This window comes from Paenibacillus sp. J5 (genome assembly GCF_054955055.1).
Genome location: NZ_JBUEDD010000004.1, coordinates 288358 through 400165 on the forward strand (window position 1 = coordinate 288358; position 111808 = coordinate 400165).

Genomic DNA, 111808 nt, shown 5'->3' on the forward strand with positions numbered 1-111808 from the left:
CGCCATGCAGACGATGATGAGCGAGAACGCTGCGCGCCGCCGCCAGCCATGCCGCAGCTTGCTCAGCTCATAAGGAATCCAGGCGACGACAACCGGAAATACATACATGAAGTAGCGGAACCAGCCAAAGGACGATGCCTTCATCAGCAGCAGAAACTGCAAGCCCGGCACTGCGGCGAACAGCAGCAGCAGCACCAGCAGATCAGGCTTATGCAGGCGCCAGGAGAATAGCCGGATCAGCAGTACAGCGAACAAAGGCAGCGAGTACCAGAGCGTCTTCTTGGCGATGAACAGAAGCGAGAGCAGCGGGCTGTTGAACAGCTTCACGAAGTTCTCGTCATTTTGCAGTACCTCGGATTGCGCGACGTTGGAGTACTCCGAGTTCAGGAAGTAGAATGGATTGCCCATAATGGTATAGTTGAAGAAAATCCACAGCAATCCTGAGAAGATCGCGGGCAGCAGCACAATAATCCAGGTCGCCTCGATCTTGTTGTACTTCTCCAGCGGCTTCAACTGTCGCTTCTCCTGGCTGCGATGATGGATGAACACAATGACTAGCACAATCGCAATCGCCAGGGAGAAGCCGAACGGGACCGCCTCATAGCGCGTCCAGAAGGCGAGCGAGAGAGCGAAGCCGCTGAAGATGAGGCTGCTGGTCTTGCGCTCCTTGATCCAGAAGGTGAACTCAATGATGGTGTACATCAGGAAATAGATATAGGGCGCGTCGCTGAGTCCGTTGGCGCCGAACAGGAATACGAACGGATTGAGACAATAGAGCAGCGCGAGCATCGAGCTCATCGTCCTGGACAGCTCGTAGCGAATCCCGGTCTTGTACAGCAGCACAGCGGTCAAGCCGGAGAAGAGAGCGGTCATGATGACCCCGGCGAAGCCGCGAGAGGCGAGCACGGGGAACAGCGGATAGAAGACGAGAATCGCCAGCTCCATCAGACTCGGCAGCGGGTTCCAGATGAAGCTGATCGCCCCCAGATGCGGATCGCGGCTGTAGAGCACATAGAAGGCATTGGCAACCCGGCTTAGGGCATCGGTATGCATGTAGCCTTTCATGAAGGCGAGATAGTAACCAAGCGCAATCTCCCCGGCAAATATGATCAGAAATATTATCCATGAAAGGATACTCCGTTTTGACATCCTCAGGCTCCTTTTGCTTTGTCATGATGCATGATCTAAGTGGGTAGAGCAGATAAACCAGCTTGACGACAACCGACTATCTGGCAGAAGCTGACTCATGTGAAGTAGTTACAGTTACTTCCGCCTCCGCTTTCGGTTCATGAACTTTGTACAGCCGCCATTGGTTATCGAAGTCGTGATACAGCGTAGCCCATGCGCTGCCGTTATCGTACAGGTCGGGATAAGCCATATTAATGGCGCTCTTGGGTCCGTTACGGAATGGCCGCGGAATGAGAATATAGTCCACCTTATACTTCAGCGGATCAAGCAGCGCCGGCCTGAAGTCATAGTCGCTCGTAATGAGAAACTTCTTCGCATTACGGCTGTTCACTAAGATCGTAAAGGCATTCGAGGAGTCAGTCAGGATCGTCTCGGTGGTGAAGTGATCGTCTATCCACTGGGCGATGACACGTTCCTCGCGCTGCTGCCTCGCGTATTCATTGGTCTCAATCGTCAGGAAGTTGTGCTCATCCGGCGCAATGTCGGGCTGGGTAATGGCGTAGCTCAGCAATCCAGCCGTCCCCACCATAGAGACGATGATGAGCGAGAACGCTGCGCGCCGCCGCCAGCCATGCCGCAGCTTGCTCAGCTCATAAGGAATCCAGGCGACGACAACCGGAAATACATACATGAAGTAGCGGAACCAGCCGAAGGACGATGCCTTCATCAGCAGCAGAAACTGCAAGCCCGGCACTGCGGCGAACAGCAGCAGCAGCACCAGCAGGTCAGGCTTATGCAGACGCCAGGAGAATAGCCGGATCAGCAGTACAGCGAACAAAGGCAGCGAGTACCAGAGCGTCTTCTTGGCGATGAACAGAAGCGAGAGCAGCGGGCTGTTGAACAGCTTCACGAAGTTCTCGTCATTTTGCAGTACCTCGGATTGCGCGACGTTGGAGTACTCCGAGTTCAGGAAGTAGAACGGATTGCCCATAATGATATAGTTGAAGAAAATCCACAGCAATCCTGAGAAGATCGCGGGCAGCAGCACAATAATCCAGGTCGCCTCGATCTTGTTGTACTTCTCCAGCGGCTTCAGCTTCGGGTCCTCCTGGCTGCGATGATGGATGAACACAATGACCAGCACAATCGCAATTGCCAGGGAGAAGCCGAAGGGGACCGCCTCATAGCGCGTCCAGAAGGCGAGCGAGAGGGCGAAGCCGCTGAAGATGAGGCTGCTGGTCTTGCGCTCCTTGATCCAGAAGGTGAACTCAATGATGGTGTACATCAGGAAATAGATATAGGGCGCGTCGCTGAGGCCGTTGGCGCCGAACAGGAATACGAACGGATTGAGACAATAGAGCAGCGCGAGCATCGAGCTCATCGTTCTGGACAGCTCGTAGCGAATCCCGGTCTTGTACAGCAGCACAGCGGTCAAGCCGGAGAAAAGAGCGGTCATGATGACCCCGGCGAAGCCGCGAGAGGCGAGTACGGGGAACAGCGGATAGAAGACGAGAATCGCCAGCTCCATCAGACTCGGCAGCGGGTTCCAGATGAAGCCGATCGCCCCCAGATGCGGATCGCGGCTGTAGAGCACATAGAAGGCATTGGCAACCCGGCTTAGGGCATCGGTATGCATGTAGCCTTTCACGAAGGCGAGATAGTAGCCAAGCGCAATCTCTCCGGCAAATATAATAAGAAATATTATCCATGAAAGGATACTCCGTTTTGACATGCTCAAGCTCCTTTTGCTCTGTGGTGAATCTCGGTATTCTGCCGAAAGGTCCAGTAGCGGTTCAGCACATAATTATGCAGCGGCACAAGCACGGTAATGATGCATTGCCCGAGCAGATAAGGCAGGTGCATCCATTCAATCGCAGCATACATGACCAATGTGTTGAGTGTGAGTCCAGAGAGCGAGACCAACGTATATTTGACAAATTGCTTCATCGCTGACTGACGGGTGGAATCGGTGAACGTCCATTTGGCATTCAGCACATAAGAGACGAGTAGTACGCCAATGAAGCCAAGAGCTGAACCGACAATGGGATGCAGGCCGCCCCATTCCACCAGCGCCACCAGCAAGGCAAAATGAAGCGCTGTCCCGAGCAGACCAACAATGCCATACTTAATGATTGGAGACTGCAGGATAGATGCTATCGACATGATTATTCTCCTCATAGCGGATAGAGGCGGACGTATGCTGGCTTCTGGCGCTAATCAAGTAACGCGGCCTTCCCTTGACTTCATGGTAGATGGCCCCGATATATTCTCCCACAACACCGATAGATACCATCAGCACAGAGCCAATAATCAGTTGCAGCAAAATAACGGTCGTAAATCCAGTGACGGCGTCGCCTTGCAGCTTGTTCACCAGTGTATGTATACCCAGTATAACGGAGCAGACGAAAAATAACAGGCCGATATAAGTAACGATCCGCAGCGGCTTGGTAGAGAACGAGACGATGGCATCGAGCGCCAGCCTGGCGAGCGCACGGATGCTCCAGCGGCTATCGCCGCCCGAACGCGACTGCACCTCGAATGGCAGCTTCGTGCGTCGATAGCCGAGCCAAGCCGACATGCCGCGGAAGAACATCGTGCGCTCCGGCATTTGCCGCCATGCTTCAATGACCTTCTGGTCAAGCAGCTTGAAGTCGGAGGCGTTCTTCAGGTCAAAGCCGGATAGCTGATTCAGCGTCCCGTAGAACAGCGAGGCGCCGGCTCGCTTGTTCCAGCTCTCCCTCCCGCGGCTCGTCTTGACGCATTCGACCACCTCATAATGCTCCTCCCGCCATAGCCTCACCATCTCAGGAATGAGCTGAGGGGGGTGCTGCAGATCGCCATCCATGACGATGATCGCTTTGCCCCGGGCATATTCCAGCCCGGCGCAGAGCGCTGATTCCTTGCCGAAGTTGCGGCTAAGCCGCAGTGCGATCAATCCCTTAACATACGCGGATGATTTCTCCAGCACATCCCAGGTATCATCTGCTGAACCGTCATCAATGACGACCAGCTCATAATGGGAACAGATGGAGGCAGCGGAGGCTGCGATGGTCACCAGTGATTCGGCCAGATGCTCTGCTTCGTTAAATACCGGAACGACGATCGTCAGCTCAGGCTGATTCGTATCCATATCGTCTTTCTCCTCTCTACATTACGGATGCATGAAGGACGCCCGCCGCGGGAAGCGGAGACGGACGGACAGTCGCCGGGTACAGTACGGCCATGTGTACTTGTACCCGGCAAGCTACATGGAGGGAGTCCCCGGCTTGCCGCCTGGCTGATGGATGAGGCTGTCTTCGGCAGGCAGGCTCGCTAGTTCAGCCAGCTCCGCCTCCTCAGGAGCATGCAGTCCGTGGACGGTCTTCTCCCAATAGAACGGCTTCGTAATGAGCTGCCAGGCCGCTTTTACTGCGGCGATGCTCATCATGACCCAATAGATTGGGGTCAGCAGGGCGTAGCGCACAAGCGAGTAGGAGAATACCTGCTGCCGCTTCTGCTCCAGCTCGTGGATAACCCAGTAGACACCGGCCACGTTGCTGAAGATGAACAGGAAGTTGCCGGCATAGAGCTCCACGCTCGCCAGATAATAGATGGCCCCTGGAAAGAAGCGTGGAATGAAATCAAAGTGCCACCCGAACCACAAGATCATCATGACCCAGAAGAACGGATTGAGCAGCGGGAGCAGCGGCGTGGCAAGAATCATAACCTGGAAGCCCATGAAGCCCTTCGCTCCGATCTCGCGCCAGAGCTTGAACGGATTGCGCATATGAACGAGCCAGGTCTGCATGTAGCCCTTGATCCAGCGGGAGCGCTGGCGTATCCAGTTGCCGACGCGGCTGTTCGCCTCCTCCCATGTGCGGGAATCGACGATCGCTGTCTTATAGCCATGCTTATATAAGCGGATGCCCAGATCCGCATCCTCGGTAACGTTGTACGGGTCCCACGCATTAAGCTCCTTCAGCACAGAGAGCTTGAAGTGGTTGGACGTCCCGCCGAGCGGAATCGGCACATCCAGTCTCATAATGCCCGGTAGCAGCAGCTCGAACCACATGCTGTATTCCTGAGTGAACCAGCGTGTCAGCCAGTTCTGGGTGCTGTTGAAGTAATTGAGCTTCGCCTGAATGCAGGCGAATTCCTCCGGACACTTGCGGAAGGTGGCAATCACCTTCTTGAGCTGATCAGGGTCCGGGCGATCCTCGGCATCATAAATAACGACATATTCTCCGCGCGCACGAATGAGGCCATAGTTGCAGGCCTTCGGTTTCGTCTTCGGCAAGCTGTCAGGTACGACGAGGATAGTATAGTAAAAGGGCAGATCCATCGATTGCAGCAGCTCGCGGGTTTCCGTATCGTCCTCCTCGATAAGAAGCCGCACATCAAGCTTCGCCTTCGGGTAGTCCAGATTCTCCAGGTTCGTCAGCAGTTGCGGGATGACCTGAGCCTCCTTATACATCGGTACGAGGATGGTATAGATCGGCAGCTCTCGCTCATCCATCGCCTGGATCTCCTCGTCTGTGAAGCGAAATTGCGCCCCTTCGCGTGAACCGAGCAGAATAATCCAGAACTTGAAGATCGACATGGTGAAATAGAACAATTGGATCAGAATATTAACAATCAGCAGCGTTGCCCAGAAGCTCCAGATCAGGCCGATGACCAGCACCGCGCCAAGGACAGCAGTGAAGCCGAGCTGCGGCCTGGTGAAGGTCGTATGCGCTGAGTTGTGGGGCTGCTCATCAGCGAGACGGCGAGTACTTTCATGCAGCATCTCACTGCCATACACCTCGCGCCAGAAATATTCCATCTCGTCCTTTGTCGCGAGCACCTGTTCAATGGGAAGCTGGAGCAGCGCTTCGATCTTGCTGGCATCCTCATCCGAGAGCGGTGTGGAAACGGCGACCAGATAGCGATTCACATATTGATGGATGACGACAATCTCATATTCCCGTGCGACCGACTCTGGCAGTCTGACCGGCGTATCGAGGGACAGCTCCTGCCCGATGCGCCCGATATTGTTCTGTGTGGCAATCATTCGGTACAGATCGCCAGGCTCAATCATTTTAAGCGACAGCAGCACGTCACCTAGCAGCCCCCCGCTCTTCTGTTGGAACGCGAGCGCTTTGTCGAGCTGCTCTTGCGTAATCTTGCCAGAGCTGACAAGAATATCGCCGAGCCGTCCTTTGTCCTGGTTGCCTAGATAAGGGTTCAGATCCTCGGGCTGGATGAAGCCCATATCAATCAGGATGTCACCGAGCCGTCCGCCATATCGGCGCTGGCGCGCAATAGCCGTCTGCAACTGGTCCTGGGTGATCTTGCCATCATCAATCAGCATATCCCCCATGCGCCGCAGCGGTTGAGCCTGCTGGTTAGCAGCCACGGCGGCCGGAGTCGCAGCGTTCGGCAAGCTTGCACTTGCAGCCGCAGAAGCGACAGCCGCTAAGCGCTGGTGCTCCAGTTGGGCAATCCGGGCATGCGTCTCTTCGATCCGCAGTTGCAGCTCATTAATCTCGTTGTCGATGCGCTTGTTCAGCGTAAGCTGCTCAGCGCGCTGCTGCTCCAGCGCAGATTTGGCCTCTGTATAATGCTTGAGCGCAAGATTGACCCGGCGTTTGGAGGCGCGGATGCTCAGGCCGCCCAGCCTTAGCTTAAATCGTTTGTTCATGATCCGGCCTCTCCTGCTAGCTGCCGTTCCTGTTGCAGCAGACTCTTGAGCTGCTCTCGCAGCGCTAAGCTGTTCTCCCACTTCTCCTCGTATATCTGCTTGAATTCGGCCTCTTCCTTCTCAAGGAGAGACTGCAAAGATTCTTGGGCAGTCTCCAGCAAATGCACATATCGGCTTACTTCCTTAGCACGGTAGCCGACAAGAGAGCGTCTGGTTCTCATATATGCCCCTCCTGCGTCACAATCTCGATTAAGATGCTATCAGCACTTGCTTCAAAGGCGGCCTCGCCCTGTATCGTATGCGCATGACCGGGAGCAAGCGGAAGATTGCCCCCGCTTGCATCGTCGACAACGCCTTCTCCAGAAGCGAGCAGCCATTGCACGCTGGCAGCCTGAGAGGGGGCCAGATAGCGCTCACCTCGTGCTAAGATAATCCGGTTCGTCTGCAGGCCGATGCTGCCGTCCTCATGATAGAGGGTCTCCAGCTTGCGAACCGCAGAATGGGGCGCAACAATCGGCTTGACCTGCTCCACCAGTGGCTTGATATTGCCGGCCTGACGCTTGCTGGTAACCAGAATGCCGCTTTCGCCCGCTATGATGACGGCATCCGGGATGCCATTAACGATAACGTTAATATCCAATTCATTAATGATATGGGTGTTTTCACAGCCGTCGCCTAATAGCCCATGGCCGAATACCGGCTGATCCATCTGGGCGGAGATGGCTTCCCAGTTGCCCATGTCCTCCCAAGCGCCCTCGTAGATCAGTCCCCCCAGGCGCGTCTCTTGTTCAACTACGGCGTAGTCGAAGCTGGTCTTCGGCAGCAGGTGGTAGCTCTCGCGCAGCTCACTGTAGCCTGCAGGCAGCCCCGCCTCCTTCAGCTTGCCGATCAGGTAGCCAAGCCGAAAAGCAAAGATACCGCAATTCCATAGCGACCCTTCTTCAATCAATTGCCGTGCAGTTGCGGTATCGGGTTTTTCGACAAACCTCCTGATCGTGTATGGCTGCTCCCCCATGTCGGACTCCGGTACCAGATACCCATATTTACTCGAAGGATAAGTAGGGGCTACCCCCAGTAATGCGATATTGTACCGCCCATCCTCTACAGCCGTTCCCAGTTGAGAGATGCGGGAATAGAAGGCAGAGTCGGCTTTGCCATCTACGGGGATGACAACGACGACCTCATCATTAGAAATTTCCCACTCCGAATGGAGATAAGCAGCCGACAAGGCGATCGCCGGATATGTATCTCTGCGTTCAGGCTCGATGATGCAAGGAATCGAATGTCCCAACTGCTCCTGGAGCAGCGCCAGTTGGTGCTCGGATGAGGCGATGACGGTGTGCTCGATCAGTCCCGCTTTGCGCAGCTCATGCAAAGTATTTTGCAGCATGGATACCGCTTTTCCTGTTGGATGCTTCAGAAGCTTCAGATATTGCTTGGAACGCTCGTCATTGGATAAGGGCCACAGACGCTTGCCGGCTCCACCGGACAATAAAATAATCTTCATAAACTATAAGCTCCTTCCGGCAAAATGCCCGTCAAGCGTAAGGTCGGAAACGCGCGTTATTTACGGACAAATGTCGAAAAAACTCGTTTCTTAATTGATTATAACGCACAGGTATTAGAGAGATATTAAAATAGGTTTGTGTCTTACTATAAGTGAGACCTAATGATGTGTCAATATGTAGCAAAAGGTACCAAAAATAAAACTTTTCACCCCGTTCTTTATGCCTATAAAAATAACATAGCCATCTGTACAAATTCTGAACAATTGCTTAACAAACATCGCTTCCAGCCTGTCCCAAGGCGGATAGGGCGGCGCTATGAAAAGGAGCGGACAGCCTGGGCGAAATGGTTGGATGGACAAGTCCCGCGCCAAAAAAAGCTGGGGTCACGTCGGATACGGACACCAGCCTGGCGGGGTTGCGCAAACCTGCTTTGCCAGCAGCGGCGATTGATCGGACAGGGCGCTGAAATAATGGCTCAGCGCGTGGTTGCCCGGCAGGGTCGCGGCTTTTTGCTCCAATTTGTATTCTCCTTTGACATGCAGATAGATGTAGGTTTTCTCGGTCTTGGGGGAGCGGTACAGCAGCGGGGGGAGCTGTGTTACCACATCGTATTTATTGGCTACACGCCAGCAGACCGGAATACAGCGGTTGAATAGTCGGACGAAGGCAGGGTCGCCTACCCGGGGCGAGGCGAAGGTGCAAACCTTGATTTTGCGGCCGCAGTTGGTATGAAGATCGGGCGCGGCCAGCGTCGAGAGCGCACCGCCCAGGCTGTGGCCGGTCACATAGATGGGCAGCCCGTCAGGGAGCTTGGAGACGAGCTTGAATAGTTGGCTGCGCATGGAACGATAGATGTCGGTGAAGCCTTGATGCGTCTGGCCGCCGCCTTTGACGAATTTGTACTCTGTCTGTCGGGCAATAAGGTCGGACACCCATTCCGTAGCTGTGCCCGTCCCGCGGAAAGCGACGATTGCCGAGCGGCCGGAATAGATGACAAAGCCGAAGCGTTCCCTTGTATTTCCAAATGCCGTGCCTGTGAGGGTGCCAGCCAGCTCATAGCCGGAGGGCATGATGAAGGTGCCGTCCCGATTATGGAATTGCGTATAGGTTTGGCCGCAGACGGCAGCGAGAAATAGCATTTTTTTGAGATGTGGCGATGGCCCCATAGCTTCGCTCCCTTCTGTAGTTGTTCCCTTGGACGTTATGCAGGCGCTTATCTATGTATATGCGGCGTTCTGAGCAGTGGCAACGGGCGAGTGCCCGCAAAGCTGTGCTGACTTTTCGCAGAGCATGGGCTACAATGAAAGCAATAGTAAATCGCATGGACAAGGCTGGTTGAAGCTGGATTCGTCCTATGGAGGAGAAGCAGGGTCACGAGCAAATATGATATGGAAGGGATGCGGCATAGATGACATTAAAGGTTGGGTTGGTTGGCACGGGCTGGTTCTCCAAGATGCATGGTGAACTGCTTGCTGCAGAAGAAGGAATAGAGGTCGCGGCAGTCTGCGGCACGAGCAAGGAGAAGGCGAATCAGCTTGCGAGCGCGTTCGATGATGCCCGCGGCTATGCCACGATAACGGATATGCTCGATTCTCGCAGGCTGGATGCGGTCTATATCTGCGTCCCGCCGTTCGCTCATGGCGAGGTTGAGCTGGCGCTTGCGGAGCGGGGAATTCCGTTCCTGGTCGAGAAGCCGCTCGGCCTGGATATGCAGACGCCGCTTGCGGTATTGCAGGCTGTTCGCAGCAAACAGCTCATCACGTCAGTCGGCTATCATTTCAGATACATGGACAGTGTCGCAAGGGCGAAGCAACTGCTGGAGAATAGGGTTGTCGGCATGGCGCTCGGTCACTGGATGGGCGGTATGCCTGAGGTAAGCTGGTGGCGGAAGCAAGAAGGGTCTGGCGGGCAGATTGTGGAGCAGACCACACATATCTTCGATCTGCTGCGTCATCTGCTAGGCGAGGTGACAGAGGTCTATGCCGCTTATGCACAGCGTGTGATCCATACGAAGCACGAGCAGGTCAGTGTGCCGGATGTCGGCACAGTTACATTGAAGCTGCAGAGCGGAGCGGTTGCGAATATCTCCAATGCCTGCATGCTCAGTGGCGGCGGGCATACCGGATTGACCGTCTATACGGATGAGTGCAACCTGGAGCTGACGCATGGCGGCCTCGTGGAGACGCAAGGCGAGCACAGACGGGAGTATGCGAATGTGTCCAATCCGTATGTGAACGAGCTGCGCGCATTTTTCCATGCGGTGCGCACGCAGGATACCTCCGCGATCCTGTCGACCTATGAGGATGCTTGCAGAACGCAGCAAGTGACGGTCGCTGCCAATGAGTCGGCACAGAGCGGTCTGCCTGTGCGACTGGAGCCACTGTCACTCTAGGCAGCAGCAAGAGGGTGTCCAGGTGTCCTTCATCACATCGATGGACAGCCCCTGCTGCTGTGGGTTCTTCCGTGCATGCAGGTTCATTGATTCAGTTCAGGTGTGCCAGGGTAACGTTAATATAATGCTTGTATAAGCTGGACAGCATAGAGCAGGCGATTGCAGCGCCGCTAATGAAACAAACGGGGGAATGACGATGATCATTGAAATTAGCGTACTCATTGTTGCTATTGCGATCGTAGTGCTGGTTGTCTATCTGGTTCAAACGCTGCGCAAAGCGCAGCAATCCATCCAGACTGCCAATGAGACGCTTGCCGAAACGAAAGAGCTGATTCAAACCTCCAAGGGAGATATAGACCAACTGATGACAGGTGTCAACACCTTGATTGAACAGTTGAATCACCAGGTAAGCGCAGTCGATCCACTGATGTCGTCTGTACGCACTGTCGGCACTGCGGTGAATGAGGTGACGGAAGCCGCCAAGGAGGCTTCAGCGGCGTGGGCAGGGAGCCTCAAGGAGCGAGCCGCTACAAATGCTCAGGCTAATCAGTTGCCGAATTGGCTCACATGGGTCGAAACGGGAGTGAAGGCGTATCAGGCGATCAACAAGCTGGTTCAGGCAGGCAAGCAGCGGCAGGGAGCGGCTGCCGGTCAGGAGGCTGCGGCTGCGAGTGAGCGCGTTGCTTCGCCGAAGCAGTGATATGGAACAAGCACATACTGCGCGTCAATCGCGGCAGTCCATAGGAGCAAGGAGTTGAACAATGAGAATTCTGGTTGTCGATGATAATCCGATGAACGTCACAGTTGTCAAGGAAATGCTGAAGCGGGCAGGATACCGGGATATTCACTCTGCCGCCTCTGGTATGGAGATGTTCACATTGGTCGGCCTCGATGAGGACGGCATGGAGCAGCGGGACCAGAAGCTTGGCGTTCCCGATTATGATCTTATATTGCTGGATATGATGATGCCGCGTATTGACGGCATAGCGGTGTGCCGTGCACTCCAGCAGTCGCCAAGGCTGAGGGATATTCCGATCATCATGGTGACAGCGATCGGAGATTCCAAGAAGCTGGCCGAGGCGCTGGATGCAGGAGCGAGCGATTATGTGACCAAGCCGATCAACAAGGTGGAGCTGCTGGCTAGAATTCGGGTAGCGCTGCGCTTGAAGGAGGAGAAGGATTGGCACAAGGAGCAGGAGCGCAGACTGCGGGAGGAGCTGCAGTTGGCCCGGGAGGTGCAGTCTGCGGTGCTGCCGTCGCCTGTGGCGGAGGAGCGATTGGAGATCGGCGCCCTCTACCTGCCCTCCGAGGAGCTGGCCGGGGATCTGTACGCCTGGCATCGTATCGACGCTAACCGATACGGCATAGCGGTAGTGGATGCTATGGGACATGGCATCTCCTCCTCGCTGGTATGCATGTTTATCGCTTCGGTGCTGAAGGATGCGATGATCAAGCTGGTGGACCCGGTGCTGGTGGTGCAGGAGTTGAACCGCCGCGCATTGCAACTGCAATTCGCCGACCAGCTTATCCAATACTACTATACAGCCATCTATATGGTTGTCGATGTCGAGCAGGGCCAGATTGAATATGTCAACGCCGGACATCCGCCGGGATTGCTGCTGCGCGAGGACGGCACAACGGAGCTAATGGCAGGCGGCAGCAGCGCGATCGGCATGTTCGACAATATCCCGGTAGAGAAGCAGCATATCTCCGTCGGGAGGAAGGATCGAATTGTTCTCGTTACGGACGGGCTAATAGACATCATCCCTACGCCGGATGATGAGAAGCTGGAGCGGCTCTACGAGAAGCTGGCTGCCCCCCTCCCGGAGCAGGCGCTCGCATCTTGGGAGGAAGAGCTGTTCTCCACTGCAGTCCAGCCGGAGCGCGCAGATGATCGCTGTCTTGTATGGGTCGCTATGAAATAATGACGGCAAGCTGCCACATGGAAGCATCGCTTCGCTATTCTCCGGGATGGCGAGGCGATGCTTTTCTGAATCGAGGTAGCATGGAGGTGAATGGATTGGAGCGCATAGTTCAACCGCTTGAGCCTTCGTTCTATGCGATGCTGGAGAGAATGAGCTTCAGACTGCATGGAGTGGAGGAGATCAAGCCGACAAGCGAGGAATGGTATTTTCGTGTTCGCTTTCTGGCTAGCCATATGCTGCTGGTGATGACAGATGGCCAAGGCTGGCTGACGTTGGATGGACGTTATATCGAGCTGCGTAAGGGTGGAATCTATGCTTGTCTGCCAGGACAATTGGTTGAGGCGAGGATTGAATTGCTTGAATTGCATGGTGAGGCCAGCAGCTACTGTCTATTCTATGATGTGCTGGAACAGCAGGCAGATTCCGAGGTTTGGGAGACGGTGCGGCATAACAGCCGATTCCCCGTTGCAGGCGAGGCGGCGCTCCTGTCTCCGCTGTCCATTGGCATGCTGTGTGAATCATTGCACCGGGCGTGGTCAGAGGAGCACCCGCTGAGCCGTTGGCGGGCGCAAATTATGCTGCAGGAGCTGCTGCTTTCCATGCTGGAGGGTAGGCGGCATGGAGAGGTGGACGATGTTGAGGCGTTGCTGGAGCAGATTCGGCACTATATTGAGCGGCATTGCAAGCAGAAGCTGACGATAGAAGGTCTGGCGCAGCAGGCGGGCCTCAGCGCCCGGCATTTCATGCGGCTATTCAAAAGAAGATACGGCTGCAGTGTCATGGAGTATGTATCCGTTCATCGAATCAAACAGGCGCAACGGCTGATGCGGGCAGACCGCAGCGCCCGTCTTAGAGATATTGCCGCGCAGGTTGGCTACCAGGACGAGATGTATTTTCGCCGCAAGTTCAAGCAAATCTCCGGTATTCCTCCAGCCTCGTATATGCGCAATTGTCGCCAGCGCATCGCGGCTGGCCATCCGCTGGCGATCGGTATTCTGCTGGCCTTGCAGATGGTACCCTGCGCGGCGCCTGCCGATCACCCATGGACGGAGTATTACCGCCGCAAATATGAGACGGATCAGGTGCTGCCGCTGGAGGCCGGGCTGGAGGTCAGATTGCAGCAGCTCCGGGAGGCTGCGCCAGATGTCATCCTGGTGATGGATGGTCTTGTGTCCGCGAAGGAGCAGGAGAGATTAAGTGAGCTTGCACCTGTATGCGCTGTTCCGTGGTCGGGTGCGGATTGGCGTACCCAGCTTATATTCGCTGCTCAATATTTGGAGCGAAGCGGGGCGGCAGAGGCGTGGCTGCAGCGGTATGAACGCAAGGCGGCATTTGTCAGGGAGCAGATACGCTTGCAACTGCGCGGTGAACGGCTATGCCTGCTAAGTATCCGCGGCAGTCAACTGGAGCTGGTCGGCATCGATAGCATCGGAACGGTGTTTTACGACGATCTTGGCATCGCGCCTGCTTCAACGGAAGGGTTAAGGCCACGCAGCCGCGTACTGACGCTGGAGCAGCTTGGCGGGCTGGATGCGAGCAGGCTGCTGCTGATCATTGGGCAAGATCAACCGTCGCAGACCACCTGGCATCGTATCGCCAGCAGTGAGCGTTGGAGGAAGCTGTTGCCTGTTCAGCAGGGCAAGGTGGAGCTATTGTCCCACAGCCCGTTAGTGGAGTATTCCGCCTTCGTTCATGATCTGCTGCTCGATGAGGCATTGAAGCTGTGGCGGGATCGTCCATAGAATAAAGTCAGAATCGTCAATAGGATGCGATGCAAAATTCCTTTATACTACTCCTAAATGACAATGATAATTAATCTTAATTAGAGTTATGTCATGATGTAGAGTGTCGACAGGAGGAGTAGTTGGAAATGAAACAGAACGTGAAGCTGGGAGCAGTGCTCCTATGTATGGTGTTATGGCTGGCAGCCTGCGGGTCAGGAAGCGGGCAGCCTGCGGGAGATGGACAGGCAGGAGGCATGCAAGCCGGGCCAGGCAATGGACAAGCTGCCAGCATGCAGGCGGCAGATGATGCTACAAGCAAGGCGCCTCAGACACGCAAGGTGTCCACGGTTAAGGGTGAAATTGAAATTCCGGTCGAGCCGCAGCGAGTCATTGGGCTGTCGGTAGTGTACCCGGAATTTTTGTATGCGCTGGGCATTACGCCGGTCGCTGTCCAAAACTATCATAGCGAGTATCCGTCTTACTTGACGGAGCCGTTCAAGGATACGGTCAAGATGGGGATCGGCCGCACGCCCAACTTTGAGGCGATTCTGGCTGCCCAGCCAGATGTTATACTTGCCCCGGAGTGGTGGTCAGCGAATGACTACGACCAGCTATCCGAGATCGCCCCGACGCTGCTGCTGCCCGCACATGATGATTGGCGCGATGAGCTGAGGAGCATTGGCGTGGCGCTGGACAGGCAGGAGCAGGCGGAACAGGTTATTGCCGATCTGGCAGCCAAAGAGGCAGAGGTGCGTGGGAAGCTTGATGAGCTAGTGGGCGATGAGACGGTCGTCTATATGCGGGTTATGGCGAAGGAGATCGTCGTGCATAGCGAGAATATCGACCGCGGCAGCTTCATTCACAAGCAGCTTGGGCTGAAGCCGCTCGATAATTTCCCCAAGGCAGAACGCGCGATGCCCATATCGCTGGAGATGCTGCCGGACTTCAACGCGGATCATATCATCGTTCAGCTCGATGATGACTCCAAGGATGAGGTGCAGGAGAGATTCAAGGAAGCGACAGATAATTCGTTATGGAAGAAGATGAAGGCAGTCCAAAACGGCCATGTCTACATGGTCGGAGGCAAGGAATATTTCAATCTGGGCATGTCGCCGCTGGCGGATCGGTTTGCGATGGAGGATATATTGCAGGCATTTGAGCAGCGGCTGAAATAGCCGGCTTGGATGGCGGAGCATCAAGCTCTATGTCAGCCATTGGCTACCGCAGCAATCTGAATGTCTTCCTTGCTTGAGATTGTAGAGCAGCGAGGGGATGGTGGCCGTCGACGGTCAGGCGGTCGCGGCTATGCCTGGCATCTTCGCTGCGGGCGACTGTATCTATGCCGGCAAGGTGCGGCTGATTGCCGCAGCCTTCTCCCGATGCGGCGCTTCGTATGAGCAGCGCCAAGCTGTACCTGGAGCCGTCGGCGCCAAGCATGGCCTATGTCTCCTCGAATAAAGAGAGCTTCCGCGAGCTGAACCGCAAGTTGGCTCATAGAGGAGAGCAGGCGTGATGACTTGGGGCCTCAGCTTCTGCTGCGGGAGCGGCTGCTCCTGCTGGGGCTGTCGGTCGCATGATCTGACGGGTGGTTAGAGCCGTCAGCTATGGGAGCTGTATCGTTCTGACTGGGTCTGGCATGGGCTCGTTCGCTGCTGCCGGGTCGTCCACTGCCGCCAGCTTGTCCGTGTCCATGCTTGCTGGCGGCGGCTTTGCTGGAGCGTCCGCTCTTGAGCAGATCGCCTGTCCAGCCCTTGTGCCAGAGCCAGAAGTAGACGCCTGCGGTCAACAGTCCTGTAATGCCGAGCACCAACGCAAAGCCCCAGGATTCCCGAAGCCACGGCAATCGTTGAAAGTTCATGCCCCAGAGAGCGCCGATGACTCCGGCAGGAGTGAACAGCGCTGTGAAGATGGTCAATGTTTTCATCACATCGGTGCCGCGCAGGTTGGAGATGGCATCATCCATGGAGATCAGCGTATCGATCTGCTGATTGTAATGCTTGATCAGGCTGTCGATACGCTCCAGCTTGAAGCGCAGTCGGCTGAAGCCTTCCGTAGCATCGTAGTGCTGCAGGAAGGCTTCTCTGGCTGCCATCTCAATCTCCAGCACCGGAACGAATAGCTGGCTCCAGTGCAGCAGCTCATAGCGACGCTCGAAGATGCCATCCATCAGGTCGGCGCGGTTGCGTCTGCGCATGGAGTTCTCCAATTGATGCAGCTTGGCTTCAAAGCTATCCAGTCCCTCATGGAACGTATCGAGCACATGGCTGAGCAACAGCATGAATGCCTCCGGGGCGCTGCCGCACTGCTCCAGCCGTTCGTTCCAGGGCGAGCGCTGCATGCGGAGCACAAGGCGCAGATCCGAATGCAGGGTGATCATCTGTTCGGGCGTGACCCAGAAATGAAGCATCTGCACATCCTGCTCGTCGTCCGACATCTGAATGAGCAGACTGCCTTGCAGGAGAGGGAGGCCTCCATGCAGTATGGTCACATGAATATGATTGGTTGTACGCAGCACGCTTTCATCCAGCCAGCGCGCGCAGAGTGGAATATCCTTTTTGAGTGTCAGATGAGAATTGTCCGAGGCTTGAAGCGAATGCATCCATTCCCACCCGGCATGATAACGAAATTTGCGGTGTGTCATTCGCAAGCGACCTCCCGGTCCGGTTGTCAGTCCGTTCAATAGTTTAGCTCCATCATACCTTATCGGCGTAAGGGTTGCAAAAGGAATACGAATCGGCTGCAGAGCTTTAAGGCAACTGTAGCTGATGGATCAGTTCTGTTAGGGCAGCAGAGTGAATCTCTCTTGACGGATAGATGAATCCGACCTCTAACTTGCGATAGTGCTCTGGCAATGAATGACTGGAGATTCTTCCTGCCTCCTCCGCGAATGTAACGGAGGATCGCGGCAATAACGATACGCCTAATCCAGCCGAAACCCCATTTACTATCACTTCCATCGTGCCAAATTCTCTGATTTCATAAGAAGAAATCCCTTTCTCCTTCAACAGACTCTCCGCTCTGGCGCGGTGCGTACAGCCCACATCAAAAAACAGCATCGGCATGGTAAGCAATTGTTCCATATCCGCTCGGTTCTGCTCCGAAATCAGTACAAGCTCATCCTCAAATACAGGCAGATAGTTCAGGCGGGACTCATGAATTGGACCATAGATAAAGGCTCCATCCAGCTCATCAGTCAACACCTGCTGTACAAGATCATGGGTGGCGCCGGTGTGTAGCTGGAACTGAACCTTCGGATAATGGGACTGATATTCCTGGATGACAGGGAGGACATAAGTGGAAGCTGCCGCTTCAATACACCCCACCCGAAGAGAGCCATCAGGAACATCTGAATATTGTGTCGTTCTTCGAGCCTCCTCCAGCAAGCTGATAATCTGATCTGTATACCGCAGCAAATTTTCCCCTGCGGATGTCAGGAGCATCCCGCGATTCGTGCGCCGAAAAAGCGGGAGTCCCAGCTCAGCCTCAAGCAATCGTATGCGAGCGGTCACATTGGACTGTACATAATTTAATACCTGTGCGGCCTTGGTAATACTTCCTTCTCTAGCAACCGCCTGAAATATTTTGAGATCGCCGCTCTCCAATGGATTCTGGCCTCCCAGCTATAATTATTTATGATATTCGCCTTCATTTTCATTCATTTTATCAATTGGATCGGGATGTGTACAATAGGGGGGCAACGAAGGTTGACCTATACAATCGATACGACCAGCGAGCAGGAGGATGACGATGAGAGCGATCATACATGAAGGAAAGCAAGGAATCGAAGGATTGCAATATACAGAGCAGAGAGACAGGCAGCCAGGGGAGGGCGAGGTAAAGATCCGGCTAAAAACAGCAGGACTCAACCATCGGGATTTATTTCTGATGTCTGCACGAACGAGCCAAGATTCGCCCTTGATTCTTGGCTCGGATGGGGCAGGAAGGATAGAGGCTGTCGGTGACGAGGTCGCGGGTCTGAGCCCAGGCGCTGAGGTCATTATTAATCCATGCATCGGGTGGGAGAGGACGGAGCAGGTTCCTGTTGTACCTGCCATATTAGGAGGGCCTACGGACGGTACGTTTGCCGAATCGGTCATCGTTCCTTGGCAAAATGTTGCTCCAAAGCCCGCTTATCTTACGTGGGAGGAGGCTGGTGTGCTATCCTTGTCTGCCCTCACTGCCTATCGGGCGCTGTTCACAAGGGGAGATGTTCAGCCGGGCGACCATGTCCTCATTCCAGGGATCGGTGGCGGCGTTGCGACCTTCGCCGCCCAGATGGCGGCAGCGATTGGCGCAGAAGTAACTGTAACCTCAAGAAGTGAGATGAAGCGTCAAGCGGCCATGCAGTTGCCGATTGCCCAGGCATTGGATAGTCATACGAGCTGGGGGGAGCAGCTTGCGGGCAAGTCTGTCGATGTCATCCTGGATAGTGTGGGGCCAGCGCTCTTCGACCAATATTTTGAGGTCATCAAGCCGAATGGCAAAATCATTATGTTCGGGGCAAGCTCTGGTGATGAGATGACGATTCCGGCACGGGCTATATTTTTCCCTCAGCTTCATATTATCGGCACATCTATGGGAAGTAGGGAAGAGTTTGTAGCGATGCTTCAATTCATGGAGCAGCATGCTCTGCATCCTGTTATTGATACGGTCTATCCGTTAAGAGATACAGCCCTTGCCTTTTCGCGTATGGAGCGAGGTGAACAGCTAGGCAATATTGCGATTGCTATAGATTGAGAGCAAGGTCGTGCAGGCGCATTCTCTCATCTCCTGTCTAGACAGTGGTGGCGAGCAGCAGCCTCGGCCATGGCGGTAGAGCTCTGGCAGCGGGCTGCATATTGACCGGACTCCCTTCGGAGTGTCAAGACAATCTCCTGGGTATGTCTTCACACTCCGAAGGGAACTGATGTGATCGAATATTCGTTCAGGGCAAGGCATATTCATGCAGATGTAGCGGGGGGATGTCAAGGGAACGGAACGCAGCACAGGCCAAAATAGGCGTGAATAATGTCGCTGAGCGGGTTCTAATTGGCTGGCTTATGCCTTAGTAGGGCTTATGGTTACCTTCCTCCGTCAAAAACGCCTTGAGCTTGTCAATGGCTCGTTTTTGAATGCGGGAGATGCTCATCTGCGAGACGCCGAGCTGATCGGCAATGGAGCGTTGCGGCAAACCCTCCTCGTATACCATCAGCAGCACCTTCTGCTCCTCTGGCTTGAGGCAGGACATGGCGGCTACAAGATCGAGCTTTTTGTCTACCGTATCGTAGTCATTCGCTTGGGTTCCGATCAGCTCGCCAAGTGTCGTATGGCTCTCCTCCTCAGAGATGGGCGTGTCGAGCGACACATAATGATACAAATCTCTGCCCGCTAATATTTCCAATGTCTCCTCATAGCTGAGCCCCAGATGCTGGGCAATTTCCTCTACGTTGGGCGAGCGCTCCAGCTTCACGGTCAGCTCGTCAACCGCCTGCTGCAGTACGATGCCCTTTTCCTTCACACGGCGGGGAACCTGAATATACCAAGATTTGTCCCGTAAATAATTTTTCATATGTCCGATAATGCTCTTCATGGCGTAAGGTTCGAATTGCATGCCGACCGAGGTATCGAATTGCTCAAATAGACGCAGCAGCGCCATCTGCCCGACCTGATACAAGTCCTCAAACAAATCCGGTCGATTACGCGAAATTTTGCCGGCTGCCATTCGAACCATCGGTTCATAATGCTCAATCAGCTGGGTTGCCGTTTCGTTGCTCGGGTGGCTCTGGTAATCCAGAATAAGCGAGACCGGGCAGAACGAAGACGAATTCGCGGGCCTGTTCGTCATGCCAATTCTTCACTCCTGACCAGGCGCTTGGTTAAGGTTACCCGGGTTCCGGCTTCGCTGAGCACCTCGACCTGATCCATCAAGGCCTGCATCAGATATAGCCCCAAGCCGCCAGAGTTGATGTCCTCAATGCTCTTGCCGAGCAGCGGGGAGGTTCGCGGAGCCTCAGCCAGAGCAATGGCGTTATGTCCGTTATCCTGAACGACGATCGAGAGCGCATGAGGGCTTTTGACAAATTCAATATGCATTCGACGCTCTTCACTACTGGTTGCAGCTTCATGATTGTAGGCGTGCAGCACTGCATTATTGCATGCTTCTGATACAGCTACCTTCATATCCTCGATGTCCTCATAAGAGAATCCCATTTTGGCCGCTATTCCGTACAAGGTAACCCGGACTAAATCCACATATTCTGCGGTAGCCGGAACGTGAAGTTGTACTACTTCCTCGATTGCTTTCATCGCTTATTCCTCGATCCTTTCTATCTAATTAAATGTAACTGCACAGTCATGCCCGGGTCTAACCACTAAGAATGCCGAAGCAGAAACGGTGTAATACCTGTCATATCGAACAGCTTGCGGATAGTCGGAGGGATGGCTTCCACAGAGAAGGAGGCTTGACTGGCATGCCGAGCCTTCAGTACGGAGACCAGTATTCCGATTCCAGTGCTGTCGATATATTGGAGATCCTTCAAATTCAGAATCAATTCGCGGTCGGTCAGCTCGATCAATGGCGCCATCGCCGCGCGCATCTGGCTGGCAACCTCCAGGTCGAACTCTCCGCTAACGTATACGGTGCATTTGCCCTCTGTCGTTTCGGTGCGCAGATGGAATTTATCTTGCTGATTCATATATCCCTCTCCTGATTCATAGTATCATGCCGGCAGGCGGCGCAGTGCTCGGGTACAGTCTGGAATCATCGAGCATTCGCTAATGATTGCTGCTGTCCATGCCTTCTTTACGATGAACATCGTCATTATGGCGAAGGCACAACGAAATGCGGCTAGTCCGCATAGGGGCTCTATGGATGCTTAACCTGAAACGTGCAGGTTGAAACAGGTGTGGTTATGGAGACGGCTTATGGTTACATCCCCGTCAATTGGGGTATATCTAAAGTGTCGACGGGTTGAATCTAGTTTACCATAGGAGGGATACAGCATGAGCAAAAGGCTGGCATTATTTCCGAATCAGGAAGCAGCAATTCAGACGTTGAAGGCACTTACAGAGCAAGGCTTCGCTCCTGGCGAAATAACGGTAATCGGCAAAAACCGCGAGCATACGCGCAGGATCGAGATGGAAACGAGTGTCCATGCCGACGAGCTGATGGATATTGCGCAGACGCTGGAGCAGGAGCCATCTCACGGCGCTTATATCGTCGGTTCGATGGGGGCCACTGCTGGCAGCTCCAGCTCCGGTCTGGGAGCCTTTCCGGCTGTGGGTGCTGTCCGCTATGAGGATATGGATGCTGGCACGACAATGGAGCGGGCGCTGGACGGCTTTGGACTGGACAAGCCTCAGCATGAGGCTTGCAGTCAGGCGATTCAGGCGGGAGCGATCGCCGTTATTGTCGAGACGGATGAGGATGCCAGTGATGTCGGAGGCGGACTTGGAAGGCTGGATAAGGTGGAGGCGGTCTTCCGAAGTCACGGCGCCCAGCAAATTGTGTAACATGAAAAAGTCCAAGAATGTGCGCTGCGATGCGGCATTCTTGGACTTTATTGTATATATTAACGTCATTCGTCCTGGATCGGATCGGAAACCAAGCCTTCTTCCTTGAGCTCGCTATTGGTAGGGACGCTCTCCATATCATGGGCGAGTCGCTTCATATCCTCAATGCTCTGCACCATCGAGCCGTTCTCCGCTGTCTCGATCGGCCGATGCGCGGCACCAGCCTGGCCGAGCGATCGCTCCGGCTGCGTGGCGGGAGCTTGCTGCTTGTCCATCCTCCGCACCTCCTTAGAAGTACCCTTAGTATGATCCATCTACTTGAGAATGATTCCGGGAAATGGATGAACGAGTTAGATGACCGGATTAGCGTGCTTAGGACTGCTCCAGCAGATTCTTGGATTTCTCCTCCACAGCATCAATCACTTGCTCGGTATGCTCGGCAGCGCGCTCGGTCAAATCTCTAGCCGCATCCGCTGCTTCAGCGATATCCTCTTGCACATCCGCGGCTTTGTTGGCTGCTCTGGAGCGGAGGCTGTCGGTCATGCTCTGCACCTTCTCCTTGATCTGGGAGGCTTGATGACCTACTGTATGGGCGCAATCGCAGGCAGTGTCCGAGATCGTGTTCGCCGCCGTTTTGATGACGTCACCCGCCTCGGATGCCTTCACTTTAATATCCTGTCTGAGCTCTCGACCCGACTTAGGAGCGAACAGCAGGGCGGCTGCAGCGCCGATCACTGCGCCAATCAAGGCGCCCTTCAGATAGCTGTTCCCGTTGGTTGTGTTCATCTCATTACTCATAACGCTCATCTCCTTAATTGGTTCATCTGTGTCTTGTCTTGTTCTTAACCAGGCTACAGAGATATGAATCATGACAGGGGGACGGGCAACGAAAGCAAGGGGACAGCGCCCCGCCGAGTAAGGGAGAAAATGCGGCCTGCGCAGGTCGGCATGCTTTTTTGCTGCTGAATCGAATACATATGATATAGCTGCCAGCATTCAGCTCCCGGTAATCTGATTTAATCATACACCCGGAGGCTGTCCATTTACAAGGTTGCCCCATGGGTGCTCTTCAGAAGTATCGCCATGTAGGGCAAGGACTTCAACACGATGTATCTTCAAGGGGTGAAGCTTATGGGAGCCGGTCTTAAAAAAGATGGCGCGCCGATCGTACAGCGGATTAGAGGAGAATGGACAGAAAGTGTGCATGTCGGTCATATCGCTGTTGTGGATGCCGGCGGAAGGCTGCTTGCCTGGGCCGGCGATCCCGGCCGTATCGTATGGATGGGCTCAGCGGTGAACCCGCTGGCAGCGCTGCCGCTCGTGCTGCACGGTGTTGCTGGTGCGGGCAAGGCGGAGGATACGGCGCTGGCGCTGCTGGCGGGTCGGCAGCAGGGCACTGTGCAGCAGACCAGCAGGCTGGATAGGCTGCTACAGCAACATGGCATCGAAGAAGCGGAGCTCGCGCTGCCTGCTGTCTACCCGCTTGATACGAAGCGCCGCATGGAGTTGATGTGCAGCAAGCAGCCGCAGCGCCGGCTGTACCATCCGGCGGCAGGGCGGCATATTGCCGCGCTCGTCCTAAGCCGCGCTCTAGGCTGTACGCAGGATGGCTACACCGAGCCTGGGCATCCGGCCCAGCAGCAGGTCATGCAATGCGTGGCGGCTTGTGCCTCGATAGAAGAGCAGACGCTGAGCGTAGCGCAAGATGACTGCGGCAGCCCGGCGCTGGCGCTGCCGTTATGGCGGCTCGCGCTCGCCTATGCGCGCTTGGCCGCCCCGCAAGCTGACGGGGCGGATGCCGCTCTTGCGGCGGCGGCGCGGCGCGTGACCGCCGCCATGAACCGCCACCCGGACCTGGTTGAGGGTCCGGGGCGGCTGTCAGCGACGCTGCTTGGCGATGCGAATGTCATCGCCAGCAGCGTAGAGCAGGGCGTATATGCATTCGCCCTGCGGCAGCAGCGCCTGGGGGTAGCCGTCAGCATCGCAGACGGCTGCGAGGAGGCGCTGCCTCTGGCGGTGGCGGCGATTCTCGAATCGCTCGCCGCCACCGCGGGGCCGGCCGGCCCGCAGCATGCGGACGGGCCGCGCCGGCTGGCCGCGGCCGTGCGCAGCAGCTTCCCGGCCGCAAGGCTCGATGCCATGGGCCGCGAGATCGGCCGCATGGAGGCGCTCGCGACGCTAAGCTACGGGGAACGCTATCCCCGTGTGCGCTTCTAGCTCGCGCTGTTGCCAGCGGGTGCGGCGGGGCGAGCCGTCACAGCGGCGGCGCACGCCTGATGCATGACGCCTGATGTATGCTGTACGCTGTTTGATGTATGCTCGCATGCTGTACGCTGTTTGCCGCATGCCGCCTGATGCATGACGCATGATGTATGCTGTAGGCTGTTTGCCGTATGCCGCATGCCGCCTGACGCATGCCGCATGACGGAGTGGAGCCCGCCATGTTAAGGGGGCTGGCTTACGCAGCGATTACGACGGGGTCTGACCCCGTCGCATCGCCTCGCGGTAGGCGGTCGGCGAATGACCGTAAAACCGCCGGAACTGCTTGGAGAAATAGAGGGCATCGTGGAAGCCGACTGAGGATGCGATCTGCTCAATAGTCAGCTCGGGGCGCTCGCGCAGCAGCAGGCGGCCCTTGTCTACGCGCAGCTTGAGCAGGAAGGTCATCGGCGCAAGGCCGCTGCGCTGCTTGAATAAGCGGGATAGATAAGCGCGGTTATAGCCAAGCGTCTCCGCCATGGCTTCGATGGACACCGCTTCGGTATATTGGGTGGACAGGTAGCGGATCACTTGCTGGACAAGCAGCTCCCCTTCATCGCCAGGGCGCAGCGGGTCCTGCAAGGACGGCTCGGCAGCCTCGGCGAGCAGCGCCATGAGCTGCATCAGGCAGCCTGCCGCCTGAAGATGAGCCGAGGGCTTCCGCTGACGAAAGGCGGACTGAATCTGATGCAGCAGCACCGCGATCCGCCGGCTTCCATTCATCGCAAGCGGCTGGCGCTTGCTGAAGCCGGCCTGCCTCACCAGCTCTGCGGCCTGCTCTCCACCGAAGGCTACCCAGCGATAGCGCCAGGGATTATGCTCATCCGCTTCATAGCTGACCAGTCGGCTGGGCTCGATCAGGAAGGAGTGGCCTGCTTCAATGGCATAGCTGTGCTGCATCGAGGTGAAGGTGCCTCTGCCGGACAGCACATGATGAAGCAAATAAAAATCATAGACGCGCGGTCCGAGCTTGTGCAGCGGCCGCGTCTGGCTTTCCCCCGCAAACAGCACCTGCAGCGAGCCTTGCTGAGACAGCGCCGAAGGATTGGATACCACGCTGTAGGTCATCTCCTTCATTGGACCTTGCCCCCATTCGTTATCGTACTTCTTGCACGTTATCTCTGTTATATCAAGAATTCAACAAGAAGTCACATTTGTCCATATAAACACCACATCGCGCCATTTAATTTGTGCTGCTGCTTCGACTATACTAAAGGTAATCGGGTGATTCTATACGTTATACAAAAAATTGATGGAAAGCGGTGTTCACAGATGGCAGATCATAAAGAGCTTACGAAGCGTTTCTTGGATATTTACGGTGGTTCCGAGCAGGGCCTGCATATTTTTCATGCTCCAGGCAGGGTGAATCTGATTGGCGAGCATACCGACTATAACGGGGGCTATGTATTCCCGGCAGCGCTGACGTTCGGCACGACGCTGTTGATTCGCGAGCGCGACGATCAGCAGATCGGGCTGGCCTCCACTAACTTCGAGCTGCGCAAGGTGCTGCCGCTGGAGCCTATCGTTTATGATGAGGCAGATGACTGGATGAACTATCCGAAGGGGATTGTGCGCGAGCTGCAATCACGCGGCTACGCCATACCATGCGGCTTCGATCTGCTCTACCACGGCGAGATTCCCAATGGCTCGGGATTGTCCTCCTCCGCTTCGATTGAGGTAGTGACGGCTTATGCGCTGCTGACGCTAAGCGGACATCCGACGGATAAGGTCGAGATCGCGCTGCTGTCGCAAAAATCGGAAAATGAGTTCAATGGCGTGAAGAGCGGCATTATGGATCAATTCGCCGTTGCCAACGGCAAAAAGGATCATGCGATCATGCTGATGTGCGACACGCTGGAATATCAGTTGGTGCCGTTCAACAGCGGAGCCTACAAGATCGTCATCGGCAACACCAACAAGCGCAGAGGGCTGGTGGATTCCAAGTACAATGAGCGCCGCGGCGAGTGCGATGCCGCAGTCGAAGCGCTGCAGAGTGCGTTTCCCGGCTTGAAGCTGCTCGGCCTTATCTCGGTGGAGCAATTCAATGCGCATGCAGAGCTCATCACAGATGCAACCGTACAAAAGCGTGCGCGCCACGTCGTCGAAGAAATCGCCCGCGTCGTGCGCTCTGTCGATGCGCTCAAGCATAATGATCTGGAAACGTTCGGCAGCCTGATGAATGACTCCCATGACTCGCTGCGCGACCTGTACGAAGTGACAGGCCCGGAGCTGGATGCGCTCGTTGATGCGGCCCGGCAGGTGCCAGGAGTACTCGGCTCACGTATGACTGGAGCCGGATTCGGCGGCTGTACCGTGTCGCTGGTGCATGAGGATAGTGTGGATCGCTTCATTCAAGAGGTGGGTCAGAAGTATGAGCAGGCCACGGGTCTGAAGGCGGATTTTTATGTATGCACCATCGGCAATGGCGTGGAGCAATTGCAATAGCACGGAAGGCTTCATAAGCCTGGAGCAACCTATATAAGGCACGGAAGGCTCGATGAGTCTGGAGCAACTTGTGTGATGCGCATTTCACTATTTAAGGAGGAACAGACCATGGCGGTTTTGGTAACTGGAGGAGCAGGATACATCGGTTCTCATACAGTAGCTGCATTGCTGGAGCGTGGAGAATCTATCGTTATACTGGACAATCTGCAGCAAGGACATAGAGAAGCGGTGCTTGGGGGCACATTATACGAGGGGGATCTGCGCGATCCCGCCATTTTGGATCGGATATTCACGGAGAATTCCATCGATGCAGTCATTCACTTTGCAGCGAACTCGCTGGTGGGCGAGAGCATGCAGTTGCCTGGGAAATATTATCATAATAATGTGTACGGCACCTTATGTCTGCTGGAGAAGATGCAGGAGCATGGCGTGAAGCGGATCGTCTTCTCCTCGACGGCGGCCACATACGGCGAGCCGGAGAATGTGCCGATTGACGAGCATGACCGCACGCTGCCAACCAATGCATACGGCGAGACGAAGCTGGCGATGGAGAAGATGATGAAGTGGTTCGACATCGCCCACGGCATCAAATGGATTTCCTTGCGTTACTTCAATGCCGCAGGTGCGCATGAGAGCGGCAAGATCGGCGAGGATCACAATCCGGAGACGCATCTGATTCCGATTGTACTGCAGGCAGCGCTCGGGCAACGCCCGCATATCTCCGTATTTGGCGACGATTACGCCACACCGGACGGAACGTGCATCCGCGATTACATCCATGTGAGCGATCTGGCGGACGCGCATGTGCTGGCGGTTGACAAGCTGAGCAGCGGCTCCGACAGCGCCGTCTACAACCTGGGCAATGGCCAGGGCTTCTCGGTGAAGGAAGTGATCGATATTGCCCGCCAGGTGACTGGACGCGACATTCCGGCTGTCGTCGAGGCACGCCGCGCTGGCGACCCGGCCAAGCTGGTTGCATCGTCCCAGCGTGCCCGTACAGAGCTGGGCTGGAATCCGGTACGCAGCAAGCTGGAGGACATCATAGCAAGCTCATGGAGCTGGCATCTTCATCATCCGAACGGATATTCCAAATAGAGCATACAGGCGAAAGGAGCACGCATCATGAATCAAGAGCAGCAAGCCGCAGAGCGGCAAGCAGCGAGGCAGGCAGTAACGGCTGAGCAGGCGCTTGCACAGATCGAGCAGTTGGTGCGCTTTGGCCTGCAGCATGGGCTGATCGAGCCATTGGATGAGGCCTATACCCGCAATGCACTGCTTGATCTGCTAGGCTTCAGCGAGCCGCTGGAGGAGACGGCGCCGGGAGAGGCGCCGGATTCCCCGCTGGAGGCGCTGGATGTCCTGCTGACCTACGGGGCGCAGATCGGTCTCATTCCAGACAACACGACAACCTGGCGCGACCTGCTGGACGCGCGGATTATGGGGCTGCTGATGCCTCGCCCATCCGAGACGGCGGCTCGTTTCCGCAGGCTTGTGAAGCAAGAGGGCGTCGTGGCTGCAACAGATGATTTCTATCAATTGAACGTGGACTCCAACTACATCCGCATGGATCGGATTGCCAAAAACCAGCAGTGGGTACATGAGACGGATTATGGCAAGCTTGAGATTACGATAAATCTCTCCAAGCCCGAGAAGGACCCGAAGGAGATCGCGCTGCTCAAGACGCTTCCTCAGGCTCATTATCCGAAATGCCTGCTCTGCAAGGAGAATGTTGGCTACGCGGGAAGAGCGAACCATCCCGCCAGGCAAAATCTGCGTGTGCTGCCGCTGCAGCTTCAGAATGAAGACTGGTTTTTCCAGTACTCTCCGTATGTTTATTATAATGAGCATAGTATTGTCTTTTGCGGCGAGCATGTGCCGATGCAGATTTCTTCACTGACCTTTGCGCGGCTGCTCGACTTTATCGAGCAGTTCCCACACTACTTTATCGGCTCCAATGCCGATCTGCCGATCGTGGGCGGCTCGATCCTGAATCATGATCACTTCCAGGCGGGCAGGCACACCTTTGCGATGCAGGTAGCGACCAATGAGCATACCTATGCTCATTCGCAATTTCCTGGTGTCCAGTTCCACACGGTGAAGTGGCCGATGTCCGTGCTGCGTCTGCAAGGAGCAGACAGGCAAGAGATACTGGAGGCCGCGGAGCATGTGCTGAATGCTTGGAGAGGGTACAGCGATGCCGAGGCAGATATTGCGGCGTGGAGCACAGATGGCAACGGTGAACAGATCCCGCATAATACGGTGACGCCGATCGCTCGCCTGCAGGATGACGGCAGCTATGAATTGGATCTGGTGCTGCGCAACAACCGCACGAGCGAGGAGCACCCGGATGGGATTTTCCACCCGCATCGTCATCTGCATCATGTGAAGAAGGAAAATATCGGCCTGATTGAAGTCATGGGGCTGGCTGTGCTTCCAGGTCGCCTGAAGGAGGAGCTGGAACAGATTGCCGCAGCCTTAAGCGGTGAGCCGGTATTTGGCAGCGGCCTGCCTGAAGAAGGACATCCGCTGCATGCCCATGCGTCATGGATTAACGAGCTGCAGAAGAAGTACGGTACAGCGCTGAGTCCTCAGCAAGCCGCTGCTGTGCTCCAGGCGGAGACGGGGAATAAGTTCATGGAGGTTCTCCATGATGCCGGAGTATTCAAGCGCACCGCAGAAGGACAAGAGGCGTTCCGCAAATTTCTGCTGGCATCTGGGCTGAATGAAGCCTAAGCCTGCTGAACTCTAAGACTATTGAACTAAGTATTACGAACCCCCAAGTGCCTGTTTTTGTTGTTTTAACAGCACTTGGGGTATTTTTTTGTGATAAAGAAGGAATTAATGGGTAAATAACGAAATAATTAGTATGCAGAGTCATTTGCGTAACTCTATAGATGTGAAATATCTGATCGATTATGGTTTGAATTAGATTTAATAGAATTAAAAGGAATAACCTCTAATCTCTTGCCAGAAAGATCATCTTATAGGTGCAGCGTTCAACCGCTGCAGGGCGAAAGCTCGGTATGGTCTTCTTAATGTGCCAGATGGGGGCGTGCCCTCAAGGCTGCACAGCGCCACCGTCTGAGACTGTAGAAGCCAAGTAACGACTCTGCGGAAATATGAAAATATCAGGAGGAAAACGAATGGAAGCGGGAATACTCCCACTAGAGGAATTTATGGCTTTGGAAAAAGAACAGCAGGTTGAAAAGCTGAAGCGCTGGAAGATGCAATACAAGCTCAAGGACATCCGCGATGCCTGGGGCTTCAAGCACTCCGCACAATATTACATGCTCTTGAAGAAGCTGCGCATCTACGATAAGGTCGTGAACAAATCAGATAAGTTCTATCCCGATCAACTGTCTGCTGTACGCGACGAAGCCTATAGGCAGCACGGCTATGGCGCGGATCGTCTTCATGCTATGCAGGAGCCGCGCGGCGATCATTTTGACTATCAATTGAACCTGACCTTGACAGGCGCGGAGGTCGCAGACCGCTTAGAGAGAATTGCTCAGTTTCTCAAGGGAGAGAACAAGCAGGTTCATATTCGTCTTGTCTGCTCCGTGGCTGAAAGCCGGTATGAAGCGGCTGTAGCAGCTACAGCCGAGGAGGCCGCAGGCCGACTCTAGGGCGTGTCTGAACACTCTGAACGGAACAGATCTGGCCGAATTTTCGTTCCAGGCAAGGCGCATTTTCGCAGGCGTACCGGGGGTACGTCAAGAAAAAGCAACGCAGCATGGGGCGAAAAGGCGGGGAGAGATGCCCTTGAACGGGTGTTCAGATACGACCTAGTAGCCCATATTATGGGCCGGCTGCTAAGTACCCTCTGCATACATCCTGCAGCCGGCCCCCTGTCCCTATTTGTTGCGCAGCTTGCCCAGCTCGGATACGAGCGCCTCTACCTCACTGATGCTGAAAGCGGTTTTCTCTGCAACTACGTCGTACAGCTCCTTAATATCTTCGTAGCGGTCGATGCTGAAATGCGAAGCCTGCATCGCGGCGGCGGTAGCCATTTTGAGCTTGGACTTGATGGCCTCAATCATCCATTCCACATTTTCCTGTGTTGCCTCGTTCAGATTGGTCACGATCACATCATCCCTTCAGTGTGCCATTGCTCAAGCTATTTTACCATGATTACCATCCTCATGCTATGGCAGCGGCTCTTTTGGCAGGCAATTGTTGCAGGCCGGGACGGCTGCTGTTTGCGTGTTTTGGATTGATGGATTAATCCGTTATCAGTTACAATAGAACAACGAGATTTAATCTTTTTTAGGCGGGAATGCATAGAGGCCGTCGCATGAAGTGTTATGGCGGCTGCTGTTGAACAGGCATTCTGTAGCCTTGCAGGGAGAGGGGGGAGAGAGGTTGAAATCAGTGCGCATACGGACAAACGGTGATCAGGAGCGTTGCCGTCAGCGCAGGCTAAACGAACTGAAATCAGCGCCGCAGCCTCTCCGTAAGAGAATGGATGGGGAGCTGCTGCTGGAATTTCTGACAGGAATCGCTCGTTGCTATCCGCAGCGCGGCAGGGTACTGTTCTTATGCATTGGCACAGACCGGTCTACTGGCGACGCGTTCGGGCCGCTCATCGGCTCGATGCTAAGGCGTCAGGGCTGGCCGCATGTCATCGGCACGATGGAGGAGCCATGCGATGCCCGCATGCTGGAGCAGATCGAGGATCGTCTGCCGCAAGACAAAGTGGTGGTGGCGATTGACGCTTGTCTGGGGAAGCCGGGCTCTGTCGGAATGTATCTGGCGGCAGAGGGGCCATTGCGTCCGGCACAGGCAACCGGTGCAATCTTTCCCCAATTGGGTAACTATAGTATAGCAGGCGTAGTGAATACGATTGGACCGAAACCTTATATGACACTGCAGACCACCTCGCTCCATACCGTCATGAACATGGCCGCCGAGACGGCGGAGCTTGTCAGGCTGGCATGGGGGCGTCAAGACCATTCCATGTAAAGCGGGTGAATCTTAGTATGAGGAAAACAACATTAACTGACCAATATATTCGACTGAAAAATGGATTCAGACTTGCTTACTATGATAGCGGCAGCGCTGCAGGTCATCTGAAAACTGTGGTGCTGCTGCATGGATTCTGCGGAAGCTCTGCCTACTGGGCCGATCTGCTCCCGCAATTGAAGGAGGTTGCGCGAGTCGTCGTCCCTGATCTGCGCGCACATGGCGTATCCGAGCCCCAGAACGGGCAGGTGTACGAGATGGAGAGCTTTGCGGCCGATATATTGGAGCTGCTCGACCATCTGGAGCTGAAGCAGGCAGCGCTGATTGGGCATTCGATGGGCGGTTACATTGCTCTGGCCGCGCTGGAGAAGTATCCGCAGCGGCTCAACGGCTTGGCGCTGCTGCATTCGACGGCGCTGGCGGATAGCGATGCCGCCAAGGACAACCGAGACAAGGCGGTGCAGACGATCAAGCAGGAGGGAATTCGGCCCTTCATCGATAATCTGGTGCCGAAGCTGTTCGCTCCGCTCCATCTGGAGGAGATGCCTGAGCTGGTGCAGCATGTGAAGGTTATCGGCTACGAGACTTCATCTCAAGGGGCTGCTGCTGCTGCGCTCGGTATGAAGGCGCGGCCCGACCGGACGGCCCTGTTAAGGAATGCAGCAGTGCCTGTACTGCTAGCTGCCGGAGCCCAAGATCAGATTGTCCCGATCGATAGCACGCTGCATACCGCAGAAGGCCAGCCTAAGGTGTATACGCATATTGCCGAGGGAGCCGGGCACATGGGTATGCTGGAGGCTGCGGATTCGATTGCAGAAGCGGTACAGAGGTTTATAGGGGTCTTATAGGAAGGCGTGAACGAGGATGTTCCAACGAGATTACCTGATGCGGATGATACATCAGATGAGTGAGGCGATGGGAAAGATCATGGGGCTGCGCCAGCAGCGGGAGTCCAAGGAAGCGCTGGAGCTGATAGATGAGCTGCTTGACCGCTATTTCCGTCTGAATTCCCGGCTGCTGGAGTCACTGTCGCCTGAGGACATCATTCATCTGATGACCCGCAGCGGCAACATCGATTATCCAAGCCTGCAAGCAATTGGTCTTCTGCTCAGGGAGAGGGCCGCGATCTGCGAGGATGAGGGAGAGGAAGAGCGGGCGGCTGCGCTCAGGGCGCGGGCGCTGCATCTATTTCTCCGCTGCTCGCTGGATCGCTCCGGTACGACCGCTGCCGACCCGGACGAGGAAGCGCAGGAGCTGGAGCGGCTGCTTGCGCCCTATAAGCTGCCGGAGCCGCTCGGCCGGCATCTGCTGCGCTGGCATGAGGTGAATGGGCGACTCGCCAAGGCAGAGGATCTGCTGTATGAGCTGCTGGAGGACGGCGCTCTGGAGGCGGTGGAGGCGCAGCGGTTCTATCGCCGCCTGGAGCAGTTGGAGGATGAGCAGTTGGAGGCAGGCGGTCTGTCGCGCAGCGAAATCCGTGAGGCAACGGAGCAACTGGAATTGCAATGGAATCAACAAGGAGTGTAGGGATAAATCATGGATAATTGGCAGCAGCAGGTACAGCAATGGTTTGAACAGCACAGTCTCCATCAGGCAACGCTTAGCCAGCCGCGCCGCAAGGACGCAGGCTATCCGCTTAGGACGATGATTCGTCCAGTCAGCCTGAAGGGGACGCTGCATTATCAATTTGAGTATCACGAGCAAAGCAAGGTGACACATGACAATCTGCTGCCGCAGGAGGCCGCCCGCAGAGCGGCAGAGCTGCTGGAGCAAAGCTATCGGCAAGCGCTGTTCAAGACCAGTGAGGCGGATGTGCAGCTTCTGCTTAGCAAGAAGGGAAAGGCTGCGCTTCTGCGCAAGCCTGCAACAACATCGGCTAAGCAGCTTCCTCTTGAGCATAACCGGAAGAAGCGTTATGTGCTGGAGGAGGGGACGCCCGTCCGCTTCCTGATTGAATTGGGCATTATGACAAGCGATGGGAGGGTTCATGCTAAGAAGCAGGATAAGTTCCGGCAGATTAACCGGTTTCTGGAGATCGTATCCGATGTGCTGCCTCATCTGCCGACGGACAGGCAACTGACGATTGTTGACTTTGGATGCGGCAAGTCGTATCTGACCTTTGCGCTGTATCATTTGCTGGTGCATATTCATCAGCTCGACATCCGCATTGTCGGTCTGGATCTGAAGGCGGATGTTATCTCGCTATGCTCCAGTCTGGCTGAGCGGCTCGGCTACAGCGGATTGGAATTCAAGCATGGCGATATTGCAGAGTATGAAGGGCACGCGCAGGTTGATATGGTCGTTACGCTTCATGCTTGCGATACGGCAACGGATGCGGCTCTAATCAAGGCGGTACACTGGGATGCATCCGTCATTCTGTCTGTGCCATGCTGCCAGCATGAGCTGTATGGTCAGATTGAGAGCGAGACGATGACTCCCCTACTGTCGCACGGCTTGCTGAAGGAGCGATTCGCTGCGCTGGCAACGGATGCCCTGCGCACTCAGTTGCTTGAGGTGGTAGGGTACAAAACTCAGGTGCTGGAGTTTATTGATCCGGAGCACACGCCGAAAAATCTGATGATTCGGGCATTCAAGTCACCCGGCGCTGACCGCCGCAGCAAGTGGGAGGAATATGTTCGGTTTCGCGACAGCATTCAGGCATCGCCCTATATGGAGAGGCATCTTGGCGACCGTCTGCCTAAGCTCTAGCCAAGGGGGCCTTTCGAGTACAGGTCATAATGAGCGGGACGCATCTGAATAAGCCCGGACCATTAAAATATAAGAAAGTTACTAAAAAAAATGGTGGCAATACAGCTATACTTCTGTCCATCATTTTTGTAATATGTTAGAATAGCAACAAGCATTACAAAGTAATGCAGGTTTTAGTCCCAGAGTAATAAGAGATTATGTTGAATGGGTGAAACGTGTGGGACTTGAAGTATGGTCGGAGTTACTCTTTTTTGTCATTCTGTTTGTAATGTTTGCCATCATATTTCTGCTAAATACCATCACAGTTCTACATAAGGTCTACCTGGTCTTTCATTTCCTTATGATGCTGTGGCCAATCAGCCAATTCGCAGTTTCGACAACGGAAAATCCTATGATGCAGCTCGTTTATTTGAAGATTTCTTTTGTCGGCCTGTCCCTGCTTGGACTGGGGTGGCTGATTTTTGTATTTTATTTAAGCGGGCAGTCCTATCTGGTGACGAGAAAAACACTCTTCTGGTTCAGTGTGCCCGGTATGCTATCGGCGGCGGGGGTGCTATTCAATCCGGGTGGCTGGTTTGTTCAAGCGATTGATGGAGCATTCAGGCAGCGGCAGTATGGGCCGCTCTTCTGGTTCACTATGTTTTCATTGCTGCTGTATGTGATGGTATCGCTCTATCACTTGTATATCTCTTCCCGCACAGCGAAGACGGCAAGGCAACGGCTGCAGTTCGGGATGGCTGCTGTCGGCATGATGATCATATGTGTGTTCGCTTGTGCCGATATTGTAGTCAATGTGCTCATGGAGGAGAAGTTCACTCAGGTTAACGGCCTGACTTCATGGGGAATCGTTCTCTGCGGGCTATACTTTCTCATTGCTATCCAGGGCTACAAGGTGTTCCACGTAGTACAGTTGGATCAGAAAGATGTGTTTGACAGCATGAGCACAGGAATCATCGTGCTGGATGAGCATGGAATTGTAGTAGACATCAACTCGGTGCTCAGGCCGTTGTTCAATCTGCGACCAGGCGATATTTTGGATATGTCCCGCTTCTTGGCGCCCTTGCATATTGTCGGGAATATGGACGTATTTCTGTCAAAGTACGAGCAGCGCAGCCCGGAGGGAGCGCAGGTCGAGATTACGCTGGGCAATGATACGCATATGTCCATCTATACAGCGCCGATATTCGATTCGAACACGCTGTTGCTCGGCCGGATTATTACCTTTCAGGATATTACGGAGCTTCGTCGTCAGGTAGACGTTACACAACGTCAGAATGAGGTGCTGCTGGAGCGCAACCGGGCGTTGATATTAATGCAGGACGAGCTATATAAAACGAACCAAATGCTGGAGCAAATGGCGGTAACAGATAGCTTGACCGGCTGCTACAACCGACGCTATCTGATGCAGCAACTGGAGCATGAAGTGATGACGAACATGAGATACCAGATTCCATTTGCGATCTTTCTGTTTGATATCGACCTGTTCAAAAATGTCAATGACCGATTCGGGCATATTATCGGCGATGAGGTGTTGTCCAGCACGGCTGCGGTTGTCAAGAAGGCGCTGCGCCGGACGGATATTTTAGCCCGCTATGGCGGGGAGGAGTTCTCTGTTTATCTGCCCCATACCAATCAAGAGCAGGCGATGCTGCTTGCACAGCGCGTGAAGGAGGCCGTGGAATTCAATATTATTCAACCTGGACAAGGCAATCAACCGATCGGAGTGACGATCAGTCTTGGCATGCTGGCTATCGACAAGGGAGGACGCATCTCTGTTGATAATCCGAAGGCGTATCTGAGGGAGCTGTTCTCTGAAGCTGATGCGGCCTTATATGAAGCAAAGAACGGTGGACGAAATCGGATCGTCTCCATGTATAGAAAAGCATGAGACGTGCAGTCTCTTGCAGCGAGCAGCCTTTGAAGGGGGAGCTGAAGGTCTGCTTGCCAGTTGAATGAGGCGCCGCTACAAGTCCAATGCCAGTTGCAGGCTGAGGAGAGCTTGGGCTTGTTACCGCCTGCTTGCCACTAATGTGAGCCCGCAGCCTGTATGCCAGGTTGTAGGCCTTTCTTAATCCAGCATCGAAAAGGGCGATAACAATGAGAAGAGTGAATATCGGGTCAGTCCGGTCGGGAGAACGGCTGGCCAAACCAGTTCTGCGGGAGAACGGACACGTTCTGCTAGGTCTGGGGGTGGAATTAAATGATCGCTTTATCGATCGACTTCGTGATATGGGGGTCGATTATGTATTCATTGAGGATCATGTAACGGATGACATTATGCCGGAGGAGGTTATTCGCGAGGAGACGCGCAAAAATGCAGTGGATTCTGTGTATAAGACGATGAATTCCATTATGGATAACCCGGCGACCAAGGGAAGAGCTGTGGCTCCAGAGCTTGGACGCACCTTTCGCAATGTGTTCGGGCAAATCCTGCAGGATCTTATGGGGCGTCGAGAGGTACTGGTCAATCTGGAATCGATTCATACCAGTGATGCGTACCTGTTTCAGCATTCTGTTAATGTCGCTGTACTGGCGGGTATTATCGGACTCGCCAAAGGCTATAACCGCAATCAGCTTGAGGATCTGGGCATCGGGGCGTTGTTGTTCGATGTGGGCATGACCCAGGTGCCGCAGGAGCTGCTGAAGAAGAAGGCAGCGCTCACGAAAGAGGAAATGCAGGTCGTGCAAAAGCACACAGTCGAGGGCTTTAATCTGCTTCGCCACCAGTATGATCTATCGCTGCTGTCGGCACACTGCGCGCTACAGCATCATGAGCGCTATGACGGGACAGGCTATCCGCGAGGCTTGAAGAAGGACGAGATTCATGAGTATGCCCAGATTGTCGCCATTGCAGATGTGTATGACGCGCTGACATCGCCGCGTCCACATCGCCCGCGCTATACGCCGTCCGAGGCGATCGAATATTTATTTGCTGCAGGTAATTCATACTTTGACGTCAATCTGATTCGCCTGTTTTGCAAGCATATCTCGATTTATCCGATTGCAACGACCATACAGCTTAATTCGGGTCAGATCGGAGTCGTCAGTGCAAATGATTCATTGGCTGTCCACCGCCCGACAGTGCGCATTATTCAGGAGGCGGATGGGACGAAGGTGAAGGAGCCGTATGAGATTGATCTGAAGGACAGTCTCCATCTGATGATCTCCAAGGTTCTCTAGTACGTGCAGCCGACAAGGGTCGGTAATGAATTATACGAAAAAGGCAAACTTGTCTAAAGGCAAGGACGCAAAGCTATAGGGTCTAAGGTTCGTTATAAGCCGCACAATATCGGGCAACAATGCTGGTAAGTGTAGTTTATAATTCAATGCGCAGGTACGCTGTGGAAGCAGCTTCGATGCGCTTGCGGCAGCAATGTCGGAATGATTGGCAGCCTGGCTACCGTAACATTATGCATAGATTCCCGTACTGGTACGGGTGGCCAGGCAGCTACCGCAAGGTAAGCTGTTTTTTGCGTTATGGTGTGAGTGATGTGCCGGAGCATGACAATCAGCTATTAATTTATTGGCGCGCGATGTGCTTGCTGCCTTGCTGCCGGTCTGGAGGAAGATAGGATGATTAAAAGCGGAGTTTCCCAAGCTGTCGGCATGCTGCTGCTTGTCGCTCTTCTGGCAGGAGCCTGGAGGGACGGCTTGTACTTCGATGCGGATTATTATGGATTTGCGGCCTCGCTTCAGCTATCCGCAGCGTGCTTGCTCGTCTTCAGCATCGCAACGGGCAGTGTCAGCCCATGGGGCGGAAGGTCTTGTCCACGGCTGCGACGCAGTATTCCGCCATGGGAGAGGCTGCTTGCAGGCTGGCCATTTCTGTTATCCATCGCTTATCTGCTGCATCTGGCTCAAGAGCCGGTATCCATGCAGCATACGATCTCGGAGGCGCTGCGCTGGGCAAGCAGCGGCGCCTGGCTCCTGCTGACCTGCTATGCGGTCTCGTGTAGGGGCGGCAGGCTTGGCCTGCTGCTGGCGCTTCAGCTTACCGGAGGGGCAATCGTCTGGACGGGTCTTGGGAGCTGGCTTGGGTGGCTCCACCTTCCGAAGGCACTGCTAGGCAGTGGCAATGCACAGATCTCTGCGCTTGGGTATCGACTGGCGGGCTTGTTTCAGTACCCGAACATGCTGGCCGTTGTGCTGGGCAGTTTCTTCGTATGGTATCTGCTGCAGCTTGTACGCCCGCTGCCAAGCGGATGGCATGGCAATAGACGCCTCCCAGCGCGACTGCAGGTACTGCTCCCGGCGCTGCTGCTAGCGCCGACACAGGCAGCGCTGCTGCTGACCGAATCGCGCGGCGCCTGGCTCATCACCGCCCTCGGCTGGCTATGCACGCTGCTCGTAATGCGCGGAGGCGAACGCGCTGCCTTGCTGCGTTGCTCAGCGGGCTCGCTGCTCTGCGCGGTGCTGCTCTGCCGCGTGCTGGTGCAGCAGAGCCCCGCTGTGCAGGGGCACGTCGCACCGCCTGCGGTCAGCGCGCTCGTCATTGCGCTGGCGCTGGGTGGCGCCGCGTTGCTGCTGGCACTGCGCCAACCGCTGCGCCAGCAGCCGCGCAGCGGCCGCCGCGTGCTCGCCAGCAGCGCTTGGAGCTGGGGCGCGCTCGCCGCAGTGGTCGGCTCAGCGCTCTGGCTGCTGCCGCAGGCGCTGGGCGGGCGTCTTGGCAGCGGCCAATATGAGACAGCCGGCGCGCGGCGGCTGCTCTATGAGGATGCGCTGCGGCTCTGGCGCGAATCACCGTGGCTAGGCTTCGGCGGCGGTGCCTGGCGTGTGCAGTTCGAGCGCATCCAGCAGCAGCCCTATGTCGGCAGCAGAGTGCACAGCGCTTATCTGGACATCCTGCTCGATCTTGGCGCAGTTGGTCTGGCGCTGCTGGCGGTAGCCCTGCTCCTTAGTCTCATCGCGGTGAGCCGCCGCTCCGCCTTCATCTGGACGCTGCCGCCGCTGGTGCTGTTGGCGCATGGCGCGATCGATTTGGACAATGCCTTCGGCTTCTACTGGATGCTGCTGCTGGCTTATCTCGCCCTGTATATGCTTCCGCAGGAGGCCGCAGGCGGCAGTGGACAAGTCCAATCGCGGGTGAATAATACGCTAATAGTTGAGGAAAGGCCGATAGGCGTGGGCGACCCGGTATGCCTGCCTCCAACTCCAGCCTGCCCATCCCGTGAACGCAAGCGCTCTGAAAGGGAAGCTTGGGATTCCGGGCCGGGTGTCGCTTCTGCTGTGGATGAAGAGGCTGGCGTGCATCGTTCTGGCAGGTGGAGGCGGCTCGCTAAGCGAACGGGTCTGGCCGTGCTGGCGTTAGGGCTGCTCCTGGGCGCGGGGATCGCGCTCCGTCTGCATCTGGCGCAGGCGGCTTATGAGGAGGCCAGCCGTCTGCCGCTCTCGCAGCGGCAGGAGCCGCTGGAGCGCTCCCTGAGGCTGAATCCCTACGAGCAGCAGAGTCGGCTGGCACTCGCGCCGCTGCTTGCGCCGTCTGCCCGCCTTGAGCTGCTTGAGGATGGCCTGCGATACTCGCCACAATCGTCCGACCTGCTATGGGAGCTGGGGATAGGCCATGCGGAATCGGGCGCCTGGGAGCAGGCAGCGCACTACATGGAGCTGGCGTTGCAGCGCGATCGTTATAATAAGGAACGGCAGACGAGGGCTGTTATCGAGATGGAGAAGCTGGCTCGACAGCTCGCCATGGAAGAGAAGCAGCAGGAGTCCGGCTATGCCGCCTCTGCAGCGCTTGCCTTGTATGCGCGCTATGAGCAGCTCGCACGCGAGCTGGCGGAACGTTCACATACTGCCAATGACCGGCGGTTTGAGCTGACGCTACTGGCTCAGCAATATGCGGAATATAGCAGGGGGCTGCTGCAGGGAGCCAAGTAATGCCCATGCGCCATCCGTCCAATCCAAAGCTGCATCCACCGAATAGGATGTATGAAAGCGATAGGGAGGAGAGGGAATCATGGCAGTTGCAAGGGTAAGACCGCCGCTCAAGGATAAGGCGGGAGCCAAGGGAGGCATCCCGCGCCGTGTCAAGCCGATCGCCAAGTCGAACCAGACCGGCCCGACTCTGAGCCGTCTGACGGTGCTGTGGGTGCAAACGAACGGGGTGCCATTTGATACGACGGGATTTTTTGCAAGAATATATAGCGGAGGGACGCTTGTTCAGACGGCTTCCTTTGACCGTTATGGCGTCGTCCGATTCAGCAGCATTCCGACGTTGACCAACCGCAATTTCGTTATTCGTGTATTCAGCTCGGCAGGCGTACAGTTCCGCGAGCGGTCGATTCCTGCGGGCGTAGAGGCCTTTGCGATTATCGGCTAAGGCTTCGCTTGCCCCATAGCAGCCCCATCATCTGACCACACTACCTCACAGACAGCTCCAAAAACCTGCGACAACGCCTGCACTCCAGGCTAATCGCAGGTTTTTCTCTTGTGTGCTCACGCGCCAGGCTACCCTCCGAAGGATTCGCGAAATGCGCTGCACAGCCTGGAGCGGTCAACGCACCATAGCTCGGCAATCTCCTCGCTAACATGCTCATCCCACCAGTCTGCGAGCAGCTTGCGGTTGCTGTGATGCTCGGTAATCCATTGCAGATTGAGCAGCACCTTGCGATAATACAGCGTCTCTGCCTGGTCTGCTTTTTCCTTGGGCACATAGAGCTTCAGCCGCTTGATCGTGCGGTACAGCTCGTTGCTGCAGGCGCGGCGAATGTTGCGGGCCGTCGGGTAGTGCGGCTTGTGCTTTTCATTTGATGGCTTCATGGCACTTCCTCCTTCTCCTTCTCCTTCTGAACACATCATATGCGCATAGGCGGACCCTGGACACCAACAGAAGTGTTGGGAAGCACAGGAGCTAGAGGGCATCCGCGACACAGCGGACAGCGGCAAACAGCCGAAGTTGACAGAGGGAAAAAGAAAGAGCCCAAACGCTGCACCGGCAGCCGGACTCTTGGAGAGGGTTACTGTACGACGAGATAGCCGATCATCGGCCCGCCGTTCTTGAGCTCTGTATGGGTAAGGCACACAATCGGATAGGTGCCCGGCTGGTCGGCGGTGAAACGCACGGTAGTAATCTTGCCCTTACGCACCTCGCCTTGAATATTCAGCCCTTCAATGACGAACGGATGTATCTTGCCGTTCACGCCGGTGATGTTGAGCTGCACTGGCTGTCCTCTGCGGATATAGAGTGTACCTGGGTCGAATCGATAGACCTCCAGTTCTTCTCCGCTCTCTGTTGTCGTCTTGAATTCTCCGGTGACGAGGTGAAAGACTTGCTCGCTTGGCATCGTACCGGATGCCGGGCTATCCTTACTGCTCCAGAGCAGGTAGCCCGTTGCCAGCAGAACCGTGAGCGAGATCAGGCCAACGGCTCGAAGTTGTCTTTTGCTAACAATCCATATCTTGGACATCATACTCCCTCCACGTAATGGTGTGGCGCTCTTCTTCAGGCTCTAAGAGCTTGGTTTGATTATATGCTTAGGCTTGTCAAGGCATGACTCTTGTAGAACGATGCTCTGTGTATATGATAAAATAGATGAGGAGTTGCAGGAGAAGCTAAAGGAGAGAGAAGGTGGAGAGCGGAAGTGATGGACTGGATATCAGATGTATTACATAGTTTGTTGTTGTGGGTGGAGAGTCTGGGAGCGTTCGGAATCTTTCTGGGACTGATGCTGGAGGTTATTCCGAGCGAGATCGTGCTGGCCTACGGAGGCTACCTCGTCTCTCAGGGCAATGTATCGTTTGTGATGGCGATTGTATTCGGCACACTTGGAGCGATAGGACAGAACTGGGTGCTCTACGCCATCGGCAGATTCGGTGGAAGGCCTATTGTGGACAAGTATGGCAAGTACTTGAAGATTAAGCAAAAGCATGTCGATGTGGCTGAGGGATGGTTCAAAAAGTATGGCGCAGGCATTGTGTTTACCGCTCGCTTCGTGCCGGTTATGCGCCAGGTAATCTCGATCCCCGCTGGCATGGCAAGAATGAACTTCGGGTTGTTTACACTGCTGACAGCGCTCGCTTCGCTCCCATGGTCAATTATGTTCGTCTATTTGGGGATGCAACTGGGCGACCGCTGGGAACAGATTGATGAGGTGGCTGGGCCATACATTAAGCCTTTTGTTATTGTCGCGCTTGCGCTTGCTATCCTCTATTTCCTCATTAAATATTTGCGTAGCCGCAGCAAAACAATCTAATACTTACAAATCATGTGTTTTTGTTGGCATCTGTTTTTATATGGTACAATAAGGAGATTCAAGTTGACTTCAGTTATTTTACCTTCTGGCTCTGTCGACCGGACCAGCCCATTGGGCATGGCGAGCGAGGCGAAGAAGGAGACTACATATTGATCAAGGAGAGAAGCGTATGAGCAAGCAGGTTGCGAATAAATTAAACAAAGGCATCAGCCCCAAGCAGTTTATGGATACGATGGTGCGCAATAAGGATACTTTTGTTTCGCTCTATGACGAATTTGCATGGCCTAACGAGGAGGAGAAGGCTTTTTTTGAGTCGCTGAATAACCGCGATGATCTGCGCTGCCTCATTCTGATGGCCGAATGGTGCGGGGATGTCGTCAAGAACATCCCGGTTGTATTCCGCGCGCTGGAGATTAGCGGCGTGCCGACCGAGGTGCTGATCAAGGAAGAGCATCAGGATACGATGGAGCAATTTTTGACGATGGGCGGAGAGGCCGTGCCGATCGTCATCTTCGCTGATACGGGCGGTTATGTACTGGGACAGTGGGGGCCGCGTCCAGCCCATGTTCAGGAGGCGATGACAGCGTTCAAGCTGGCAAACCCGGATCGCGCTGCGGCGGATTATCAGGAGAAGCTGGCGGAGGCGCGCCAGGAGATGGGTCGCCGTTATGGCGAAGGCACGGGGTATCAGGCAGTTATTCTGAAAGAGCTGCGAGAGCTTATCTCGTCATTCTGATGAGAATCGATGCATTTGCACTAGGGCCGCTGCAGACCAATGCCTATCTGATCTCTACCGAGCCGGATCGGAAGGCGATTATTATTGATCCCGGCATGATGCCGGCGCGATTGCTTGCCAAGGTACAGGAGCTGCAACTGCAAGTAGAGGCCATCCTGCTTACGCATGCCCACTTCGATCATATGGGCGGTGTGGAGGAGGTTCGCAAGGCCTGCGGATGTCCTGTCTATGTTCATGATCTGGAGGCGGATTGGCTGACCGATGCGAGGAAGAATGGTTCGATGCGCTGGAGCGAGATGACGGAACCGCTGACGACAGACCCGGCCGAGTATTCGCTCGATGAAGGGCAACTGCTGAAGCTGATCGGACTGGAATTCCGCGTCTATCATACACCAGGACATTCTCCGGGCAGTGTTAGCTTCTTGTGCGGGGAGCATCTGTTCTCCGGCGATGTGCTGTTCAGGCAATCTGTCGGTCGTACCGATCTGCCGGGGGGCAAGGAGCGCGACCTGTTTGATTCCATCCGTGGGAAGCTCTATACGTTTGCGCCGCACACGAGGGTGTACCCGGGCCATGGTCCGCAAACAACGATCGGCTACGAGATGGAGAACAATCCCTACGTTCCCGCCATCAGGTAAGCTTGGCATTAGCTCAAGCTGATGCTTGCGGCGGTCTATGAGGCGGGTAGCCTGTGTTGTAGCGGACGGATTCAAACGATAGAGGCCGCGGAGCCGTCACACGGACAAGCCGGACTTGTGCGGGTGGCGGCTTTTTGTATCCTTTTTTGAAGGGAATGATGAAGCGAAGCGGGGCTTGCCTGATCAAGGAAGGCGGCAGTCGTTGAAGCTTCTGTAGACTATACCTATGCGATACCATATTGAAGGAGGCGTACTTCATTTGACAACAGCCAAATCAGTCGAGGAGCTGCACGAGAGCGGCAAGCTGGCAGAGCTGACACCAGAGGAGCTTAGCGCTCGCAGGGTGCGGACGGAGAAGCAGATTGCATCAGAGCTTGGCATTCCTGCAAGCAAGGTGAAGGCCGCTGTCGCGCTCCTGGTAGAGGGGAACACGATCCCGTTCATTGCCCGTTACCGTAAGGAGATGACGGGGGAGCTGGATGAGAATCAGTTGCGTGCCATAGAGGAGCGGCTGAACTATCTGAATGCGCTGGAGGATCGCAAGCGCGAGGTGCTGCGTCTGATCGGAGAGCAGGGCAAACTTAGCGAGCAATTGATGACTGCTATCGAGCAAGCGGTCAAGCTGCAAGAGGTGGAGGATCTGTATCGTCCGTATCGCCAGAAGCGCAAGACACGGGCGAGTGTGGCCAGAGAGCGAGGACTACAGCCGCTTGCAGACTGGCTGTTCGCTCAGCCGAAGCAGGGTGATCCGTTAGCGGAAGCGGCAAGGTATGTCGATGAAGCGAAGGGGGTGCCTGGAGCGGAGGAGGTGCTGCAAGGAGCGATGGATATTATCGCAGAGCAGATCGCTGATGATGCTTCGATCCGTGCGTGGGTGCGTTCTCACACGAAGGAGCACGGAACGCTCCGTACCGAAGCGCGGGACGCGCAGGCAGAATCGGTCTACGAGATGTATTACACCTACCAGGAGCCTGTGCGACGGCTGCCCCCTCACCGGGTGCTGGCGATCAATCGCGGCGAGCGTGAGGACGTGCTGCGGGTAACGTTGGAAGTGGAGGCTGCACGCATCCACGACTATATGAATCGCCGTATTGTACGCAAGCATACGGCCCCCGCGATCGTTGAGGTGCTGACAACGGTTATTCAGGATGCGTACAAGCGTCTGCTCGCTCCTTCGATCGAGCGCGAGGTGCGAGGCGAATTGACGGAGAAGGCGGAGGAGCATGCGATCTCGATCTTCTCCGCCAATCTTCGCAATCTGCTGCTGCAGCCCCCTATTCTTGGTCATGTGGTGCTCGGAGTCGATCCGGCATACCGGACAGGCTGCAAGCTGGCTGTGGTGGATGATACAGGCAAGCTGCTGGAGGTATCGGTTGTCTATCCGACGCCGCCTAACAATAAGGTCGAGCAGGCGAGCCGGGTCATTAATGAGCTGATCGACAAATACGAGGTAGAGCTGATCGTCATCGGCAATGGCACAGCCTCGCGTGAGACCGAGCAGTTCATTGCCGGCCTGATCAGCGGACGCAAGGGCAAGGGCGGCCGTGGGGGCGAGTTGAAATATATCATCGTCAATGAGGCAGGAGCGAGCGTCTATTCGGCTTCCAAGCTGGCGCAGGAGGAATTCCCGCAGCTCGACGTTGCCGAGCGCAGCGCTGTATCGATTGCACGGAGGCTGCAAGACCCGCTGGCTGAGCTGGTGAAGATCGAGCCGAAGGCGATCGGCGTCGGCCAGTATCAGCATGATGTCAGCCAGAAGCGCCTGGACGAGACGCTTGGCGGTGTCGTAGAGTCGGCGGTCAACCACGTCGGGGTTGATGTGAATACAGCGTCCCCCTCTCTACTATCGTATGTTGCGGGAGTGAATGCCACGATCGCTAGAAATATCGTTAAGTTCCGCGAGGAGCATGGCAAGTTCAACGACCGCAAGCAGTTGCAGAAGGTGCCGCGGCTAGGGGCAAAATCGTATGAGCAATGTATTGGATTTTTGAGAGTTCCAGGAAGCGCTAATCCGCTTGATCGCACGCCAATTCATCCAGAGTCATACAAGGTGGTTGACCAATTGTTCAATCAGTTGGGTCTAAAGCTGGCGCAGCTTGGCACTCCTGAGGCAACTGAGAAGTTGCGCCAGGTGAATCCGCAGGAGCTGGCGTCTCAACTTGGGGTTGGAGTGCCGACCCTTCGAGATATTATCGACAGCTTATTGCGTCCCGGCCGCGATCCGCGGGAGGAGCTGCCGCCGCCGATCTTCCATACGGATGTCCTGCAGATGGAGGATTTGCAGCCAGGCATGGAGCTGCAGGGCACGGTGCGCAATGTGATTGATTTTGGCGCTTTTATCGATATTGGCATTAAAAATGACGGGCTGGTGCATATCTCGCAGTTGAGCGACCGATATGTCAAGCATCCGATGGATGTCGTCTCTGTCGGAGATAACGTCACCGTCTGGGTGCTTGGCGTGGATCTCAAGAAAGGCCGTGTCAGTCTCACCATGCGCAAGCCGGATTAAGACGTTCTTCTTACCATCTGCTCCCTTCGGAGCTTGAAGACACAACCTTAGTGTGTTCCTCATGAATAGGCAAATCAAGGAAGCTGGGGGCTACGCGGCACTGGCTTCCTTGACCTGTCTTACTGATGAAGACGTGTCAATCCGCCTGCTTCTTGGCTGTAACGAGCAGGAGCTTGCTGAAGGGGCGTAGTGATGCGGAGGGTTGCCCGATTCAGGCGAATCGGCTACACTTATTACAAGTGTCAGACTAGTGGCACGGCAAGGGGGGCATCATAGATGAAATCAGAAAAATGCAGCAGCGCTCTGAATCACAAATGGTTTGGTTTGTCGCTCCAGGCGTTGGTTGTCCTGGCCCAGAACTGCTCTACCTGCTCCAGTGCGACGATCGCAGAGAAGCTTCATTCGGAGCCGACTATTCTGCGCCGCATCTTGGCAAAGCTGGCGAAGGAGAATATTCTGGAGACAAGAGAGGGCCGGGAAGGCGGATATAGACTGAAGAAGCCTGCCGACCAGATTACGTTGGCAGAGATATACCGTTCGCTGCAGGTGGGCGAGCCGCTATGCAGTGGCATGGTGGACACGACAGGTCTGCACCCGTTCGGCTTACAGATGAAGGCGGCTTTCTCGGAGATTGCTGATGACATTGACAAGCAGGTGGTGCAGGTGCTGAAGCGGCATACTTTGGCTGATTTGGCAGATCGTATATCGCTATGAGCAGCCAGTTGACAACATTCAAATTACGCCGTATACTGTGCAATGTAAGCAACAGTTGTTAGCAACTTTTCAATCTGGGTGCTATATTTTTTTAGTATAACTGTGCTATTTCTGGCACAGAAAGCCGAGCTCTGACAGTCATGGCAAGCTTGTATAATGGGAGTGCCCAGGGCAAGCTAAGACCAGATAAGAGGATAGGAGAGAAGAAGGCTACCCGATAGCTGCTGCTATGGATTGGTGCCTATATAATCTACATGGAGAGGAAGATGTATTATGAGTAACGAACTTCAAGTGAAAGCAGACTTTTTCGAGGTCCTCCACGACCGCCATTCTGTTCGCAGCTACGACCCGTCATTCAAGATGACAGATGAGGAGATTCACAGCCTGCTGGAGGACGCGATCACGGCGCCATCCTCGTCCAATTTGCAGCCTTGGCGTTTTCTGGTCATTAAGGATCAGGAGACGAAGGAGCAGCTATTGCCGATCGCTATGAATCAGCAGCAAGTTGTGGAAGCATCGGCCGTCATTGCCGTACTGGCTGATGTGGATGGATATAAGCAAGCCGAGCTGATCTATGGCCGTACTGTAGAGCAGGGCTTCATGCCGGAGAGCGTGCTGACAGGCTATGTAGCGCGTCTGAAAACCATCTATGGAGAGAAGCCGGAGTTGTACCGCGATACAGCACTTATTGACGCTGGCCTCATCTCCATGCAACTGATGCTGGCTGCCAAAGCAAGAGGGCTGGACACTGTGCCTATGGGAGGCTATGATGCCGCGAAATTTATCGAGGCGTTCAAGGTGCCATCCAATCTGGCTCCGGTCATGCTGATTGCAGTGGGCAAGGCAGCCAAGGAAGCGCGCAAGTCGCTCAGGCTGTCTGTTGATGAAGTCACCACTTGGAAAACATTTTAATCTAGACACACATCGCTAACCGTCTACAGCAAGCCAGAATGATCATAGCATGACGGACTAAAGCCTATACCTGACGGTTGCCCTTGCTCATCAGCAAGAAGCAACGCGGGTATAGGCTTTTCATTACTACGTGAATGAGGCTGTGCTCTAGGGTAGCAGACTTGCTGAACTGTGCTTGCCTGCCTCCGATCGGTTACGATAGAAGAACCAGCAGTCGTTGAGCAGTCGAATTTGCCGGCGGTCTTTCTTGCTGTAGGCTCGCATGAGCTGATTGCAAAGCCATTGAGGCATACGAATCGCCCTCCCCGGAATCAATGATCTTCTTAATCATATGGAGGAGGGCAGTTATCCGTGCAGGTCCGTAGCAAATAGCAGAGCGGATCAGAAACCTAGGTCGTGTCTGAAAACCCGTTCAAGGGCATCTCTCCCCGCCTTTTCGCCCCATGCTGCGTTGCTTTTTCTTGACGTACCCCCGGTACGCCTGCGAAAAAGCGCCTTGCCTGGAACGAAAATTCGGCCAGATCTGTTCCGTTCAGAGTTTTCAGACACGCCCTAGGCGAGCTCCTCCGCTTCTTCCTCGTACCATTGCTCTAGCTGCGCCTGCAGTGCGCGAATCTCTGTGAGCAAGGAAACGAGCGGGTAGGAACCCTCACGAATGGAGGCGAACTCTTGCTCCAGCTTGTTAATGTAATCCAGCCCGCCAACAACAGAGATGGCAGGGTCATGAATCTCGATGTCCGAGCACTCGGCAGCGGCATAGGGAAGCTGTGGAATATGATCTGCAGTGAGCTTGTCTATTTCTTTATGGAGTCTCAAGTTCAGCGCGCTAAGCTGGTATGCATGGGATTGAGGCATCTCAACAAAAAACAATCCCTGCTGTTCACTCTTCATAAGGATATAACGCATCGTCGGCATAACAATAATGACTCCCCTCTGGTAATCGTTCTAAGGCGTTTGGTTAAAACTCCGCAGGAAGCAGATGTTGCTCACTTGACAGTTTAGCGCAAAAAGCTTTATAAATTCAAGTAGTTGGGGGAGATTAATGATGGATAATGAAGCATTGCAGCGCTGGGTGGAACGAGTATCAACTGAGGCGTTCGGCCTTGCTTTCAAGCATAAGGCAACATTTAACGCGCGGCTGAGGACGACAGGCGGACGGTACTTTACGAAATCGCATCATATCGAGATAAACCCGCATCAATTGGCAAGCTTCGGTGTTGAGGAGACCGAGAAGATCATTAAGCATGAGCTATGTCATTATCATCTTCATCTTCAAGGGAGAGGGTATCAGCATCGCGATCAGGAATTCAAGGAGCTGCTTGCCCATGTGGGCGGCTCCCGTTACTGTCAATCCCTGCCTGGAACCGCGACGGAGCGGCGGCGCTTGCCATACCGGTATATGCTGATCTGCAAGGCATGCGGACAGCAATACAAGCGCAAACGCAAGACTGACCCTCGCAAGTACGCATGCGGTCGCTGCCGCGGCAAATTATTATTGAAGGAGCTTGACAGTGCAGAATAGGCATGGTATATTATTACTTGTCGCAAGAAATATTAGTTACGTTCCCTGATAGCTCAGTTGGTAGAGCACTCGGCTGTTAACCGAGTTGTCACAGGTTCGAGTCCTGTTCGGGGAGCCATTCATGGAGAGATACCCAAGTGGCTCAAGGGGACCCTCTGCTAAGGGGTTAGACTGCGTTAAGCGGTGCGAGGGTTCGAATCCCTCTCTCTCCGCCATGCGACTTACGAAACGGATGGTCCGTTGGACGGTCCTTTTTCTTTGCCTGGTTTGTGTCGTAAATCGTCGTATCATGATGTATGGCGTGGTCATAAGCTTCTATAATGTATAATGACATGGATAATGTGGCAATATGTATTATGTTGATAATGATCAAAAAAAAGGCTTGTCAAACTTCTCAGAATATGATAATATAATTTCTGTTGTGAGTTTGGGTGAGATGAATTGAAGCTCTCTAACTGAGAATAGCATTGGTCTCGTAGGTCGAACTTATACATCATTGTTATGGATATGGCCCGTTGGTCAAGGGGTTAAGACACCTCCCTTTCACGGAGGTAACAGGGGTTCGAATCCCCTACGGGTCACCATGAGCCATTAGCTCAGTTGGTAGAGCACCTGACTTTTAATCAGGGTGTCGAAGGTTCGAGTCCTTCATGGCTCACCATTGCTTTTCCTCAAAGTAATGGGTAGTGGTAAGGTTTATATAATGCGCGGTCGTGGTGGAATGGCAGACACGCTATCTTGAGGGGGTAGTGGGTGTATACCCGTGGAGGTTCGAGTCCTCTCGACCGCATACATAACGCCAAAGAGCGAAGATTCTTGTCTATCAAGGGTTTTCGCTTTTTTTATTGTTGAACTGTCGCACTTAACTTGAATTCGTCGTGAAAAAAACTTGACGCCAGGTTTAATGATGACATATAATTTAAGTAACAGATCCCGCCCGCGCCTCTTAACAATGCGAAACTGGGCGGGCCATTTTATTTTCAGGAGTGGGATAATATGGTTGATAATGATTCCATATATTTAAAACCTCCTGCAACCTATGCAGAAATGATTTCTAGACTCAAAAGTCGCGGTTTAATTGTACATGATGAAGATAAAGCCATTGAGTTATTGAAGAGAATTGCACTGGACATTAGATCAAATAGTATATACGGAGCCGTTTTCATTATGAAATATCTTGTTCAAGATAAAACGATATGGAATAATTGGGTGACGGAGTTGAATGCACTATTTGATCGCTATGCTCATATATGTGATATAGGTCGTTTGGGATTTTACCAAGACTGGGAAGTTCATTTACGTTCCGTACCTACAGATATTATACTTGATGCAACCAAGCATACATAACGCCAAAGAGCGAAGATTCTTGTCTATCAAGGGTTTTCGCTTTTTTTATTATGTGTCAGATTCATCTTCGGTATTTTGCGAAAAGTTCTTATATTTCATCAAAGGATTCGACAAGACGCCTTGGCGAAGTAATGGTCGAGGTGATGAAGCGATGGCGCATAAAGTTGAGTGCAGGCTTAAAGAAATATTGAGCGATAGAGGAATGAAGCAGAGATGGCTTGCTGAGCAGGTTGGTGTGTCAACCTCAGAGATGAGTCAGATCGTGAGGGGAGAGAGTGAGCCGACATTGGTGACCGCTCTCAAAATCAGCACGACGCTGGATCTGATTGCCAATGAAATCTGGACGTTACCTGAAGGATAGCGTTGTATCCATCTAACCATCTAACCAGACGAGCTCCCCGTGAATGCTGCCTGTGACTATAGTGCCGATCCTCCTACATGCGGGGATCGGCATCTAGCACTACTTCGCGAACACTGGGCCTTAGAGTCCGCACCAACACATCATGCTCTAGTAGCTGTATGTAGTGCAGGGTTAAAGATTGTCACTCACGCTAGATCCCGCCTGACAACGCCAGTCCTCAATCTGCGACGACCTCAAAATAAACTCTTGTCCCGTTCTCATACGACTCCAGCTTATTGCCTACCCATGAGCCTGCGCCGCGATTATCGGATGGGCTGATGTACTCAATGTCAGCTCCGTCTCCGCCTTCCGCACACATCGCCATCGGCCATTCATCGCGATCATAGCCTTTCTTGGTCGGTACCCCCTGCAATGAGCGCTTGCGGTTCTCCTCCGCGCCTTCACGGTCAATGGTGCAGATGGCTGAGTGTCCCTGCTTGATGGCATTGGAGATATGGGATGCAGTCTCTGGAAAACGGTCCGATGGGAAGTCCAGCCTGACATCATAGCTCTGCTGGTCACCCTCATGATAAACAGGTGTCGGCGTCTCCCAGTCTGACCAAGTGGTGACTCCCAGATATACCGATGCGGCAGCGACGATAACCCATATCAGCTTCTTGAACTGCAAATTACCACTCCTAAACATGATGTAATGACATAAGAACGTATGTTTTCATTATATCACGTCAGGCGAGTAGTGACAAATCTAACCATCAGCCTGGAACGCCATTTCAGGTCGTTCCGTTTGCTGATGGCGATCTACATTGATTCTATTGTGCCGCTGCTTGCTGCTCGCGATATAGGGCTTCCCAGCACTCCGCCAGCAGCTTCAGCATCTTATCCACGTCTGCTGTTGTTACGATCAGAGCCGGCATCAGACGAATGACGGACGGGGAGGGAGAATTAATAATCAGCCCTATATCCAGGCAACGCTTCACTAGCTCTGCTCCACAAGGAAGGGGAAGGTTGAAGGCAACGAGCAGCCCCCTCCCGCGCACCTGGCTCCAACCTAGCGCTTCTCCTGTCTCCTGTAGCCGTCTCTGCAAATAGTCGCCCTGAATTCGGGCGTTGTCAGCAAGTCTGCTCTGTATTACCTCTTGCACAACCGCTTGACCAACGGCCATGGCAAGCGGCTGACCGCAATAGGTGCCGCCCTGATCACCTGGCTCGAACAGGTCGAAGCTCTCCTTGGTCAGCATGGCCGAGAGTGGAAATCCGCCGCCGATTCCTTTGGCCAATGTCATAATGTCAGGCTCAATACCGTAGTGCTCATAAGCGAACATGGTGCCGGTTCTGCCTATCCCAGTTTGCACTTCATCCACAATGAGCAGCAGGCCATAAATATCGCATGCCTTGCGAATGGCATATAAGTAGCTTTCATCGACTATATTTACACCGCCTTCACCTTGTACCAGCTCAAGCATGATGGCACAGGTACGGTCGCTAATGGCTGCAAAGCAGGCATCCAAATCATTTAACGGCACATGGCAAAAGCCCGGCACCTTCGGTTCATACAGCGCATCCCATTGAGATTTTCCGGTTGCCGACATGGTAGCTAGCGTTCGGCCATGAAAGCTGTTGGTCATCGTAATAATCTCGTGTGCTCCGCCCAGCTTCGCAGCGCCGTATTTGCGAGCCAGCTTGATGGCCGCTTCATTCGCCTCCGCGCCGCTGCTGGCGAAAAACACCTTGTCAAAGCAAGAAATATCGGTAAGCAGCTTGGCGAATTGCAGCATCGGTTCATTATAAAACGAAGGGCTGGCATGAATCAGCTTGGCTGACTGCTGATCGAGCACATCCCGAATGACGGCAGGGGCATGCCCCAGGCTCGTTACCGCCCAACCGCCCGAAAAATCCAGATAGACTCTGTCTTCTGTATCCCACATATACATGCCTGCCCCGCGATCCATGATTAGCTCCGGGCGATTGGTCGTGAATAGGAGCCGGTCTGAAGCTTCTGCGATCCACTCTGTTCCTTTGCACTGCGTTATTTGAGACATAAGAGCAACCTCCTGCCATTCATAATGTATAAATATACATCTTATCTAATTAAAATACAACTACAATTTTGATAACCCACGTTCTACCCGCAGATTTGTTATTCCATTCACGCTCTGATTGCTGTAGCCAATGCTCAAATCATGTTAGTGAAGAAGAGTCCATGGAAAGGAAGAGCGGTACATTATGATTCGTGACTGGAGTCGTCAAGCGTAGTCGTTATTAGGGAGGTTATACTATATGTATATGTAACATGTATAAGTTATCTATGTCATCGGCACAAGAAACGTATGTCCATAGGGTCTGTTGCCCTTCTTCTTCTAGTTGAACTATGACCGGAGGGGCTGGGCACAGTCGGGTGGTGTCCGTGGTCAGTCGAATCAGACGCAGCAGCTTTGCGGCTCATGAGGTCAGGCAGCGCTTTCTCAATAAGGTGATGAGGAAGCTCCCTTATTTCGATCTGGATTTTCTCAGAATGCTTCGACTCTACAAGAGACTTGCTTGTTTTCATCGTTCAAAAATCCTCCCCATTGTATAAAATTTCTATCTTATTGTTGCATATTAGTTTGAGAAAAACTGTAATCCAAGTTACATTCTTGCTTTTGTTTCGGTAGCTTGTTCAAGCCGGCTGTACCGCTGTCGGATAAAAAACATCTAGGGTTGCAATCAGGAGAAAAAAGCTTTATACTAAAAAAGTAATAAACATATTTATTTTATGTTACTTGTTTTAATATAGTTAGTTGCATTCGCCTCGGTTGTAAAACACAGTACAATTGGGTATCTTTTATGTAGGCAGACAATTTACAGAGATGGAGTGATGAAGATGAGCAGTTCCAACTTTCTGGAAGCCATTCAAAAAAGACGGAGTATTTATGGTATTAGCAAGGATTCGGTTGTTAGCAATGAGAGAATCGAAGAAATTATTGGGCAAGCAATTCTACATACGCCGTCCGCTTTTAATTCGCAGAGCGCTCGCGTAGTTGTGCTGTTAGGGGAGCAGAGTGACAAGTTCTGGCACCTGACAACCGAAACATTGCGCAAGATTGTTCCAGCGGACAGCTTCGACCAGACCGAGCAAAAAATGAAGGCCTTTGGCGCAGGGTATGGTACGGTATTATTCTTTGAGGATCAGAGCGTTGTTCAAGGGCTGCAGGAGCAGTTCGCAGCGTACAGCGACAATTTCCCGATCTGGTCCAATCAATCCTCCGCCATGCTGCAATTCGTAGTATGGACAGCTCTGGCACAGGAAGGCATCGGAGCTACATTGCAGCACTATAACCCGCTCGTAGACGAGGCCGTCAAGCAGGAGTGGAATATCCCCGGTGATTGGAAGCTCATCGCTCAGATGCCATTCGGCAAAATCGCCGCTGAGCCGGGCGAGAAAGCATATCAGCCGCTTGAAGGTCGTCTGAAGGTCATTAAATAAGTTATAGGCAACAGAACACTTAACAGGCCATTCCGCCTCCACTGCACAGTGATGAGGGGAATGGCCTTTTAGTATAGAGGAGCTCCTTTTGCACAGCCTTCCTACATATGGTATCCTAGTCAGATATGCAATCCTACTGGTGAGCATTCCAGATTGTTAATGCGTTAGCGTATAGGAGAAGGAGGATGACCATGATAAGACCATTTACAGCGGCTGATGCGCAGCAAGCTGTAAGCATCTGGCTGGCGGGGTCGCTGCAGGCGCATCATTTTATTGAACGTGAGTATTGGGAGAGTCAGCAGGAGGCGATGGCTGAACGTTATCTGCCATCTGCACAAACCTATGTCTTGGAGGAGCAGGGGAAACTGCTCGGCTTTGTATCCCTTATGGATGATTACTTGGCGGCGATCTTCGTTGATCCAACCGAGCAGCAGCGAGGTCTGGGTCAGCGTCTTCTGAATTACGCCAAAGAGCTGCGAAGCCAATTGCAGCTCAAGGTATATACAGCCAATGAACCCGCTGTCCGCTTTTACCAAAAGCATGGCTTCTCGATTGTGGAGGAGACGCGGGACGAGGCGACAGGAGCTTCTGAATGGGTGATGCATTGGAGCAGAGAGCACAACTAGCAGTTAGCTGGCTTAGGATTGGCGTTTTGCCATTTCGGCCAGCTTTTGTTTTTTGTAGGCTGCGGGGGCGCAGCCTGCTATCTTTTTGAAAGTACGGTGAAAGTGAGTCATACTCTCAAAGCCGCATTGCTCGGCGATTGTGCTTAGCTTGCCATCGCTCTCAAACAACAGCTCCTTCGCTTTAATAATACGCTTGGCTGCGATATAGTCGGTGACCGTCATCCCGGTCAGCTCCTTAAACACCCGACTGAAATGAGCGCCTGTCACACAGGCGCGCTGAGCCAGCAGGGAGAGACTCAGCGGCGTATGGAGCTGCTGATCAATGTGCAGCAAAATCTGTTTCATCCATGCTGGAGCGTTAACGGTATTGGCGGTCTGACGCGTATGCTCTGTGAAGCTGTTGCGGTGCAGTTGGATCAGCAACAACTGTACGTTTAGCACAATGGCATGTCTTGCCCCAGGACGTCCGACGGTCAACTCGTCATGAATCTCGTCGAGCAGCCGAGCGGTATAAGCTCTGTCGGTCTCTGGCAGTTGACAGCGAAATTGCTTGTGCAGCTTGCCTTGTTCAAAAGGCGTCATGTAGGTGAAGGCTTCACCATAGGAGGCCTGGCTGACAAGCACCGGACTGAAAAATACAGCCGTCGAGGTCACCGGCTCCTCCTGGTCAGGAAAGGCCTGATGAATGACATTGCCGGGGATAGCGAACAGGTCGCCTTCTCGCATATCATGAAAGGTTTGATCAATAAAAAATACACCCTTGCCGCTATGAACGTATACCAGCTCATACCATTCATGCAGATGGTCAGGAAGCTCGGTCTGCGGATTTTTCCGATCCTTGTAGACCATCGCAAAGGGGAAGGCCTCCTCGAATTCAAACCTCCGTCGCATGGGCCCCATCCTGGCTCCTCCTTTCAACTATTCTTCTGCCATGAACAGAATTTCTGATTTGACATGGTGCCGTCTTTCCCGCTCAAAAAGAGCAGCGCTTACGGTTATTGTTACGGTCAGTGTAGCGTATTGGGTACAGAACTGCAATAATGAGATTTCGTCCGTGAATATCAAAATACGGTATAAATTCGCAAAAATCTACTATTTTATTATCCCCGCTTGTTGTTAAAATGGAATTAGATTGTAATGTAGAGAGGATGAGCATACGCATGTTGATCGGAATTCCGAAGCTGATCTCACCCGAGCTGTTAAAGGTGCTGATGGAGATGGGGCATGGGGATGAGCTCGTGCTGTCTGATGGCAACTTCCCCGCGGCCAGTCATGCCAGAGTTCTCATTCGTTGTGATGGGCATGGAATACCGGAGCTGCTGGAGGCCATCCTGCAGTTGTTCCCGCTGGATCAATATGTGGAACGGCCGCTCGCATTAATGGATGTCGTCGTTGGCGATCAGGTGGACACGCCGATTTGGAAGCGATACCAGCAGATTGTTTTGCAGCGTACAGGCCAGGAGGCTCGAATAGAGCTGCTGGAGCGGTTTGAGTTCTATAAGCGGGCGAAACAGGCGTATGCCATCGTCGCGACGGGAGAAAGCGCACAATATGCCAACATTATTTTGAAAAAAGGGGTCATCACCGCCCAATAGCCCAGTGGAGGGCTGTCGCCTGAAACATAAGGAGGTCTATAATGCGAGTTGACGCACACCAGCATTACTGGCAAATTAACAGGGGTGATTATGGATGGATTACCCCGGAGCTGCCAACCCTGTACCGAGATTACCTGCCTCAGCATCTAGAGCCTAGCCTAAGCAAGCATCGCTTCGACAAGACGATTGTTGTGCAGGCGGCACAGATGATCGAGGAGACGGAGTTTTTGCTGGAGCTATCCGAACGCGAGCCTTCGATTGCCGGTGTTGTCGGCTGGCTTGATCTGCATGATCCCAGCTGGCAGGAGCATTACGAGCGGCTCAGCCGGCATCCGAAATGGATTGGATTTCGGATCATGATTCAGGAGATGGAGGATGCGAGTTCTATTTTGCAGCCGCAGTTTGTGGAAGCGGTTCGCTTCGCAGCCGAGCAGGATATGCCAGTCGATCTGCTCGTAAAGTCGCATCAGTTGGCGCCGCTTGTCCGACTGCTGGAGCTGGTGCCGGGGCTGCGGGGCGTCATCGATCATATCGCCAAGCCGCGGATTGCAGAGCGCGAGCTGCATCCTTGGCAAGAGCAGATGGCGGAGATCGCAGCGAATCCCAAGCTGTACTGCAAGCTGTCGGGGATGGTGACAGAGGCGGATCACTTCAATTGGAAGCCGGAGGCGTTCACCGAATATATCCGCTATGTTGCCGAACTGTTCGGGCCTCAGCGCTGCATGTTCGGCAGCGATTGGCCGGTATGTCTGCTCGCCGCAGAGTATGACCAAGTGGTGGAGCTGCTGGAGCGCTCGCTGCCTGGAGATTGGAGCGAGGCAGAGCGGCAGCGGCTGTACGGAGGCACGGCGGCGGAATTTTACAAATTAGCTTAACCATATCTGGAGGTGTTCTTGTGCAAGCCAATCAAACGTTGCTGAGTAAGGAAAATCTATCCCCGCAGGAGCAGGAGCAGTATACAGCGGTGCAACATAGCCCGATTACTATCTTGCAGATTGGGGAGGGCAATTTTCTGCGTGGATTCGTGGACTGGATGATCGCGCAATGCCGGGCGAAGGGGCTGTATCAAGGAGCGATTGCAGTGACGCAGCCGCGTCCTTCGGGCAAGGCCAAGATTGAGAGGCTGAATGCTCAGGATCAGCTCTATACGCTCGTTATTCGTGGTTTGGAGAAGGGGGAGCGTGTGGAGGAGCGTCAGGTGATGAACGTGTTTGCCTCCGCGTTTGATCCATATAGTCAATGGGAGAAGCTTCTGGAATTAGCCGAGCGACCGGAGCTGGAATTTGTCGTGTCGAATACAACGGAGGCCGGGCTGAGCTACAAGCCGGAGGAGCTGCGCGAGGGGCAGCCGATTCAGTCCTTCCCCGGCAAGCTGGCGTATTTCCTGTATAAGCGCTATCTGGCCTTTGAGGGGGCGGCGGACAAGGGATTGATCATGCTGCCGACGGAGCTGCTGGAGCGCAATGGCGATGAGCTGAAGCGCTGCGTGCTGCAGTTCAGTCGCGATTGGGGCTTGCCGGAGGCCTTTATCCAATGGGTCGAGGCGCATAACCGTTTCCTCAACTCGCTCGTCGATCGCATCGTTACGGGGTATCCTGCTCAGGAGGCGGAGAACTGGTTCGCGCAATGGGGCTACCGCGATGAGCTGCTGAATACGGCGGAGCCGTATCATCTGTGGGCGATCGAGGGCGAGCCGCAGCTTGATGAGCGTCTGCCGCTGCAGCAGGCAGGACTGAACGTGCATTGGGTGGATGATCTGAGGCCATACCAGCAGCGTAAGGTCAGGCTGCTCAACGGCTCGCATACGCTGATGACGCCGATTGCACTGCTGCATGGTCTGCGCCAGGTGCGTGAGGTGATGGAGCATGAACAGTGGGGAGCGTTCGTGCGGGAGGCGGCCAAGGAGGAGATTATTCCGGCTACGCCGCTGGACAGCGCAGAGCTAGCAGCATATAGCGAGACGGTATTCGAGCGCTTCCTCAATCCGTATATCGAGCATCGGCTTGCGGATATCGCCATGAACAGCATCAGCAAGTTCAAGGCGCGGCTGCTGCCATCGCTGCAGGGCTATCATAGCCGCTATGGCAAGCTGCCGGAGCGGATCGTTCAGGCCTTCGCTGCGCTGCTGCTGCTCTACAAGGTGCGCAAGACAGAGGAGGGCTGGGCGGGCACAGACCTGACGGGTCAGACCTATCTGGTGCGGGACGATGAGCAGGCGCTGGCAGCAGTAAGTCATGTGTGGGCTGAAGCGAAGCAGGGTCAGACGGCAGCCGAGACAGCGGAGAGGCTGTTGGCATTAACTGACGTGTGGGGGCAGGAGCTGGCCGCGATCAATGGCTTAGCCGAGCGCTTAGGTGATTATATAGAAGAAATGGAGCGGTCTCGTCATGAATAAATGGATACGCCTTCATCCGAAGGATGATGTTATTATCGCTCTGCAGCCGATCTCCAAGGGGCAGACGGTGCTGGTGGATCATGTGGGCACGGAGGGAGCCGAGCCAATCGTTGTTCAGGATGATGTGCCCAAGGGGCATAAAATACTGCTTCGTCCGGTCAGTCAAGGTCAGGACATCTTAAAGTTCGGCTATTCAATCGGCAAGGCCAAGCAACCGCTGGAGCCGGGCTGTTGGGTGCATACGCACAATATGGAGACGGGTCTGAAGGGCTTCCTGGAATACCAGTATGAGCAATCCGGTGTACTGCAAGCGCCAAAGGCAGTTGATCCGTCGCAGGCGCGCACCTTTAACGGTTATGTGCGTCATAATGGCGAGGTAGGCATCCGCAATGAAATCTGGATTATCAACACTGTGGGCTGCATTAACAAAATGTGCGAAAGCCTGGCGCGCATGGCAACCTCGCAGTACCCGGAGCTGGTGGATGGCGTTCATCATTTTGCTCATCCGTTCGGCTGCTCCCAGCTCGGGGATGACCTGACGCATACCCGCAGTCTGCTCGCATCCCTCGTGCAGCATCCGAATGCTGCGGGCGTGCTGGTGGTTGGGCTAGGCTGCGAGAACAATCAGATCGACACCTTCAAGGAGGCGATCGGCGAATTTGATCCGCAGCGCATCCTGTTTATGCGCTCGCAGGACGAGGAGGATGAGCTGGAGCGCGGACTGGAGCTGATCGGGGAGCTGGTGGACTATGCCCAGACCTTCAAGCGTCAGCCTGTGCCGCTATCCAAGCTGAAGCTTGGTCTCAAGTGCGGCGGATCGGACGGACTGTCCGGCATCACCGCCAATCCGCTGGTCGGCGCCGTGTCGGATAAGCTGATTGAAGCGGGCGGGACGAGTATACTGACGGAGGTGCCAGAGATGTTCGGCGCGGAGACGATCTTGATGAACCGCGCTGCCGATGAGCAGACCTTCGACAAGATCGTTCATCTGGTCAACGATTTCAAGCAATATTTTATCCGTCACGATCAGGAAATCTATGAGAACCCCTCTCCGGGCAACAAGGAGGGCGGCATTACGACACTGGAGGAAAAATCACTCGGCTGTACCCAAAAGGGCGGGCATGCGACGGTCGTTGATGTGGTCGGCTATGGCAAGCGTGTTCATCAGATTGGATTGAACCTGCTGGAGGCGCCGGGAAATGACATGGTGTCGGTAACCGCTCTGTCTGCCGCGGGCGCGCATATCGTGTTGTTTACGACGGGTCGCGGCACTCCCTTCGGGGGGCCGGTGCCGACTGTCAAAATCTCGACCAACAGTGAGTTGGCTGCACGCAAGAAAAATTGGATCGATTATAATGCGGGCACGCTGGTCGAGGATCAGACGATGGAGGAGGCGAGCGAGGAGCTGTTCGAGCAGATTATCCGCATTGCCTCCGGTGAGCAGAAAACGCATAATGAGCAGCGTGGCTTCCGAGAGATCGCAATATTCAAGGATGGCGTCATTCTCTAAGAGAGGTGGAGTGGCTAGGATGCAGTTCAGAAGATTAGGCCAGACAGGGCTGGAGGTATCCATTCTCAGCTATGGCGCCTCTGCATTGGGGTCGGTGTTTCGTGACATTCGCCCCGAGGAGGGCATCCGCACGGTTCATGAGACGATCGACAGGGGAGTGAATCTGATCGACGTCTCGCCCTACTATGGCTTGACGAAGGCGGAGACGGTGCTGGGTCAGGCGCTGGCCGAGCTTCCACGGGATCGCTATCTGCTCTCGAGCAAGGCGGGGCGCTATGGCGCCGACGAGTTCGATTTTTCGGAGCAGCGCATTATCCGCAGTGTCGAAGAGAGTCTATTCAGGCTGGGAACGGATTATCTGGATATCTTGCTGCTGCATGATATTGAATTTGTACCGTTCAGCCAGATCGAGGAGGGCTTCGCCGCGCTTGACAAGCTGAAGGAGCAGGGCAAGATCCGCTTCCATGGTGTCTCCGGGCTGCCGCTGCCTGCACTGGAGAAGGCGCTGCGAGCCAAGGCGCTGGATGTTGTGCTGTCCTACTGTCATTATTCGCTGAATGATAATACGCTGCTGGGACTGCTGCCAATCATTAAGCAGCGCGGTACTGGGCTGATCAATGCCTCGCCCTTGTCGATGGGACTGCTGGGCACCCGCGGCACAGCGGACTGGCATCCGGCGGCAGAGGAGATCAAGGCAATCTGCAAGCGGGCGGCACTGTTCTGTGAGCAGCAGGGGACGACGATTGCCAAGCTGGCGGTGCAGTATTCGACCTCACGCCCGGACATTCCGACAACGCTGGTCAGCACGGCTAACCCGGATAATATGATGCAGAATATTCAGTGGCTGGAAGAACCGCTGGATGAACAGCTCCTGTGTGCGGTGATGGAAATTCTCGCTCCGGTGCACAATCGGACGTGGAGCAGCGGCCTGAGGGAGTATAACGAAGAGCTTCAACTGTAATGCGCTGTTGCCAGCCCTGATGATGCATGAGGAGGAGGAGCGATATGAAGCAAATTGTATGCGAGCAGCCGGATCAGCTCGTGATGAGAGAAGCTGCGGAGCCGCAACTGGCCGAAGGGCAAGCGATCGTGCGGATACGGCGGATCGGAATATGCGGAACCGACCTGCATGCGTATAAGGGCAACCAGCCCTTCTTCACCTACCCGCGTGTGCTCGGCCATGAGCTGGCGGGCGAGGTGGAGGCGGTGCATCCGTCTGTAACCGAGGTGCGCGCAGGAGATCGAGTGAGCGTCATTCCCTATATGGAATGCGGACAATGCATCGCATGTCGCAGCGGCAAGACGAACTGCTGCACGCATATGCAGGTGCTGGGCGTGCATCGGGATGGCGGGATGAGCGAGCGAATTGCCGTTCCAGCGAGCCATCTCGTCGTGGTCAATCAATTGACGCTCGATCAGGCGGCTATGCTGGAGCCGCTCAGTATCGGCGCCCATGCGGTGCGGCGCTCCGGGCTGCGGGCGGGCGATACGGTGCTTGTGATCGGCGCGGGGCCGATCGGGCTCGGCGTTATGGCGCTGGCCAAGCATCTCGGCGCGCGAGTCATAGCGATGGATATTCAGGAGGAACGGCTGGCGTATTGTCGCAGGTGGGCAGGGGCAGAGGAGACGGTGCATGCGCTCCATAATCCGAAGGAGCGGCTGGAGCACTTAACGGGCGGTGACTATCCGCTGATCGTGTTTGATGCAACAGGTCATGCGCAATCGATGATGCAGGCGCTGCATTATGTTGCGCATGGCGGCACGCTGGTATATGTCGGGCTGGTGAAGGGCGAGATTACATTCAGCGATCCAGAATTCCATAAGCGGGAGCTGACGATGATGGGCAGTCGCAATGCGACCCGGGAGGACTTCGAGCTCGTCGTGCAGGCGGTGGAGAGCGGACGGATCGATGTGGACAGCTTCATCACCCACCGGGCTGCCCTGGATGACATGATCAGTGAATTTGCAGGCTGGCTGCGGCCGGAGGCAAGTGTAATCAAAGCCGTAGTGGAGCTGTAGGCACACAAATATCCCCTGAATCAGGCAATGTAGCTTGGTTCAGGGGATATTTGCGCGGGAGAGAATGCGGCCAGGCGGAACACAGGCTTTTGCTTGACGATCGGTCAAGGCGGTCATTCCTTAGTATAGTGAGATGGTCAAGGTGTCCTTCTCGTTAATCGCATGCAGTGTCGCTTCACTGCCGACAATCTCAACACTGATCAGCGAGCGCAGGCAGTTTTTGAGCGCATTTTTGCCGGTTTCCCATTTGCGGTTCAAGGTTTGTGCCAGCTTGTCCAATGTTTTTTTGTTGGATTCGGTAATATATACAGGGATTTTTTTATTTTGAAATGAAATCATGGTTCTCATCCTTAATCACTCCAATACCTATAAGAATTGATTTGAGAACAGTATAACGCAGGAATATTAAAAAAGCCTTAAATTCGGTTTACAATATTGTGATAATTCAGAAAGATGTGCGTAAATCGGTATCTGGAGGTCTACGGTGTGAGTGGAACAAGCAGTTGCTGCGTTGCAAAGGATCGGAGTCATCTGGAGGCTATGGCGATGACGCGGGTCAGATGAAATATCGCCACCCGCTGCATCTGGCTGGAGCAGTACGTCTGCCAGGGAGCGGGGAAGGCGCGGCGAAGAAGCCGGCTCTCCCCGACAGAAGCCTGTTACTGTGATGCGGATGGAACAAGCAGATCGAACAATGGCAAGTTAGGCTTTGTTCGGCGCAAGGGCAACCACATCAATGCGGGTGTCGGCAGCTACATGACCGCCTGGCGCGAGCGCGCGGAAGCCTGTCAGCTCGGCAGGCAAGGAAAGATGCGGCGCATTCGTTACCCAGGTGTATGGCTCAGGGCACAGGTAGCCGGACTTGGCATCATTATTGTACACAACCCACTGTCCGAAGTGGCTGTCGCCACTGTACGTGATCTGCAGTCCGGCATCCGGGTCGGTAAGCACGGCAACGCACTCGGCGCCTTCCGGCACCTGATAGACTGTGTCCAGCGGCATGCCGCTCAGCGACATGCCCGCGTTCAGCTCTGCCGCGTAAGGAATCTCAACCAGCTCGCCAGTCGGCAGCAGCCGATCGGTCAATTCCCAGATGCGGTCGGTAAGCAGCTTGAACGTGCTGCGCTCCACCGAGCCCTCAGGCGAGATCGGGAAGTTGAACGTCGTGTGATAGCCGACGCCCCACGGGAGCGGCTCATGATCGAGATTGTCGAGAATGAAGCGCTTGATCACCGATCCGCCTTCGAAGATCAGCTGCAGCTTCACAGTAAAATGATGCGGGAGCGCCTCGAATACGGATGGCACCTCCTTGGAATCGACTGTCGTCTCTACGATGGCCTGATTGCCCTCCACCTCAGCGCGGTGAAGCTTCCATGGAATGTCCTGCAGCACGCCATGGATATGATTGCCGCGATTGGACTCATTCAATGGAAAGCGATAGGTGCGGCCATTGAATTCAAATTCGCCGCCATCGATCCGGTTCGGAGGGAACAGCACTGGTGTGCCATACAGCGCAGGCGTCTCTAGAAACTGCTCGCGGGTTTGTGGCGCTCGTAGCAACGGTGTGTTCGTCTCACGCCAGTTCAGCTCAATCAGATTGCTTCCCCATGCCGGGACGATAACCGCTTCCAATTGGGGAGTGCTCACATGAACAGCCTGCTCCCCAAGATAGTTGATCTGTTCTACAGACAGCTTGGACATTTGCGAATCAACCTTTCTATAAGTGCATTCCTTATCTTTATTCGAGTTGCTTCCCTGATTCTCCTTTTTCGCAAGGAATAAAGTATAGAAAGCGGACAGGAAGCTGTGCCGACGCGTCCATACGGCGCGGCCTAGGCACAGTGAGGTTGTCCATTCCTCTGCGGCAGCTTGTATAGCGGTGAGCGCCATGGTATAAATGAACTGATACATCGAGGCTAGACTACGAGGAGGGTATAGGACGATGATTAAAGGTTTGACAAGGTCGGGAATTGGCATGAACGCGTCATTGGAGCAATTCGTCCGTCAGGCGGCAGCGCATGGATTTGGTGCGGTCGATTCAAGTGGAGCGGAGCTGGAGGGCTGGGCGCAGCAGACAGGGCTGGCGACGGCGCAGGAGCTGCTGCAATCGCTCAATATGAGGATTGGCGCCATCGCCTTGCCAGTAGAATGGAGGCAAGACGAGGCCACCTTCCGCAGCGAGTTGGCTGCATTGGCACAGGCGGCGCAATGGGCCGAGTCGTTCGGCGTGAAGGCGTGCTGCACGTATGTGCTGCCTTCCACCGATGAGAAGGCTGCCCATTTTGCGGTGGTGGCGACAAGGCGTCTGCGCATCTGCGCGGATATTTTGGATGGCTATGGGATAAGCCTGGGGCTGGAGTTTGTCGGTCCGCATCATCTGCGTACCCACTGGGCGAATCCATTCCTCTGGACAATGGCAGAGACGCTAGATTGGATCGGCGCGATCGGACGCCCTAATGTCGGACTGCTGCTTGATGCCTATCATTGGTACACGAATGAAGGCACAGAGCGAGAGCTGCTGGAGCTGAATCCAGCGCAGATCGTCCATGTGCATCTCAATGATGCCAAGCCTGTTCCGGTGACGGAGGCGTTGGATAATGACCGCATCTATCCGGGCGAAGGCGTCATCGATCTCCCGCTCTTCCTGCGTTCGCTCCAGACCATCGGCTACCGCGGGGTGGTCTCTCAGGAGATTCTGACTCCGCAGCCACCGGCACAGTCGGAGGCGGAGCTGCTGGCTCGATCGCAAGCGGCATTTGACAGCGTATTCAAGGCGGCTGGTCTGCAGTAATATCCCTCATGGACATCTGCAGCCTGGTTTGCTATACTCCAAGCGGGAGAAATCCCTATTTCAGCTTGGAGGAGTGTGTCTTCTAACGCTAACGGGAGCGGGTTGGAGGACAGGCTCTAATACGGATGAATAGGAGATGGTTACACATGTCATTTACATTGCCTATCGGTGCTCAGGCCCCGGTTTTCTCGTTGCCTGCAACAGACGGAAGAACGTATGCTTTAACGGATTTTGCGGACGCTTCGCTGCTGGTCGTGTTTTTTACTTGCAATCATTGTCCCTATGTTGTCGGCTCCAATGCCATCACTCGTGAGACAGCGCTTAAATATGCGGATCGCGGTGTGCGATTTGTCGGCATTAACTCGAACAGCGTCAATACCAAGCCAGATGATTCATTTACACGTATGGTTGAGGTTATGGAGGAGGAGCGCTTCCCGTGGGTTTACCTTCATGATGAGAGCCAGAGCATTGCCAAAGCATATGGTGCGTTGCGCACGCCGCATTTCTATGTGTTTGACGGGGAACGCAAGCTGGTCTACACAGGACGAGGCGTCGACTCGCCGCGCGATACCAGCAAGATGACGGTCAATGATCTGGACAGAGCACTGGCTGAGGTGCTGTCCGGCTCCGGGGTATCGGTACCGATGACCAATCCGATCGGCTGCAATGTGAAATGGGATGGACAGGATGAGCATTGGATGCCGGTAGAGGCTTGCGATCTCGTATAGTCGCTTATAGCGGCTCGATGGACAGAGCGGTCTTCACATCGCTTGAGCTGCACGCTAAGATAGAGCCATAACCAAGGCCTGTTAGCCCTATTATTACGGAATGAACCTTCAATCTGCTCTTGCATGTTGAAGGTTTTTTATTATGATAGAGGACAGCCGTACAGGCTGAGCGCTCCCGGTAGACAAGGGATAGGCTAGGGGATAGATGAATATTGTTATATTGCTATGAAAACCCTTTTATATCGCTTCTGTGATTGATGACTTATAATAAGGGTAATTCCAAGATTGAGGGGTGCAACGATGTCTAAAAAATTGCGATGGGGCGTGCTCGGCTGCGCAGGGATTGCCAAGCGGTCGGTTATTCCCGGCATTCAGGGTTCACAGACCGGTGAGGTGGCGGCAATCGCCAGCCGCGATGTGGCTAAGGCGCAGGAGACGGCTGAACAACTGAATATCCCTGTTGCCTATGGCAGCTATGAGGAGCTGTTAAACGATACATCGATTGATGCGGTCTATATCCCGCTCCCTAACCATCTTCATATGGAGTGGACGCTGAGAGCAGCAGAGGCGGGCAAGCATGTGCTGTGCGAGAAGCCGATTGCGCTCAATGCTTCGGAGGCGGCGCGTATGGTCGAGGCCTGTGCATCGGCTGGCGTTCATCTGGCGGAGGCATTCATGTATCGCCATCATCCGCGCTATGAGGTGATCAAGAATATTATTGCATCGGGCGAGATCGGGGAGGTGCGCGGCCTGCATGGGACGTTCACGTTCAACAATGCTGGCGACAGCAACAACGTGCGCTACCGCAAGGAGTGGGGAGGCGGCTCGATCTATGATGTCGGCTGTTATCCGATCAGCGCGGCTCGGCTGTTGCTGGGCGAGGAGCCGGAGGCGGTCTCCGTGCACGGGCTGCTGTCCCCCGAGCATGACGGTGTGGATATGATGGCCTCCGGTATGCTGGAGTTTTCCGGCGGCGTTGCGCTCACGTTTGATTGCGGGATGTGGGCCGACTTCCGCAATACGTTGGAGGTGCTGGGGACTGAGGGGCGGATTGAGGTGCCGACTGCATTCATCCAGAGCCCGAACTTCTTCGTTATTACGAAGGAGGGCAAGCGAGAAGTGGAGCAGCCGGCGCTGAATGCTTATTCGCTGCAGGCGGATGATTTCGCAGCCGCTGTCTGGAAGGAGCGGGAGCCACGGTTTGACCCGTCGGATGCGGTCGCCAATATGAAGGTCATCGATGCTTGCCTGACTTCGATCCATGAACGCAAGCGTGTCGAGATTCGATAGGAGGGAAACGGTTGAAGCATATTGAGATTGAAGGATTGAATCAGGGGGTGTCAAGGCTCATTATGGGCTCCGATTATTTCGCGCCGGAGGTCTATGAGCTGGTGTGCGCTAATCTGGACGCCTATGTGGGCATTGGCGGCAACACGATTGATACCGCTTATATTTACTGCGGTGGCAAGAGCGAGCAGGCGATTGGCATGTGGCTGGAGGAGCGGGGCAATCGGCAAGCGATCAATGTATGGACGAAGGGCGCGCATCCGAATAAGGATGGCAAGCGGGTAAACCGCGCGGCGATTGAAGAGGAGCTCAAGATCAGTCTGGAGCGTCTGCGTACTCATTATGTCGATCTGTATGCGCTGCATCGGGACGACCCGGAAGTGCCGGTGGGCGAAATACTGGAAATATTGAATGAACAGGTCGAAGCGGGTAAAATGCTGGCATTCGGCGCCTCCAACTGGACATGGGAGCGACTGCACGAGGCACAGGTCTATGCGGCGGAGCATGGCCTGCGCGGCTTTACGTTCAGCAGCCCGAATCTGGCGCTCGCCAAGGCGCAGGAGCCATACTGGGCAGACTGTGTCAGTGTGGACGAGCCAGCGCTGCAGTGGCATCAGCAATCCAAGCTGCCGATCCTCTCTTGGTCGGCACAGGCTCGCGGCTTCTTCACTGGACGGTTCACACGCGACGACCGCTCGGATGCCGATCTGGTAAGGGTCTTCTACAACGACGACAATTGGGAACGGTATGACCGGGCGGAACAACTGGCCGCGCAAAAAGGACTGACGACTATTCAGGTTGCACTGGCATATGTCCTGAACCAGTCCTTCCCGACAGCGGCGATTATCGGGCCGCGCAATGAGGCGGAATTGCACTCCTGCCGTGATGCGGAGGCCGTCTCGTTGACGGAGGCCGAGGTCAATTGGCTCAATCTGCAGGACTGATGCCAGGCATATACGTGAGCACATGGATGTAAACGACTATAACAGATGGATGGATTCGGCAGCAATTGCGAATAATCCACAATGAAAAATCGGCGAATGGATGCATTTTATGCGGAAAATCGCCGATTTTTATATTTTTCACGGATAATATGCAGTGAATCTATATTTTATGCGGGTTATCTCTCCTTTTTTATCCTGACCAGTCATTATGATACTGTAGCTGTGTCATCTGTTTTGAATAAAAATCATCTGTTTATAACACAGTTTGCTGACAAGAGAAAATGGCGTATCCGTCCATATACGGGATGATCGGGGAGGAATAAGGCGTATCGGCCGGATAATCTCCCCTCTTCCTAACTGAGCCTAAATATTCACAGAATATGGAAGCATAGTGGAAATGACCCCTGGGGGGGATTCATGTTAGCATTAAATAGACCTCAAGCAAAGAGCGCAGCTATCATCCAGCTCGAAGTCATCCAAGGCTCAGAGCATTGGGGAATAACGGGAAGGGTTGTGATCGGTATTATGAGGAAGGGATGGCTCCTCATGCTGACGGCCGTGCTGCTGTTCACCACAGCATGTGGAGCAAATGGCGAGATGGGGACGAAGGGAACCGGAGCAGGTGGTGAAGCGGGGCAGAGCACGCTTGCCAAGGCCAGGGAGCAAGGGTACATAACGGTAGGATTCGCTAATGAGAACCCTTACGCCTACAAGGAGGCGGATGGTACGCTGACCGGCGAGGCGGTGGAGATTGCCCGTGTCATTCTGCAGCGTCTCGGGATCGAGGAGATGCGCGGAGAGCTGACGGAATTCGGTGGACTGATCGGTGGGCTGCAAGCCGGACGCTTCGATATGATTACAGCGGGCATGTTTATTAACGAGAATCGGTGCATGCAAGTGGCCTTTGCTAACCCGGAATACAGCATCGGTGAAGCGATTGCAGTCCAGAAGGGCAATCCGCTTCAGCTTCGCAGCTATGAGGACATTGCAAGCAGTGGCGCCAAGGTGGCTGTGATGACTGGAGCATTGGAGATTGAATATCTCGAGAAATCTGGTGTGGCGGATAGTCAGATCGTCATCGTTCCCGACCAGGATGCGGCGGTGAATGCGCTGCAGGCGGGAAGAGCTGACGTCATCACGATGACTGATCCTGCGCTTCGCTCCAGACTTGAAGCGGCACAGGACGATAAGCTGGAGCGGGTCGAAGCGTTCGAGCAGCCGGTTATTGACGGCAGCAGCGTCCGTGGCTATGGAGCTTCTGCATTCCGCCAGGCAGATACCGAATTTGTCGAGGCATTCAATGATGAGCTGGCGAAGCTGAAGCAATCCGGGGAGCTGCTGGAGATTCTGGAGCGGTTCGGCTTCTCGGAAGCGGAGCTGCCAGGTGAGATGACAGCAGCAGAGCTGTGTGGTTAAGCGATGGCCTCCATGTGGCTGGAATGGCTGCCCCTGATGGGGGAGGGGCTGCTGGTTACGATACAGGTGACCGCGCTTGGCGCCATCGTGTCCCTGGTCTGTGCGCTGGCAGCCGGATTATGCCTGATGTCGAGGCATGCTCTGGTGAAGGGGCTCGCTTATGTGTATGTGCAGTTTTTTAGAGGCGTATCACTGCTCGTCTTGTTGTTCTGGATGTATTTTGTTCTACCGTTCCTCGGCATCGAGCTATCCAAGCTGGCTGCGGCTGTGCTGGCGATCGGCTTGAATTATGGCGCCTTCGGCGCAGAGATTGTAAGAAGCTCCATTAAGGCTGTACCTCGCGGGCAATGGGAGGCGGCTACCGCGCTTAATTTTACACCTGCGCAGCGGATGCTCAGAGTTGTATTTCCCCAGGCTCTGATTCGGATGCTCCCGCCCATGAATAATTTGATGATCGAGCTGCTCAAGGCGACTTCGTTAATCTACTTTATTACTCTGACGGACCTGACGTATCAGGCAATGATCCTGCGCAGCCTGTACCTTCCGCAAACTGCACAACTCTTTGGCTTGCTGCTTGTTCTTTACTTCATCCTGGCATCGTTGATCTCGCTGCTCGCTCGTCTGCTGGAGCGGAAGCTGGCGGCAGGAAGGATGTGATGGATCGATGTGGGATTGGAGCTATGCCCTCTCTATTTTGCCCAAGCTGCTATCTGCCTTGCAGGTGACGATTGTCGCTACACTGGCAAGCTTTGCCGTAGCGTGCGCGCTTGGCTTAATCCTGGCGATGCTGGCTCGCTCTCGATATGCCGCCATCAGGATGAGCATCAACGGAATCTCCGAGTTCATTCGCCGGACACCGCTGCTCGTACAGATTTTCTTCTTGTTCTACAGTATACCGCTGCTCACCGGCATATCCTTGCCCGCATTAACGGTAGGCATTATCGGTCTGGGCCTTCACTACAGCACCTATCTATCCCAAGTATACCGATCCGGTATAGATAATATTGATGCTGGTCAATGGGAAGCAGCACGAGCGCTGAATTTCACGCCGGCACGCACCTGGACATCGGTCATTCTGCCGCAGGCGCTGCCGCCGATTATTCCGATTATGGGCAATTATCTGATTGTGATGTTCAAGGAAACCCCGTTGCTGGCGGCGATTACTGTCGTAGAGCTGCTTACTACGGCCAAAAACATCAATGCCCGCGACTGGCGTCCATTCGAGCCGTACACCTTGGTCGGGATACTCTTCCTGATTATCAGTATGGCGGTCGCAGTGCTGGTCGGGCTGCTGGAGCAGCGGATGAAGCGGCGTTACAGCCGCTAAGCCGTCAGATTGCTGGACATCCAACGTTATGATAACCAGCAGAAAGGAGGAGGAGGCTTATGAGTACAGCGAGTACAGAGAGTACAGCGAGAACAGCGAGTACACCAGGTATAGAGAATACAGGGAGTCTGGCAGGTACAACGAGTTCAGCCCTTCAGACGACAGCGCCTGTCGAAGAGCAGCTACAGGAATCGACTGCTAGCCACTCGTCTGTGCGTGATGCAGCTCCTGCTCTGCCGGTGGTCTCTTACCGCAAGGTGACGAAGCGATATGGAGAGCTAGAGGTGCTGCATGGCATTGATCTGGACATCGCTGCCGGGGAGAAGGTGGCGCTGATCGGACCGAGCGGGTCAGGCAAGACGACGATCGGACGGATGCTGATGACGCTGGAGGAACCGACCTCAGGCATGATCGAGGTGGAGGGCGAGCCTCTGTGGCATATGGAGCGCAAGGGCAAGCTGGTGAGAGCCAATGAGCAGCATCTGCATCGGATGCGCAGCCGCATCGGTATGATCTTTCAGCACTTCAACCTGTTCCCGCATATGAAGGTGCTGCGCAATGTGACCGAGGCTCCGCGCAAGGTGCTCGGGCTGAATAAGGAGGAGGCCCATGAGCGAGCCGTTGAGATGCTGTGCAAGGTGGGGCTGGAGGATAAGCTGGATGTGTACCCCTCCAAGCTGTCCGGCGGGCAAAAGCAGCGGGTGGCAATCGCCAGAGCTCTCGTCATGCGTCCGAAGGTGATGGTATTCGACGAGGTGACCTCAGCCCTTGATCCCGAGCTGGTTGGCGAGGTGCTATCGGTCATCCGGGAAATCGCGGAGGAGGGCGAGATGGCGATGATGCTAATAACGCACGAGATGGACTTTGCCAGGGAGGTCGCGGATCGGGTGATCTTCAAGGCAGACGGACGCATTGTTGAGGAGGGCAAGCCAGAGGACATCTTCGAGCGTCCGCAGAGTGAACGGCTGCGCGCCTTCCTCAACCTATAATTAAGTCGTGTCTGATCCCCCGTTCAAGGGGGCAGATCTGATCCGTTCAGAGTGTTCAGAGGTTCAGAGGTTCAGACACGCCCTAACGAAGGTAGCATTCATGAAGGTAGCTATCACGCTGAGAAATTATAACTGCAAGATCAATCTGAAGAGTGGGGAGCGATCCAACATGCTGCACACCGAAGTAAGTCAACTTATTTTGCGGAAGCCGCATAAGCAGGACGGGGCGGCGGTATGGGAGCTGATCGCCAGAGCCGGGACATTGGATCTGAACTCCATCTACTGCTATATGCTGCTGTGCGATCTCTATCGCGATACTTGTATCGTGGCAGAGCGGGACGGGCATCTGCTCGGGTTCGTCTCGGCACTGCGGCCACCGCAGAAGACGCATCATCTGTTCATCTGGCAGGTTGCGGTAGACCCGTCAAGGCGCGGTCAGGGGCTCGGAACGGCGATGGTGACCCGCTTGCTGGAGCAGGTGCGCGAGCAACAGGAGGTTCGCTATATAGAGGCTACCATCAGCCCATCCAATACGGCCTCACGCCGCTTGTTCGAGGCGGTAGCTCGCAGCTATGGGAGTGTGTGCTCCTATGATGGGGAGCGGGGATACCCGGAAGGGCTGTTTCCACCCTCGCAGCCGCATGAAGCCGAGCCGCTTGTGACGATTGGCCCGATACGATAAATCCAATTCAGGAGGGATTCGATGAATCAACTGATGCATAAACGACCGTCAATGAAGGTATTTAATGAGCTGGAGTCCGAGGTTCGCAGCTACTGCCGCAGCTTCACTACCGTGTTCAAGAAGGCAAAAAATGCGAAGCTGTGGGATACGGAGGGCAGGGAATATATCGATTTCTTTGCTGGTGCGGGCGCTGTGAACTATGGGCATAACAACCCGATGCTCAAGCAACGGCTCATGGACTATTTGCAGGAGGACGGCATTACGCACAGTCTGGATATGGCAACCGAAGCCAAGGAAGGCTTTCTCCAGCGCTTCAATCAACTCATCCTCACCCCTCGCGGTCTCAACTATAAGGTCATGTTCCCCGGCCCCACTGGTACGAATTCGGTGGAGAGCGCGATGAAGCTTGCCCGCAAGGTGACAGGCCGCATCCCCATTATATGCTTCACGAACGCCTTCCACGGCATGTCGCTAGGCTCACTGGCAGCAACAGGCAACCACTATAAGCGCAAAGGAGCGGGTGTGCCGCTTACACATACAACCTTTATGCCTTATGACGGTTATTTCGGCGAGGACGTCGATACAGCCGCTTATCTGGAGAAGCTGCTGGATGATCCGGGCAGTGGTGTCGAGCTTCCGGCTGCCGTGCTGCTGGAGACATTGCAGGGTGAAGGCGGACTCCATGAGGCCAGCTCTGACTGGCTGCGCCGGATCGAACGCATATGCCAGGAACGCGGCATATTGCTGATTGTGGACGATGTGCAGATGGGCTGCGGCCGTACCGGAACCTTCTTCAGCTTCGAGCAGGCTGGTATAGAACCCGATGTCGTCTGCCTGTCCAAGTCCATTGGAGGCTTCGGCCTGCCGATGGCATTGACGCTGATCAAGCCGGAGCATGATATATGGGGGCCTGGCGAGCATAATGGCACGTTCAGAGGCAATAATCTGGCGTTCATCGCAGCCTCCGCAGCGCTGGACTTCTGGGTTGATGGCGGATTTGAGCCCGAGCTGGAGCAGAAGGCGAAGGCGATCCGCATGGTGCTGGAGCGGATCCGCGAGGAGCATCCGCAATACGGGATTGAGCTGCGGGGCAAGGGAATGATTCAAGGCATGGCCTTTGCCGACAAGGAGCAGGCGGCTCGACTGTGCAAGGCCGCCTTCGCCAGAGGCATCATCATGGAAACGTCGGGACCCTATGACGAGGTGGCGAAGCTGATGCCGCCGCTTACGATCGAGACCGAGCTGCTGGAGCAGGGGCTGACTGTGATGGAAGAAGCGATGAAGGAGCTGAGGGCATGATTGTCAAGCATTTGGAGGATGTGCTGCACACGGAGCATGATGTCGACACCCCGACCTGGAATTCAAGGCGGCTGCTGCTCAAGCAGGACGGCATGGGATTTGCTCTCAACGATACGATTATCAAGGCAGGGACGCAGACATGGATATGGTACAAACATCATCTGGAGGCCGTCTATTGTATAGAAGGGGAAGGCGAGATCGAGATCGAGGGCGGCCAGACGTACCCGATCCGCCCTGGTATGCTCTATGCGCTCAATGGTCATGAGAAGCACTGGCTGCGCGCCTTCCAGACGATGCGCATGATCTGTGTGTTCAATCCGCCGTTGACAGGGCGCGAGGTGCATGACGAGGAAGGTGTCTATCCGCTTGATTGAAACATAATGATGTAAATTAAAGGAGGATGATTGAAGGATGCCACAGTCCGCATATACATCGTCTCACACAAAGGAAGTCATTGACCACTATCCGTCCCGACAGGCTGACAGGCCGCAGCTACTTCCTCGCAAGGACCCGGTCGTCTATTCGCAATGGAGCAGTGCCGCCCCGCTTGCGCGTGAGCAGTCCCAATTCTATGCGCGCAACGGTTATCTGTTTTTGGAGCAGTTTTTTGGAGAGGAGGAGATTGCAGCCTGGCGCAAGGAGCTGAATCGGCTGCAGGAGCATTACCAACATGTGCCGTCGGATGAGGTCATTCGCGAGCCAGGTGGCAGCGAGGTGCGCTCGATCTTTGCAGTGCATCGCAGCAATGACATCTTTGCACAGGTGGCCTCTCACCCGAAGCTGAAGGCGATTGTGGACTACGTTCTCGGCAGCCAAACCTATGTGCACCAGTCCCGGATCAATTATAAGCCGGGCTTTACGGGCAAGGAGTTCTATTGGCATTCGGACTTTGAAACCTGGCATGTCGAGGACGGGATGCCGTCTATGCGGGCGCTCAGTTGCTCGATTGCGCTGGAGGACAACTATAGCTTTAATGGCGCGCTCATGGTTATTCCCGGCTCGCATCAGCACTTTATCGCCTGTGTCGGCCAGACGCCGGAGGATCACTATAAGGATTCGCTGCGCCGGCAGGAGTATGGTGTGCCTGATCAGGACAGTCTGACTGCGCTTGCGAAGGAGCATGGCATTGACATGCCGGTAGGCAAGGCGGGATCGGTGCTGCTGTTCGACTGCAACCTGATGCACGGCTCGGCCAGCAATATCTCGCCTTATCCGCGCAGCAATGTATTCATCGTCTACAACAGTGTGGATAATCGGCTCCTCACCCCCTATTCAGGGCAGAAGCCGCGTCCTGAATATATTGCCACAAGGGATGAGACATGATCTCTTGGGGACTCGTCGGCTCGATTATTACGATTAACATTGCCTATGTAGCCTGCTTCACGCTGCGTCTGATTCTCGTGGTCAAGGGGCGGCGCGGAGCCGCCTCGCTCTTGTCTATGGTGGAGGTATTCATCTATCTGATCGGATTGAATCTGGTGCTGAACAATTTGGACAGTCCAATCAATATGATTGCGTACTGCATTGGCTTTGGCATCGGGGTCTATGTAGGCAGCCGAATCGAGGAATATCTGGCACTCGGTTATCTGGTCGTTCAGGTCATCGTTGACTCGATCTCGATAGAGCTGCCGAACCGTCTTCGTGATCATGGGTACGGTGTGACGACCTGGCAGGCGGATGGACGGGACGGCAAGCGACTGGTTATGCAGGTGCTGGTGAAGCGCAGCAATGAGCGCCGACTGATGAATACACTGTATCAACTTGCTCCGAAAGCCTTCGTCATCTCACATGAACCGAAGCAGTTCAAGGGCGGCTTCTGGGTGAAGCTGACGAACCGATAGGCCGTATAGTCAAACCCCTCAGGGAGCAGTTCATGCTTCCCAAGGCTCACTGCTCCTCCGCAGGCCTCTGCTTGGCGATAAGCCAAGGCAGGGGCCTGCGTCTTTTTCTCCCCACAGGTGCCATTCTGCTCCGTTTAGACATGATTTCGTAATAAGCGTCATATTTGGGAATAAATCGCCATAGGATGCGCTATGAAGCAACAAAATTGCCGATGTAAATATGTCAGCGGGTTTGGTATACTTATTAATTAGGTAATCAACGTGAGAACTATGATTGATCAAAGGAGTGACCTGTCCATTGGATACTATTGAATCTTTATCCGATCTGATTTCACAGAACAAGAGTCCGTCATACATTGAAATTCCGGGCAAGCTGGCGCGCACATTCGGTCAGACGACGTTGTCCACGACATTGCCCATGAGTAAGCTGTTCTCCATTTATGAGATTGATCTGGAGGTGCAGCGCCAGTTGATCCCGCAAAATCTATCGAAGCTGATGGATTATATCTTGCTCTATCTGGATCATGGGCAGAGCATTTACTTTCCGGGGATCATCCTGTCGGCGCGTGGTGCCGGGCATTACGACGATGCGACCCAGACGATGAATCTGCAAGCGATGGAAAAATGCTATGTCGTGGATGGACAGCACCGTCTGGCTGCGTTTCGCCGGCTGATGGAAACGCTTCAGAGCAATATGGCACGTGCCAAAGACCGCAGGGAATATGAGCGGATGGAGGAAATAACAAGCAAGCTTCGCAAATTATATGATTTCCCTATTTCGGTCATGATCTATCTGGACATCAATGCGAAGCAGGAGCGACAGTTGTTCTCGGATATTAACAAGCTGCCTCGTAAAATTGGGGGCAATCTGGCTGTATTGCGTGATCAGCGCAGATACTATCATGTCATGGCCAGCAACCTGGCTCAGGAATATCCGGTCATGGAGAGCATACCTGTGGATATGTTCTCAGAGCGCGGGAAAGCGCCTGAGTATCTGTGGAGCTACCATCTGCTCATTGAATTAATGGTCGGCTTATTTGAGGGGAGGCTGAAGTCGGCAGCCCGTCACAACGGTTATCATTATACAGAGACCGAGCTGAAGCGCGGGACGGATCAGGCAGCCGATTATTTCAAGCTGATGCTCCGCTTCTTGCCAGCGCCTAGCAAGCAGGAGATCTGCTGGACGGAGAACGTCCAGATTGCTCTGGCGCTGTTCTTCCATGAAGAGGCGTTCAAATCACAGCAGTTCAATGTCTATGCCCTGGAGCATGCGATGCAGATTCTGCCGCATATTCATTGGGATGGCATCTACAATAACGACGAGAAGGATCGTTTGCCGCGCCGCAGCCGTATTATGAAGGCATATCATTACGTGCGTGATTTCTATAATGAGCATCAATTGTTGCTCATCTCGGACAAGGAGGAAGCGGAATAATGGACGGCTTACGATTACAGATGACGATACACCCCTACTGCGAGCGCTACGGCGTGGCTACCGTCTCGCTTCGTGTGCAGGAGCTGCTCAATTATACGGCAATTGATCCGATGGTACAGCGCAAGCTCAGCCCGATGCAACGGCGCAAAATTGCGAATTACTTGCAGGAGAGGGAGCTGGAGCATGTATTCTTCGGGCCGGTCACGCTGTCGCTTAGGCAGGTCAATCAATTGGCACGTGATGGTGCTGATCTGATCTTGCGTCATGGCTCCAAGCTGAGCATTCTCGACGGACAGCATCGTATTCAGGCACTCGGCTACGTGAATGAGCAACTGCTCAAGGAGGTGCGCAAGGTTGAACGCAAGGCCGCGCAGCTGAAGGTCAAATACAGACGTTCACCAGAGGAAGCATCGCTGGTAGAGGAGCTGGAGCAGACCGAGGGTCTGCTGGCAGAGATTGAGGCGCGCCGTCTCGACCTGATGGAGAGCGAGCTGTCTGTGCAACTGTATATTGGGCTGGATGAGGAGGAGGAGAAACAACTGTTTGGAGATATTAACTCCAAGGTACAGCTAGTGAGCAAGGAGCTGGGACATTCCTTCGACTCGACAGACCCGCTCAATCTGGTCATGCAGCAAGTTGCAGACTATAACGAGCTGCTCAAGTCAGCGGGCATCGAACGCCGCAACAATCTTACCGCTTTCAATAAAAATTATACCTGCTTCAGTTGGCTGTATTCGACAGCGACGCTGCTCTTTACAGGGAAGATGCAGCCCTCCTATGAGATGGCGCGCAAGATTCGCAAGGATATTCCGGCTCATATCGAAATCCTGCATCAATTCTTGAATGGAGTATTGCCGCACTTGCCGGAGCAGCCGGGCTTGTCCCAGTATGTCTGCTCGACGCGTGTCGTGCAGGAAGCGATCGCCCTCTATGCCCATGAGTTTCTGTACGCCGATGGAAAATACAACCCGGATTGGACTACCTGTCTAACGGCACTTCATCATATCGATTGGTCGCATGATAATGAGGAGCTGGCCGAGCGGTTCGGACGACTGGACAATGGCAAGATTAACCTGGTGCATGAGAAATCGATGCGGAAGCATTCGCGCATGGCGGAATTCCTTCGTGAGAAATATTTAATCTCCCAATAATTATGGCATGAAATCTCCTATTCATCGTGTTACTATGGGACTCGTCAACAAGACACCCAACAACACGAGGAGGATGATTTCATGAATAAGCGTTTGTTTCGGACGATTGCGGGGACAATGGCAGCAGGCTTGATCGCAGCAGGAGGAATAAGTGCGGGCACGGCATCGGCTGCGCCGAGCGTGAATCTGGTTCCTGTACAATGGACGGTGGACAGCAAAGATTTGGCTGAGCTGCTCAGCCAGTACCATATATCACTGGAACAGTTCACAGGCACCGAAGGGCAATGGCTCAGCGGGTCGTATGTTGTAACGTTTCCGAAGGTAGACTTCACTCTTCCAGGCGCAGGCAATAACACGCAGGGAAAGCCATCTGGCACAACAGGACAGCCGACGGATTCGCAGCAGCATAATGGCTCCGGTTCAGCAGGAACCCCAGCCACGCCAGGCACAGGCAGCACGCCAACTACGCCATCGACAGGCACGGGCAGCACGCCGACTACGCCATCGACAGGTACAGGCAGCACGCCGACTACGCCATCGACAGGTACAGGCAGCACGCCGACTACGCCATCCACAGGCACAGGCAGCACGCAACAGAGCCAATTCACAGCCGAGGTTGTGAGACTGGTTAATGTCGAGCGCGCCAAGTCCGGGCTTCAGCCGCTTGTCTCCGACGATGCACTGGCGAATGTAGCATTGGACAAAGCGAAGGATATGGCGAACAACAACTATTTTAGCCACACCTCGCCTACGTATGGTTCGCCATTTGATATGATGAGCCAATACGGCATTAAGTATTCCTATGCTGGCGAGAATATCGCCAGTGGTCAGCAGTCGCCTGCCCAGGTTATGCAGGACTGGATGAATAGCCAAGGGCATCGCGAGAACATTATGAACGCCAACTTCAAGAAGATTGGCGTAGGCTACTACAATGGACGCTGGGTGCAAATGTTCATCGGCTAACAGCACGCGCCACCGGATTAATAATTTCTAATACTGCCTTATGAGAGTTTTCTCATAGGAATAGCAACATAAAAGCAGAGCAAAAAAGCAGAGGTGCTAAGCCTCTGCCTTTTTGCTTTACAAGCGTGCTTGTTGTCAGTAACATGGAAGCTAGGGCGTGCCTGAGAACTTTGAACGGGTTTTCGGCAGACACGACCCAGAAATACGATGCATCCTCGGTGGTGCCCCATCCAATCACATCAAGCTTATACATAAGGAGTGTAACAACCATGCCATTAATCGACATGCCGATGGAGCAATTGCTGCAGTATGAAGGTACGAATCCAAGACCCGATGATTTTGATGCGTATTGGGAGAGCGCATTGGCAGAAATGAAATCGATTGCAGCTCATGTCGAGCTAGTGCCCGCCTCGTTCCAAGTCCCGTATGCAACATGCTATGATCTATATTTTACAGGCGTTCGGGGAGCGCGGATTCATGCCAAGTATGTTCGTCCGACCCACGTCACGGGCAAGCATCCCGCAGTAATTCAGTTCCACGGCTACAGCGGTCATTCGGGAGATTGGCACGACAAGCTGTCGCTTGCATTCATGGGCTACTCTGTGCTAGCCATGGATTGTAGGGGGCAGGGCGGTCGATCGGAGGATACTGGCGGCGTGAAGGGCAACACGTTGAACGGACATATCATCCGCGGGCTGGATGATCAGCCGGATCAGTTGTTGTTCCGCCATATTTTCCTGGATGCCGCGCAGCTTGCAGGTATAGCGCTGGAGCTGCCGGAGGTGGACCCGGAGCGTGTCTACGCAATGGGCGCCTCACAGGGCGGAGCATTGACGATCGCATGCGCTGCGCTGGAGCCTCGCATAGCGAAGCTGGCGCCGGTGTATCCGTTCCTCTCCGATTATAAGCGAGTATGGCAGATGGATCTGGCGAAGGACGCTTACCAGGAGCTGCGCAGCTACTTCCGCAGCTTCGATCCGCAGCATAAGCGGGAGGATGAGGTATTTACCAAGCTGGGTTATATTGATCTGCAATATCTGGCGCATCGTATTCGTGGGCAAGTGTTATTCGCAGTAGGGCTGATGGACACAATCTGCCCGCCATCCACACAATTTGCCATATACAACAAGATAACGGCACCCAAGCGGCTGGAGATTTACCCCGATTTCGGGCATGAGGATCTTCCAGGCTTTAGAGATATGGCCATTCAGTTTTTCCATAACGACTCATTAGAGTAGGGAAGGATGAAGAAGATGAAGCTGGGGTACAATGACAAATTGGTTATGATTGGGGATTCCATCACAGATTGCGGGCGTGCGCGGCCTGTAGGCGATGGACGGTTCGAGACACTGGGCAACGGCTATGTGAGCGTAGTTGCAGCCTTGCTTCAGTCCACCTACCCCGAGCTGAACCTGCAGATAGTGAATATGGGCATCAGCGGCGATACAGTGCGTGATCTGAAGGCGAGATGGGAGCAGGATGTGCTGGCGTTGCAGCCGAATTGGCTATCGATCATGATCGGAATCAACGATGTATGGCGTCAGTTCGACCAGCCCCATTCAATCGATGTGCATATCGGGTTAGAGGAGTATGAGACGGAGCTGGAGCAATTAATTGTTCAGACCAAGCCGCAGCTAAAGGGACTCATCCTGATGACGCCATTCTATATTGAGCCTCAAGCCGATGACCGGATGCGCAGCAGGATGGATGAATACGGCGCAGTGGTCAAAAAGCTGGCGCAAAAGCACGGAGCAGCGCTGGTGGACACCCAACAGGCATTCAACAAAGTAACCGAGTATATCTATCCGGCTGCGCTTGCCTGGGATCGGGTTCATCCGGGATTGAACGGACATGCCGTGCTGGCACGTGCCTTCTTGCAGTCGATTGATTATGATTATAACAAAAACCTCTAGGGACGACCTAATCGTAAGGCAGATGAATAGGGCGGCCCAGAGTATCTGGTGCCGCCTTATTTTTCAGATACATTTCGTTATGAGAATGACGGTATTTTTGCAGATGATGCGTCGTAATGTAGCAAAAAACGGTAGTGCGTCGTGCATTTATGTACCCTCAGGCAACTAAAATTTGAAGACTTGAATGGTCTTCTGCAGCCGAGTAACGGTGAGCTGCATCGTCTCCGTCTCCTCAACCATCTCCTGCACGGAGCCGATCTGCTCGTTCATTGCTGCCGATACTTCCTCTGTTCCGGCTGCCGACTGCTCCGTTATGGCCGAGATATTCTGTATGGAGCTGGAAATTCTCTGTGCGCTCTCCAGCATGGACTCCATCTCTTGGGAGAAGGAGGCGATCTGCCCCGTAATGAACTGTACGCTGCTTACAATCTCCTGAAAGACCTGCTCCGACTCCAGCAGGCGCTCGTTCTGCTCGCTGACAATCTGTTCATTGGCTTGAATCTTCTCAATGGCATCCTTCACGCTCTGCTCGATGCCGCGAACCAGGCCGAATACCTCCTTCGTAGAGGAAGAGGACTCCTCAGCCAGATTACGCACCTCCTGAGCGACCACAGCGAATCCTCTGCCATGCTCTCCAGCGCGAGCCGCCTCAATAGAGGCATTCAGCGACAGCAGATTCGTCTGCTCGGCAATCTCGGAGATCGTCTTCGTAATCTTCGTAATGCCTTGAGCCTTGCGCGACAGCTCCTCGATGGTGTTAGCAACAATAGCCGTTGCTTCAACGTTCTGACGCATGCTGATGCTCTGGCTCTCCACAGACTGACGGCCCTTCTCAACAAGTGCCAGCGTCAGCTCCGACTGGTGGTTAATTTCTCTGGTCGTTCCCGCGTAGGAGGCAATCTTCTCTTCAATCGCCAAGATGGAATCACTCATGCCAGATACGTCCTCAGAGATTTCATTGGCGCCTACAGCCAGTTCATTGGAGGAGTGTGCGACCTGCTCCATGACTGTCTTCAGGTTGATGTTCTTGTCGAGAATGCTGCGGCTTGAATCCGAGACGATCCGCGAAATTTTCGAGGTCTCATTCAGAATTTCCTTCAGCTTGTCGATCATGCTGTTGAAGGAATGCCCAAGCTCACCGATTGTGCTGTTGATCTCGACTCGTTGGGAAAAATCGCCCTTGGCAATACGGAAGGCTACATCTGTCAGCTCGCTAATCGAATGTGTAATCGTTTTCTCTATAAAGCTGGCGACAGGGTAGGTGATAGCAGCAACAAGCGCAATAATGAGAAGGCTTACAAGAAACGACCCGTCATAAATTCCCGTAACAATCAAAATGGCAATGGAAAACAATAGCCCGATTGCATAGCTGCCGACGACAATTTTGTTGCGGATGGATAATGAATTTAACCATTGCATACGCTGCATCCCCCTTGATTAGACTATCCATATTATAGCACCCTGTATAGGAATAGGTCTATATTTCTAATCAAACCAGATGAACAAAGGTACATAGCCCTAGATTTTCTCCGAGAAAAATGTCTAAAATAGTTGAAATTTCAGATAATTGATTTTATAATGAGTCATGTTTCCTATATGGAAGCAATGTGAAATAAAGGATTTGGAGGTGAATGATGATGGGTTTGGAGGAAATGCCGCTAGCGCGCCAGGTAGATTATGTGTTTCGTGAGCTGGAGGAGGAGCTGACCCATTCGATTGCAGGCACGGTAACGATTCAAATCAGAAACAACGCGATCGGGAAATTCGGTATTAGGCATAATCCGATTGAATATCGCAATGGCGTACCGGAGCAGCAGGAGGCGGGCATGTCAGCGATGCAGGTCAAGGCATTTCGCCAGATGGCAGTAGATGCGCTCAAGCTCAAGCGCAATTGGACACATGGAGAGATTCTGTATGATTTCTCGGTTCGCCCGAACAGCGGCACATGGTCTGCAAGTGTTCAATACGAATCCAATTATAATTCCGCCAATTGGATGTTCCGCTATCAGCCGAAGAACAAGGGGCTGCGCGACCTCAATAACGGATAATGTGTCTTCAAGCCGCAGCATGCCAGGTTTTCCTGAGCCTGCTGCGGCTTCAATAGCATCCTATCAGAACGTATAATCGGGATAAACATAGGGCGTATCGCCCCGCTCGATCTGTGTCAGGCGGGGGGAGCTCAATTGGAGAGTAGGCTTGCCGTTATAGACGGTCAGTTGCAGTGCTCCGGTCGCCTCCAGCCATGTATCGGTAGCATACTTGGCGCCATCTGCTGCTTCTACCAGCAGTCCATAGGGCAGCGCGTCCGCAGAGCAGCAGTTCATGGCGAATCGCCCAATCGCGAACTGTGTGGAGGTCATCGAGGCATCGCGGTACACGAAGCCGCTGATCTGCACCTCTCTTCCCAGGAACGGCTCACGGTACAGATCAAGCGCGGTCAGTGTCTCGATATATTGCGCCTCGGGAATGACGATGGCTCCATGGACAGCATGCAGCTCCTTCGCCAATGCGGCATAGCTTTCCGTGAAGGTGTCATGGGGAAATAAGACAGCTTCATCTGTCCCCACGGGCGAGGATAGAGTGGCCGCTGCGTTCAGGCTCATCCCTTTCTTGGAAGCAAGCGTGCTCTCCAGCGGCGTGTTAGGCAGCAGGAAGCCAAGTGCTAGCGGCAGAATGAACAACGTGTATATCGCGATATTTTTGAGCAGTGAGGGAGAAGGCGGATGCTCGCAGCCGCAGTCGTGTGCGTGCTCCTCCTTGCCCCCTAGGGCACGGAGCGCTGCGTAAACCTGATAGACGGCCGCAGCATACAGCCCGAGTGCCGATAGCTTGACATACAGCTCCATGCGCGGCGCAATATACAGTCCAAGCTGGTCTGTCCTGGCCAGATGGACGATCAGGAAGGCGAAGCCGGATAATATCGCGGCTCGAAGGATGGGATGGAGCATAGCATAACAGCCCCTTTCTAAGAAAAATAAAACCGATTGGCAACGTAGGCGCCGGCGAGCACCAGCACGAAGGTAAGCGCGATAAGCCATAACACAATCTTCACGCGGAAGACCGAGAGCAGCATGAGGGTGTTCTTCAGATCAATCATAGGGCCAAAAACAAGGAAAGCAAGCAGTGCACCCGGCTGGAAGGAACCGGAGAAGGAAGAAGCGACAAAGGCATCCGAGGTCGAGCATAGGGACAGCAGGAATGCGAAGCCCATCATGAATAGGCTGGATACCAGCGGCTGCTCTCCAAGTCCGAGCATCGCCTCACGGCTTACGCTCACCTGAATGGCCGCAGTCAGCAGAGCGCCGAACAGCAAATATTTCCCCATCTCAAAGAACTCGTCGGATGTATGCGCAAGTGCCGAAGCCAGCTTGCCGCGCTGTGCCTTGCGATGCACCATATGGGTATGCGAATGGGCAGGTGAGGAATGGGGATGAGCGTGATGCAAGGCAGGCTGTGCCTGTCGGAGCGGGCTAACCTTCATGTAACGCCATAGCAGCAGGCCGATCGTAATGGTGACGACAAAGGCCAGCCCCATACGCGCATAGGCCATCTCTGGTTGGGAACGAAAGGCCATATACGTAGAAGCATAGACGATGGGGTTGAGGATCGGTCCAGCCAGTATGAAGACGATGCCGATATAGGCCGGCATTCCCTTGCGGATCAAGCGGCGAACGACAGGAATCATGCCGCACTCGCATAGTGGAAACAATAATCCGAGCAGGCTTCCGAACAGCACGCCGCCAATCGGATGCTTAGGAGCCAGCCGCTGAATGGTTCGATCGGATACGAATACCTGCAGCAGCGATGAGACGAGCACGCCGAGCAGGATGAACGGCAGCGCCTCCAGCAGGAGGCTGATGAACAGCATTTTGAAGGATTGGAGTGAGGCAGCGTCGGCTTGAATAAAGCTCAGATCCCGATTCAATACGATGAGCGCCATCAAACCGAGGCATACCAGTGTACATAATGGCGGCCCCCAGCGAAGCACATAGGCTGTCACATAGATCCCTTCTTTCTAGTAAAGATTACGAAGTGAAACGGCGAAATGATCGAATGGGTAGGCGGCAGCTATGCCGCTGACTGAGGATGGAGTATCACTAGTCTATGCTTGTTCAGCGGCAAATAGGACAGGTTAAGCTACTGTATAGCGGCGCTCGTCCCGTGACGATCAGACGCAACGACAGATAGAAGCTTGACAAAACCGTCCAAGAAGATATAATCTGCCTTATATCGATCAATTGGCGATGACAGGAAGAAGTAAGGGTAGATGTCCATGGATGCAGAGAGCCGGCGGTTGCTGCGAGTCGGTGCATGGCGCTATGTCTGAATGGGGCCTGGAGCTGGGAGAGATCCACGTGCGCTTCGCGTTAAGAAGCTGAAGGCTTGCTATGCCGAAGGAACCAGGGGCATTGCAAGCGAATAAGGGTGGCACCACGGTCTTCGTCCCTTGCGGCGAAGGCTTTTTTTGCGTTTATTCTAGGATGAGATTTTTAGGATGAGATGAGGGGGAATACGAATTATGCCAAGAGTGTTATCGGGCATTCAGCCGAGCGGCCAATTGACATTGGGCAATTATATCGGAGCGATGCAAAATTTTGTGAAGCTGCAGGATACGCATGAATGCTTCTTCATGGTCGTAGATATGCACGCCATTACTGTCCCACAGGAGCCTGCTGCCTTGCGTGAGCAATCGGAGGCTGTGGCGGCTCTATTCATCGCTGCCGGCATCGATCCGGCCAAGGCGAGTGTCTTCATGCAATCTCATGTCAGGGCGCATGCCGAGCTGGGCTGGTTGTTCACGACGCTGTCCTATATGGGAGAGCTGGAGAGAATGACGCAATTCAAGGATAAATCTGCAGGCAAGGAGTCGGTGGGCGCAGGGCTGTTCGTCTATCCAACATTGATGGCGGCTGACATATTGATCTACAATGCCGATCTGGTTCCAGTCGGTGATGATCAGAGGCAGCATCTGGAGCTGACACGCGACCTGGCGCAGCGCTTCAACAGCCGCTTCGGCGACTACTTCAAGATGCCGGAGACCTATACGCCCAAGGTTGGAGCCCGGATTATGTCGCTGGACGACGCCTCCAAGAAGATGAGCAAGAGCAATCCGAATCCGGCAAGCTATATTGCGCTGCTTGATCCGCCGGATACGATTCGTAAGAAGCTGAGCAGGGCGACGACAGATTCGGGCCGCGAGGTGCGGTATAATCCGGCTGAGAAGCCGGAGATCAGCAACCTGATGAGCATCTATTCGCATTGCTCCGGTCTGTCTATTGAGGAGATAGAGGCCGCATATGAGGGGCAAGGCTATGGCGCCTTCAAGAAGGAGCTGGCTGAGCATGTCGTATCGGTGCTGGAGCCATTGCAGGCGAAATACCATGAGATTCGCAGCTCTGGCGAGCTGCACCGCATTCTGCGCGAGGGAGCCGAGAAGGCCGCGGCTGTTGCTGACCGCACGGTGCTGGATGTTAAGGAAAGAATGGGCTTTGTATTGCCTCAATAGATGGTGAACACAACAAGGAGCCGGGCATGGGAATCATGCTTGCGGCTCCTTGTTGTGTTTGAATCTGGCTTTAATGACGAAGCCCAATACAATATTGAAGAGGGTCAGTACAAAGAACAGCAGCGCAAGCCAGGCGTTATGGCTAAGTGATACCGCAGTCGCGCTCATGAATACGACGGATAGCAGCGCAAACGCCAACGATAGTGATTTAGGCATATTGAAATCTCTCCTCAAAAAAATATTAAAGTTTTTTTAAAAGCAAGCATAATCTCTTTGTGTCCGAACCATAATAAGCTTGCAAGCTTGCATCACACTATTTCGCAGAGGACGAAAGGAGAAATATCACCATGGCAGGACAATCCCGTAGCAGCAACACCTTGGTAGTACCTCAAGCAACGCAAGCACTGAATCAAATGAAATTTGAGGCGGCTCAAGAGCTGGGCATTCAAATTCCAGCAGACGGATATTATGGTAATATTGCTACACGTGATGCAGGCTCTCTTGGTGGCTACATCACCAGAAAGCTTGTCCAAATCGCTGAGCAGCAACTGGCGGGTCAATCCCGTTAAGCCATTGCCATATATAAACCTAAGCGCCTTGCAGCATCATACGAAAGTATAAGCTGCAGCGAAGCGGTTCTCTCTTCCTTGAAGAGGGAGCCGCTTTTTGGCATATGTTCAAGCTTAGATTGGAGGTGGTACAGTTACAGCAAGCGTATCATTAGCGAAACCTGCCCGTCAAGCATGTCACTTCCTCTATGAGGCGCCTCGTTACAGCAGCATGAAAGAAGCATTAAAGAAAAAGTAATAAAGCCAGACTGCCCGTGTCAGCCTCCTTACAGGAGAGCGTTCAGGGAGTCTGGCTTGCGTAAAGACTTAATACGTGTTCATGCGCAGCCGCTTTTGCAGTCGTTCATCACTGAGCCAGCCTACATAAGAGGCCAGTGTTTTGTAATCCTTGTCCATCATGAGTGTAGCCATAAAAGGGTATTGCTTGCGGTGTCGATAGCGAACATCTGCCCAGCGCACTTCATAGCCCCAACTGAATTCCTTGACTTCCGCGCAGGCAAAGGAGGTCAAGTATAGGAAGGCTTGTACGGAGGAATCGCTGCGTGAGTGAGCAACAGCAGGATGATCCGAGCAGCGGGCGACATCCAGCCAGGCAACCTTGCGGCCATTCCACTCTCCGATGGCATAGCTGCCATCTGTCATCGTCTTGATCAATTGCCAGCGCTGCAGCGAGATGGTGGGAACGAGCAGGTACAGCTCTCCCTCCTTGTAGGACGAATCGAGCTGCGGCAAAGCCATCATCAGCTTGCGCTGCGTGAGTGTCCGCCATACAAAGTAGACGATCAGCCCGCCATACAGGATCGGAAAAATAATCTGAGGCTTCTGCCCAATCACCCATAGCAGCAAGGCGATGACATGGGAGGTGAAGATAACGGGATCAAACAAATGGATGATATTCCAGGAGATCCATTTCTCCGAGAAAGGCCGCATCGCCTGTGTTCCGTAGGCGTTGAACAGATCGGTAACCACATGAACGACGACAGCCAACAGCACCCATGCCATAAGATGCAGCCAAGGCAGCGACCCGCGGTAGATCGCCTGCAGCACGAACGTAATCAGTACCGTCCAAATCGCGATGGCAGGCAGTGAGTGCGAGGCGCCGCGATGGTTTTTGATGTAGGCGGCATTGCCTTTCAGACGGAGCAGACTGTCTGCATCCGGGGCTTGCGAGCCGAGTATTGTGCCAGCCATTACGGCTGCGAATAGGGTCGGGTCACTGGAGACGACCGGATCAATTGTAGCCAGCCCGCCCAGCCCGAGCCCCATTACAAGATGTGTGCCGGAATCCATGCCAAGCCTCCTTCTTGTCCATTCACATGGTATACTAAGCGCATATGATCAGTATTTTCAATTCATGCTCGCATTATGAGAGGAAATGGGGGGAAGACAGTGTATATTTGCTTTGTGGAATATCGGATAGAGGAGCAGCATCTGGAGAAGTACCGCGAGTGTATGGGTAGCTATACCCGGCGGTTCAAGCAACTGCATATATATGAAGGAACAGATCAGGCCGGGCTATTCGTCGAGCTGTGGCAAGCGGATTCGGAGGAGGAGGCTCAGCGCATCAAGGAAGAACGGCTCAGCGCTCGTTCTTCCTTGGCGAATATGACCCAGTGGGTGCCTGGCGGGGCGCAGAAGCTGCATGCATGGGTGTTCCAGCCGATGCGTGGAGTCCGTGCAGAAGATTAGGGAGTGTCTTCCACCTCGCCAAGGGGCATCGTTCATACCCTAGCTGTTCATCGGTGTATCATTCGTAATGGTGCCGCCCTGGAACGGGTATTGGTAATTGATTGGCTCGTCGAAGGTAATATAGTTCAGGTTGAGGGTAAGCAGCAGATAGCGCATATCCGTTACAGGATCGCGTAAAATAATGTGATCGCGACCGGCAGCCAAGATGATGCCTTTGAAAATTTTGGCATTCCATTCGCGGTTGTTCTCATACGTCATGTAGACGGTGGCCATCTTGCCGCGGTTAAGGCGCAGTATATTCTCCACATACGACTCCTCAACTGGAGGAACGGTGACGATCGTGGAGCCGCCCTGCGTGACCACTGCCCCGCTGGGAACGAGTGGCGGCGCCTGTGTGCCCATCATCGGAGAAGTTTGCATGGGCATCGCCGCCGTATTCATGGAGTTGGCCTGGATCGGCATCGCCGCCGCATTCATGGTGTTGGCCTGCATGGGCATCGCCGCGGCATTCATGGTGTTAGCCTGCATCGGCATATAGTAGCCGTGGCCATAGCCTCCCTGATAGGTGGGATAACCTGCTGGCGCCATATAGGCGCCTTGTGTTCCTTTTACAGCGTAACCATTAGACATCATGTGTTCCTCGCTTTCGTGTGCTTAAGTATTGGCTTCAAGCCTAATATACATTCGGGCAATCCTCATAGGTTGGAGCAAAAAAACAGTGGGCTTTGTAGCGACCTGTATTGCTCTGGTCATACCATTGGTCGGGGCAATCTCCTGCGGGCCGGAAGAACCACAGCGCGTTGGAGGCCGGATGCTGCCGTTCGCCGTTAATGACTCGCTGGGCGAGACGAATATCAACATCGCGAGCAGGCTGATAGAAGTATCCTTTTTGCGTAGCCTCGAAGCCCCCCGGATTCTGGAAGACCATATCGGGAATACTGCGTATATTCCTGAAGTCGATGCAGTTGCCTCTTACCCGATTGACGCCGACATTGCCGACCATCAGCATGCCCAGCTCACCCTCGCCTTCGGCCTCTGCGCGCATCAGGCGGGCGAGCATCTTGACTTGCTCGGAATTGGCCTGTATGACTGCCATATTGCTTCATCACACTCGCTTTCCAAGGGATCGTGATCTGTTGTGGGCGAATAACTACAGTGACAGTGTATGTGGCAAGAGGCGAATGGTTCCGCATGAGCCTAAAAATAGTACATGCAAGTCAAATGACGAAATGTTGAACAATGGTAACGAACGTTGTCAAATTTATTTTTTTTCGGTATGATTAAGTCGTTCTAAAAGGCACCCCCGCTTGCGCTTGTACTTTGTGCGTCAAGAGAGTGGGGCTCATGATAACATAGGAGGCTCGCCGTGCTAAAGGATTTGATAGAGCTGACGAAGCCGCGCATATTGAGATTGAATCTGATTGCGGGCTTTGGCGGTTTCTGGGTGGCATCCAAGTGGAATATTGACTGGCTGCTGCTTGTGTACATGCTGATCGGGACTGGGCTCACCATGGCCTCCTCCTGCGTCATTAATAATTATTGGGATCGGGAATTGGATCAGAAGATGGAGAGAACCCGCGATCGGGCGACGGCTACTGGCCGCATCAAGCCGATCGTTGTGCTCTGGTACGGGATTGGACTAGGTATTAGTGGGGTAGTGGTGCTGTTTACCCTTGTTAACCCCCTCACGGGCTGGCTGGGGCTGCTTGGCATGTTTGTATATATTGTCATCTATACGATGTGGCTGAAGCGTTCTTCGACCTGGAGCACCTCAATAGGAGGCATCTCGGGAGCGATGCCGCCGGTTATCGGTTATTGCGCGGTGACGAATACTGTCGATGCCGGGGCGTGGATATTGTTCATGCTGCTGTTCTTGTGGCAGCCGCCGCATTTCTGGTCGTTATCTATTCGGCGGGTAGAGGAGTATCGATCGGCTGGCTTTCCGCTGCTGCCTGTGGTGAAGGGAGTCAACCGGACGAAGCTGCAGATGATTCCGTATGTGCTGCTGCTTATTCCATCCGGGCTGGCGCTCTATTATTATGGGCATGTCGGCTATGTTTATCTGGCGATTACGCTCGTTGCGGGCGTCATTTGGCTCGTGCATACCTTGCGCGGCCTGGCAGCTACGGATACGGACAAGTGGGCGCGGACAAATTTTATTATTTCTATTAATTACTTGATGCTGACATTTCTGGTCATGGTACTGAACACCGTATGGCTGTAAACAGCAGGAGAGGCAGGAGCGGCTGAACAGATGGAATTTATGAAAAGGCATGCATTCAAAATCGCGGTACTTGCGCTGTGCGCGCTGATGGGCATCTATCTGCTGTCCACAATGAATCTTGGGGGAGAGCCGCTGAAGAAGATGGGGCCTGCGCCTGCTTATGAGATGCAGGATGTGGAGGGCAATACCGTCTCGCTGGAGAGCACGAATGGCAAGGTAAGGCTGTACTATTTCTATTTCTCTTATTGCCCGGATGTATGTCCGCCAACGACCGCGCAATTGGCCAAGGTGCAGGAGGCGATGAAGAAGGATGGCGGATTTGGCGATCAATTTCTGATTCAGCAGATAACAATTGACCCTAATCGCGATACGCCGGAACGAATCAAGGACTATGCATCCAAATTCGAGGCGGATTTTGCCGGCTGGAAGTTTCTGCGTGGGGAAGAAGCTGCCACACATGCGCTAGCCAAGGAGTATGGCGTGACGGTAATTAAGGCCGATGAGCAAACCTTCTCTCATACGAACTACTTCATTCTGGTCGATCAGCAAGGTGAGGTTCGACGGTATATCAAGGCCGATGAAGAGACCGATATGGATCAGGTGGTGAAGGATATCAAGCGGCTCATCAAGGAACAGGAATAGCCGATGGATATTTTTGCACACATTCTCCTTCGCAACATTTTGCCGCTTACAGTGATGATCGCCATCGGGATCGTGCTGCAGCGGTCTTTTTCTTTGGATATTAAGACGCTGTCCAAGCTGAATTTTTATCTGTTCTCCCCAGCGATTATCTTCAAGCTGCTCTATACGACAGATATATCCTTCTTAGTCATCGGTTACGTGCTCTTGTTCTTCTGTATATTCATGGTACTGCAATATGCGGCAGCGGAGGTGGTGATCCGGCTGCGCGGCATCCAGGGAGGCAAGCGCGCCGCGCTGCGCAACGGCGTTCTGTTCTATAACAGCGCCAATTATGGCATCCCGCTCAATCAGCTAGCCTTTGCGGGCAATCCGCAGACGCTCGCTATTCAAGTCATTATTATGATGATGCAATCGCTCATCCCCAACACCTATGGCATCTACAGCGTCAATTCTCATCGCAGCGATCTCCGCGCCATCCGCAAGACGATTCTGTCGATGCCAGTCATCTATGTCATTCCACTGGCCTTCGCCTTGCGCGGGCTGGAGGTCAGCCTGCCGGTATTCATCGAGACGCCGGTGGACTACCTGGCGAATGCGTTTCTGGGCACGGCGATCATCACGCTTGGCGTTCAGCTTGGCAGCATGTCCTGGCGGCTCAGCCGATCGCTCCTCGTTGATATTGGGCTGGTCTGCCTGCTTCGCCTCGGTGCGGGACCGGCGCTGGCGGCGCTCGTCATCTGGGCACTAGCTGCTATGGGCATGCAGTTGCCGCCGCTGATGAGCGCCGCGCTGATCGTATCCTCGGCGGTGCCGACCTCGCTAAGCAGCGCGTTGCTGGCAGTCGAGTTCGACAACGAGCCGGAATTTTCCTCCCAGGTCGTATTTGCCTCCACCATGCTGAGCATCTTCTCCGTTACGCTCGTCATCTGGCTGCTTCAGATCTGATCCTCCTTGCTCCATTGCAGGGAGGGCTCCGCTGGCGGATAGACAATATACGCCTCCAGGCCAGCCTTCTCCAGTTGCTCGATCAGATAAGCCTCCGGCGTTGATTCTACGCCGGGGTATCCGCGGCGAGTATAGATATGAACGGCATCGGGGAACGTGTCGCGCAGCAGATAGCGAATTCGTTTGCCGGAGGCGTCATTATCCATGAACAAGTAAACGTCCTTGCTGCCTACCTGCTTCTGCAGCAGGGCGATCTGCTTCGTTCCCGGCGTGCCGTAGGTGCAGTAGACGGGCACATCCTCCAGCAGCACCCGGCGCAGGCGGCTGCGATCATTCTTCCCCTCGACGATGATGGCTATATCCAAGATGCGTCCCCCCTTTGTGTTACTATATATTATATCCTGCTTGTCACATAAAAAAAGGGTCTGCCGCAGGCAGACCAATAGGTTGGAACAATTGAGTTGGGTGTGAAGGAGAGCAGCAGGGCAATTAGATGAATACAGTGCGTGTGATAATGACCAGCAGGATGAACAGAACGAGAATTGTGCCAGTGGACGTCCAGAACGCTCCGCCTACACCAGGGCCACAAGGATCTACATAGGACATGGAAGTCACCCTCTCCAGAAAGTAGATGTCTCTGGCCTGCAGGCTCGTAAGCCTGTGACCATTGAACATACCATATCGTATGACAGACAGGATAATCGGTGTGGTGCAAATACCCAGTTCATGTAAAATGGGTACGTGCGGAGGCGGAGCCGGTGCGATGGAACGGCAGGATCATAACGGACAGCATGAGCGCGATAAAGGCGATGAAGTAAGGCGAGATGGAATCGCGCAGTTGCCCGGCCAGCAAAGGGCCAAGGAACGCGCCAATCGAAAAGGCGATGGACAGAATCGAGAAGGTTCGTCCGTAGCGCTTGCCGCCGCTCAGCTCGATAAGCAGCGAGGATAGCGCCGGGAATATGACGCCCTTGCACATACCAAGGAGCAGCAGCATGATCGCAAGCGGCAGCTCGCTGTGCGCAGCCATGAGGAAGTAAGTCAGCGCCAGGCAGATGGCGCCTAGCAGGGAGCGGTAGTAGGGCGAGTAGCGATTGAGAAAAAACATGCTCAGTGTAATCAGCGAGCCGAAGCTGACGAGCGAGAACAGCAGGCCTGTCGTCATCAGCGCATCGGATGTGAAGGCCATCAGCGGCAGCTCGAACGACAGGATGCCTTGCGCGCATGCCATGGCCACCGGAAGCGTATAGATGAGCCAGGGAACGGTGGTCTCGACGCCAGCCGCCGCAGCGGAGCTATCAGGCACCACCGCCGCGGAGTTGTCCGGGGCATCCTTATCATTATGGAGAAACAGCATCGCGCACAAAGAGACGACAATCAGAATCCAGCCAAGGAGATAGAAGGCATGGGTGAAGCCGATCTGTGCCACCAGGAAGGCGCCGGCTGCTGGCGAGACGACGGAAGCCAGATTATGGACAACGCCGTTGCCTGCCATCAGCTTGCCTTGCTCCAGTTGATTGCGTGCCATCTTGGCGAGCATCGCCATACAAGCAGGAGACAGGAAGGCGAGCACGAAGCCGCTGATCGAACGCAGCACCAGCAAATGCCATGGATTGGACACTTGCGCCTGCAGCAGCAGGACAACGCCGGCCAGCAGCAGGCTGCAGACGATGAACAATCGGCTTCCATAGCGATCTACACTATATCCTGCAATCAGATTGCCTGGTAGATGCGTAATGGAATACAGTCCCATCATCAGTCCGATAAAGGACGGGGCTGCTCCAAGCGACAGCGCGAACGGCGTCAAGATCGGATATTGGGCATGCAGATCAAAGAAAGCGACAAATAAAAACAAGTAGAGCCAGATTGCAGTTTTCAAGAGAACTCCCTCCTAGCGGTCCCTTCCAGTGATTGCAGGCGCATTGCTCCCCGGATCGCAGAGCTTCGGGCAAAGGCACTCGCCAGCGCACACGCCAAAGGCGTCTGTACTAACTTGTACGTCGGAAGCGGACGGGTTATGCCTCATGCTTTCTTGGGGCAGCGAGGACACTGCTTTGGAGCGTCCCTCCGACTGAGGTCCGTTTACGCCTGATGGGCGCTGGGTTATAATGTGTAATAGCCTGCAATAGCCACAATTTGGATGATAGGGGGAAACGGAAAATGGATTATAATTGGGAGACATGGAAGCTGTTCCTGCAGGAGAACTGGATCATGCTGCTCGCGGCGCTGGTCGTGCTGCTGATCGTCATACGGATCGTTCGCACGGTGGTGAAATGGGCCATTGTTGCTGTTATTGTGCTCGTTATTATTGTATACAGCGGATATACGCTGCAGGATTTGAAGGATGGGGTAGACAGTCTGAAGGATATGGGGACGCAGGTTACTGAGAATCTGAAGCAGGAGGTCTACAGCCTTGTCAAGAAGGAAGCTGCTGACGCGGTCTATTCGGTTCAGAAGGATGGAAGCTTTAATGTCAAAAGCAAGAACATCGAGCTGAGCGGGAAAGCGGGCGAGCAGGAGGTTGCTGTGAGTCTGCGCGGACTGCCGCTAGGCACATGGAAGCTGGATGAGACATTGCAGGGAATGATTAATGAGGCCAAGCGCAATGGATAGCCTCTTGACTCAAGACGTCTGATTACCGCAGCAGCTCTCTGCCGGTTCGAAAGGTAGCCCGTAGGGAGCTCGGATGTAAGCTGCCAGGATGCGGCTTACGGATTCCTTGCGGATGACTGCAAGAGGACGGGCCTAGTGCCCCGCTTAGACTGCTTAACGGCAATCAGGAGAGGAGGATGCACGATGAGGGAGTGGTTGGAGGCGGTGCTGGTGCTGGAGCCGGTCTCGATCGTGATCATAGTGATCGTGGCCTTGTCCTTGATTCAGGGGATGAGCCGGGGGGCGGCAGGCTCCGCGAGGCATCTGTTCTATTTCATTATGGATATTGCAGCTATGGGCATATCCCTGCTGCTGGCAAGCCGCGCCGCTGCCTTATTCTCGGCGCCTGTGCAGAGCTGGCTGCAGCAGCGTAATATTGAGCTCCCGCAGGGGGAGCCCGGCGCTCTGTCTCAACTGTGGTATACCTTCGTGACCGGCATGAGGGATTTCGCCATGCTGCGGTACGGCGTGCTGCTCCTGGTCAGCTACTTGATACTGCGGGCGGTGCTGAATCCGCTGATCCCGTGGCTGGCGGCGCTGCTGTTTCGCCTGTCGCCATCTGATGAGCCGAAGCGGAGGGGCGGACGCAGCCGTATGCTGAGCCGCTTCTCGGGCGCGCTGTTGGGTACGCTGCACGGCGCTGGCAGAGGGCTGGTGCTGATGGCGGTGCTGTTCATCTATGTGTCGCTGCTGCCCCAGGGGCCGCTATCTAGCGAGATTCGCAGCTCGTCGCTATATCAGCATACGTCCAGCGGGCTGCTGGAGCATGCGGCCGGCCAAGTGCTGGCAGAGCAAGGGCCGGTGTTTACCAAAGCGGTCGAGAGCGAGTTCAAGCGCATCCTGCAGCGCAAATATGAAATTGTCGATCATGCGGTGCCCGAGGAGATCGAGACAGCCGCTGTACATTTGACGTCGAAGCTTGACTCGGATGAGGAGAAGGCGCGTGCATTGTACGAATGGCTAGGCTCTCGCATCGAATATGACTGGGACAAGGCGAATAATTATGAGGAGCGCGGCATCTGGAAGGAGCAGACGCCGGAGGAGACGTTCCGCAGCCGCAAGGGCGTATGCATCGATGTGGCGCGGCTCTATGCGATGATGGCTCGCAGCTCAGGGCTTGAGGTACGAGTGGTGACCGGGCTGGGTGCGGATGGAAGAGGCGGCTGGGGGCCCCATGCGTGGAATGAGGTGCAGCTTGCAGAGGGCTGGGTTCCACTGGATGCCACGTGGTATGGAGCTGGCGATTGGTTCAATCCGCCGGACTTCGACCAGACGCATATTCAGGAGGTATAGGGAATAAAAACAGCAAATGTTTGTCAACCCCAAGTAGTTGGAATATGGCAACGATCTTGCTGGGATAAAGACGGGAAAGAACCCGTTTTTGAGACAGAGCTCAAGACAACTCGCAAGTCTAAACAGCCAGTTGACGGTAATGAATCCGGCGACTGGCTATATAGTTTCGTTTGCATTTGATAGTGAGATTGCTTTTGGTCTACATGTAGAAAAACACCTCTTCTGTGTGGTATTGGCTCGACATTCTCACTTTACCAAACGAAGAGGTGTTTTTTTCTATTTTCGTCGAAGTTTCATCCGAAAGTTAAGTAGTCAACTTCAAAGACTCTGTACAAAAAACAAATTTTTTGATGGTGTGTGTTAAAGTTGCGAATGTCATTCAATAATAATACCTTTCTGCAACTATAGACGTATCCTGTCCTCCCCAGTTGCTAGGATTCTCGGCGGCATCCTGATATACAGTGTTATAATGAGTATCATCAGAAGTAGTGCTGGACCACCATTTTCCTTTTGCATAGATAATGTATTCAATATAAGACTTTGATGTGTTTTTTGGGATTGTAAAGTAATAGACATATGATCCTTGATAACTGCCAGTTGCTACTCTCCAACTTGTTTCACCATTGTATCTCCAATATGCTTTTGGTGTTTCAGATGCGAGGGTTCTTTGTTTACTACGGATACCATATATACTTGCCTGAAGTGTACCTGTGTTTTCAAAATAATTCACAAAATTTATTAATGAATGATCCAAAGTCCAATCTTGAACGTTATATTGGTTAATTAGATATGGCGTAGGATCAATGGATACCCTTGAAGAACTTAAGGATGAGTAGTTTGATGTATTCAACTCCCAATGTAGATGAGGGGCTGTGGTACCCGAACTTCCTGAAACGCCAATTTGGGTATTTGTGGTGACAGAACCGGATGTAACTGAAACCGATTGAAGATGCATATAGACTGAGTACCAGGTCTTATTATTATAAGTATGTTTTAAGATAATATATCTATTCCCAGTTCCATTGTTATAACCGTGGACTGTGCCGCTTGCAACTGGATAAACTGGACGATTGTAGTTACCTGAGTTAGAGTTATAAGTTGAATAGTCGACGCCTTGATGAAATCGGCTGTCCCTTGGTTCATTATAAGGGGCAGTTACTTCTTCATTTCTGTCTCCAATGTGGAGGGGGCTTATTATGCTCATAGTATTTAAGGAGCTCGGATTTTTTTCTCCTATTTTATTGTATGAATATGCAAGAGCGTAGTCCGATGAGAATACGAATATGATTATAAATGAAAGTAGAATAGTAAATAAATTCTTCAAAATTAAAACCTCCTTAATATAGAGTTATACTTAATAATGTATTTTTAGTAGTCGGCATATTGATTATATTGTCATTCTCAAATTCAATGTTATCTTCACCAGCTTGGAAAGAATTATCTATCGGCTCGCTTATTTGTATAAGATTATCACTTATTAAATCATAAACTAATAATTTATGTTTTTCTTGCTCATCTTCAATAGAAATCGATAAGAAAGCAAACTTTGTTCCCGAGTCATTCCAGGTGACGTAATTATTAAATAAGTACTTATCTGGGATTCCGCTTATTACATGATATTTTTTTGTTTTTACATTATAAATTCCTATTTTATTATCAAGAATTCCTTCATCTTTAAATATTCTGTATACAATATTCATACCATCTGGGGAAGCATTAATTACATGTCCAGGAACTAAATGCTCTATTATTGATTCATCTTCAATTAATTCAATTACCAATTGTTCTGTTCCTAAATCCTTGTCACTCTTAAAAAGAAGATTATTTTTTGTTGTAGACAGAAATGAAATATTGTCATAGTTTTCATTTGATAATATCTTTTTCGCTATTCTCGATGAAAGATCAAAACTCCAAATGCTATTCTTCCAATCGGAAGAGGTGTAGTTGCTTGAATAGTACATTTTGTCCCCTAAAAGATGCCCAGCACCAACTACATTTCCAATGTGTCTTTCGGTTTCTTCATCTTTTTCTAATTTTAGCTTTTCCATTTTCGTGTGTAAGTCTTTAAGATCATCTAAAATATTCCCTTTATTATCTACAATTGCAAGTTTATCGTTTGCTTTACTCATCACAACTGCTTTTGTTCCGTTCTCGACTGGATTTACCCCTTCTGACTTCTTAATTGTGTTATTTTCAACAAGTAGTTTGGTATCTAAAGAGGTCTTTATCTCTTGAGCAATCCTATATTTTTCAGAGCTTATGTCAAACGGGGTAAGTGCAGAGCTTGTGGAGAAAGACAGAACAGCAGCTGAAGTTAACGCTAATGTTGATAGAAAAATGATTATTTTACTTTTTTTCAACATTTTTATTTCCTCCTAATATTATTTGGTTAGCAGTCCAGAAGTGAAAGTATGTAAAAGACTACTTTGTTCATTTACAAATTATAATATAATACACCATTTTATGGTATAGGAATTTTTTCCTATTTTAGTGTATTTAGTTTTTTGGGCTCAATCTAAAATCAATGGTTGACTCTTCAGCCAGATAAACGGTGCCGATTGCATTAGTCCAGAGTTTACAGCTGCATGGGTTGTTAACCAGGTAAATGGATTCCTTACAAGTGATGAAGAATTACGTTCGAGGATATAGTTAGGGAGTGCAAGGATGAAGCTTTTTTTGGATTTATAAGTATATTGTGGTAATATATTGTTGAATAGAAATTTCGAAGGAGGTAAACATTAAACATGTTAGGGAAACGTATTGTATTTGTTATGATTCTATTGTTTTTCATGCTATCTGCTGGGTGTACTGTGAATTCCTCTGTAGACGAGCAAAAATTAAATGAACTTTTTATGCAACAGGAGAAACTAACCTCATTGGTAATGGAAAACAATAATAGAATTTCAGAACTGATATCAAAGTACAACCCGAGAAGCGATAATGAACCATTGAAATCACATCATTTAAATGTTGTAGATGTTCTAAAAATGCCCATAGACCAACAAAACGAGTTTATCAAACAGTTTGTTCATTCAGGAAGGGGAGGGGCCTTACTAGCGGATTATGATTTATATATGGTTCCGTTACTTCTAAGCATATTCCAAGTTGAGGATACCCACCTTCGCTTTACTCCAAGAGGACAAGTCGAAATCGATGAGAAACTAGGCTCATTTGATGCTGAAATTTTTGAGACATTACCACACTACATTTCTATTGAGTTTAATCAACCTATTGAGATTCTCGGTATAAAAGCGACAAGTTTGTCCTTATACGCATACCAAGAGCATTTATATTTGTCAGTATTTCAATCTGGGAAATATCTTCAAGGGTTTTCTATTCAACCGTTGTATTACGTAGAGATGTTCATTAAGGTGAGTAGTTTAATTAATGAGTTGTTAGCTTTACAATGCGGGTCTAATTCTGACTGCTCAGGTTGAGAAGATAATTTATAATTGAGGCTATCCAGGGGATGAACTGCACTCGAAAAAATATAAATTTGTTAAACGGCTTTAGTCCTGAAGGACTGAGGCCGTTTAATTTTATGCGTCGCCCTGTATTACGATGACTCGTATTGCTTGCAGAATAAACTCCCCATCCAGCCAGCGTACTTTATCAAAATACGGCATAGGCAGCTCACCGGGCTGCAGCAGGCTTATATTTCACGAAACGTAGTTATCGTTGTCAGGAGGCGTCGGCCAGTCTATCAAATAAAATGTTGCATCAAAGAAACTTTTTTGTATAATATTAAAAAAGAAGGTTGTGGACAAATTTTATTCTCTAGGGCTAATATTTTGTCCAATAGAAAACCGTGGGGAGGAGAAAGGCCAATGAAAGGGTTGAAGACGGCGCCGCTGCGCCGTGCACGATGGACATTCATCTATCTCGTAATTTTGATGGTGGTGGCTGCTGCGTGCAGTTCAGGGGAGGAGAAGGAGGCAGCAACGGATGGTCGGTTGAAGGTTACGTCTACGATCGGGATGATTCATGATGTGGTTGCTAATATTGGTGGAGAGCGGATAGAGGCCCAAGGGCTGATGGGCCCAGGAACAGACCCGCATCTGTACAAGGCATCGCAGGGAGATATACGCAAGCTGGATGAGGCGGACATTATTTTTTACAATGGGCTTCATCTGGAGGGCAAGATGGGCGAGGTGCTGGAGAAGCTGGAGAAGCAAAAGACAGTGGTTGCAGTAACCTCGACGATCCCGAAGGAGCGTCTAATGCTGGTGGATGACGCTGGGGAAGGAACCTATGATCCTCATGTGTGGTTTGATGTCCGGCACTGGATTTCCGCAGCGGAGGTCATAGCAGCTACTCTGGCAGAACAGGACTCTGCGCATGCGGAGGAATACAAGCAACGGGCGGCGGATTATATTGCGCAGTTGGAGGAGCTGGATCGCTATGCCAGAGAGCAGATCGCCTTCATTCCCGCGGAGCGTCGGATTCTAGTCACTGCACATGATGCTTTCGGCTACTTCGGTCTAGCGTATGGTATTGAAGTAACCGGTCTGCAGGGCATCAGCACGGCATCCGAATATGGCTCCAAGGATGTGAGCGATCTGCGCGACTATCTGGTGAAGCATAAGATTAAGGCGGTCTTCATCGAGTCCAGTGTGCCGAAGCGGTCGATCGAAGCGGTAATCGAAGGCGCGAAGAAGCTCGGGCATCAGGTTGATATTGGCGGTGAGCTGTTCTCGGATGCGATGGGTCAGGAGGGGACGGCTGAGGGGACGTATATCGGCATGTTCCGCCATAATATCGATACGATCGTACAGGCGTTGAAGTAGTGGGGACGTGGACGGGAGGGCAGACGGACAGTTGCGCATGATGAGGAGTTTGCCTATCCGTATCAACCTGATACAGCAGGGAGGAGAGCGTATATGAACAGGATGGCGCTGGAGATTACCGGACTGAGTGCAGCCTATCAAAAGAAGCCGGTGCTGAGCAATGCCACCTTTGGCGTAGAGGAAGGGCAGCTTGTTGGCATTGTGGGCCCGAACGGAGCGGGCAAGTCCACCTTGATCAAGGCGGCGCTTGGCCTGATCCCCAGCCTCTCGGGAGAGGTGCAAGTATATGGCAAGCCGTATAAGCAGCAGCGCAGGCTTGTCGGCTATGTGCCGCAGCGGGAGTCGGTGGATTGGGATTTTCCGACCCATGCGCTGGATGTGGTGATGATGGGAACGTATGGACGATTAGGCTGGTTCCGCCGTCCGGGAATCAGGGAGAAGCAGTTGGCGATGGAGTGCCTGACCAAGGTCGGAATGGCCGACTATGCTGAGCGCCAGATCAGCCAACTGTCCGGTGGACAGCAGCAGCGGGTGTTTCTGGCGCGGGCGCTCGCACAGGATGCCCAGCTCTATTTCATGGATGAGCCGTTCGTTGGTGTGGATGCAGCGACAGAGAAGGCGATTATCGAGCTCCTGCAGGAGCTGAAGCGACAAGGCAAGACTGTCATCGTCGTCCACCATGACCTGTCCACAGTGGAGGAGTATTTTGACTCGCTGCTGCTGTTGAATATCGAGGTACAAGCCTTCGGACGGACAGAGGAAGTATTTACACGGGACAACCTGCAGCAGACCTATGGCGGCAAGCTGGCATTTTTGGAGAGGGAGAGGGTGAGCGGATGATCCAGCATATCGTTGCTGTCGTTGCGGATCCCAATACACAATGGATATTGGCGGGCTGCATGCTGCTAGGCTTATGCAGTGGGGTTGTGGGCTGTTTCTCTTATCTGCGCAAGCAGAGCCTGATGGGCGATACACTGGCACATGCAGCTCTGCCGGGCATCTGCATCGCCTTTATGCTGACCGGGACGAAGTCGCTGCTGCTGTTTCTGATAGGAGCGGGTATCTCGGGTGTCATCGCAACCTTCGGCATCGGCTGGATTACCCGCTATTCCCGCCTCAAATCGGACGCGGCGATGGGGATTGTGCTGTCCTCCTTCTTCGGGCTGGGCATCGTGCTCCTCACCCAGATTCAGCATAGCAGCTATGGCAACCAGAGTGGACTGGATAAATTCCTGTTCGGCCAGGCGGCGTCCATGATCGGCACAGATGTCTATACGATGATGATCGTCTGCGCATTATTGCTTACAGTCTGTACCCTGCTGTTCAAGGAACTGAAGCTATTCGCCTTCGATGCAGGATTTGCCCGCGGTCTGGGGTACCCGACGGCATTGCTGGATCAACTACTAATGCTCTTCATCGTCATTGCCGTCGTCGTCGGCATTCAGGCGGTCGGTGTGGTACTGGTGGCTGCGCTGCTCATTACGCCCGCTGTATCCGCCCGCTACTGGACGGATCGGCTCGGTGTAATGGTTGTACTAGCGGGGCTGTTCGGGGCATTAAGCGGAGCGCTCGGCACCCTGCTCAGCTCTATGGTACAGAACCTGCCCACCGGCCCGCTCAGCGTGTTATCTGCCACAGCGTTATTTGGTATATCGGTGCTGTGCGGACCCCGCCGCGGCGTGCTGACGCAGGCCATCCGAACTGCCCGCTTGCGCCGCAGTGAACGGGCTAGATTGCGTGAACTCTCTGCTGGCACGATGAGGAAGGAGGCGGCGTCATGATAGATTTCTGGATTATACTTACGGGGGCGCTTGTCGCTTCATGCTGCGGCATTCTCGGCGTATTTCTGGTACTTCGCAAGATGGCGATGATCGGTGATGCGATCAGCCATTCCGTCTTGCCGGGCATCGTCATCGCCTTCTTAATCAGCGGCTCGCGAGAATCGTTCGCCATGCTGCTTGGTGCTTCGCTGCTTGGCCTCATCACCGTCTTCCTGATCCAGCTCTTCCAGCAGAGCGGCGTGCAATCCGATGCCTCGATCGGTGTTGTCTTCACGGCATTGTTCGCAGTTGGTGTCGTGCTGGTGAGTCTGAATGCCAGGCAGGTGGATCTTGATCTGGATTGTGTGTTGTATGGGGAGATCGCTTATGTTCATTGGAATACATGGTCGCTCGGGGGAATCGAGCTAGGACCTAAGGCCGTATGGCTACTCGGGTTTACGTTGCTTATAATTGCGCTCATTATAGGATTGTTCTACAAGCAATTCAAGCTGTGCGCCTTCGATCCGACCTTGGCAGCGGCTCTTGGCATTCCGGTCGCTCTGTTCCATTATGTGCTGATGGGATTGGTCTCGATGGCAACGGTAAGCTCATTCGAGAGTGTCGGGGCGATCCTGGTCGTTGGCCTGCTCATTATTCCAGCTTCTGCGGCATATCTGCTTACCGACCGACTCGGTGCGATGCTGATATGGAGCGTTAGCATCGGCATCGCCAGTACTTCGCTCGGCTATGGTACTGCCGTGGCGCTGGATGCGTCGATTGCAGGTTGCATGGTGTGCGCGGCCGCCTTGCTGTTCATACTGGCTTTCCTGTTCTCGCCCAAGCATGGCCTGATCGCGCGCGCAGTGCGCCGAAGCCGGCTGTCGCAGCGGCAAGCGGTGTAATTGAGCAGCAGCATTCATCCTACGAAATCGAATCATTATTATTTCTCGCAAAACCGCTTGGTTTTAACGTGAAGCAGGTCAATCCTGGTTAGATATAACCTTGATTGACCTGCCTTTTTACGTTCCATTCCCTTGTAGCTTTTGGCTTACAACGCAAGTCACACGGAGGGTCTATGTTCAGACTACTTCTCGAGGCGAATAAGATCGCGAATGTCTTGTATGTCTAAGCAATGAGCAATTTTTTCGATATGTTCCCGATTTATCGAAGTTCTCAGATTGTTGCAGATTTCGCTAATTGCTGCGGGTCGGATACCAGTAAGCTCTGAGAGCTGTTTCTGTGTCATTCCGCGTTCCTTCAATAAATCACTCAACCGAACGTTCAAATGCATCGTACTCCCCCTTTTCCCAATTAATCATAGAATAAATGAATATATGAAGCAAAAACGAAATGTTGACTTTACGTAAAAGCAGAATTACATGCCAGCGGTTTTCACTTGCTCCCCTTGCCATATGGGAAAATATAGTATATTATAGGAACATAAGTTCCTATAATGATAACTATGGGGGGCACCCGATATGATTAGCTTAGGGGAAGACACGATTTATCAGTACCATAAATTCATAGAGTGGATGGATACATTACGTGATCTGGATGATAACGCTTGGGTCACTCCAGTCGCGGAAGGGAAAGCAACGATCGGGGAAATCGTTGCGCATCTTCAGAATTGGGATCATTACCTCATTCATACGATTATTCCTTCCATTAAACATGGCGAAGGAATGCTCTTTCCTGATTTTGATTCGTTCAATCAAAAAGCTTATGAATATGCACGTTCGGGTATTACCAAAAATCGTATGCTCGACGAATTCAAGCAAACCCGTCTTCAATTGGTTGAGATCCTGCTGTCAGAGCCAGACGTTGCCGCTAAACAGGTGACTGCAAACGGCGTTGTAAATTGCCCGCATACAGGCACCCCCTACTCCTTGCTTTACATTATCCACGAATTTATTGAGCATGACCTTCATCATAAGAATCAAATTTTATCAGCAATTGGATTCTCTCGGAGTGAAGAATGAGTCTAGGCCGTCCCTTTTAGGGGGCGGTTTTCTTTATTTGGCATAGGAACGGGCCAGGAAACAGAGAAGTTATGTCGTACAGGTGACGCTCGGCGTGAAACGGAGCGCGGCTAGCCTAACTGTGTTAAAATGTACGTAGAGCTAGGTAAGGAGGATGACATGACGACCTACAAATTGATTGCGCTGGATATGGACGGAACATTGCTTAATGACCGCAGCGAGATTAGTCCAAGCAATGCGGAGTGGATTCACAAGGCGTTGGATGCCGGATACATCGTCAGCTTCTCGACGGGGCGCGGTTTTCAGAGCGCGTTGCCCTATGCGGAGCAACTGGGGCTCACGACACCGATGATTACGGTGAACGGCGGGGAGATCTGGCATCGTCCCCATGTGCTGCATCGGCGGACCTATCTGGCTGACGGAACTGTGGAGCGGCTGCATGCGCTGGCAGAGCAGTATGGTACATGGTTCTGGGGATATACAGTGGAGGGGATCTACAATCGGGAGCGCTGGCTTGCTCCGGGAGTGGCGCCCAGCAGCATGCATTGGCTGAAGTTCGGCTTCGATACGCCGGATACGGCCGCACGGCAAGCCATCATAGATGAGATACACCGTTGGGGCAGTCTGGAGGTCTCCAACTCGTCGCCTACGAATCTGGAGATTAACCCGCCAGGCGTCTCGAAGGCAAGTGCGCTGCGCGAGCTGTGCGGATTGCTAGATCTGGACATGTCTCAAGTGGTGGCCGTGGGGGATAGCCTCAATGATATTGCAGCGATCCGCGAGGCGGGGCTTGGCATTGCTATGGGCAATGCGCAGGAGGCGGTCAAGGAGGCGGCTGATCTGGTAACCGTGTCGAATAATGAGGACGCCATCGCAGTCATTCTAAAAAATATAATGAAACCTTGAGTCCAGAGCAGACGTATTGGCAGGTATATTGAGCGTTAGCGTGGGTAATCGCTTGATACACATGCGAATAATATGCATACGGGCTGGCATGTGATGTTCCTTGCTGGCTCGGCATAGCGAGGAGGCGTCGGCTGATGGTAATTACGGGCTGGATTTTGGTTATTTTATTGTTTGCAGTTGGAATGGCGGGTGCGATCTTTCCGATCCTGCCTGGTGTGCTGGCGATTTACGCCGCCTTTTTTGTCTACGGCTTCTTCATCAGCTTCGAGCCCTTCGGCTGGGTGTTCTGGTCCCTGCAGACGATCATTCTGATTGCGCTGTTCATCGCGGATTACGCGGTCAGCGCCTGGGGCGTCAAGAAATTCGGCGGCTCCAGAGCCTCAGTTATTGGCAGTACGATCGGTATTATTATCGGGCCATTCGTCATTCCAGGCATCGGACTGCTGCTGGGGCCGTTCATTGGAGCCGTCATTGGCGAGCTGATTGCCGGGGCGGATGCCGAGAAGTCGATGAAGGTCGGCATTGGCTCGGTCGTTGGCCTGCTGACGAGTACGGTCGTCAAGATTATATTGCAACTGGTGATGATTGTACTGTTTATTATCTGGCTGGTCGTGTAGGCTGGCGTGAATGGAGAGATAACGGATGATTCGTGTTACGGTGTGGAATGAATTTCAGCATGAAAAGGAAAATGAAGCAGTGCGCAGCGTCTACCCGGACGGCATCCATATGGCGCTCGCAAGAGGCATTGCCGGGGACCAGGTACAGGTGAGGACGGCTACGCTGGAGGAGCCGGAGCATGGGCTGACGCAGGAGGTGCTCGATGAGACCGATGTGCTCCTATGGTGGGGACATAAGGCTCATGATCAAGTGCAGGATGAGATTGTCGAACGGGTGAAGCAGCGCGTGCTGGGGGGGATGGGACTGATCGTCCTGCATTCCGGGCATTTCTCCAAGGTCTTCCAATCGTTGATGGGGACAGGCTGTGATCTGAAATGGCGCGAGGCGGATGAGAAGGAGCGGATCTGGATCGTCAATCCGGCGCATCCGATCGCCGCTGGATTGCCGGAGTACATTACGCTGGATCAAGAGGAGATGTACGGAGAGCATTTTGACATTCCTGCTCCAGATGAACTAGTCATGATTAGCTGGTTCGAGGGCGGCGAGGTGTTCCGCAGCGGCTGCACGTTCTACCGGGGACAAGGCAAAATATTCTACTTCCGTCCAGGCCATGAGACCTATCCGACCTACCATCATCCACAGGTGCTGCAGGTCATTCGCAATGGTGTGCAGTGGGCTGCTCCGTCAGGGGCTGCGGCTCCGGTACGCGGGCATCATCAGCCGCTTGAGCCGATTAAGAGCAAGAACTAAGGAGCGGGCGGTACGAGACGATGATACGAAAAGATTCATTATTAAAAGGAACGATTATTTTGGCGGCCGCAGCATTGGTCGCCCGTTTTTTGGGCTTGTTTCAGCGTATCCCGCTGGACAATATTATGGACGAATCAGGCAATGCCTACTTTACGCAGGCGAACAATATCTATCTGTTTCTGCTCATTATTGCAACCGGGGGCATCCCGAGTGCGATCAGTAAGATGGTGTCGGAGCGCTATGCCAAGGGGAAGGTGCAGGAAGGACAGCAAATCTTCCGGGCCGCGCTCCTGTTCGGCGCCGTGTCCGGTGTGTTGATGGCGGTGCTGCTCTACCTGTTCGCCCCCTATGTCGCTGGGGAGATTACGAAGTACCCCGGCGCTACGCTGGCTATCCAGGCGATTGCGCCGTCGCTACTGCTGTTTCCAGCCATCGCGATGATGCGCGGCTATTTCCAGGGTAGACAGATGATGACCGCGGGCGGCATCTCGCAGATTGTGGAGCAGATCTTCCGCGTCATTACGGCTGTAGGTCTGGCGTTGTTGCTGTTATCGATGGGGATGAACAATGAATGGCTTGCCGCTGGCGCGTCCTTCGGCAGTGTGCTGGGAAGTGTAGGCGCATTCGCCGTGATGCTCTGGTATGCGCGCAAGCTGCGTCGTCAGGATGCAGCCGACACGCAACTGCAGGAGACGATGAACCGCGAGCTTGCAGCAGGCGTCGTGAAGCTGCGATTGCGCACGATCTATAATGAGCTGTTCCGCATCTCGATCCCGATCGTCATGACAGCGATGACCGTTCAACTGCTCTACATGTTCGATACCTCGTTATTCAACCGTCTAACGGGAGCGTATTACAGTGAAGGGGAGGCTGTCGCCTCATTGGCCTGGCTCGGGATGCGTGCCCAGGCGATCGCCGGGCTGCCGCCAATTCTGGCGATTGCGCTGAGCACATCCATTATCCCGGCGATTTCGTCGGCCTATTCAGTGCGTAATATGGATGCGGTGCAGCGGCAAGGGTCGCTGGTGATGCGCATCGTACTGTTTACAGGCATCCCTGCTGCGCTGTCGCTGACGATCGCTGCAATGTCTGTGACTGGCTTTTTATTCGGCGATGCTGGAGGCAGCGGCATTGTCGCTGCGCTCACGGCAGGAACGATCTTCCAGATTACGATGATGACGACCAACTCGATGCTGTTCGGTATGGGCAAGCAGATGTCGCCACTCAGAGCGACGCTGGCTGGCGTTATGGTCAAAGTGGTAGGGAGTGTGGCGCTCGCTCCGCTGCTCGGCGTCTATGGGCTGATTATCGCCTCGACCTTGTGCTTCATCATGATCACGGCGCTCAACCTGCGCGTCATTGCGCGTGAGGTCAGTCTCAATGTGCTCGGAGGCCGGTGGATTCGCTACCTGGCGGCAGTTGTTATAACGGGTGGAGCGGGCTATGCAACGGAATGGCTAGGGGGCATGCTGCTAGCGGAGCTGCCCGTTCGACTGGGCTCCTTCCTGACAGCAGCCGCAGCCGGTACGGTCATGATCGCCATGTACCTGTTGCTGCTCGTGATACTGCGGATCGTAACCGCTGAGGAAGCGGACTCCTACCCAGGTCCTGTACGCAAGGTGTTCAGTCTGCTGATTCGAAGACTTCGTGTCGAACAACGGGGCTGATTGGGGAATAGAAGCATAGGGAAATAATTCATTTTTCATATTATCAACGATCCTCTCTTATGCTAAAATAGACGCTGTTATCACGCATCGTTTCATGGAAACTATTATACTTGCAGAGAGAGAGGAGCTTTTCATTTGATCAAACGAAAAGCAAGTAAACGAAGCCTGGTGGCGCTCATGCTGTCGGCTGTACTGCTCATTGCTGCCGGCTGCCAGGCGGTAGGCGGTCTTGACTTTAACACCGTGCTGAAGCAGGCGATGAAGGTGAGCTCAAGCGAGGGAAGCCAAAGTCTGGAGTTCGAGATGCTGTACAACGAAGAGGCGTTGAAGCTGCTTGAACCGGAAGAACGGTCGATGCTGGAATTATTCTCTAAGGTGAAGCTCGATTTCCAAGATATTAAAGTAAGCGAGAACCAGGCGATGTCCATGAATGGAACGCTGTCGCTTGGCGGTCGTCAAGTAAACTTTAGCCTGCACAGCGACGACAAGCTTGCTGTGCTCAATATCGAAGGGGCATGGCGTCCATTCGTTATTGATCTGAACGAGGTAGGCAGCTTGACGCCAGTTAGCGCGTTCATGGAGGGCGCAGGTTTAGGAGCTGATCAATCGGCCGAAGCAACGGAGGAATCCCGGGCGAAGCTGACCGAGCTGAGCAGACAAATGGTGGATGTTGTCGGCGGCTATGCGATCGACAACATGCCGAATCCTAACCGGATTAGTGTCGCGCCTGAGGAGCTTGCCGTGAATGGCGAGCAAGTGAAAACAGCGCATGTACAGATGGAGATTGATGGATCGGAGCTGATCCCCTGGGCTAGCCGCTTCGTGAACGCGCTCATCGCGGACAAGGCGGGACTGGAGAAGATGCTGGCGGAGCTGATTCGTCTGCTCCGGGCTCAAGATCCGCAGTTGTGGACATCGCTAGGGATTGATAATCCGCTGTCCGAGGAGAGCACCGGAGGCAAGAGCGACAAGGAGCTCGTGGCGGAAGGTGTAGAAGGCGCACTGGAGATGCTGGGGGATCTGAAGAGAAACCTGGATTCGGTCGCTTCGGAGGAGCAGTCGGTGGATAGCTTCTTGAACAAGGAGTCCTATCTGAAGGCAAACCTGTATGTAGACAGCAAGCTGGACATCCGTCAATCGGTGGTTGAGCTGGCGATTAGAGTACCGCAGCAGGCTCAGCAAGTGGAGCTCGAGGACGGGACGGAAATGCAATACTATAATTCTCCTGTCGAAGGCTTCCGTATACAGGTAACCCAGCAAGCCTGGAACGTGAACGGCAAGGTTGTACCGGAGGCTGTCCAGGCGCCGAAGGTGTCCTACACGTTCGATGAGCTGGTTGATTCAGAAGGCTATGCAGCGATGAGACTATTCAAGAAGGACTCTGTCGTTCGCAGCCTGATGAATGAGATGAAGATGAATGAGCAGTCGGCGTTTTTTGGATTCTACGACTATAACCCGCCGATTATGCTGCCTGAGGGCATCACGCTGCTGCCGCTGCGCGATACGCTGAATCAGCTTGATTCAAGCCTCAGCTACGATAATGAGACGAAGGTATTCACGGTGTTCGACCGTTGGTCTGAAGACAGGCTGAGCTTCAAGATCGGCGAGGATACATTTGTGTCTAATGGAGAAACTAAGTCATGGTCAGTCTCCCCGATTGTCGTTGAGGGCACACTCTATGTGCCGGCTCGTGATCTGATCCACGCGCTGAGCGGATCGCTGCATTGGGAAGACTGGGGAGATGAATGGCGTAGCCTTACGGTAGAAAGGAAGCTGTAATCGATGCAAAAGCTGCAAACTGAAGAGCAATTTCGCACAACAGTGGCTCAGTCGAAGCTGACCATTGCTGTATTCAAAACGACCTGGTGCAAGGACTGTCATTTTATCGATCCGTTTATGCCAGAGCTGGAGGAGCACTACAAGGAACAGGTGGAATTCGTTGAGATCGACCGCGATGATCTGCCGGATCTGTGCAGCGAGCTGAACATCTTGGGAATCCCGAGCTTTATTGCCTTCTACGAAGGACAGGAGCTGGTTCGTTTCGTGAACAAGCTTCGCAAAAGTCGTGAGGAGATCGAGCAGTTCGTGGATCGCGCGATTGCCGTTCGCGGAGCTCTCGCTCAAGGTTGAATATCAGAAGCTAATGAGCAAGACACCCGCAGCAGCGGCCTCTCTGAGGCCTGCCATGCGGGTGTTTTGCTGCTGCAGAGAGCGAATTACACGAAGGCTCAGCCATAAAGCTGCTAAGGGATTGTCACATTTTCAACATGGCTTTTGTCATTTTTTATCGATATAATGAGTTGTACTTAATTAT

Annotated in this window: 117 protein-coding genes, 5 tRNA genes and 1 riboswitch (1 of these 123 cut by a window edge); of the genes, 83 read left to right on the top strand and 39 right to left on the bottom strand. The window is 53.6% G+C overall.

Annotated elements, in window-relative coordinates; translation table 11 throughout:
• The 8 genes from ACY1JZ_RS08730 to ACY1JZ_RS08765 form a co-directional block, all read right to left on the bottom strand.
• A protein-coding gene (locus ACY1JZ_RS08730) for an ArnT family glycosyltransferase (protein WP_462628885.1) crosses the window boundary here: on the bottom strand, positions 1–1149 show its 5' portion. Its footprint begins 456 nt before the window's first position; 1149 of the gene's 1605 nt are visible here — the first part of the coding sequence; the start codon lies at positions 1147–1149; the stop codon falls past the left edge of the window.
• Positions 1150–1225: 76 nt separating this feature from the next.
• Positions 1226–2860 (bottom strand): ArnT family glycosyltransferase, encoded by a 1635-nt coding sequence (locus ACY1JZ_RS08735; protein ID WP_462628886.1) that lies wholly within the window; start codon positions 2858–2860, stop codon positions 1226–1228.
• 2 nt (positions 2861–2862) lie between these two features.
• Positions 2863–3291, bottom strand: a complete 429-nt coding sequence (locus ACY1JZ_RS08740) for a GtrA family protein (RefSeq protein WP_462628887.1) — start codon at positions 3289–3291, stop codon at positions 2863–2865.
• A complete protein-coding gene (locus ACY1JZ_RS08745) occupies positions 3254–4258 on the bottom strand; it encodes a glycosyltransferase family 2 protein (RefSeq protein ID WP_270165245.1) in 1005 nt (334 codons plus the stop codon). Before ACY1JZ_RS08745 ends, ACY1JZ_RS08740 begins: the two co-directional genes overlap by 38 nt.
• A 114-nt stretch (positions 4259–4372) precedes the next feature.
• On the bottom strand, positions 4373–6787 hold the full coding sequence (locus tag ACY1JZ_RS08750) for a cyclic di-GMP-binding domain-containing protein, MshE-related (protein WP_462628888.1): 2415 nt from the start codon (positions 6785–6787) through the stop codon (positions 4373–4375).
• Positions 6784–7008, bottom strand: a complete 225-nt coding sequence (locus ACY1JZ_RS08755) for a hypothetical protein (protein ID WP_462628889.1) — start codon at positions 7006–7008, stop codon at positions 6784–6786. Before ACY1JZ_RS08755 ends, ACY1JZ_RS08750 begins: the two co-directional genes overlap by 4 nt.
• The gene (locus ACY1JZ_RS08760; RefSeq protein ID WP_462628890.1) at positions 7005–8294 is read right to left on the bottom strand and encodes a sugar phosphate nucleotidyltransferase; all 1290 of its coding nucleotides are present in this window, start codon (positions 8292–8294) and stop codon (positions 7005–7007) included. Before ACY1JZ_RS08760 ends, ACY1JZ_RS08755 begins: the two co-directional genes overlap by 4 nt.
• Positions 8295–8678: 384 nt before the next feature.
• The gene (locus ACY1JZ_RS08765) at positions 8679–9461 is read right to left on the bottom strand and encodes a lipase family protein (protein WP_462628891.1); all 783 of its coding nucleotides are present in this window, start codon (positions 9459–9461) and stop codon (positions 8679–8681) included.
• Between the two features lie 242 nt (positions 9462–9703).
• On the opposite strand from ACY1JZ_RS08765, the gene ACY1JZ_RS08770 reads away from it, so the two are divergent.
• The 6 genes from ACY1JZ_RS08770 to ACY1JZ_RS08795 all read left to right on the top strand — a co-directional run bounded on the left by ACY1JZ_RS08770 (position 9704) and on the right by ACY1JZ_RS08795 (position 15794).
• Entirely contained in the window at positions 9704–10687 is a 984-nt protein-coding gene (locus ACY1JZ_RS08770; RefSeq protein WP_462628892.1) for a Gfo/Idh/MocA family protein, read from the top strand.
• Positions 10688–10883: 196 nt separating this feature from the next.
• Entirely contained in the window at positions 10884–11387 is a 504-nt protein-coding gene (locus ACY1JZ_RS08775) for a DUF948 domain-containing protein (protein WP_462628893.1), read from the top strand.
• A gap of 61 nt (positions 11388–11448) precedes the next feature.
• A complete protein-coding gene (locus ACY1JZ_RS08780; RefSeq protein ID WP_462628894.1) occupies positions 11449–12612 on the top strand; it encodes a PP2C family protein-serine/threonine phosphatase in 1164 nt (387 codons plus the stop codon).
• Between the two features lie 95 nt (positions 12613–12707).
• The gene (locus ACY1JZ_RS08785) at positions 12708–14354 is read left to right on the top strand and encodes a helix-turn-helix domain-containing protein (RefSeq protein ID WP_462628895.1); all 1647 of its coding nucleotides are present in this window, start codon (positions 12708–12710) and stop codon (positions 14352–14354) included.
• 128 nt (positions 14355–14482) lie between these two features.
• Entirely contained in the window at positions 14483–15511 is a 1029-nt protein-coding gene (locus ACY1JZ_RS08790) for an ABC transporter substrate-binding protein (RefSeq protein ID WP_462628896.1), read from the top strand.
• A 97-nt stretch (positions 15512–15608) separates the two neighbouring features.
• Positions 15609–15794: a hypothetical protein gene (locus tag ACY1JZ_RS08795; RefSeq protein ID WP_462628897.1), complete on the top strand. Its 186-nt coding sequence runs from the start codon at positions 15609–15611 to the stop codon at positions 15792–15794.
• 67 nt (positions 15795–15861) lie between these two features.
• Here the strand turns inward: ACY1JZ_RS08795 and ACY1JZ_RS08800 are convergent, their stop codons facing one another.
• Both ACY1JZ_RS08800 and ACY1JZ_RS08805 read right to left on the bottom strand, forming a co-directional pair.
• Positions 15862–16977: a magnesium transporter CorA family protein gene (locus ACY1JZ_RS08800; RefSeq protein WP_462628898.1), complete on the bottom strand. Its 1116-nt coding sequence runs from the start codon at positions 16975–16977 to the stop codon at positions 15862–15864.
• Between the two features lie 106 nt (positions 16978–17083).
• The gene (locus ACY1JZ_RS08805) at positions 17084–17938 is read right to left on the bottom strand and encodes a LysR family transcriptional regulator (protein WP_462628899.1); all 855 of its coding nucleotides are present in this window, start codon (positions 17936–17938) and stop codon (positions 17084–17086) included.
• 145 nt (positions 17939–18083) lie between these two features.
• On the opposite strand from ACY1JZ_RS08805, the gene ACY1JZ_RS08810 reads away from it, so the two are divergent.
• The gene (locus tag ACY1JZ_RS08810; protein WP_270165219.1) at positions 18084–19073 is read left to right on the top strand and encodes a zinc-binding dehydrogenase; all 990 of its coding nucleotides are present in this window, start codon (positions 18084–18086) and stop codon (positions 19071–19073) included.
• 307 nt (positions 19074–19380) lie between these two features.
• Here the strand turns inward: ACY1JZ_RS08810 and ACY1JZ_RS08815 are convergent, their stop codons facing one another.
• The 3 genes from ACY1JZ_RS08815 to ACY1JZ_RS08825 all read right to left on the bottom strand — a co-directional run bounded on the left by ACY1JZ_RS08815 (position 19381) and on the right by ACY1JZ_RS08825 (position 21010).
• Positions 19381–20160: a sigma-70 family RNA polymerase sigma factor gene (locus tag ACY1JZ_RS08815; RefSeq protein ID WP_270165217.1), complete on the bottom strand. Its 780-nt coding sequence runs from the start codon at positions 20158–20160 to the stop codon at positions 19381–19383.
• Complete coding sequence (gene rsbW / locus ACY1JZ_RS08820) at positions 20157–20621, bottom strand: anti-sigma B factor RsbW (protein ID WP_270165215.1); 465 nt, start codon at positions 20619–20621, stop codon at positions 20157–20159. The genes ACY1JZ_RS08815 and rsbW overlap by 4 nt, the downstream gene beginning before the upstream one ends.
• A gap of 65 nt (positions 20622–20686) precedes the next feature.
• Entirely contained in the window at positions 20687–21010 is a 324-nt protein-coding gene (locus tag ACY1JZ_RS08825) for an STAS domain-containing protein (protein ID WP_270165213.1), read from the bottom strand.
• A gap of 307 nt (positions 21011–21317) precedes the next feature.
• On the opposite strand from ACY1JZ_RS08825, the gene ACY1JZ_RS08830 reads away from it, so the two are divergent.
• On the top strand, positions 21318–21827 hold the full coding sequence (locus tag ACY1JZ_RS08830) for a general stress protein (protein ID WP_270165211.1): 510 nt from the start codon (positions 21318–21320) through the stop codon (positions 21825–21827).
• A 65-nt stretch (positions 21828–21892) separates the two neighbouring features.
• On the opposite strand, the gene ACY1JZ_RS08835 is transcribed toward ACY1JZ_RS08830, so the two are convergent.
• Together ACY1JZ_RS08835 and ACY1JZ_RS08840 are read right to left on the bottom strand one after the other, a co-directional pair.
• Entirely contained in the window at positions 21893–22102 is a 210-nt protein-coding gene (locus ACY1JZ_RS08835; protein WP_462628900.1) for a hypothetical protein, read from the bottom strand.
• Positions 22103–22199: 97 nt separating this feature from the next.
• The gene (locus tag ACY1JZ_RS08840) at positions 22200–22625 is read right to left on the bottom strand and encodes a YtxH domain-containing protein (RefSeq protein ID WP_462628901.1); all 426 of its coding nucleotides are present in this window, start codon (positions 22623–22625) and stop codon (positions 22200–22202) included.
• Positions 22626–22958: 333 nt separating this feature from the next.
• Here ACY1JZ_RS08840 and ACY1JZ_RS08845 point away from each other — a divergent pair, with 333 nt between their 5' ends.
• On the top strand, positions 22959–24044 hold the full coding sequence (locus ACY1JZ_RS08845) for an asparaginase (RefSeq protein ID WP_462628902.1): 1086 nt from the start codon (positions 22959–22961) through the stop codon (positions 24042–24044).
• Between the two features lie 252 nt (positions 24045–24296).
• On the opposite strand, the gene ACY1JZ_RS08850 is transcribed toward ACY1JZ_RS08845, so the two are convergent.
• Complete coding sequence (locus tag ACY1JZ_RS08850; RefSeq protein ID WP_462628903.1) at positions 24297–25163, bottom strand: AraC family transcriptional regulator; 867 nt, start codon at positions 25161–25163, stop codon at positions 24297–24299.
• A gap of 195 nt (positions 25164–25358) precedes the next feature.
• Here ACY1JZ_RS08850 and ACY1JZ_RS08855 point away from each other — a divergent pair, with 195 nt between their 5' ends.
• From ACY1JZ_RS08855 to ACY1JZ_RS08870, 4 genes are all read left to right on the top strand, one after another.
• Positions 25359–26531, top strand: a complete 1173-nt coding sequence (locus tag ACY1JZ_RS08855) for a galactokinase (protein ID WP_462628904.1) — start codon at positions 25359–25361, stop codon at positions 26529–26531.
• Between the two features lie 108 nt (positions 26532–26639).
• Positions 26640–27626, top strand: coding sequence for a UDP-glucose 4-epimerase GalE (gene galE / locus ACY1JZ_RS08860; RefSeq protein WP_462628905.1), 987 nt, complete (start codon positions 26640–26642; stop codon positions 27624–27626).
• A gap of 27 nt (positions 27627–27653) precedes the next feature.
• Positions 27654–29264 carry a UDP-glucose--hexose-1-phosphate uridylyltransferase gene (locus ACY1JZ_RS08865; RefSeq protein WP_462628906.1) on the top strand — a complete coding sequence of 537 codons (1611 nt, stop codon included), beginning with the start codon at positions 27654–27656 and terminating at the stop codon, positions 29262–29264.
• A gap of 410 nt (positions 29265–29674) precedes the next feature.
• The gene (locus tag ACY1JZ_RS08870; protein ID WP_462628907.1) at positions 29675–30157 is read left to right on the top strand and encodes a hypothetical protein; all 483 of its coding nucleotides are present in this window, start codon (positions 29675–29677) and stop codon (positions 30155–30157) included.
• Positions 30158–30385: 228 nt separating this feature from the next.
• On the opposite strand, the gene ACY1JZ_RS08875 is transcribed toward ACY1JZ_RS08870, so the two are convergent.
• The gene (locus tag ACY1JZ_RS08875) at positions 30386–30613 is read right to left on the bottom strand and encodes a DUF1128 domain-containing protein (RefSeq protein ID WP_462628908.1); all 228 of its coding nucleotides are present in this window, start codon (positions 30611–30613) and stop codon (positions 30386–30388) included.
• A 289-nt stretch (positions 30614–30902) separates the two neighbouring features.
• On the opposite strand from ACY1JZ_RS08875, the gene yyaC reads away from it, so the two are divergent.
• From yyaC to ACY1JZ_RS08915, 8 genes are all read left to right on the top strand, one after another.
• The gene (gene yyaC, locus ACY1JZ_RS08880; RefSeq protein ID WP_462629061.1) at positions 30903–31493 is read left to right on the top strand and encodes a spore protease YyaC; all 591 of its coding nucleotides are present in this window, start codon (positions 30903–30905) and stop codon (positions 31491–31493) included.
• A gap of 17 nt (positions 31494–31510) precedes the next feature.
• Positions 31511–32341 carry an alpha/beta fold hydrolase gene (locus ACY1JZ_RS08885; RefSeq protein WP_462628909.1) on the top strand — a complete coding sequence of 277 codons (831 nt, stop codon included), beginning with the start codon at positions 31511–31513 and terminating at the stop codon, positions 32339–32341.
• A gap of 16 nt (positions 32342–32357) precedes the next feature.
• Positions 32358–33020, top strand: a complete 663-nt coding sequence (locus ACY1JZ_RS08890) for a DUF6483 family protein (RefSeq protein ID WP_270165187.1) — start codon at positions 32358–32360, stop codon at positions 33018–33020.
• 9 nt (positions 33021–33029) lie between these two features.
• On the top strand, positions 33030–34202 hold the full coding sequence (locus ACY1JZ_RS08895; protein WP_462628910.1) for a class I SAM-dependent methyltransferase: 1173 nt from the start codon (positions 33030–33032) through the stop codon (positions 34200–34202).
• 217 nt (positions 34203–34419) lie between these two features.
• Positions 34420–36090, top strand: a complete 1671-nt coding sequence (locus ACY1JZ_RS08900; protein WP_462628911.1) for a histidine kinase N-terminal 7TM domain-containing diguanylate cyclase — start codon at positions 34420–34422, stop codon at positions 36088–36090.
• Between the two features lie 209 nt (positions 36091–36299).
• Entirely contained in the window at positions 36300–37382 is a 1083-nt protein-coding gene (locus tag ACY1JZ_RS08905) for an HD-GYP domain-containing protein (RefSeq protein ID WP_270165184.1), read from the top strand.
• Between the two features lie 32 nt (positions 37383–37414).
• Positions 37415–37607, top strand: a riboswitch (cyclic di-GMP riboswitch).
• 168 nt (positions 37608–37775) lie between these two features.
• The gene (locus tag ACY1JZ_RS08910; protein WP_462628912.1) at positions 37776–40079 is read left to right on the top strand and encodes an O-antigen ligase family protein; all 2304 of its coding nucleotides are present in this window, start codon (positions 37776–37778) and stop codon (positions 40077–40079) included.
• A gap of 79 nt (positions 40080–40158) precedes the next feature.
• Positions 40159–40521: a hypothetical protein gene (locus ACY1JZ_RS08915; RefSeq protein ID WP_270165180.1), complete on the top strand. Its 363-nt coding sequence runs from the start codon at positions 40159–40161 to the stop codon at positions 40519–40521.
• Positions 40522–40649: 128 nt separating this feature from the next.
• On the opposite strand, the gene ACY1JZ_RS08920 is transcribed toward ACY1JZ_RS08915, so the two are convergent.
• Both ACY1JZ_RS08920 and ACY1JZ_RS08925 read right to left on the bottom strand, forming a co-directional pair.
• Positions 40650–40961, bottom strand: coding sequence for a dehydrogenase (locus ACY1JZ_RS08920; RefSeq protein WP_462628913.1), 312 nt, complete (start codon positions 40959–40961; stop codon positions 40650–40652).
• Between the two features lie 197 nt (positions 40962–41158).
• The gene (locus ACY1JZ_RS08925) at positions 41159–41608 is read right to left on the bottom strand and encodes a cupredoxin domain-containing protein (RefSeq protein ID WP_462628914.1); all 450 of its coding nucleotides are present in this window, start codon (positions 41606–41608) and stop codon (positions 41159–41161) included.
• Between the two features lie 177 nt (positions 41609–41785).
• On the opposite strand from ACY1JZ_RS08925, the gene uptA reads away from it, so the two are divergent.
• The 6 genes from uptA (at position 41786) to ACY1JZ_RS08955 (ending at position 47903) form a co-directional block, all read left to right on the top strand.
• Positions 41786–42394, top strand: a complete 609-nt coding sequence (uptA, locus tag ACY1JZ_RS08930; protein WP_270165174.1) for an undecaprenyl phosphate transporter UptA — start codon at positions 41786–41788, stop codon at positions 42392–42394.
• Between the two features lie 169 nt (positions 42395–42563).
• Positions 42564–43130, top strand: coding sequence for a thioredoxin family protein (locus tag ACY1JZ_RS08935; RefSeq protein WP_462628915.1), 567 nt, complete (start codon positions 42564–42566; stop codon positions 43128–43130).
• Positions 43130–43768, top strand: coding sequence for an MBL fold metallo-hydrolase (locus tag ACY1JZ_RS08940; protein ID WP_462628916.1), 639 nt, complete (start codon positions 43130–43132; stop codon positions 43766–43768). The genes ACY1JZ_RS08935 and ACY1JZ_RS08940 overlap by 1 nt, the downstream gene beginning before the upstream one ends.
• Positions 43769–44072: 304 nt before the next feature.
• The gene (locus ACY1JZ_RS08945) at positions 44073–46277 is read left to right on the top strand and encodes a Tex family protein (RefSeq protein ID WP_462629062.1); all 2205 of its coding nucleotides are present in this window, start codon (positions 44073–44075) and stop codon (positions 46275–46277) included.
• Positions 46278–46553: 276 nt separating this feature from the next.
• Positions 46554–46991 (top strand): RrF2 family transcriptional regulator, encoded by a 438-nt coding sequence (locus ACY1JZ_RS08950; protein ID WP_462628917.1) that lies wholly within the window; start codon positions 46554–46556, stop codon positions 46989–46991.
• A 273-nt stretch (positions 46992–47264) separates the two neighbouring features.
• Entirely contained in the window at positions 47265–47903 is a 639-nt protein-coding gene (locus ACY1JZ_RS08955; protein ID WP_462628918.1) for a nitroreductase family protein, read from the top strand.
• Positions 47904–48050: 147 nt separating this feature from the next.
• Here the strand turns inward: ACY1JZ_RS08955 and cmpA are convergent, their stop codons facing one another.
• Together cmpA and ACY1JZ_RS08965 are read right to left on the bottom strand one after the other, a co-directional pair.
• Positions 48051–48194 (bottom strand): cortex morphogenetic protein CmpA, encoded by a 144-nt coding sequence (gene cmpA, locus ACY1JZ_RS08960; protein WP_270165165.1) that lies wholly within the window; start codon positions 48192–48194, stop codon positions 48051–48053.
• Between the two features lie 261 nt (positions 48195–48455).
• On the bottom strand, positions 48456–48818 hold the full coding sequence (locus ACY1JZ_RS08965; RefSeq protein ID WP_270165163.1) for a hydrolase/acyltransferase: 363 nt from the start codon (positions 48816–48818) through the stop codon (positions 48456–48458).
• A gap of 130 nt (positions 48819–48948) precedes the next feature.
• On the opposite strand from ACY1JZ_RS08965, the gene ACY1JZ_RS08970 reads away from it, so the two are divergent.
• The 8 genes from ACY1JZ_RS08970 to ACY1JZ_RS09005 all read left to right on the top strand — a co-directional run bounded on the left by ACY1JZ_RS08970 (position 48949) and on the right by ACY1JZ_RS09005 (position 51133).
• On the top strand, positions 48949–49425 hold the full coding sequence (locus ACY1JZ_RS08970; protein ID WP_462629064.1) for a SprT family protein: 477 nt from the start codon (positions 48949–48951) through the stop codon (positions 49423–49425).
• Between the two features lie 42 nt (positions 49426–49467).
• Positions 49468–49543: transfer RNA gene (locus ACY1JZ_RS08975), tRNA-Asn, on the top strand.
• Positions 49544–49548: 5 nt separating this feature from the next.
• Positions 49549–49640, top strand: a tRNA-Ser gene (locus tag ACY1JZ_RS08980).
• A 294-nt stretch (positions 49641–49934) separates the two neighbouring features.
• Positions 49935–50009: transfer RNA gene (locus tag ACY1JZ_RS08985), tRNA-Glu, on the top strand.
• Position 50010: 1 nt separating this feature from the next.
• Positions 50011–50086, top strand: a tRNA-Lys gene (locus ACY1JZ_RS08990).
• 46 nt (positions 50087–50132) lie between these two features.
• Positions 50133–50215, top strand: a tRNA-Leu gene (locus ACY1JZ_RS08995).
• A gap of 206 nt (positions 50216–50421) precedes the next feature.
• The gene (locus ACY1JZ_RS09000) at positions 50422–50772 is read left to right on the top strand and encodes a hypothetical protein (protein WP_462628919.1); all 351 of its coding nucleotides are present in this window, start codon (positions 50422–50424) and stop codon (positions 50770–50772) included.
• Positions 50773–50923: 151 nt separating this feature from the next.
• Positions 50924–51133: a helix-turn-helix transcriptional regulator gene (locus ACY1JZ_RS09005; protein ID WP_462628920.1), complete on the top strand. Its 210-nt coding sequence runs from the start codon at positions 50924–50926 to the stop codon at positions 51131–51133.
• A 217-nt stretch (positions 51134–51350) separates the two neighbouring features.
• On the opposite strand, the gene ACY1JZ_RS09010 is transcribed toward ACY1JZ_RS09005, so the two are convergent.
• Both ACY1JZ_RS09010 and ACY1JZ_RS09015 read right to left on the bottom strand, forming a co-directional pair.
• Positions 51351–51800: a NucA/NucB deoxyribonuclease domain-containing protein gene (locus tag ACY1JZ_RS09010; RefSeq protein ID WP_462628921.1), complete on the bottom strand. Its 450-nt coding sequence runs from the start codon at positions 51798–51800 to the stop codon at positions 51351–51353.
• Positions 51801–51942: 142 nt separating this feature from the next.
• Positions 51943–53172 carry an aspartate aminotransferase family protein gene (locus ACY1JZ_RS09015; protein ID WP_462628922.1) on the bottom strand — a complete coding sequence of 410 codons (1230 nt, stop codon included), beginning with the start codon at positions 53170–53172 and terminating at the stop codon, positions 51943–51945.
• 821 nt (positions 53173–53993) lie between these two features.
• On the opposite strand from ACY1JZ_RS09015, the gene ACY1JZ_RS09020 reads away from it, so the two are divergent.
• Positions 53994–54596, top strand: a complete 603-nt coding sequence (locus tag ACY1JZ_RS09020; RefSeq protein ID WP_270165156.1) for a nitroreductase family protein — start codon at positions 53994–53996, stop codon at positions 54594–54596.
• A gap of 191 nt (positions 54597–54787) precedes the next feature.
• A complete protein-coding gene (locus tag ACY1JZ_RS09025) occupies positions 54788–55222 on the top strand; it encodes an N-acetyltransferase (RefSeq protein WP_462628923.1) in 435 nt (144 codons plus the stop codon).
• 12 nt (positions 55223–55234) lie between these two features.
• Here ACY1JZ_RS09025 and ACY1JZ_RS09030 read toward each other — a convergent pair whose 3' ends face one another.
• Positions 55235–56122 carry a helix-turn-helix domain-containing protein gene (locus tag ACY1JZ_RS09030; RefSeq protein WP_462628924.1) on the bottom strand — a complete coding sequence of 296 codons (888 nt, stop codon included), beginning with the start codon at positions 56120–56122 and terminating at the stop codon, positions 55235–55237.
• 260 nt (positions 56123–56382) lie between these two features.
• On the opposite strand from ACY1JZ_RS09030, the gene fucU reads away from it, so the two are divergent.
• The 6 genes from fucU to ACY1JZ_RS09060 are packed head-to-tail and all read left to right on the top strand — an operon-like array spanning position 56383 to position 62741.
• Positions 56383–56817, top strand: a complete 435-nt coding sequence (fucU, locus tag ACY1JZ_RS09035; protein ID WP_462628925.1) for an L-fucose mutarotase — start codon at positions 56383–56385, stop codon at positions 56815–56817.
• A 41-nt stretch (positions 56818–56858) separates the two neighbouring features.
• The gene (locus ACY1JZ_RS09040; RefSeq protein WP_462628926.1) at positions 56859–57692 is read left to right on the top strand and encodes an amidohydrolase family protein; all 834 of its coding nucleotides are present in this window, start codon (positions 56859–56861) and stop codon (positions 57690–57692) included.
• Positions 57693–57712: 20 nt separating this feature from the next.
• Positions 57713–59212, top strand: a complete 1500-nt coding sequence (locus tag ACY1JZ_RS09045; RefSeq protein ID WP_462628927.1) for a tagaturonate reductase — start codon at positions 57713–57715, stop codon at positions 59210–59212.
• On the top strand, positions 59205–60722 hold the full coding sequence (locus ACY1JZ_RS09050; protein WP_462628928.1) for a UxaA family hydrolase: 1518 nt from the start codon (positions 59205–59207) through the stop codon (positions 60720–60722). The genes ACY1JZ_RS09045 and ACY1JZ_RS09050 overlap by 8 nt, the downstream gene beginning before the upstream one ends.
• Before the next feature lie 19 nt (positions 60723–60741).
• Positions 60742–61683: an aldo/keto reductase gene (locus ACY1JZ_RS09055; RefSeq protein WP_462628929.1), complete on the top strand. Its 942-nt coding sequence runs from the start codon at positions 60742–60744 to the stop codon at positions 61681–61683.
• Between the two features lie 44 nt (positions 61684–61727).
• Positions 61728–62741 carry a zinc-binding alcohol dehydrogenase family protein gene (locus ACY1JZ_RS09060; protein WP_462628930.1) on the top strand — a complete coding sequence of 338 codons (1014 nt, stop codon included), beginning with the start codon at positions 61728–61730 and terminating at the stop codon, positions 62739–62741.
• A 120-nt stretch (positions 62742–62861) separates the two neighbouring features.
• Here ACY1JZ_RS09060 and ACY1JZ_RS09065 read toward each other — a convergent pair whose 3' ends face one another.
• A complete protein-coding gene (locus tag ACY1JZ_RS09065; protein WP_270165146.1) occupies positions 62862–63089 on the bottom strand; it encodes a 3-dehydroquinate dehydratase in 228 nt (75 codons plus the stop codon).
• Positions 63090–63244: 155 nt separating this feature from the next.
• Here ACY1JZ_RS09065 and ACY1JZ_RS09070 point away from each other — a divergent pair, with 155 nt between their 5' ends.
• Positions 63245–63409 (top strand): hypothetical protein, encoded by a 165-nt coding sequence (locus ACY1JZ_RS09070; protein WP_462628931.1) that lies wholly within the window; start codon positions 63245–63247, stop codon positions 63407–63409.
• A gap of 34 nt (positions 63410–63443) precedes the next feature.
• Here ACY1JZ_RS09070 and ACY1JZ_RS09075 read toward each other — a convergent pair whose 3' ends face one another.
• Positions 63444–64442 (bottom strand): aldose 1-epimerase, encoded by a 999-nt coding sequence (locus ACY1JZ_RS09075; protein WP_270165144.1) that lies wholly within the window; start codon positions 64440–64442, stop codon positions 63444–63446.
• Between the two features lie 241 nt (positions 64443–64683).
• Between ACY1JZ_RS09075 and ACY1JZ_RS09080 the strand changes: the two genes are divergently transcribed.
• From ACY1JZ_RS09080 to ACY1JZ_RS09165, 18 genes are all read left to right on the top strand, one after another.
• Positions 64684–65532 (top strand): sugar phosphate isomerase/epimerase family protein, encoded by an 849-nt coding sequence (locus ACY1JZ_RS09080; RefSeq protein WP_462628932.1) that lies wholly within the window; start codon positions 64684–64686, stop codon positions 65530–65532.
• A gap of 146 nt (positions 65533–65678) precedes the next feature.
• The gene (locus tag ACY1JZ_RS09085) at positions 65679–66260 is read left to right on the top strand and encodes a thioredoxin family protein (RefSeq protein WP_462628933.1); all 582 of its coding nucleotides are present in this window, start codon (positions 65679–65681) and stop codon (positions 66258–66260) included.
• 300 nt (positions 66261–66560) lie between these two features.
• Positions 66561–67550 (top strand): Gfo/Idh/MocA family protein, encoded by a 990-nt coding sequence (locus ACY1JZ_RS09090; protein ID WP_462628934.1) that lies wholly within the window; start codon positions 66561–66563, stop codon positions 67548–67550.
• An 11-nt stretch (positions 67551–67561) separates the two neighbouring features.
• Positions 67562–68491, top strand: a complete 930-nt coding sequence (locus tag ACY1JZ_RS09095; protein ID WP_462628935.1) for an aldo/keto reductase — start codon at positions 67562–67564, stop codon at positions 68489–68491.
• Positions 68492–69088: 597 nt separating this feature from the next.
• Positions 69089–69907, top strand: coding sequence for an ectoine/hydroxyectoine ABC transporter substrate-binding protein EhuB (ehuB, locus tag ACY1JZ_RS09100; RefSeq protein ID WP_462629065.1), 819 nt, complete (start codon positions 69089–69091; stop codon positions 69905–69907).
• Between the two features lie 12 nt (positions 69908–69919).
• On the top strand, positions 69920–70564 hold the full coding sequence (gene ehuC / locus ACY1JZ_RS09105) for an ectoine/hydroxyectoine ABC transporter permease subunit EhuC (RefSeq protein ID WP_462628936.1): 645 nt from the start codon (positions 69920–69922) through the stop codon (positions 70562–70564).
• A 7-nt stretch (positions 70565–70571) separates the two neighbouring features.
• Positions 70572–71234 carry an ectoine/hydroxyectoine ABC transporter permease subunit EhuD gene (gene ehuD / locus ACY1JZ_RS09110; protein WP_462628937.1) on the top strand — a complete coding sequence of 221 codons (663 nt, stop codon included), beginning with the start codon at positions 70572–70574 and terminating at the stop codon, positions 71232–71234.
• Between the two features lie 59 nt (positions 71235–71293).
• Positions 71294–72223, top strand: a complete 930-nt coding sequence (ehuA, locus tag ACY1JZ_RS09115; RefSeq protein WP_462628938.1) for an ectoine/hydroxyectoine ABC transporter ATP-binding protein EhuA — start codon at positions 71294–71296, stop codon at positions 72221–72223.
• Between the two features lie 100 nt (positions 72224–72323).
• Positions 72324–72905 (top strand): diaminobutyrate acetyltransferase, encoded by a 582-nt coding sequence (gene ectA / locus ACY1JZ_RS09120; protein ID WP_462628939.1) that lies wholly within the window; start codon positions 72324–72326, stop codon positions 72903–72905.
• Between the two features lie 21 nt (positions 72906–72926).
• On the top strand, positions 72927–74204 hold the full coding sequence (gene ectB / locus ACY1JZ_RS09125) for a diaminobutyrate--2-oxoglutarate transaminase (protein ID WP_462628940.1): 1278 nt from the start codon (positions 72927–72929) through the stop codon (positions 74202–74204).
• Entirely contained in the window at positions 74201–74578 is a 378-nt protein-coding gene (locus ACY1JZ_RS09130; RefSeq protein WP_270165128.1) for an ectoine synthase, read from the top strand. Before ectB ends, ACY1JZ_RS09130 begins: the two co-directional genes overlap by 4 nt.
• A 37-nt stretch (positions 74579–74615) precedes the next feature.
• Positions 74616–75527 (top strand): ectoine hydroxylase, encoded by a 912-nt coding sequence (gene thpD / locus ACY1JZ_RS09135; RefSeq protein WP_462628941.1) that lies wholly within the window; start codon positions 74616–74618, stop codon positions 75525–75527.
• The gene (locus ACY1JZ_RS09140) at positions 75524–76045 is read left to right on the top strand and encodes a DUF2179 domain-containing protein (protein WP_270165124.1); all 522 of its coding nucleotides are present in this window, start codon (positions 75524–75526) and stop codon (positions 76043–76045) included. Before thpD ends, ACY1JZ_RS09140 begins: the two co-directional genes overlap by 4 nt.
• 298 nt (positions 76046–76343) lie before the next feature.
• A complete protein-coding gene (locus tag ACY1JZ_RS09145; RefSeq protein ID WP_462628942.1) occupies positions 76344–77480 on the top strand; it encodes a DGQHR domain-containing protein in 1137 nt (378 codons plus the stop codon).
• Positions 77480–78631: a DNA sulfur modification protein DndB gene (locus tag ACY1JZ_RS09150; protein ID WP_270165119.1), complete on the top strand. Its 1152-nt coding sequence runs from the start codon at positions 77480–77482 to the stop codon at positions 78629–78631. The genes ACY1JZ_RS09145 and ACY1JZ_RS09150 overlap by 1 nt, the downstream gene beginning before the upstream one ends.
• 81 nt (positions 78632–78712) lie before the next feature.
• Positions 78713–79594 carry a CAP domain-containing protein gene (locus ACY1JZ_RS09155; protein ID WP_462628943.1) on the top strand — a complete coding sequence of 294 codons (882 nt, stop codon included), beginning with the start codon at positions 78713–78715 and terminating at the stop codon, positions 79592–79594.
• Positions 79595–79863: 269 nt separating this feature from the next.
• Positions 79864–80832 carry an alpha/beta fold hydrolase gene (locus tag ACY1JZ_RS09160; protein ID WP_462628944.1) on the top strand — a complete coding sequence of 323 codons (969 nt, stop codon included), beginning with the start codon at positions 79864–79866 and terminating at the stop codon, positions 80830–80832.
• 6 nt (positions 80833–80838) lie between these two features.
• On the top strand, positions 80839–81507 hold the full coding sequence (locus ACY1JZ_RS09165) for an SGNH/GDSL hydrolase family protein (protein ID WP_462628945.1): 669 nt from the start codon (positions 80839–80841) through the stop codon (positions 81505–81507).
• A gap of 165 nt (positions 81508–81672) precedes the next feature.
• Here the strand turns inward: ACY1JZ_RS09165 and ACY1JZ_RS09170 are convergent, their stop codons facing one another.
• The gene (locus ACY1JZ_RS09170; protein ID WP_270165113.1) at positions 81673–82926 is read right to left on the bottom strand and encodes a methyl-accepting chemotaxis protein; all 1254 of its coding nucleotides are present in this window, start codon (positions 82924–82926) and stop codon (positions 81673–81675) included.
• Between the two features lie 215 nt (positions 82927–83141).
• On the opposite strand from ACY1JZ_RS09170, the gene ACY1JZ_RS09175 reads away from it, so the two are divergent.
• Positions 83142–83555 carry an O-methyltransferase gene (locus ACY1JZ_RS09175; RefSeq protein WP_270172594.1) on the top strand — a complete coding sequence of 138 codons (414 nt, stop codon included), beginning with the start codon at positions 83142–83144 and terminating at the stop codon, positions 83553–83555.
• 63 nt (positions 83556–83618) lie between these two features.
• On the opposite strand, the gene ACY1JZ_RS09180 is transcribed toward ACY1JZ_RS09175, so the two are convergent.
• Positions 83619–84455 (bottom strand): TIGR03943 family putative permease subunit, encoded by an 837-nt coding sequence (locus tag ACY1JZ_RS09180; protein WP_462628946.1) that lies wholly within the window; start codon positions 84453–84455, stop codon positions 83619–83621.
• Between the two features lie 17 nt (positions 84456–84472).
• Entirely contained in the window at positions 84473–85507 is a 1035-nt protein-coding gene (locus ACY1JZ_RS09185) for a permease (protein WP_462628947.1), read from the bottom strand.
• 519 nt (positions 85508–86026) lie between these two features.
• Here ACY1JZ_RS09185 and trpS point away from each other — a divergent pair.
• Positions 86027–87013: a tryptophan--tRNA ligase gene (gene trpS / locus ACY1JZ_RS09190; RefSeq protein ID WP_270165107.1), complete on the top strand. Its 987-nt coding sequence runs from the start codon at positions 86027–86029 to the stop codon at positions 87011–87013.
• Positions 87014–87046: 33 nt separating this feature from the next.
• Here trpS and ACY1JZ_RS09195 read toward each other — a convergent pair whose 3' ends face one another.
• Complete coding sequence (locus tag ACY1JZ_RS09195) at positions 87047–87229, bottom strand: hypothetical protein (protein WP_462628948.1); 183 nt, start codon at positions 87227–87229, stop codon at positions 87047–87049.
• A gap of 131 nt (positions 87230–87360) precedes the next feature.
• Between ACY1JZ_RS09195 and ACY1JZ_RS09200 the strand changes: the two genes are divergently transcribed.
• Positions 87361–87582: an alpha/beta-type small acid-soluble spore protein gene (locus ACY1JZ_RS09200; RefSeq protein WP_270165103.1), complete on the top strand. Its 222-nt coding sequence runs from the start codon at positions 87361–87363 to the stop codon at positions 87580–87582.
• Positions 87583–87888: 306 nt separating this feature from the next.
• Here ACY1JZ_RS09200 and ACY1JZ_RS09205 read toward each other — a convergent pair whose 3' ends face one another.
• On the bottom strand, positions 87889–88872 hold the full coding sequence (locus ACY1JZ_RS09205; protein ID WP_462628949.1) for a metal-dependent hydrolase: 984 nt from the start codon (positions 88870–88872) through the stop codon (positions 87889–87891).
• A gap of 99 nt (positions 88873–88971) precedes the next feature.
• Between ACY1JZ_RS09205 and ACY1JZ_RS09210 the strand changes: the two genes are divergently transcribed.
• Positions 88972–89271: a hypothetical protein gene (locus ACY1JZ_RS09210; RefSeq protein ID WP_462628950.1), complete on the top strand. Its 300-nt coding sequence runs from the start codon at positions 88972–88974 to the stop codon at positions 89269–89271.
• 39 nt (positions 89272–89310) lie between these two features.
• On the opposite strand, the gene gerQ is transcribed toward ACY1JZ_RS09210, so the two are convergent.
• Together gerQ and ACY1JZ_RS09220 are read right to left on the bottom strand one after the other, a co-directional pair.
• Complete coding sequence (gerQ, locus tag ACY1JZ_RS09215; RefSeq protein WP_462628952.1) at positions 89311–89904, bottom strand: spore coat protein GerQ; 594 nt, start codon at positions 89902–89904, stop codon at positions 89311–89313.
• A gap of 40 nt (positions 89905–89944) precedes the next feature.
• Positions 89945–90367, bottom strand: coding sequence for a cell wall hydrolase (locus tag ACY1JZ_RS09220; RefSeq protein WP_270165095.1), 423 nt, complete (start codon positions 90365–90367; stop codon positions 89945–89947).
• A 270-nt stretch (positions 90368–90637) separates the two neighbouring features.
• On the opposite strand from ACY1JZ_RS09220, the gene cyoE reads away from it, so the two are divergent.
• From cyoE to ACY1JZ_RS09235, 3 genes are read left to right on the top strand one after another with little or no spacing between them, the layout of a single operon-like run.
• Positions 90638–91495, top strand: a complete 858-nt coding sequence (gene cyoE / locus ACY1JZ_RS09225) for a heme o synthase (protein WP_462628953.1) — start codon at positions 90638–90640, stop codon at positions 91493–91495.
• Between the two features lie 30 nt (positions 91496–91525).
• Positions 91526–92137 (top strand): SCO family protein, encoded by a 612-nt coding sequence (locus ACY1JZ_RS09230; protein ID WP_270165092.1) that lies wholly within the window; start codon positions 91526–91528, stop codon positions 92135–92137.
• A 3-nt stretch (positions 92138–92140) separates the two neighbouring features.
• The gene (locus tag ACY1JZ_RS09235; RefSeq protein ID WP_270165090.1) at positions 92141–93082 is read left to right on the top strand and encodes an AEC family transporter; all 942 of its coding nucleotides are present in this window, start codon (positions 92141–92143) and stop codon (positions 93080–93082) included.
• On the opposite strand, the gene ACY1JZ_RS09240 is transcribed toward ACY1JZ_RS09235, so the two are convergent.
• The 3 genes from ACY1JZ_RS09240 to ACY1JZ_RS09250 form a co-directional block, all read right to left on the bottom strand.
• Positions 93073–93447, bottom strand: a complete 375-nt coding sequence (locus tag ACY1JZ_RS09240) for a toprim domain-containing protein (protein WP_270165088.1) — start codon at positions 93445–93447, stop codon at positions 93073–93075. The two genes, ACY1JZ_RS09235 and ACY1JZ_RS09240, sit on opposite strands and share 10 nt — an antisense overlap.
• Before the next feature lie 124 nt (positions 93448–93571).
• Positions 93572–93688: a sporulation protein YjcZ gene (locus tag ACY1JZ_RS09245; RefSeq protein WP_270165086.1), complete on the bottom strand. Its 117-nt coding sequence runs from the start codon at positions 93686–93688 to the stop codon at positions 93572–93574.
• A 118-nt stretch (positions 93689–93806) separates the two neighbouring features.
• The gene (locus ACY1JZ_RS09250; protein ID WP_462628954.1) at positions 93807–94961 is read right to left on the bottom strand and encodes an MFS transporter; all 1155 of its coding nucleotides are present in this window, start codon (positions 94959–94961) and stop codon (positions 93807–93809) included.
• A 281-nt stretch (positions 94962–95242) separates the two neighbouring features.
• Between ACY1JZ_RS09250 and ACY1JZ_RS09255 the strand changes: the two genes are divergently transcribed.
• Together ACY1JZ_RS09255 and ACY1JZ_RS09260 are read left to right on the top strand one after the other, a co-directional pair.
• Positions 95243–95695, top strand: a complete 453-nt coding sequence (locus tag ACY1JZ_RS09255) for a hypothetical protein (protein ID WP_270165082.1) — start codon at positions 95243–95245, stop codon at positions 95693–95695.
• A gap of 183 nt (positions 95696–95878) precedes the next feature.
• Positions 95879–97027: a transglutaminase domain-containing protein gene (locus tag ACY1JZ_RS09260; RefSeq protein ID WP_462628955.1), complete on the top strand. Its 1149-nt coding sequence runs from the start codon at positions 95879–95881 to the stop codon at positions 97025–97027.
• A gap of 379 nt (positions 97028–97406) precedes the next feature.
• On the opposite strand, the gene ACY1JZ_RS09265 is transcribed toward ACY1JZ_RS09260, so the two are convergent.
• Both ACY1JZ_RS09265 and ACY1JZ_RS09270 read right to left on the bottom strand, forming a co-directional pair.
• Positions 97407–98351, bottom strand: a complete 945-nt coding sequence (locus ACY1JZ_RS09265) for a M23 family metallopeptidase (protein ID WP_462628956.1) — start codon at positions 98349–98351, stop codon at positions 97407–97409.
• A gap of 13 nt (positions 98352–98364) precedes the next feature.
• Positions 98365–99390: a hypothetical protein gene (locus ACY1JZ_RS09270; RefSeq protein WP_462628957.1), complete on the bottom strand. Its 1026-nt coding sequence runs from the start codon at positions 99388–99390 to the stop codon at positions 98365–98367.
• 381 nt (positions 99391–99771) lie between these two features.
• On the opposite strand from ACY1JZ_RS09270, the gene ACY1JZ_RS09275 reads away from it, so the two are divergent.
• The 5 genes from ACY1JZ_RS09275 to ACY1JZ_RS09295 all read left to right on the top strand — a co-directional run bounded on the left by ACY1JZ_RS09275 (position 99772) and on the right by ACY1JZ_RS09295 (position 104476).
• Positions 99772–100464 carry a hypothetical protein gene (locus tag ACY1JZ_RS09275; protein WP_462628958.1) on the top strand — a complete coding sequence of 231 codons (693 nt, stop codon included), beginning with the start codon at positions 99772–99774 and terminating at the stop codon, positions 100462–100464.
• Between the two features lie 390 nt (positions 100465–100854).
• Positions 100855–101814, top strand: a complete 960-nt coding sequence (locus tag ACY1JZ_RS09280) for a metal ABC transporter solute-binding protein, Zn/Mn family (RefSeq protein WP_462628959.1) — start codon at positions 100855–100857, stop codon at positions 101812–101814.
• A 93-nt stretch (positions 101815–101907) separates the two neighbouring features.
• On the top strand, positions 101908–102654 hold the full coding sequence (locus ACY1JZ_RS09285; RefSeq protein ID WP_462628960.1) for a metal ABC transporter ATP-binding protein: 747 nt from the start codon (positions 101908–101910) through the stop codon (positions 102652–102654).
• Positions 102651–103595: a metal ABC transporter permease gene (locus ACY1JZ_RS09290; protein ID WP_462628961.1), complete on the top strand. Its 945-nt coding sequence runs from the start codon at positions 102651–102653 to the stop codon at positions 103593–103595. The genes ACY1JZ_RS09285 and ACY1JZ_RS09290 overlap by 4 nt, the downstream gene beginning before the upstream one ends.
• Positions 103592–104476 (top strand): metal ABC transporter permease, encoded by an 885-nt coding sequence (locus tag ACY1JZ_RS09295; RefSeq protein ID WP_462628962.1) that lies wholly within the window; start codon positions 103592–103594, stop codon positions 104474–104476. Before ACY1JZ_RS09290 ends, ACY1JZ_RS09295 begins: the two co-directional genes overlap by 4 nt.
• 182 nt (positions 104477–104658) lie before the next feature.
• On the opposite strand, the gene ACY1JZ_RS09300 is transcribed toward ACY1JZ_RS09295, so the two are convergent.
• The gene (locus tag ACY1JZ_RS09300; RefSeq protein ID WP_462628963.1) at positions 104659–104865 is read right to left on the bottom strand and encodes a helix-turn-helix domain-containing protein; all 207 of its coding nucleotides are present in this window, start codon (positions 104863–104865) and stop codon (positions 104659–104661) included.
• A gap of 187 nt (positions 104866–105052) precedes the next feature.
• Between ACY1JZ_RS09300 and ACY1JZ_RS09305 the strand changes: the two genes are divergently transcribed.
• From ACY1JZ_RS09305 to ACY1JZ_RS09335, 7 genes are all read left to right on the top strand, one after another.
• The gene (locus ACY1JZ_RS09305) at positions 105053–105553 is read left to right on the top strand and encodes a DinB family protein (protein ID WP_462628964.1); all 501 of its coding nucleotides are present in this window, start codon (positions 105053–105055) and stop codon (positions 105551–105553) included.
• Between the two features lie 159 nt (positions 105554–105712).
• Positions 105713–106459 (top strand): Cof-type HAD-IIB family hydrolase, encoded by a 747-nt coding sequence (locus ACY1JZ_RS09310; protein ID WP_462628965.1) that lies wholly within the window; start codon positions 105713–105715, stop codon positions 106457–106459.
• Positions 106460–106593: 134 nt separating this feature from the next.
• Positions 106594–107076: a DUF456 domain-containing protein gene (locus ACY1JZ_RS09315; RefSeq protein WP_462628966.1), complete on the top strand. Its 483-nt coding sequence runs from the start codon at positions 106594–106596 to the stop codon at positions 107074–107076.
• A 25-nt stretch (positions 107077–107101) separates the two neighbouring features.
• The gene (locus ACY1JZ_RS09320) at positions 107102–107827 is read left to right on the top strand and encodes a ThuA domain-containing protein (protein ID WP_462628968.1); all 726 of its coding nucleotides are present in this window, start codon (positions 107102–107104) and stop codon (positions 107825–107827) included.
• A 20-nt stretch (positions 107828–107847) separates the two neighbouring features.
• Positions 107848–109494, top strand: a complete 1647-nt coding sequence (locus ACY1JZ_RS09325) for a putative polysaccharide biosynthesis protein (protein ID WP_462628969.1) — start codon at positions 107848–107850, stop codon at positions 109492–109494.
• Positions 109495–109629: 135 nt separating this feature from the next.
• Positions 109630–111273 (top strand): stalk domain-containing protein, encoded by a 1644-nt coding sequence (locus tag ACY1JZ_RS09330; protein WP_462628970.1) that lies wholly within the window; start codon positions 109630–109632, stop codon positions 111271–111273.
• Between the two features lie 3 nt (positions 111274–111276).
• On the top strand, positions 111277–111624 hold the full coding sequence (locus ACY1JZ_RS09335; protein ID WP_270165060.1) for a thioredoxin family protein: 348 nt from the start codon (positions 111277–111279) through the stop codon (positions 111622–111624).
• The last annotated feature ends 184 nt before the right edge of the window (positions 111625–111808 follow it).

Bases quoted from the DNA above. Each gene is read 5' to 3' on its own strand.
- ACY1JZ_RS08735 (WP_462628886.1), bottom strand. From the start codon at position 2,860: ATGTCAAAACGGAGTATCCTTTCATGGATAATATTTCTTATTATATTT.
- ACY1JZ_RS08740 (WP_462628887.1), bottom strand. From the start codon at position 3,291: ATGTCGATAGCATCTATCCTGCAGTCTCCAATCATTAAGTATGGCATT.
- ACY1JZ_RS08745 (WP_270165245.1), bottom strand. From the start codon at position 4,258: ATGGATACGAATCAGCCTGAGCTGACGATCGTCGTTCCGGTATTTAAC.
- ACY1JZ_RS08750 (WP_462628888.1), bottom strand. From the start codon at position 6,787: ATGAACAAACGATTTAAGCTAAGGCTGGGCGGCCTGAGCATCCGCGCC.
- ACY1JZ_RS08755 (WP_462628889.1), bottom strand. From the start codon at position 7,008: ATGAGAACCAGACGCTCTCTTGTCGGCTACCGTGCTAAGGAAGTAAGC.
- ACY1JZ_RS08760 (WP_462628890.1), bottom strand. From the start codon at position 8,294: ATGAAGATTATTTTATTGTCCGGTGGAGCCGGCAAGCGTCTGTGGCCC.
- ACY1JZ_RS08765 (WP_462628891.1), bottom strand. From the start codon at position 9,461: ATGGGGCCATCGCCACATCTCAAAAAAATGCTATTTCTCGCTGCCGTC.
- ACY1JZ_RS08770 (WP_462628892.1), top strand. From the start codon at position 9,704: ATGACATTAAAGGTTGGGTTGGTTGGCACGGGCTGGTTCTCCAAGATG.
- ACY1JZ_RS08775 (WP_462628893.1), top strand. From the start codon at position 10,884: ATGATCATTGAAATTAGCGTACTCATTGTTGCTATTGCGATCGTAGTG.
- ACY1JZ_RS08780 (WP_462628894.1), top strand. From the start codon at position 11,449: ATGAGAATTCTGGTTGTCGATGATAATCCGATGAACGTCACAGTTGTC.
- ACY1JZ_RS08790 (WP_462628896.1), top strand. From the start codon at position 14,483: ATGAAACAGAACGTGAAGCTGGGAGCAGTGCTCCTATGTATGGTGTTA.
- ACY1JZ_RS08795 (WP_462628897.1), top strand. From the start codon at position 15,609: ATGGTGGCCGTCGACGGTCAGGCGGTCGCGGCTATGCCTGGCATCTTC.
- ACY1JZ_RS08800 (WP_462628898.1), bottom strand. From the start codon at position 16,977: ATGACACACCGCAAATTTCGTTATCATGCCGGGTGGGAATGGATGCAT.
- ACY1JZ_RS08810 (WP_270165219.1), top strand. From the start codon at position 18,084: ATGAGAGCGATCATACATGAAGGAAAGCAAGGAATCGAAGGATTGCAA.
- ACY1JZ_RS08815 (WP_270165217.1), bottom strand. From the start codon at position 20,160: ATGACGAACAGGCCCGCGAATTCGTCTTCGTTCTGCCCGGTCTCGCTT.
- rsbW (WP_270165215.1), bottom strand. From the start codon at position 20,621: ATGAAAGCAATCGAGGAAGTAGTACAACTTCACGTTCCGGCTACCGCA.
- ACY1JZ_RS08825 (WP_270165213.1), bottom strand. From the start codon at position 21,010: ATGAATCAGCAAGATAAATTCCATCTGCGCACCGAAACGACAGAGGGC.
- ACY1JZ_RS08830 (WP_270165211.1), top strand. From the start codon at position 21,318: ATGAGCAAAAGGCTGGCATTATTTCCGAATCAGGAAGCAGCAATTCAG.
- ACY1JZ_RS08835 (WP_462628900.1), bottom strand. From the start codon at position 22,102: ATGGACAAGCAGCAAGCTCCCGCCACGCAGCCGGAGCGATCGCTCGGC.
- ACY1JZ_RS08840 (WP_462628901.1), bottom strand. From the start codon at position 22,625: ATGAGTAATGAGATGAACACAACCAACGGGAACAGCTATCTGAAGGGC.
- ACY1JZ_RS08845 (WP_462628902.1), top strand. From the start codon at position 22,959: ATGGGAGCCGGTCTTAAAAAAGATGGCGCGCCGATCGTACAGCGGATT.
- ACY1JZ_RS08850 (WP_462628903.1), bottom strand. From the start codon at position 25,163: ATGAAGGAGATGACCTACAGCGTGGTATCCAATCCTTCGGCGCTGTCT.
- ACY1JZ_RS08855 (WP_462628904.1), top strand. From the start codon at position 25,359: ATGGCAGATCATAAAGAGCTTACGAAGCGTTTCTTGGATATTTACGGT.
- galE (WP_462628905.1), top strand. From the start codon at position 26,640: ATGGCGGTTTTGGTAACTGGAGGAGCAGGATACATCGGTTCTCATACA.
- ACY1JZ_RS08865 (WP_462628906.1), top strand. From the start codon at position 27,654: ATGAATCAAGAGCAGCAAGCCGCAGAGCGGCAAGCAGCGAGGCAGGCA.
- ACY1JZ_RS08870 (WP_462628907.1), top strand. From the start codon at position 29,675: ATGGAAGCGGGAATACTCCCACTAGAGGAATTTATGGCTTTGGAAAAA.
- ACY1JZ_RS08885 (WP_462628909.1), top strand. From the start codon at position 31,511: ATGAGGAAAACAACATTAACTGACCAATATATTCGACTGAAAAATGGA.
- ACY1JZ_RS08890 (WP_270165187.1), top strand. From the start codon at position 32,358: ATGTTCCAACGAGATTACCTGATGCGGATGATACATCAGATGAGTGAG.
- ACY1JZ_RS08895 (WP_462628910.1), top strand. From the start codon at position 33,030: ATGGATAATTGGCAGCAGCAGGTACAGCAATGGTTTGAACAGCACAGT.
- ACY1JZ_RS08905 (WP_270165184.1), top strand. From the start codon at position 36,300: ATGAGAAGAGTGAATATCGGGTCAGTCCGGTCGGGAGAACGGCTGGCC.
- ACY1JZ_RS08910 (WP_462628912.1), top strand. From the start codon at position 37,776: ATGATTAAAAGCGGAGTTTCCCAAGCTGTCGGCATGCTGCTGCTTGTC.
- ACY1JZ_RS08915 (WP_270165180.1), top strand. From the start codon at position 40,159: ATGGCAGTTGCAAGGGTAAGACCGCCGCTCAAGGATAAGGCGGGAGCC.
- ACY1JZ_RS08920 (WP_462628913.1), bottom strand. From the start codon at position 40,961: ATGAAGCCATCAAATGAAAAGCACAAGCCGCACTACCCGACGGCCCGC.
- ACY1JZ_RS08925 (WP_462628914.1), bottom strand. From the start codon at position 41,608: ATGTCCAAGATATGGATTGTTAGCAAAAGACAACTTCGAGCCGTTGGC.
- uptA (WP_270165174.1), top strand. From the start codon at position 41,786: ATGGACTGGATATCAGATGTATTACATAGTTTGTTGTTGTGGGTGGAG.
- ACY1JZ_RS08935 (WP_462628915.1), top strand. From the start codon at position 42,564: ATGAGCAAGCAGGTTGCGAATAAATTAAACAAAGGCATCAGCCCCAAG.
- ACY1JZ_RS08940 (WP_462628916.1), top strand. From the start codon at position 43,130: ATGAGAATCGATGCATTTGCACTAGGGCCGCTGCAGACCAATGCCTAT.
- ACY1JZ_RS08950 (WP_462628917.1), top strand. From the start codon at position 46,554: ATGAAATCAGAAAAATGCAGCAGCGCTCTGAATCACAAATGGTTTGGT.
- ACY1JZ_RS08955 (WP_462628918.1), top strand. From the start codon at position 47,265: ATGAGTAACGAACTTCAAGTGAAAGCAGACTTTTTCGAGGTCCTCCAC.
- cmpA (WP_270165165.1), bottom strand. From the start codon at position 48,194: ATGCCTCAATGGCTTTGCAATCAGCTCATGCGAGCCTACAGCAAGAAA.
- ACY1JZ_RS08965 (WP_270165163.1), bottom strand. From the start codon at position 48,818: ATGCCGACGATGCGTTATATCCTTATGAAGAGTGAACAGCAGGGATTG.
- ACY1JZ_RS08970 (WP_462629064.1), top strand. From the start codon at position 48,949: ATGGATAATGAAGCATTGCAGCGCTGGGTGGAACGAGTATCAACTGAG.
- ACY1JZ_RS09000 (WP_462628919.1), top strand. From the start codon at position 50,422: ATGGTTGATAATGATTCCATATATTTAAAACCTCCTGCAACCTATGCA.
- ACY1JZ_RS09005 (WP_462628920.1), top strand. From the start codon at position 50,924: ATGGCGCATAAAGTTGAGTGCAGGCTTAAAGAAATATTGAGCGATAGA.
- ACY1JZ_RS09015 (WP_462628922.1), bottom strand. From the start codon at position 53,172: ATGTCTCAAATAACGCAGTGCAAAGGAACAGAGTGGATCGCAGAAGCT.
- ACY1JZ_RS09020 (WP_270165156.1), top strand. From the start codon at position 53,994: ATGAGCAGTTCCAACTTTCTGGAAGCCATTCAAAAAAGACGGAGTATT.
- ACY1JZ_RS09025 (WP_462628923.1), top strand. From the start codon at position 54,788: ATGATAAGACCATTTACAGCGGCTGATGCGCAGCAAGCTGTAAGCATC.
- ACY1JZ_RS09030 (WP_462628924.1), bottom strand. From the start codon at position 56,122: ATGGGGCCCATGCGACGGAGGTTTGAATTCGAGGAGGCCTTCCCCTTT.
- fucU (WP_462628925.1), top strand. From the start codon at position 56,383: ATGTTGATCGGAATTCCGAAGCTGATCTCACCCGAGCTGTTAAAGGTG.
- ACY1JZ_RS09040 (WP_462628926.1), top strand. From the start codon at position 56,859: ATGCGAGTTGACGCACACCAGCATTACTGGCAAATTAACAGGGGTGAT.
- ACY1JZ_RS09050 (WP_462628928.1), top strand. From the start codon at position 59,205: ATGAATAAATGGATACGCCTTCATCCGAAGGATGATGTTATTATCGCT.
- ACY1JZ_RS09055 (WP_462628929.1), top strand. From the start codon at position 60,742: ATGCAGTTCAGAAGATTAGGCCAGACAGGGCTGGAGGTATCCATTCTC.
- ACY1JZ_RS09060 (WP_462628930.1), top strand. From the start codon at position 61,728: ATGAAGCAAATTGTATGCGAGCAGCCGGATCAGCTCGTGATGAGAGAA.
- ACY1JZ_RS09065 (WP_270165146.1), bottom strand. From the start codon at position 63,089: ATGAGAACCATGATTTCATTTCAAAATAAAAAAATCCCTGTATATATT.
- ACY1JZ_RS09075 (WP_270165144.1), bottom strand. From the start codon at position 64,442: ATGTCCAAGCTGTCTGTAGAACAGATCAACTATCTTGGGGAGCAGGCT.
- ACY1JZ_RS09080 (WP_462628932.1), top strand. From the start codon at position 64,684: ATGATTAAAGGTTTGACAAGGTCGGGAATTGGCATGAACGCGTCATTG.
- ACY1JZ_RS09085 (WP_462628933.1), top strand. From the start codon at position 65,679: ATGTCATTTACATTGCCTATCGGTGCTCAGGCCCCGGTTTTCTCGTTG.
- ACY1JZ_RS09090 (WP_462628934.1), top strand. From the start codon at position 66,561: ATGTCTAAAAAATTGCGATGGGGCGTGCTCGGCTGCGCAGGGATTGCC.
- ehuB (WP_462629065.1), top strand. From the start codon at position 69,089: ATGGGGACGAAGGGAACCGGAGCAGGTGGTGAAGCGGGGCAGAGCACG.
- ehuC (WP_462628936.1), top strand. From the start codon at position 69,920: ATGTGGCTGGAATGGCTGCCCCTGATGGGGGAGGGGCTGCTGGTTACG.
- ehuD (WP_462628937.1), top strand. From the start codon at position 70,572: ATGTGGGATTGGAGCTATGCCCTCTCTATTTTGCCCAAGCTGCTATCT.
- ehuA (WP_462628938.1), top strand. From the start codon at position 71,294: ATGAGTACAGCGAGTACAGAGAGTACAGCGAGAACAGCGAGTACACCA.
- ectA (WP_462628939.1), top strand. From the start codon at position 72,324: ATGAAGGTAGCTATCACGCTGAGAAATTATAACTGCAAGATCAATCTG.
- ectB (WP_462628940.1), top strand. From the start codon at position 72,927: ATGAATCAACTGATGCATAAACGACCGTCAATGAAGGTATTTAATGAG.
- ACY1JZ_RS09130 (WP_270165128.1), top strand. From the start codon at position 74,201: ATGATTGTCAAGCATTTGGAGGATGTGCTGCACACGGAGCATGATGTC.
- thpD (WP_462628941.1), top strand. From the start codon at position 74,616: ATGCCACAGTCCGCATATACATCGTCTCACACAAAGGAAGTCATTGAC.
- ACY1JZ_RS09140 (WP_270165124.1), top strand. From the start codon at position 75,524: ATGATCTCTTGGGGACTCGTCGGCTCGATTATTACGATTAACATTGCC.
- ACY1JZ_RS09150 (WP_270165119.1), top strand. From the start codon at position 77,480: ATGGACGGCTTACGATTACAGATGACGATACACCCCTACTGCGAGCGC.
- ACY1JZ_RS09155 (WP_462628943.1), top strand. From the start codon at position 78,713: ATGAATAAGCGTTTGTTTCGGACGATTGCGGGGACAATGGCAGCAGGC.
- ACY1JZ_RS09160 (WP_462628944.1), top strand. From the start codon at position 79,864: ATGCCATTAATCGACATGCCGATGGAGCAATTGCTGCAGTATGAAGGT.
- ACY1JZ_RS09165 (WP_462628945.1), top strand. From the start codon at position 80,839: ATGAAGAAGATGAAGCTGGGGTACAATGACAAATTGGTTATGATTGGG.
- ACY1JZ_RS09170 (WP_270165113.1), bottom strand. From the start codon at position 82,926: ATGCAATGGTTAAATTCATTATCCATCCGCAACAAAATTGTCGTCGGC.
- ACY1JZ_RS09175 (WP_270172594.1), top strand. From the start codon at position 83,142: ATGATGGGTTTGGAGGAAATGCCGCTAGCGCGCCAGGTAGATTATGTG.
- ACY1JZ_RS09180 (WP_462628946.1), bottom strand. From the start codon at position 84,455: ATGCTCCATCCCATCCTTCGAGCCGCGATATTATCCGGCTTCGCCTTC.
- trpS (WP_270165107.1), top strand. From the start codon at position 86,027: ATGCCAAGAGTGTTATCGGGCATTCAGCCGAGCGGCCAATTGACATTG.
- ACY1JZ_RS09195 (WP_462628948.1), bottom strand. From the start codon at position 87,229: ATGCCTAAATCACTATCGTTGGCGTTTGCGCTGCTATCCGTCGTATTC.
- ACY1JZ_RS09200 (WP_270165103.1), top strand. From the start codon at position 87,361: ATGGCAGGACAATCCCGTAGCAGCAACACCTTGGTAGTACCTCAAGCA.
- ACY1JZ_RS09205 (WP_462628949.1), bottom strand. From the start codon at position 88,872: ATGGATTCCGGCACACATCTTGTAATGGGGCTCGGGCTGGGCGGGCTG.
- gerQ (WP_462628952.1), bottom strand. From the start codon at position 89,904: ATGATGTCTAATGGTTACGCTGTAAAAGGAACACAAGGCGCCTATATG.
- ACY1JZ_RS09220 (WP_270165095.1), bottom strand. From the start codon at position 90,367: ATGGCAGTCATACAGGCCAATTCCGAGCAAGTCAAGATGCTCGCCCGC.
- ACY1JZ_RS09230 (WP_270165092.1), top strand. From the start codon at position 91,526: ATGGAATTTATGAAAAGGCATGCATTCAAAATCGCGGTACTTGCGCTG.
- ACY1JZ_RS09235 (WP_270165090.1), top strand. From the start codon at position 92,141: ATGGATATTTTTGCACACATTCTCCTTCGCAACATTTTGCCGCTTACA.
- ACY1JZ_RS09245 (WP_270165086.1), bottom strand. From the start codon at position 93,688: ATGTCCTATGTAGATCCTTGTGGCCCTGGTGTAGGCGGAGCGTTCTGG.
- ACY1JZ_RS09255 (WP_270165082.1), top strand. From the start codon at position 95,243: ATGGATTATAATTGGGAGACATGGAAGCTGTTCCTGCAGGAGAACTGG.
- ACY1JZ_RS09260 (WP_462628955.1), top strand. From the start codon at position 95,879: ATGAGGGAGTGGTTGGAGGCGGTGCTGGTGCTGGAGCCGGTCTCGATC.
- ACY1JZ_RS09270 (WP_462628957.1), bottom strand. From the start codon at position 99,390: ATGTTGAAAAAAAGTAAAATAATCATTTTTCTATCAACATTAGCGTTA.
- ACY1JZ_RS09275 (WP_462628958.1), top strand. From the start codon at position 99,772: ATGTTAGGGAAACGTATTGTATTTGTTATGATTCTATTGTTTTTCATG.
- ACY1JZ_RS09280 (WP_462628959.1), top strand. From the start codon at position 100,855: ATGAAAGGGTTGAAGACGGCGCCGCTGCGCCGTGCACGATGGACATTC.
- ACY1JZ_RS09285 (WP_462628960.1), top strand. From the start codon at position 101,908: ATGAACAGGATGGCGCTGGAGATTACCGGACTGAGTGCAGCCTATCAA.
- ACY1JZ_RS09290 (WP_462628961.1), top strand. From the start codon at position 102,651: ATGATCCAGCATATCGTTGCTGTCGTTGCGGATCCCAATACACAATGG.
- ACY1JZ_RS09295 (WP_462628962.1), top strand. From the start codon at position 103,592: ATGATAGATTTCTGGATTATACTTACGGGGGCGCTTGTCGCTTCATGC.
- ACY1JZ_RS09300 (WP_462628963.1), bottom strand. From the start codon at position 104,865: ATGCATTTGAACGTTCGGTTGAGTGATTTATTGAAGGAACGCGGAATG.
- ACY1JZ_RS09305 (WP_462628964.1), top strand. From the start codon at position 105,053: ATGATTAGCTTAGGGGAAGACACGATTTATCAGTACCATAAATTCATA.
- ACY1JZ_RS09310 (WP_462628965.1), top strand. From the start codon at position 105,713: ATGACGACCTACAAATTGATTGCGCTGGATATGGACGGAACATTGCTT.
- ACY1JZ_RS09315 (WP_462628966.1), top strand. From the start codon at position 106,594: ATGGTAATTACGGGCTGGATTTTGGTTATTTTATTGTTTGCAGTTGGA.
- ACY1JZ_RS09320 (WP_462628968.1), top strand. From the start codon at position 107,102: ATGATTCGTGTTACGGTGTGGAATGAATTTCAGCATGAAAAGGAAAAT.
- ACY1JZ_RS09325 (WP_462628969.1), top strand. From the start codon at position 107,848: ATGATACGAAAAGATTCATTATTAAAAGGAACGATTATTTTGGCGGCC.
- ACY1JZ_RS09335 (WP_270165060.1), top strand. From the start codon at position 111,277: ATGCAAAAGCTGCAAACTGAAGAGCAATTTCGCACAACAGTGGCTCAG.